This is a genomic window from Tannerella forsythia 92A2, from assembly GCF_000238215.1.
Classification (GTDB): domain Bacteria; phylum Bacteroidota; class Bacteroidia; order Bacteroidales; family Tannerellaceae; genus Tannerella; species Tannerella forsythia.
Map to the genome: position 1 here is coordinate 230,686 of NC_016610.1, position 115,343 is coordinate 346,028.

Sequence of the window (115,343 nt, forward strand, 5' to 3'; positions counted from 1 at the left end):
TCTGATGATAATTTTGCAAACGGGTTCGGATATTTTGAGAGAGAGAAAGAGGATATGAAAAGAGGCTCCATGTTTTTCACCAATACTGAGCTTCCTGAAAATGAGCGTAAAGCCATTGTCGATAATGATACTGCCCGTTTCTTGTACCGTTCCATTTCGAATACGGCTATCGATGAGGAGGGTATTGCCAAAGAGCACAGTTTGCGCAGAATGCAGGTGGTGGTTCCATGCATATTGGAAGGAAAAATTTTGAATATTTCCGATGAAATGAAGAGTGAAATAGAACAAGCCTTGAAATATATCAAACGATTGGGTCAGAACCGCAATCGCGGTTTGGGACGTTGTTCGTTTACGATAATAAAAAAGGAGGAGAAATGACGACCTTACAATTTAAATGTACCTTGCTTTCAGATGTGATACTCAATCAGAAAGCGGCAACGGAAGGCCCGAATCAGACTTTGGACTTTATTCCGGGCAGTAATTTTTTAGGGATCGTTGCGAGCAAGTTATATCCGAAAAAAGAGGACGAAAAAGCGTATCAGGAAGCCTTGAACCTGTTCCATTCCGACAAAGTGCGTTTTGGTGATGCGCACCCTTCGGGCAGTGGAATACGCGGTTTGAAAATCCCGGCGTCCATGTTTTATCCGAAGTTGAAAAAACCAAACGACGAATGTTATATCCATCATTTGATTCCCGAAAATCAATTGAATAGTGATGCATTCAAGAAAAAACAAATCAAGCAATGTCGTTCCGGATTCTATCTGTTTGATAATAATCAAGCGAATAAAGTAAAAACCGACACCAATTTTGCTATCAAATCGGCCTACGATAAAGAGAAACGCCGTTCGAAAGACGAACAGATGTTTGGTTATGAATCACTGCAAAAAGGTTTGGAACTTTATTTTGAAGTTGAAGTAGATGATGAAGCTTTGGCAGAAACAGTCAAAAAAGCACTGGTCGGCAAAGATAAACGTATTGGACGTTCCCGCTCTGCACAATACGGGTTGGTGAGTATTGAGGAGTTTGATTTCACGGAACAAAAATCAAAAGCAGCAACCAATGACGAGGTCACTGTTTATGCCGACGGACGTTTGATCTTTCTGGACGAGGAGTTCGGATTACCAACATTTTGTCCTACAGCAGAACAATTGGGATTTTCAAAAAAGGATAAAATCCTTTGGGAGAAATCACAGATCCGCACTTTCCAATATGCTCCTTGGAACTTTACCCGACAATGTTTTGATGCAGACCGTTGCGGCATAGAGAAAGGAAGTGTTTTTGTCGTAAAGACCGCAAAAAAAGAGTTCAAATCACAATATGTGGGTTCTTATCGAAATGAAGGCTTTGGCAAGGTGATTTACAATCCGGAGTTTTTAGAGGTCAAAGATCCTTCAACGGGATTGGCAAAGTATCAGATTCTTCCGTATGAAGATGTAGAAAAGAAACGACCAAGCGTTTCATTATCAGGCACGCCTCTCTTGAACTATCTGGAAGCACAACAACAAATGGAAAAGCGTGAGCAAGAGGTTTACCAAAAAGTCAATAAATGGGTAGGGGATCATAAAGCTAAATTCAAAGGTGAATTGTTCGCTTCGCAATGGGGCGCTATTCGAAGCATCGCGATGACACATAAATCATTGGAAGATTTGAAGAAGGAGCTGTTTGAAAAGACGGTCACACATAATGGGAAATCCATTTCCGCAGCATACTTGACCCATGGTGTGGCTGCCGATAAGTGGAATGAGAGAGGTCGTAAGAAGGCTTTGGAAGATTTTATGAAGGATCTAGATGATAATAATGCACAGATGGCGGTGATTAATCTTGCGGCTGAAATGGCAAAAAAATGTAAGGAGGATAGACAATGACAACAATAATTAAACCGACAAAATACACGCATCGTTTTTTAGCCAGATTGGTTATCGAAGCGAAAACTCCTTTGGCCATAGGTTCCGGCGAGAAAGATATCATCTCCGATGCCTTGGTTGCAACCGACGTGAACGGTCTTCCGTATATTCCGGGAACTGCAATCGCGGGTGTGGTGAGAAGTTTATTGAAGCAGGAAGAGGTCGATACGGATACATTCTTTGGCTTTCAAAGTAAAAATCAAGGAGAAGGTTCTCAAATCATTTTCACCGAAGCCAAAATCCTTAACTCTAAAGGAGAGGTGGTGGATGGGCTGAATCTTGAAGCCATAAAAACGGATTCATTGCTGAAAAACTATGCCGAATTACCCATACGTCAACATGCAAAGATAAGCGACAAAGGAACAACCGTAGGAGGAGGCAAATTTGATGAACAGGTCGTATTTGCCGGCACACGTTTCTGTTTTGAAATGGAAATGGTTTCCGACGGAACGAATGAAAGAGCATTTGAACAGGTATTGGAACATCTTCAATCTCAAGTGTTTCGTATTGGAAGTGGTACACGTCGCGGTTTTGGAGAAATAGAAGTAAAAGAACTCCGTACCGCCGAGTTGAACTTGAAAAATAATCTTCAGAGTTATCTTGACAAGTCAAGTAATTTGCAAGAGTCTTCGACTTGGACGGGATGGAAAGAAAGTACTTCGGACAATAACTTGCAGAATGGAGATTGGATCAAATACAAACTAACTCTTTGCCCTGAGGATTTCTTCCTATTTGGCAGTGGCTTTGGCGACGATGAGGCGGATATGACGCCTATGAAAGCTCAGAAAGTGGTATGGAAAAAAGGCATTGGAACACTAAAAGATAACCTCGTTTTGATTCCTGCCACATCTGTGAAAGGAGCCTTGGCACACCGAGTGGCCTATTATTACAATAAACTGAAAGAGGTGTTTGCCGATAAACTATCCAAGGGAGATTATGAGCAACATGTTGGAAAAAACAATGCCGCCGTCAAAGCCCTGTTTGGATCCGAAGGCGAAAGGGTGGATGGGAAAATGAAAAACCAATTGAGGGGAAATTTGATCTTTTCAGACATCATAGAGAAGCCTTTGCATGATAAAATTTTGAATCATGTTTCCATCGACCGTTTTACGGGTGGTGCCATTGATGGCGCGTTGTTCAGCGAAAAAGCGACGTATGGAAAAGACACGGAATTCACAACGGAAATTCTTTTGCATGAAAAAGCGGTAAAAAGATTGATAGAAAAAGAAAATTCAGACTTTAAGGAAGTGCAGCAGGCCTTCGAATCAGCTTTGAAAGATATTTGTACCGGCATGTTGCCTTTGGGCGGTGGCGTAAACCGGGGCAACGGATGTTTTACCGGCATACTAAAACGAAATAACGAAACGATTTACCCGAAGGAGGAACAATAATGGAACAAATAGAAAAATCAACCTATCAGGGCTATCTATGGTATAGCGATAAAGATCAACCGAAAGTGTTGAATAATGTAGATTCTGAGATAACATTGGATGAAACTAAAAATCCATTCGTTATCGAAGGTCAGTTGTTTGACGGTAAACGGTCCATCAGCATAAAATATGTGGACGGGAAATATATCGTCAAAAAATATGTTTTGGCCGAACTTCCTAAAGAAGATTTTACTGAGCAATCCTTGCTTGCTCATAGGATGAAAGATGTCAAATCCTTGAATTTTAGACAATATTGGCGGGAACAAGAAGACGAGTTATGCGATGGGAAGAAGGTTCTGCAACCCGCGGAATTGGTATTTGTTGGATTAAAAAAATAAGGAGCAATAATTATGTCAACGATAAAAGCACCGTTTAATTTTGTACCGCTATCGGAAAAGGTCTTTTTCCCGGATTGGGCAGATCAAATATCTCAAGATATTCCGTTCTCAGACGGATTGAGTGGTACCATCGAATTGAAAATCACCGCTGAATCGCCTATCTTCGTCCGCAATGGGCACAATAGAGAGGATAAGGAGGCAAAGAATGCTGACTATAAATCATTCAGCAAAACGCCTGACGGGAAATATTTCATTCCCGGAACATCCATTAAAGGAGCGATTCGGAATGTGCTGGAGATTATGAGTTTTGGGAAAATGAGTAAAGTAGCAGATAATCGGTATAGCATTCGCGACTTGCAATTAAAAGAGTACATGTCATATTTTCAAAATACAGACATACATTGTGGTTGGATGACAAAAAACAGAGATGTTGTTACAATTACAGATAACGGAATACCGAGACGTATTTCGCATTCTTTGATCGATGAAAAATTATCAACCGATTTTTGTCAGAAATTCTCGGATAAAGATTTTTTAAAGAAAGATTCAAATCGTTCATCCTTGTGTAAGTATAAGCTGGCTCATGGGAAACAACTTTCATATAGGTTTTCTGACGTTCCATTGAACCCGAAGAATGTAGTGGATAAACGCATCAAAGTAAAATTTGATCTAAACGGAACCGAAGGAACAATCGTTTTTACTGGCCAACCGAGTTTCAGAAAAGCAGCGGTAAAAAATGCTGATGGAACAATCAGGCAAAAAGCTTCCGGAAAATTCTATGAGTTTGTATTTCTTGAAGAATCCGGAAGAGAATTTACTTTAAATTGTGAGGAAGAAAATGGTGTTTACATGGATTTTTGCTTTGTATATAAAGATTCGGAAGAGTGGAAATTTTGGAAACGAAAATTAGAGAATGGTGAAAGAATTCCAGTTTTCTTTTCTTTGAAAGACAATACATTGGTGCATTTTGGCTTGTCTTATTTATACAAACTACCATATATAAAGCGGATTAAAGATTATCTGTCTGATGAGCATAAGAAAAACCAATTAGATTTATCCGACTGCATTTTTGGTACGGTAGACAAAAAATCGTCTTTGAAAGGTCGTGTGCAATTTTCCAATGCTTTCTGTGTGAAGGGAAAGCCTTGTTCAGAGATGATGAATCCGTATATGGGTAGCCCCCAACCAACTTATTACCCAATTTATCTGAAACAGAATGGAAGTGACGGTATTATGCAAAAAGACAATAAGGGAATCCTTTTTTCCACGATGTTAAAAGAAAATGCAGAGTTGAGAGGTTGGAAACGTTATCCTATTCAGGAGAATTGGCAAGAGTCGTTTAATATTCCGGAAAATCAAGATAACAATACTAATCCGTTTTATCCAATGGAAAAGGGAGCGGAATTTGCTTGTAAATTACGTTTCTTTAACCTTAAAGAGATTGAGTTGGGAGCTTTATTGAATTCTGTTTCATTAAATGAAGGATATTACCACTCAATTGGTTTTGCTAAACCGTTTGGATATGGAAAGATTTCTATATCCATAGAAAATATACATCCTTCACATAATATAGATATCCAGGAATATAAACAAATATTTGTTGCTTTTATGTCAGAAGAAGTTGATAATTACCAGCGGTCTGAACAATTAAAAGAATTGAAATGTATGATGCGTCCTCAAAATTTGACAGTTCCTTTGGAATATATGGAATTAGGAGAATTTGTAGAACACAAAAAACAACACTTCAAAGAAGGTCGGAATCAAACATTTGGTCAATATCAGCAGAATTATTCGGTTCTAATTAAGAAACAGGTTCAACAGCCTATAACCAAAGTTGCTATTTCTACAGCCAAAGTTTCTGTTTGGCAAGGTCAATTTAAACAGGCAAAATTGACAGAAGGAAAGGATTTAACCAATAAGACACTGATTGTCAATGACAAAAAAGCAAAATTAAAGATTGGTGATTTGATTGAAGTTAAGGTAGTTAAGAAGGGAGGGAATGTTGAAAAGTTAGAGTATATCAGAAAGAAATAATGAAAAATAGAGTTATATGAAGCGCGTTTTTTTAAAATATTCCTGTGAAAAAACGTAGGATTTATCCGCATTTTTTTTCAAGGAAAAAAGAGAAATAAAGAAATCACTCTTGGATTTCCTCATGCTATTGAGTTGGCTTTCAATTCCGGATGGTTTGAATACAAAGCGGCTAATATGCTGAACCATTGGAAACGCACAAAGAATATTTGCATGAATTGCCGTTTCCCTTTCAAAACCAATGTTGACAAGAATGAGGTAGATATCATTGTAAACGCTGGTAACAAACTGTTGTTTGTGGAATGTAAGACGCAAATCAATAAAACGACCGACATTGACAAGTTTAATTCCGTTGCGAAGGCGTACGGTGGAACGGCCAAGACTGACGCGACGCCGTCGACCGATGTCTTAAACAACTTTGATCTCGGCATCCATCGTACCATCTCGCCATATCCGCAAGAAACAAAGAGAAAGACACCGTTCGCCGGTTACGATCTCTGGTTCAACCGTTTCGTCAAAAATTCCTGCAAGATCAGCGCATGATTGCTAGTTGCGTTTTTCGAAGCATAAAGTAATGTGACCGTTTGTTGCCCACGAAGCCGATCGATAAACTCTTCGACTGCAGGATTTTCACTCAACTCCTGCCGATATTTCTGCACAAACTCCGCCCAATGTCCTGTTTCGTCCTGATGAAACCATTGTCGTAAGGGCGGGCTCGGTGTGATATCCTTCGCCCATGCGTCGTAAAGTAACTGCTCTTTTCTGATGCCTCGTGGCCATAATCGGTCTACCAAGACTCTAAACCCGTCCGACGCTTCTTCCGGATCAAAAACCCTTTTTATTCGAACCTGTATCATATCTTCATCCTATATGGTTATGACTTTATTTGATCGTTTTTGACACTAAGATACCATATCCCAAGTAGCAGAATCTTGAACACGAACCGTGCCGGATAGGACAAATGTTCCACGGCATGCTGCGTTTGGGTGTACTTGCAATTCAGGTTACGTGTTGATCGGCCGCACCTCGATGAGCTTCTCGATTGGGAGGAGAAACTTGTTTCCGCTCTTGACGTAGCGGAGATCGGTCGTAAAGTCGCAGTAATTCGGTCTTTGTTCTATCTGTGCCATAATGGAATTTGTTTTACACCCCAAAGATAGCACATATTTCGTTGATATGCAATAAAAAAATAATTTTCACTATGTAAAAAAGTCACTGATGCGCATTTCAAAGATGATAATGACAGATAGCGGACAGGTTGGAGCAAATCCGCTCAAATACCGTTTCTGTTTATCGGTTCATCGAGTATAAGTCCTTTATATTTCGTTCTCTTTTTCCGAAAAACTCTTGAGCATTTTTCCGCGGAAAGCCCTCGTCCAACAGGGTGTCGTGCTGGGCGAGTGCGACGAGATAGGTCTGCGGAAAGATGTGCGCGTGGACATCAATGACGTTCTGTGACATGATGTTTTGAGCTGTAACGGTCATGAGTCAGGAAAGCCGACATAAATGACATCACAGTCCGCAATATTCACTAAAAGCTTTTTGATGGCCGGAGGTGATTTCTTGTCTTTCATCTCAACGCTTGAGCGTGATTGATGGTCAGTCCAGTCAAGGTCCGCAACAGTGTCCGGATATTCCCGATTTGATTTTTATCCGTTCGTGTATAAAAATCTCGGCTTTTTTATCTATGTTTGCAACTTGGTATCGTTTACGGAGTTCATGAACGGGATAGAAAATAAAATAAAATCGTTAAGGGAAGAGCTGGAGCAGCACAACTACAGGTATTACGTGCTTTCCATGCCGACGATTTCCGACAAGCAGTACGATGAAATGATGAAGGAGTTGCAGTTTCTCGAAGAGCAACATCCCGCGTTTTTCGATCCCCATTCGCCCACCCAACGTGTAGGAAGCGATTTATCGAAAGAATTTGAACAGGTGCCCCATCGCTATCCGATGCTCTCGTTGGGAAATACGTATTCGAGAGAAGAAGTTCGGGATTTTTATGAACGGACAGCCCGAACACTCAACGAACCTTTCGAGATCGTCGCCGAACTGAAATACGACGGTACTTCCATCTCACTGATTTACGAAGACGGCCGGTTGATGCAGGCCGTTACCCGTGGCGACGGAATACGTGGTGACGATGTGACGGCCAATGTGAGAACGATCCGGTCGATCCCGCTGAAACTGCATGGAAAAGATTATCCCCAACGGTTCGAGATACGCGGAGAGATTGTTCTTCCGTGGACGGAATTCGAGCGACTGAACAAAGAGCGCGAGGCGCAGGAAGAGCCGTTGTTTGCCAATCCGCGCAATGCGGCGTCCGGCACGTTGAAACAGCAAAACCCTCAGATCGTAGCGGCCCGACGGCTTGATGCGTATCTCTATTATATGCTGGGCGAGGAATTACCCGCCGACGAGCATTATGGGAATTTGCAAAAGGCACGTACGTGGGGATTCAAAGTATCCGAGGAACTTCGTGTCTGCCGTAATCTGCAGGACATAAACGATTATATTGCCTATTGGGACGTGGGACGAAAAAACTTGCCGGTTGCGACGGACGGTATCGTACTAAAAGTCAATTCACTGAAACAGCAGCGTTTCCTCGGGCATACGGCCAAGAGTCCTCGCTGGGCCATCTCGTATAAATTTCAAGCTGAGCGCGCCGAAACACGTCTGACGTCCGTCTCCTATCAGGTGGGACGGACAGGCGTTGTCACCCCAGTTGCCAACTTGGACCCCGTTCAACTGGCCGGAACAGTCGTCAAACGCGCATCGCTGCATAATGCCGATATCATTGCCGGACTCGATTTGCATATCGGCGACCGCGTATATGTCGAGAAGGGCGGAGAAATTATTCCGAAAATCGTTGGGGTAAATACGGAAGCACGTCCGATGTTGATGGGCGATAAGGTCACCTTCATACACCATTGTCCGGAATGCAGGACGGCCTTGATACGCCCCGAAGGAGAGGCGGCGCATTATTGCCCGAACGAGCGAACGTGTCCGCCTCAGGTGAAAGGGAAGATCGAGCATTTCGTGACACGCAAAGCGATGAATATCAATATGGGGCCTGAGACGGTCGAAGATTTGTATCATGCCGGTTATGTGCGTAACGTGGCCGATCTGTACACCCTCCGCACCGTCGATCTGTTACGTCTCGAACGTTGGGCGGAGAAGAGCGCGCAAAACCTGATGGACAGCCTTGAAGCCTCGAAACAGGTACCTTTTGAGCGGGTGCTGTACGGTCTGGGGATTCGGTATGTGGGAGAAACCGTTGCCAAACGATTAGCGTATGCGTACGGCAGCATGGAACATCTGGAACAGGCTTCGCTCGAATCGCTCATACAGACGGACGAGATCGGCGAACGGATTGCACAAAGCGTGATCGATTTCTTCGCCGACGAACGCAATCGAAACATGATCGACCGACTGAAGGAATACGGTTTGCAGATGGCTTTGCAGGAAGATGCACCGGCTACACGCTCGGAGAAATTGAATGGACTGGCATTTGTCATCAGTGGTACGTTTACACGCCATTCGCGCGATGAATACAAAGCCATGATCGAGCAAAACGGTGGAAAAAATACGGGTTCTATTTCCGGGAAAACCGACTACCTCCTTGCCGGAGCCAACATGGGGCCGGCCAAATTGGCCAAAGCCGAAAAAATGGGAATTAAAATTATCAATGAAGAGGAATTCTTAAACATATTAGCGGAATGATTCTGACAAGACACTTTTTATACAAGAAAATCAAATCACTGGCGCAAAAAGCTCTGATACGGGCACATTGTTACCGTTCGCTCGACGATGTGCGGTATATCCTTTTAATGTGTGAAGCAAGAGACTGGAAAGCGGTAGAGCCTTGTGTCGAAACGCTCAAGGCCATGAAGAAAACCGTGCACGTCTGCGTTTATACGCGGAAAGACGAGGAGACGCCGATATGGGATTACGCTTACCTGCTCGTAGAAGAAGGGAAAGACATCAATATCTGGAGTTTCCCCGACAAGAATTTATGCAAACAGTTGAACGGTCTGTCGGTGGATATGTTGGTCGACCTGACGAGCCATGAGGCGCCGATCATGCGCTATCTGATGCTGCAACATCCCTCGTCTTTCAAAGTAGGAGCCAAGCGATCTTCCGAAGTCAATATGTACGATATGTCTATCGTCATGAAAGACGGCGTGTACGATATTCCTTTTCTGTTCGGGCAGATACTGATCTATCTACAATCCATTCGTTCGAGATAAACAGGAAGAACCGGATATTACTTATGGCTACAACCGACTTAAGCGGGATGGGCGTTGCCCTGATCACACCTTTCAGACAAGACGGAAGCATCGACTACGAGGCTTTGCTCAGATTAGTCGAGTTTCAGATACAGAACGGTACGGATTATTTGGTCGTGCTGGGAACGACGGCAGAGACTCCGACACTGACGGAAGAAGAAAAAGGGCTAATCGTACGGAAAGTCGTGACACAAGTGCGGCGTCGCATACCGATTGTGTTGGGTGTCGGCGGGAACTGCACGCAAGTGTTAGTCGACACGTTAAAGCACGGCGACTTTCAGGGTATCGACGCTATCTTGTCCGTAGTTCCCTACTACAATAAACCTTCGCAAGAAGGACTTTTTCGGCACTACGAGGCTGTGGCCGAAGCGACCCCGCTGCCGGTAGTGCTGTATAACGTACCCGGACGCACAGGAGCGAATATGACGGCGGAAACGACCCTCCGGCTCGCTTCTACTTTTAAGAATATCATAGCAATCAAGGAGGCTTCGGGAAACATCAAACAAATGGATGATATCATCAAGCATAAACCAGCTGATTTCCAAGTTATCTCAGGAGATGATGGTATCACATTTCCCCTCATCGCTTTAGGAGCAATTGGAGTTATTTCGGTAATCGGAAACGCTTTCCCCAAAGAATTCGGTCGTATGGTACGGCTTGCGCTCGAAGGCGACTATACGAATGCCCGTGTCATCCACTCGCGTTTTATGGAACTGTTCGAGCTGCTCTTCGTCGACGGCAATCCGGCCGGCGTAAAGAGCATGCTGAACATGATGGGCTTTATTGAGAACAAACTGCGTTTACCACTCGTGCCGACACGCATCACGACGTATGAGAAGATACGTGACGTGCTGCATCGGCTGCATATCCAATGCTGAAACGGCACGCCAGCTGCGGAATAATCACGAAGGTGTGTCAAAACGCAATAACACATCGCGCCGGATGATTCACACGGATCGTAGAAGAAACGCTCATTTGGGCAAATGAAACGCGCGTGTCATCTCAGCCATTTGCTCGTCACTCATTCCCTCCGGTTCATATCCCATGCACTTGCTGTTGATGTAAATCTGTGCCGACTTGCTGAGCGTATCGACCATATCGAAGGCCTCCATAATGTCGGTACTTACCGACACGACACCGTGCTTTTCCCACATCACCACGTCATAGTCATCTAATTCTTTGAGTGTCGCCTCCGCCAAGTCGATAGACGACGGCATCTCGTAAGGGATGATGCCCAGTCCGCGCGGACAGAAAGCTTTTGTTTCCGGAATCATTGACCACAAAAGGCGACTGAGCACATCTTTCTGAAGGAACTTTTTGCTGTGCGACATCGCAATCAACTCAATCGGATGGGTGTGCAACACAGCCTTGTACCCATTTCCCGAAGCGATAAATTTATTGTGCATGGAGAGATGTGACGGCAACTCCGACGTCGGTCTCACCGGACCGTCGGCAATGATCACATACCCCGAACAATCGTCCGTAATCCGAATGACAGAACCGTTCTCCATCGGCCATCGTGCCAGATCACGCATGCGTTTGTTCGTCCCTTTGCAGTAGAAATAACTGCCTTTGAGGTGAGGCAAAGTCAGTCCGATAGGAATCGTCTCGCTCAAAGCCGGCAGTTGACGGATCTCGTCGTCCACCCATTCGGTGATGTTGAGGGTCATATTTCCTCCGTTCCGTTCGGCCCAGCCTTTTTGCCAAAGGTATCCGGCCACTTCGGCCACTTGGCTAACTTCCCGTGCCAGAACAGGCCGATTGTCTAGAATCGATTTCATCTTTATGATGTTTTAATTTGTTTTTATTTCAATAGTTCAGGCAAGAAAGAAGAGAAAACAAGCAGCAGCAGTCCGGCAATCAGCACGGCAATCGTTTGTTTCGAACAACCCTTCCATTCCTTCAGGAGGATGCCCCATACGTTCGAAAAGGTCACGTTGAGCGCCATCAGGATACACCATGAAAAAGTGAGTAATACCGGCGACGCAGACAAAAAGCCTTTGCCAAGACTCAGTCCGAAGAATTGGCTATACCACAAGACACCCGCCAAAGCGCAAAAAAAGAGGTTATTAACGTAAAGACCTGTTTGACCGTAATCGCTCCATGTACGGTTCTTTGCATGCTGATAAAAGCAATAGGCCGCATTCGTCACGAAGCCGCCTAAGGTAACCATCAGGGTAGCCGGTAAGGTCTTGTAAATATCGGCGGTCTGCGTAAAGCACAACGGTTCGCCAAAACCAAGGCCGATACTGAAACAGGCGCTCATAAAACCTGCCGACAACGCCACCATGATACCACGTGTGAAATGAAAATCCTTCACTGACTCCTTCTTCTCTTCTTCGCTGAGAGTCGCCGACTTGAGACTGCCTGCATAACCGATGACCGCTATGCCGGCCAGTGTCACAGCCACACCCGCGATGACCGGCATTGTCAAATCCCCCGGTCGACCGGTGAAGAGAGGAGTAAGAATGGTACCGAGACCGGCACACGTACCTAAGGCGATCGACTGCCCGAGGGCTATGCCGAGATAACGCATCGACAAGCCGAACGTCAATCCTCCGATGCCCCAGAGTATCCCGAAGAAGATGGTCCACAGTGTGGCTCCCGGATTCGCTGCATAGACCTCAACGAGACGATGTCCTTCGGGTACGGCCAACAAGGCGCCAAGTAACGGAAAGATAAGCCAGGCAAAAAATCCCTGCACGAGCCAGAACGACTCCCACGACCATGCTTTCACTTTCCTGATCGGGACGTACGAGCTCGATTGCCCGAAACTCCCTGCGGCGATAATCAGTAATCCGGTAAGTATTTCCATCTTTTTGATTGCTGCCTCCGAAAATTATTTTCGTTTACTCGTTACTGTTTTCTCGTATTGTTCCACTTCGGTGATGTAATCTTCGCCTGCGGGCACTTCCTGTTGGAGGCAGAACATATCCCATACTGCGTTCCACGGCATGCTTTTCAGTTCTTCCTGCAAAGCCAGCCGTTGAAACAGCAGGTCTTTCTCTTCATACTGCCGGAGCTTTTTCTGCGGCTCGAGCAGAGCTAACAGGAACGCTTTCTGTGTGGCGCGCGTCCCGATAACATAAGCACCGATACGATTCATCGTAGCATCGAAATAGTCGAGACCGACATGTACCCGTTTTAAAGCGTCGCAACGGACAATCTCACGGGCAAGGTCTTGCAGATCATCGTTAAGGATAACGACATGATCGCTGTCCCAACGTACCGGGCGACTGACATGCAACATAATTTCCGGCGTAAACAGCAGCATCGACGATATTTTATCGGCAATGCTTTCGGTAAGATGAAAATGACCGGTATCCAGCGTCACGATCTTTTTGTTTTTTACGCCGTAACCAAGGTAAAAATCATATGAACCTACCGTATAACTCTCTAACCCTATACCGAACAACTTTGCTTCGATACAGTCTTTCATGTGTTTATATTTCACCGCGAAAATCTCATCCAGCGACTGTTCGAGCAGTTTCCTGTATTTGAGCCGGTTAACGGGCACTTCCTTGCTACCGTCGTGTATCCAGAGGTTCATGATGCAGGGGTCGCCCTGATATTTTCCCATCGCTTCGCTGATCTGACGGCATCGTTTCGTATGTTCGATCCAGAAATCGCGAATGCCTTTGTCGGGGTTGGCGAGAGTCAGATTTCCGCTTTTGGGATGCGAAAATGACGTCGAGTTGAAATCGAGTTTCAGATGATTCTCCTGGGCCCATTCCATCCAGCTTTGAAAATGCCTCGGTTCTACCTGATCACGATCTGTAACCTCGCCGCCGAAGTCTCCGTAAATCTCGTGCAGGTTCAGCCGGTGTCTTCCGGGAATGAGCGACATCGCTTTGACCAGATCGGCACGCAGTTCGTCAATGTTGCGCGCCCGACCGGGATAATTACCCGTGACCTGAATTCCTCCCGTAAGGCTGCTTCCCAGATTCTCGAATCCATGCACATCGTCGGCTTGCCAGCAGTGCAACGAAATCGACAGTTGTCCTATTTGCGACAAGGCTTTATCCGTATCGACACCGATCGCCGCATAACGTTCTTTTGCGATCTCATACGATTTCTTGATTATCTTTTCTTCCATAATATTATGATATGTTTGTTCGTTGTACAATATAGCATTTTTTATCGTGTTGTTCCTTCGGGATGATACGTTTTTACGGCAAACGCTTGTGCGATGATCCGGCGCATCTCCCAGCGGTCGCTTACGAGTCCGGCCGCTTTGGCTTGCATCATGCAGTTACCGATGGCTGTCGCTTCGGACGGGCCGGCTACGACGGGGATGCCCAGCGTGCGAGCCGTCAACCGGTTCATCAGGTCGTTCTGCGATCCTCCCCCGATGATATGTAGTTTTTCGATCGGGAACGGAGCCATTTCCGAAAGTTTCTCCGTTACTTCGGCATAACGATGCGCGAGACTTTCGAAGATACAACGGATATATTCGGCATCGGTCGAAGGAGACGCCATCCCTTTTTCGCTGCAAAGAGCTGCGATGGCTTGAGGCATGCTCGACGGGTTGGCCAGACGCGGATCGTCGGGAGAAATGATGGCTTGCACCTCTCCGACACGTTCCGCCATATCCACCATTTGCGGATACGTGTAGGTACGCCCCTCCTTTTCCCATTCCTTGCGGCATTGTTCGAGCAGCCACATACCGGTGATGTTCTTCAGAAAACAAGTCGTTCCCTCGACGCCTCCCTCATTCGTGAAGTTCTGTTCGAACGATTCTTTCGTCACGATCGGCGCCAAAGTCTCGATGCCCATCAGGCTCCAGGTACCACTGCTCAGATACGCAAAATGCGGGTTCTCCGCCGGGACGGCAAGAATGGCCGATGCCGTATCATGTCCGGCAACCGTTACGACCGGCACTTTCCCGATCCCTGTCTCCTTAGCGAGTGCCTCGGTGAGCGTGCCGATCGTCGTACCGGGATCGACAAGCGGATGGAGCAACGAAGGCGAAAGGCCCATAGCTGTCAGCAGTGACGGTTCGAAACGCCGTGTCGCAGGATTCAGCAGTTGCGATGTCGATGCTTCGGTATATTCGCAGACTTGTTTTCCGGTCAGCATGTAGATCAACAGATCGGGAATAAACAGAATTTTATCGGCCTGCGCAAGAGGAGAGAATGCTTCGGCTTTGGCACGAAACAGTTGGAAGAGGCTGTTGAAATTCATCACCTGAATTCCTGTCATGCCATACACTTTATCGCGCGGAATACGTTGAAAAAACTCATCCGGCGCCCCGTTGGTATAAGGATCGCGATAGGCGCGCGGCAACCCGAGGATCGTACCGTCACGACCGACATAGCCGAAGTCCACGCCCCACGTATCGATACCGATCGACGTGAGCCGGATTCCCTGACGGGCGCACTCGCGCAGTCCGTCCTTCAACGACTCGTACAGGCTGAAAATATTCCAGTAATATCTGCCATGAAGCTCCATGATGGCGTTTGGGAAACGTGTCAGCTCCCGGACCTCAAACTTGTCGCCTTCCAATATGCCGAGCATTGATCGCCCGCTGGTAGCACCCAAATCAAATGCCAGAAAATAATGTTTATTCATGTTCATGATCTCCGAATTTTCCGGACAAAAATAGGTATATTTTTCCAATGATAAACAATTTCGTTCTTTGAGCAGGTATTTTATCTACGCTCTATGCGGCAATGGTCAAATACCGAGCAGCGCGAGCCAGGCGGGGAAATAATCTTTAAGGGCTTGGCGGAGGATCTTAAGAGTTTTCGTGATATGATACTCGATACTTTTGACGGAAAGTCCCAAGTCATCGGCAATTTCACGGTGACTCAGGCGCTCGTATTTGCTGCGGATAAAGATGTGGCGCGACTGTTCCGGAAGGGAGTCGAGTGTTCTTTGTATGATGGTTTGTATCTCCTCGGAGAAGAGCTGCTCCGGGTTACAGGCTTCGAGGGTAGAGATACGCACGTTCAACTCCCAGTCTTTATGCTCCGAGAGCATTCGCTTTACTTCTTGATGCTTTTGTTCTCGTCGCAAGTGATTGATACATCTGTTCTTTACGATGGTCAGCACATAAGCCGGAATATTCATTTGATGTGGCAGAGCGGAGCGGTTTTCCCAATAGTACATAAGACTGTCCATTACGATATCTTCCGCTGTGGCCGTGTCGCGCACATAGGTACGCGCAAAACGGATGTATCGTTGACGGTAGTCGTGATACAATCGGTCGAAGTCATTTATATCCGTTCTATTTTCCACAGTTCAGGTCAAAGATTCAAACATCCGTACGGGAGAAGAAAGAAGTTGTTTTTCACTTATTTCTCCCTTACGAATACCTGTTTGCCGATCTCATTGTACGAAAAGAAATGGGCGTATTACATCGGAGAGGAGCGCTTCCTGCCTCCTCTCTCTCGGCCGTTCAGAATGGCAGATCGTCTGCCGGATCGGAAGGGGGTATTTCCGGTGGCGGAAGCGGTTGATCGATCGGTTGCATTCCTCCCGATTCGTTGTCCGGCTCCACTCGCCACGCGCGTATATCGTTATACCATCGTCCGTTGTATTCACGACAGTCGATATCGAACGAAATTTTCAGATCCTGTCCTTCCTGAATGTTAAACTGGTCGATCCGGTCTCCCCACAGGTTGAACATCATTTTACGCGGATACTGGGCATTCCGGTCGTATTCGATCACATACTCCTGTTTTTTCCATGTTCCGTTCTTTCCTTCGCCCGTTTGAATCGGTTGAACGACGATTATTTTTCCTCTTACTTCCATATTTCTTTCACTTTATGATATTTTTGATACATTTATCGGCATGAGTTTTATCAATACGCTCGTGCGAAAAGAACGCGTTGAGCAGACGGTTTGCCGGTTACCATACATTGTCCGGGTGTTGCGTCGTCGAAAGGAATGCAGCGGATAGTCGCTTTCGTTTCGTTTTTGATGCGCTCTTCCGTTTCGGGTGTGCCGTCCCAGTGAGCCAGGATGAAGTTGCCTTCTTCGAGCTTTTCCTTAAACTGGTCGTACGTATCGACTTTGACCGTGTGCTTCTCACGATGCTCCAACGCTTTCCGGAAAATATTCCTCTGAATTTCTTCAAGCAGATTCTTTACGTGTGCCTCGATTCCTTCGCAGGTAACCGTTTCTTTTTCGAGCGTATCGCGACGCATGACCTCGATCGTGTTGTTTTCGAGATCGCGTCCTCCCATGGCCAGGCGTACCGGTACTCCTTTCAGTTCGTATTCGGCGAATTTCCATCCGGGTTTCTTCGTGTCACGATCGTCATATATCACGCTGATGCCTGACGCTTTCAGACCGGTGATGATTTTATCGACCTTCTCACTGATTTGCGCCAGTTGCCCGGCAGAGCGGTAAATCGGTACGATCACGACCTGTATCGGCGCCAGATGCGGTGGCAGCACCAGCCCGTTGTTGTCGGAGTGCGACATGATCAGCGCCCCGATGAGCCGTGTGGAAACGCCCCACGAAGTAGCCCACGCATAGTCGGTCTTTCCTTCTTTATCGATGAACGTCACATCGAAAGCCTTCCCGAAATTCTGTCCGAGGAAGTGCGACGTACCGGCTTGTAAAGCCTTCCCGTCTTGCATCATGGCCTCGATGGTGTACGTATCGACGGCGCCGGCAAACCGTTCGCTTTCGGTCTTCACGCCTTTGATTACGGGCATAGCCATATAGTTTTCGGCAAAATCGGCATAGACATTCTGCATCTTCCGCGCTTCGACTTCGGCCTCTTCGCGTGTGGCATGTGCCGTATGACCTTCCTGCCAAAGGAACTCGGCTGTACGCAGAAACAGGCGTGTACGCATTTCCCAGCGCATTACGTTCGCCCACTGGTTGATGAGCAGCGGCAGATCGCGGTACGACTGAATCCAGTTTTTATACGTGTTCCAGATGATGGTTTCGGAAGTGGGGCGAATGATGAGTTCTTCCTCGAGGCGGGCGGCCGGATCGACGATCACGCCACTACCTTCCGGATCGTTCTTCAGACGGTAGTGCGTCACAACGGCGCACTCTTTGGCAAACCCTTCGACGTGGTCGGCTTCGCGGCTCAGAAACGATTTCGGGATCAACAGAGGAAAATAAGCGTTGTGATGTCCCGTTTCCTTAAATTTATCGTCGAGAATACGCTGCATCTTTTCCCAGATTGCATACCCGTAGGGTTTGATGACCATACAGCCGCGCACAGCCGAATTTTCGGCCAGATCGGCTTTTACGACCAAGTCCTGATACCATTGCGAATAATTTTCGTCTTGTGAAGTGAGTTCCTTTAGTTCTTTTGCCATTGTCATTTATTTTCGTTTCTTTTTTTTCAATATTGTTCGTTTTCGTTCGGGAAATCGCCTGCTTTAACATCTTCGATGTAGGCGTGAAGCGCTTTCGTCATTTCTTCGTGAAGATTGGCGTAGCGCCGCAGGAAGCGAGGCGAAAAGTTTTGATTGATCCCGAGCATGTCGTGCATCACCAGTACCTGCCCATCTACACCGCCACCGGCACCGATGCCAATCACGGGGATTTTCAGCTCGGAAGCTACCTGTGAAGCCAGTGCTGCCGGAATTTTTTCAAGTACCAGCGCGAAGCATCCCCATTCTTCGAGCAGATGGGCGTCTTCGAGCAGTTTGCGGGCTTCTTCTTCTTCACGGGCACGGACGGCATAAGTGCCAAACTTATTGATCGACTGCGGAGTCAGTCCCAAATGTCCCATGATCGGGATGCCGGCGCACAAGATGCGCTGTATGGATTCTTTGATTTCCGATCCGCCTTCCATCTTGATGCAGTCGGCATGTGTCTCTTTCATCACGCGGATGGCTGAGGCGAGCGCCTCTTTCGAATTGCCCTGATACGTCCCGAAAGGCAGATCGACCACGACAAGCGCCCGTTTGACGGCTTTCATCACCGATTTGCCGTGATAAATCATCTGATCGAGGGTAATGGGAAGGGTCGTTACATTGCCTGCCATCACATTCGAGGCCGAATCGCCGACGAGGATCACATCCATGCCTGCCCGGTCGATGATTTGCGCCATCGAATAATCGTAGGCGGTAAGCATCGAAATCTTTTCGCCCCGCTGTTTCATTTCAAAAAGGCGGTGTGTCGTTACCTTACGGTTGTCTTCTGATACTGCTACTGACATCTCATGAACTTAAAACGTGGCAAAGGTAGTTATTTTTTATTGTAGGAAAAAACGCGATGGACTCTGTTATAACAAGGTTTTATCTGCGTCCGAAAATCTCCTGCAGTTTCTCTTCCAACCCACGTCCGTTGATATCGGCATACGCCACCCGCCCATCGGGATCGATCAGATAGACGGTCGGAATCCATGCTTTAAATACGTTTCACTAATTCTTTAAAATCTTTATGCCTTCCTTTTTAAGCTCTTCTTTGTCCTTGGTTTTCTTTACTGTGTGGTCAGGTTCAATTCCGTAACCGACAAACTCCTTGCCGTTGGCTAAATAGTCTCTTTTCGAACATATCTGAAGCCAGCCCTTCCCGGGAAGTTCGAAGCCGATAGGATTACCTGTTGTTCCAGCTGTTGTTCTCCCGATTAAAACACCTCTTTTCGCATTCAGAAATAAAGAGGCAAAGTCTTCTGCAGCAGAATACGTTTTTTCGCTGATCAAAACAACGATTGGTTTCGTAAAACGCAGTGATTCACGTACCGGCTGAATCATACTTCCGCTATTGTCCTGCCATTGTGTATTCCATCCCCACGAGGCATAAGCAGGCATATACATCAGTGTTTTCCATCTCGACGACAAGACAGGTTTCTCAATCAGATGACTGATAACATAATTGGAATATCCGCTGTTGCCCCCCTCGTTTTCCGATATGTCGATAATCAGTTTCGAAGTCTTTCTTATTTCATGATAAAGACTGTCGAATTCGCTTTTGAAGCGATCACCCCAAAATCGGTTAATTTTCAGGTAACCTATATTATCATCCAATACCTTAGATTCAAATATTTGTACCGGTTTATCCAGTTTCTTCAATCTTCTGCTCACTGAAAATTCTTTGTTGTCTTTTGTGCGGATCTTCAATGGTTTGTCGATATGTCCTTTCAGTAGGTTGTGTTCGTAAACCTGTACTTCCATATCCTGCTTTGTGGAATAAAACACGAATGGCTGAATGTACTTCATCGCATATTCATGCACCTCCGTCCCATCTATTGCTACAATTTCCATTCCGACCGAGAGGCCTTGCTGCTCAAGTGTATCGTTCAAGATGCGGCCAATAATCACTTTGCCATCGACCAGTTCCGTAAGAATGGGGGGAGCTACTTCGAAAACTTCTCTAAGTTCCCACGGGATAACGACCCGTGTATGTCCGTCGTTTAGCAATGAACAAAACTCCTGCAATATGCGATAGTATTCGTACGTCGTTTGGGTTTTCAAGACTTTCGGAATAAATGTTTGATATGTCTTGTTCCAATCCAGATCGGGCACCTGATCGAAGAATACAAAATTTTTGTCGGCCTCTTTCCAGACTGTCGATAGACCGTATATCTTCTCTTCGTCCGATAAGCGATCGGTGTTTTCTTGAATTCCCGTTCCTGCAGATGTTAGCATTGTTCCTGCAATCATCAAGCTAAAAGATAAAATGATTTTTTTCATGATGTCAAGTTTATTTTCTATGATTAATACTGAAATTCAGATTTGAGTTTATCTTTTTTACTCTTACATACTGTCATTATTCCAGCCGACAAATATAGGGTAGAAATGCAAAACATCGAAATTTTACCTGATCGTTTTAAAGCCGCGTGGAAATTCAATCTTCATTCGTTATTCATCGGTTGTCAAGGTTTCTTTGTGCATGATATGGTTTGTTACGCAAGGTGAATGGAGGGGCGGAGATAACGAGGCTTTTTCTACCGGAAAAATACGTATCTTTGTCGCATGTTCAATTTTTTATTCAAATAGAGAAATGAGTACAGGATTAATTATTACGATTGTTATCGTCGTTGTTTTGTTGCTTTTTTTCATGTCGGTGTACAACCGGCTGGTACGTTTCCGCAACAATCGCGAGAATGCGTTTGCCGATATCGATGTGCAGTTGAAACAGCGACATGACCTGATACCGCAGCTGGTCGAAGCTGTTAAAGGTTATATGAAGCATGAAAGTGAAACGTTGACGAAGATCACGCAGGCCCGTACCGCTGCCATGTCGGCACAAAGCATTGATCAGAAGATTGCCGCTGAAAATCAGCTGTCTGCCGCGCTGCGGGGGCTGACTGTGTCGGTTGAAGCTTATCCCGACTTGAAAGCCAACTCCAACTTTATGCAGTTGCAGGAAGAGATGGCGGATATCGAAAATAAACTGGCGGCCGTACGCCGTTACTTCAATTCGGCGACGAAGGAATACAACAATGCCGTCGAAACATTCCCCGCCAATCTTGTGGCCGGCATGTTCGGTTTCCGTCGCGAGACGATGTTCGATCTCGGAAGTCAACGGGCGCAATTGGAAGAAGCGCCGAAAATAAACTTCTGATCCGGTGAGGTATCTCGGTATACAGACGCAGCAACGGAGAAACAACATCCGCTCGATGATGATGTTATTGCTTTTCCCTTGCGTCATCCTTTTTTTGACGTGGGTTTTCTTCGTGATTATCCATGTTTTTTTCGTTTCGGATGATGCGGCAGCCCTCTATTCATGGGAAGATTCCTGGCAAATCGCGAACGAATCGTTTCTTAACGCCGCACCGTGGGTGGTGGGAGTTTGTTTAGTCTGGTTTCTGATCGCTTACTATTCGAATACATCGATCATCCATGCCGCGACCGGGTCGTATACGCTGGAACGACGGGATAATAAGCGCGTGTATAATTTAGTCGAGAACCTTTGTATGGCTAACGGACTGCCGATGCCGAAAATCAACGTGATCGAAGACTTGTCGATGAATGCCTTTGCCAGCGGATTGAATAAAAAAACGTATACCGTTTCACTTTCGCGCGGAATTATCAACCGCCTGAGCGATGCCGAGCTGGAAGCCGTTATTGCGCACGAGCTGACGCATATTCGCAATCGCGATGTACACGTACTGATCGTTTCCATTGTCTTTGTTGGCATTTTTTCGTTTCTCTCCCGGATGGCTTCGCGTCGCCTGCTGCACGGAAGCCTGCGGAACGGCAAAAACGGAGGAGGATTGGCTATCCTGTTAGTCGTTCTGGTACTGGCTGTCATCGGCTACCTTATTACGATGCTGATGCGTTTTGCCATCTCCCGCAACCGGGAATACATGGCCGACGCCGGAAGCGCCGAGATGACGAAGAATCCGCTGGCGCTGGCCTCGGCCTTACGTAAAATATCGACCGATCCGCTGATCGAAGCCGTCGAACAAAACGATGTGGCGCAACTTTTTATCGAGAACCCGATGAAGAAAGGCGCGTCGTTCGTCAACGAATTATTCGCGACCCATCCGCCCATCGAAAAAAGAATCCGGGTGCTCGAACAGTTCTGATCGTCCCCGAACAATGCACATTAATAGTAATAATATGGAAAAAGAAAGCCCGTTATTAAACGTACATAATAAGACGGAATACCCTCCGATGCACACGGCTGAACATATCCTGAACCGAACCATGGTGAACAGGTTCGGTTGTCCGCGCTCCCGGAATACGCATATCGAACGCAAAAAATCGAAATGCGACTATCTGCTCTCCTCTGCCCCGACAGACGAACAGATCGCAGAGATCGAACATAGCGTGAATGCCGTGATCGAACGGCATCTGCCTGTCACGAGTGAGTACATGTCGCACGAAGAAGCGGCGGCGCTTGTCGACCTGAGCAAGCTGCCCGAAGGCGTTTCCGAAACATTGCGCATTGTCCGCATCGGCGACTACGACGCCTGCGCCTGTATCGGACAACACGTATCGAACACCTCCGAAGTCGGCCATTTTAAAATCATTTCGCACGATTACGAAAACGGACGGCTTCGCATCCGGTTTAAATTGACATGACGCAGCTTGCAACAGCTGTCCGCCGCCCGTATCTCCTCCGTTCGCAGGCGTAAAAATATCGGCTGCCGGTTGTCGGTTGGTAATTATTTTATACCTTTGCACATCGCTTGGAAAAACAGGCGGATAAACATTCGCAACATTTAATATTCGATAAATTCAATCATTATGCAGACGATCGATTCCTTTAATTTTGCCGGAAAAAAGGCATTTGTACGGGTAGATTTCAATGTACCCTTAGACGAACAGTTCAACATTACGGACGATACGCGTATCCGTGCAGCGTTGCCTACCCTGAAGAAAATACTGAACGATGGCGGCAGCGTCATCATCGGATCACACTTGGGACGTCCCAAAGGCGTTACCGATAAATATTCGCTGAAACATATTCTGAAGCACGTATCCGACTTGCTCGGCGTTGATGTACAGTTTGCCAACGACTGCGTCGGTGAAGAAGCTAAAATCAAAGCTTCCGCCCTGCAACCGGGCGAAGCGCTGTTGCTTGAGAATCTGCGTTTCTATGCCGAAGAAGAAGGCAAGCCTCGCGGACTGGCCGATGATGCTTCCGAACAGGAGAAGGCGGCCGCCAAGAAGGCCGTGAAAGAAAGTCAGAAGAAATTTACCGAAACGCTGGCGTCTTATGCCGACGTATATGTGAACGACGCCTTCGGTACGGCCCATCGCGCGCATGCTTCAACGGCTTTGATGGCCGCTTATTTCGATGCCGATCATAAGTTGTTCGGCTATCTGATGGAAAAGGAAGTGGCTGCCGTAGAGAAAGTGCTTAACGACATCAACAGACCTTTTACCGCTATCATGGGAGGATCGAAAGTGTCGTCCAAGATCGAGGTGATCGAGAATTTGCTCAATAAAGTCGACAACCTGATTATCACCGGCGGAATGACGTATACGTTTATGAAAGCGTTGGGTGGGAAAATCGGAAAATCGATCTGCGAAGACGATAAGTTAGACCTCGCCCTCGAACTGCTGGCCAAAGCCAAAGAGAAAGGCGTCAACCTCGTACTGGCCGAAGACTCGAAAATTGCCGACGATTTCAGCAATGACGCGAAAACAGCGTATGCCGCGAGCAATGAAATCCCCGACGGATGGGAAGGCATGGATATCGGACCTGAGACAGAGAAGAGATATGCGGAGGTGATCCGCGCTTCCAAAACGATCCTTTGGAACGGTCCGACCGGGGTGTTCGAATTTGAAAACTTTACGCACGGATCGCGCTCGGTAGCCGAAGCGATTGTCGAAGCCACGAAAAACGGCGCTTACTCGCTTATCGGAGGAGGCGACTCGGTGGCATGTATCAATAAATTCGGATTGGCCGACGGAGTGTCGTACGTATCGACCGGAGGCGGTGCACTGCTCGAAGCCATCGAAGGAAAAACCCTTCCCGGAATCGAAGCGATCCGCGGGTATTAAAAGGAGATTGACAGCACGGAGGTCGGCCATAACTGCGCACGGCGATGTGTCCTAACGGCCGACTCTCTTCGTTGCTTGCACGGAATCTTCCCTGCTTTTACGACATGAAACGGCAACACGATTTAACGCAGGGAGCGGTCTGGAAAGTTATCTTGACGTTTGCTTTTCCTCTGCTTGTCGGCAATCTTATTCAGCAAGTTTATAACCTTACCGACAGTGTGATCGTCGGGAGTTTTTTGGGCAAGGAGGCGCTGGCAGCCGTTTCGGCTTCGTTTTTCATTTACTATTTCATTATCTCCTTCGTGATCGGTATAGGAAGCGGTATCACAGTCATCGTTTCGCAATATTTCGGGGCGCGTCAGTACGACAAGGTACAGCGTGCTTTTTCATCGTTTTGCGGCTTCACGCTGATTGCCGGTATTTTTCTGTCGGTGTCCGGCATCGTGTTTACCGAAGATTTTTTTCGGCTGACCCGCACGCCTGAAGAGGTCATTCCGCAGGCCGTCCGCTATTTCCGCATCTATGCGGGCGGGACGGTGCTGTTTATTACGTTTCATAGCATGTCGTCCGTTTTGCGGAGTATGGGCGACTCGGCGCGTCCGATGATCTTCGTCCTCATCACCGCTGTGCTGAACATTCTGTTCGATTTGCTTTTTATTATCGGGTTCGGATGGGAGATTGAAGGAGCTGCTCTTGCGACCGTCGCGGCACAAGGGGTTGGAGTGTGTATTGTATTAGCATACATACACCGGCGTCATCCGTTGCTCTCAATTCGTCGGAAAGATTGGGTCTTCGACGGGAAACTCTTTATGCAGGGGTTGCGTATCGGCATCCCGACGAGCATACAGCAAGTCTCCATCGCCATCGGGTTAGTGGCGCTTCTGGGCATTGTCAACAGGTTCGGTACGGATACGTTGACGGCCTACGGTGCGGCCGGAAAAGTAGATTCGTTCATCACGCAGGCGCTCCTGACCGTTTCCAGCGCTCTGGCTGCGTTTTGCGGACAGAACATCGGTGCGCAGCGATGGGACCGTGTGCGATCAGGTGTGCGCTTTGCCTTAACATTTAATTTGCTGTTTTGCGGTACCGTATTCGTCGTCGTGTATTTCTTCGGAAAAGAGATGATGCGCGCTTTTACACACGATGCCGACGTGATTGCCATCGGTTACGAATATCTCCTGATTCTCGGGAGTTTTCTGGCTGTTCACGGCGCGTTGGGGATCTTCAACGGCGCGATGCGTGGAGCCGGGGATACGCTCTTTGCCATGGTGACGGGTATCGTTACCTTCTGGCTGATCCGTATTCCGTTGGCTTACGGTTTGAGCCATGCGTGGGGACGTGTGGGAATCTGGTGGGCGATTGTATTGAGTATCTCACTCGGATTCGTCGCCACATATATATATTATCATACGGGGCGATGGAAAAAGAGGAGGGTCATTTCCTGACTCCCCCTCTCTCTTCTTATTGAAATGTCATCAGTTTGCTGAGATATTTTCCGATGATGTCGAACTCGAGGTTGACGACCGTTCCCTGCTCGATCTGCCCGAAGTTCGTATAATCGTGCGTATAGGGAATGATGGCTACCTCGAAACGGTTGGTCTGTGAGTTGCAGACGGTCAGACTGACGCCGTTCACGCAGACGGAGCCTTTCTCGACCGTCATGTATCCCTGTTTGGCCATGGCCGGATCAATTTCATATTCAAAGGCGTAGTACCAGCTTCCGTCGGCTTCCGTTACTTGTGTGCAGACTGCCGTCTGATCGACGTGCCCCTGCACGATGTGTCCGTCCAGCCGGCCGTTCATCAGCATGCTACGCTCCAGATTCACCTTGTCGCCCACCTTGAGCAGCCCGAGGTTCGAACGTTCGAGCGTCTCTTTGATCGCCGTCACGGTGTAGCTTTCCGGCGTTTTCTTCACTACGGTCAGGCACACCCCGTTGTGCGAGATGCTCTGATCGATCTTCAACTCGTCGACAAACGAGCAATGCAGTGTCAGATGCAGGTTGCCCCTGTCCTGCTCCAGCGCAACAACGGTTGCGGCCTCTTCTACGATTCCTGAAAACATAAGGTATGGGATGATTATTTTTGTTGTTCCAACTGCAACGTTTTCGTCGGCTCATCGCATACGCTCGACGGACCGAAGTATTGTATCGGGCCCGGGTAGACATAGTCCGTGCTCAAAGCCCACTCTTCGCGACGTGCGGCATACGCCTTGAACGGAGCGCCTTCGAGTTTGACGAGCGCTTTCTGGATCACCGGTTTCATTTCGCCGTGACGGCGTTCCATGTTCATCATCATCGTCACCGGAATACCGCCGGCAATCCATTTGTCGGCCGGTGCGGTCGTATTGCGTACCGACGACATATAGCCCGTTTTACCCGCATGAATCAGGCAGGCGGCCGCGTATCCGAGCGAGTAGCAATAGTCGGCGTCGTAGTTCGACGGGGCGGCGCAACGGCCTTCATAACCGAAGAAGTGCATCTGGGTGGCGAACTTGCCGGTATATTTGCCTTCCGCTTTCCATTCGGCCAAACGGTTGCCTACCATCTCGGCCAGCAGCTTCTCGGTTTCGATGAGCGATACCTGTACGTTGCCGTGCGGGTCGCGTTCGAGGGTGAGCTGGCGGGCTACGCCTTCGGGCAGGCTGGCGTACAGCTCGGAGTTCTCTTTCGTCAGCTTCGCGATGATATAGCTGCGCTGCTCGCTCTTCTTGATCATCTTGAACTCCGTTTCATGCTTGGCAAGGAAGTCGTTCAGTTCGGCGATCAGCCGTTTCATGGCCGGGATAAATTCGACCAGTCCTTCGGGAATCAGCACCGTCCCGAAGTTGTTGCCGGCCTCCGAGCGTTTGAGCACAACGGTTGCGATCTGGTTCACGATATCGTCGAGCGTCTGGTTTTTGGCTTCCACTTCTTCCGAGATGATGCAAACGTTCGGGTGCGTTTGCAGGGCGCATTCCAAAGCGATATGCGAAGCCGAGCGTCCCATCAGTTTGATGAAGTGCCAGTATTTGCGCGCCGAGTTGCAGTCGCGCTGGATATTTCCGATTACCTCCGAATAGACCTTGCATGCCGTATCGAAGCCGAACGACGTTTCTACCTGCTCGTTTTTCAAATCGCCGTCGATCGTTTTCGGGCAGCCGATCACCTGCACGCCGGCTCCGATCGATTTGTAATATTCCGCCAGTACGCAGGCATTCGTATTCGAGTCGTCGCCGCCGATAATCACGAGCGCTTTAATGTTGAGCTTTTTCAGAATCTCCAGCCCTTTGTCGAACTGTTCTTTCTGTTCCAGCTTCGTACGTCCCGATCCGATCATGTCGAATCCTCCCGTATTACGATATTCGTCGATGATACCGGCCGTCAGTTCCATATATTTATGCTCGATCAGACCGCCCGGCCCGAGGATGAATCCGTACAGGCGAGAATCTTTATTCCCCGATTTCAGCCCGTCGAACAGTCCGGCAATCACGTTGTGGCCGCCCGGCGCCTGTCCTCCCGACAAAATCACGCCGACGTTGATCGGCGGCATCGCTTTCTTTTCGTTGCTTTTCTCAAAAGTCACAACCGGCATGCCGTACGTATTCGGGAACAGTTTCTTGATCTCTTCCTGATTGGCTACCGATTCGGTGTACTCGCCGTCTACGGCCTTTACGGCTCCTCGCAGGGCAGTGGGCATCTTGGGAACATAGTGTGCCCGCTCAATTTGTAATGCGCTCTTTGTCATGATGTATTGTTTTTTTTATAAATATTTTTGTCTCTTGTTTTTGCGTCCGCAAAGATAATATTTTTCCGCGAACCTCATACCGCACCGCCCGGCCTTTTTCGCACCGTTTATCCGTGTATGTCCTCATTTTTAATGGTCAATGGTTAAAACGGCTTTCTTTAGTTATATTTAACTATAAAAATTAGTTTTGAAACTAAATTATCTCGTTATTTGTAGTCGTAATTTGAACAGGAGGATAGACGTATGCATAAGTTAACAGCAAAAGAAGAAGAATTGATGCTCTTTTTTTGGGAAAAAGGAGCGTTGTTTGTCAGGGAGATACTCAATTTTTATCCGGATCCGAAGCCCCATTTTAATACTCTTTCGACCATTGTCCGGGGGTTGGAAGAAAAAGGGTTTCTGGCGCATAAGACGTTCGGGAATACCTATCAGTACTACGCCGTCATCAGTAAGGAGGAGCACCGGCGCGGTACGTTACGGGGTGTCATCCGTAAATATTTCGATAATTCGTATTTGCACGCCGTTTCGTCGCTTGTGCAGAGCGAAAATATCTCTGTCGAAGAATTGAAGGCTTTGATCCGCGAAGTGGAAAAAAACTCACCGCCCGCAGGCGATAAATCTTGATGTGTCATGGGAGCATTCTTTTCTTATTCGTTGCAATCGGCGTTATGTCTGGCGGTATTCTATTTGTTTTACACAGTGGTGCTAAGCCGTGAAACGTTTCATCGGCTCAATCGCTGCATGCTGCTTTTCATCATGGCACTGTCGTGGATAATACCGTTATTCGCCGGTGCGCTGTCGTTCCGTACAGGCGCGGAGGTCGTGCCGGAAATGCTCGTTGAGCAACCGCTCGCAACTCTTACCGCGGGAGGCGCCGCGGCCTCATTGGATCTGTCTGTCTGGCAGTCTGTCTTTGTGCCGGTCTTTACGTTATATCTCGTCGGCATCGCCTATTGCGTACTTTATCAGGCTTTGTCTTACTTACGGTTATGGCGATTGCTCTCTAAAGGGAAACACGCGGCGTTGGATAATGATATCCGGCTGATTTTGCATACCGACACGAGCATGGCTCCGTTCAGTTGGATGAAGTATATTGTGCTTTCCGAAGATGATTATGCCGAAGACGGCGCCGCGATCATCGCGCACGAAACGGCGCATATCCGCCTCCGCCATTCGTGGGATCTGATGGCTGCACATATTTTCGTTATCCTGCAATGGTTCAACCCCTTCGCATGGATGCTGTACCGCGACTTGCGAAATACGCACGAATATGAGGCCGACAAATCCGTCCTCGATGAAGGGTTCGAAGCGCAACATTATCAATTATTGCTTATAAAAAAAGCCGTCGGCACACGACTCTACTCCATGGCCAACGGCTATAATCACAGTAATAACCTCAAAAAACGTATCACTATGATGTTACAAAAAAAATCGAATGCATGGGCACGGTTGAAGTACGCGCTTGTACTCCCGTTGGCAGCTACGACGGTTGTTGCCTTCGCCCACCCGGAAATCTCACGTCCGTTCGACGAGATTTCGAGTGTCAAAGTTAGCTATTTTGCTCCGACCGCCCAACCCGTCGAAGCAAAAAGTGTAGAAAAAGTCGTTGCTCCGCCTCGACAGGAAGTGGCCACACCCGTTGAAACGGTAGCGAAAACGCCCATTCCTGCAGAGACGAAAACGCCTGCCGCTAAACCTAAACCTGCGCCGACAACGCCCGAAGATACCGTGGTGTTTATGGTAGTGGAACAAATGCCTGAATTTCAGGGCGGAATGAGTGAGATGATGAAATATATTGCTCAGAATATCAAGTATCCGGTCAAAGCCATTGAGAAAAAAATGGAAGGACGGGTTGTCGTCTCGTTTGTTGTAAGCTGCGATGGAAGCCTTCGGGATTTTCAGGTTGTAAGAAGTGTTGATCCGGATTTGGATGCGGAAGCGATCAGGGTGATCAAATCGATGCCGAACTGGAAACCCGGGAAGCAGAGAGGAAAAAATGTGTCAGTAAAATATACTCTTCCGATTAATTTCAGTCTTTCGGCGAAAAAAGACTCGCTTCAAACGAAATAAGGTTTCGTTTGTTTCAAGAAGTGATAGGAGCCGCCTCGCAACGTTGGGATTGCGGGGCGGCTTTTTCTTTGCGGATACTGCCAGTATCATTCGTTTGGTTGATGATCACCTGGATCGGAGTGAACTACCTGCCTGCGGCGCAAGGAAGCATTCACGTGTATTAAATAAGATAGATTATTTTTTAATTTTCAAAAATAAGTAATAAATTTGCCCCCGGATAATAAATAAAATAAAACGAAAGAACGTGTGAGAGTTTCGATGAAATCAAGCATATCGGTCGTGCAATGCTACATGCTTGTACGCCGTTTCGGTGTGCGGATAGGTGAAAGTAATCTTACCGTAACGGAACTCAATTATAAAGATAATACGCGTACGGAAAAACAGCAAGCCAGATATTCCGTATATCTTGTGAATAATACTATTACCGATAGAAATGAACTATAAAATAAAGTCAAACAATTAAATTTTTAGCTTATGAAAAGAAAAGTAACAAGTAGTGTATCAAAACTTATGCTCGCAGCTTTTCTCCTTGCTGCAAGTAGCGGAGGGATAGCGTGGGGGCAGGCGTATATTAGTGGCCCTGCTGGAGTGCAAAATACTTTCGGAGCAGGTGAGAGTGCCAGGCTAAATAACGGTACAGTCATTTTTCCCGGAGGAGGAACGTGGACTGGAAGCGAAATAGAGATCGCTACCGGTAGTGGTAATATTGTCATAAATTCATATAACGCAGGAGGACGTTATACGGATTATACGAATAAGTGGACTGGAAACTGGAGCGGTAGTGGAAATGGCCGATGTAATTCTCCTTGGCCTGATTGGACAGGAGGTGTTACCTGGAACGGGCCGACAGCTCAGACAACTCCTGATTATACGGACCCGTGTAATTCAAGTGATACACATTCTCATCCGAGTATTGGAACAAGCAATCCATATACTTCCAATCAGGAAGGAGCAACAGATGATGGCGTTGCTTTGGTACAGACAGACGGATCACAGATTATTGATGATGGTACATATAACTCAAGAGGAAATGCCAAAACGTCTGGAGGAGGGCTTACTAACTATCAGAGACCTACCACGATTGCCATTGAGGGAAATACGACGATCGATAAAATCACTATCGGAGACTTGAGGTGGTATTATAAGACGATCGAAGTAACAACGCAACAAGTAGAAGCACTTACCGGCTGTAGGCTTAGTCAAAATTGTAGTGATCAATGGCATTCTGGTCATCCTAGTCATTATACTTGGGATGCTTCTGCTACCTATCACAAGCATCAACATAAGTCACATTCCTGGGACAGGGTACAGACTCGAATAGGTAACACCTTCCTTGACGCCGGCGTGTTGATATTAAATGGTGCAGAGGTTTGTGTAAACCATAATATCAGCGACAACACAAACAATGGAAACGGTGCACAATCGAGTTTTACAACGAATAGTACAGAAGGAGTCTTAATCTGGCCCGAGTCCGGACGTTTTACTTTGCGGGTAGGAGAAAATTTTGGCAAAATATCATTGGCTCATAAAGATAACCCTGGAAACTCGGATCATGGAAACCCCTATTTTACACAGTCACAATTCAACAATTTACCGGTGCAGAACAAAACGAATGGAAATATGTATCTTGACAAAGGTTCCGGTACAGAATACTCTTTCTTAAATACAGCGAATTTACCGTTGTCTTATTACACCAATATACATGCTTTGTATGATAAAACTCCTGTCAGCCTGTTGGGGGTAAAAGGGAACTATGATGAAGATAATGCAATCATACATACATCCTCGACCGGAACTGATAATCACAAAGGGGTGATTGAAGTAGGTAGTAGAACTACCGGACAGCAGCGTTTCAAGGTTTATTCCGGCGGTGTTATCAAGAACTATTCCACAACGGCATGCAACGGTGAAGCGTGCGCAGGGGTCTTTTTCAAATCGGGCAATGTCCCCGAGTTTATAATCAAAGGGACGGAGCCTTTGTATATCCTGAACGACGGAAACTGTTGCGAGGCAGCTATTACTTTTTTTAATGGGGGAACTGCAGCTCTCGTTTCGGCTGTGCAGGGAGCAGACGCAACGGGAGACTTGTTGATCCGTGCACATGGAGAAGTAAGGATTCAAGATAATGCAGACTTCGATGCAACGGCCAAGAACAATAACGTTTCTATTCTCTCCGATCAATCACATATCTCGACAAAGGCTTTCGGCTACACAGCCGCAGGCGCAAGCGACTTAGGGCATCTTACATTGTGGGCAAAAGGAGATACATTTATCATCAACACACCGAATAATTGCGGAGGTTATGTGTCCATTGAAGGGAACTTAACTACAACCAGTACTTCCACTGGTAGCACATGGCAGACGCTTACAGATGCCGTACAACGAAACAGTGGAAAGCTTGCACGCCGGACAAACTGCAGTTCTTTCGGAGAAGAAATGGCAGCACGTGCACCAAGTGCCTTGGAGACCGGAGTGCAGACCCGTATCCAGTCTGACCGAGATTATGTAAAGGTTACTGGAGATTTCAAGCATATCGGTCAAAATGGCGGTTTGTTTGTTCAAGGTGCAGGAAAGGTAACTGTAAATGGAAAAACGGAAATTGATTTTAAAACAAAAGATGGAATTGGCGATGCCGTGATCCAGTCTAAGAATTCGTCGGTGTGGTTCAACAATGAATTTTCTTACACAGGCAATGTCACCACCGATCTTTTCATCGATGGCGAGAAGGGCGTAACCTTCAACAGCGCCAGCGGCCCTTCGACAATCGACTATACGCAAGGTACTGATCCATCAGCGCACATTGGTATCCAATCTAATGCCGGAACGATCGCGTTTAAAAACAAAGCGTTCACCTTTAAGAGCAAATCTACCGGAGAAACGCAGCTTTGGGCAGGTGCTAATATCACAAGCACGGACAGTGCTCCGTTGCTGTTTGAGTATACGGTGAGAAATGATGGTCAAAACATCGACTGGTATGCCGGACGAGACATCGATTTGTCAGGCACACTCACCTTCAAGCATGATGACGCCAAGGATCACACCGGCTTTATCAAGCTGCGTGCCAATGCGAACGAAGCGGAGCTTTGGAATCACAATTCCACAGATCCTACCGGCCGGCCGGGAGCCGGTATCTGCCCGGAGATATGCGATCATAGTGATAATGGAATACATGGCAACATCTATCTCCGGAACGATGTGAAGGTTAATTATTGGGGTAAAGAAAACGTATGGATGGCCGCTAACCACGATATACATATTCAGCGGAATTACACCCACGTGGCCGGAGGAGCCGGACAGGATCCTCAGGGCTTTACGCGCTTCGTGGCCGGAAATGACATTGTAACGGGTAAAATCGGTGATCCGAACAGCACTTTCAGCTATTTACATGTGGGAGAAAAAGGCGAAAGAATCAGACACTTTGATATGAAGGCAGGTCATGATATTATCACGCATAACCATGTAAAGATCGGTTACAACGCAGCGACAGATGATGCGTTTAATACCACCTTGTTTGCCTGCAATGACATTGATATCCGCAACTCATTCTGGTATGCCGATAGCTCTACTACGAACAAGGGCAAATGGACACGCTTGTATGCGAATCGAGACATCCTGTCAAACCAAACCTGTTTGAACTATGGCGCTCCGATTAACTTCTACACGCCGGATAACACGAAGACCGAATGGAATGCCGGTCGGAACATTATTACCGGTGATACGGTGAACTTCCGTTATGGAAATACGCAGAAAAAAGTCAGCAACCTGTCACTTGTAGCACAAGGCGGTAATATCGAGATGAGGCGCTGGACAAATATCAATTACGATAGCGACAGCTTGATCTTAATTTCGGCCGAAAGGAATAAGGATTACAGTGTAGCTAAAGCAGCAGGTTTGACTGCCAACGGCCATAAGTCGAATGGCGGATCGCCTGATAATGCTCGCTTCATACACGACGGTCATATCTATTCCAACGATTCACTGAAGATCACGCGAACAAATGACGAAGATGGAAAGACAGGAATCTACGCCGATTACCATATCCGTACGGCGATGGTGAACATTCTGGATAGTTCGGCAATGAATAAGAACAATACGGCTATAGAATCTCACCTCGGCGATATCTGGTTGGGATACAGCGTGTCGCCTTATCCATGCCCTACGCCGGGACAAACAACGCTCGGATACGATATCAACCGGTTTATATATAAGAATTTAGGTAGTACCAATAATCAATCGTTATTAATCCGCGCCGGTTATCAGGATCAGAGCAATACCACTCGTTATGGCGGCGGTAATATCTACGTGGCACAAATGAAGAATGAACTGACGACGGGAGGTACCACAGATACGGAAATATCCATCCCGTTCTCGAACGAATACTTATGTGGTAGCACGTGGAGTCCCGACTTCCTGTATAACCGCAAGGATAGCTCGATGATGATGTATGAACACGCAGGTATTATCTTCGGATTGGGACGCTGCGGTGAAGACAAAAACATCGACAAGTATGCTCCGGCTCAGAATCTGGCTTCAGGGAATAAAGTAACGAAGACCAGCCTGATTTATCGTGGTAACAAGGGCAATCTGAAGGTCGATGCCGGTACGCGCGGGAATATTATCTTGAACAAAGGCGGCTTGATCAATTTCCAGGATCCGCAGAATACGGGTAACGTGACGTTCCGTACGCGCTTCGGCGATATCGATATGCGCGATCCGTTCAATGCGGACTCGATTGCGGGTAGCCTGCTGTTCCTGGCTCAAACCGAAAATCTCAGCGACCTCTCGAAAGTAGGTTACTGCGGATGCGAAGAAGAACGTAATAATGTATACCTGCAAGACTTCCAGTATAAAGCACACGGCGCCAGCGGTAGCATCTTTGTAGGCGCCGACAATAACATCAAGCTGAACTACGGTGGTCTGCAGAATAAAGGCACGCGATACGATCCGTTCCTGAGCACCGACTATCTGGCTTGTCCGGACAGCAGCGTGGCTAAAATCGGCTCCGGATATCAGAGAGGCGGCGGGTGCGGCCCCATGTATCACTGCGATATGCACGACTCGGTGAACCAGGCGCGCAACTTGATCCTGAACTTCTATCAAGACAGTACGAATACGGATATTACGAGCGGCGGTTTTGCAGCTGTGGCATCAGACTATATCGATGTATATAAGAGTTTGATTTACAAGGGTGGTAACGGATCAGGAATGAGTGCAGTGCCCGGTGCGGGTACACTGCATGGCGAAAGTGTGGCAGGCTACGGCCTCTATATGAAGACCCAGGCGAACAAAAACAACTGGAATACGAATATCTTCAAAAACTATCCGAAGTGCCCCATGGGGTGTTCCGGCTTTGAATGTAACGGCGGCTTCCTGCATATGATATCGCGCATGACATTCCATGCCGACGCACGTATCTATGCACATAACCAGAGAGTATATCTCGGTTCTCCGGTAATCGAATCTTTCGGCCCGATGGTGCTCAACACCGATTCGATGTCTGGCGGCCGTACGGAGATCGTTATCCAGACAGACAGCCTGATCCTGCACGACAGCTTGGTCGTGAAAGGAAAGAAATTAAGATACCGTTCGTGGAGCGGGCTGAAGAACGACCGCCCAATCATAAAATTCGGATATATGCGCCGTACACCTCCGTTCACGGAATATACGAAGAACGTTTGTGGGGCAGACCTTGACGTTTGCGAGCCGTGCCACGATTATATTCGCGGCAGCAAAGATCCGGTGCATATGCTTGATACCATTACGATCAAATTTGAAGAGGGTGCCTACCTGGAACGCCTCAATTCGGTAGTCTTCGATCATACCGTGCTGACCTTCCTTACCGACTCGTTCGATCATGTACAGGGTCCTCCGGTGGAACATGCGAGAATTTATGTCGATACGCTCAGAGTACGTAATCAGGTGGATTTGTATGCCGATGCAAAACACGAGCGCGACGCACATTTCGAGCTGATTTCGGAAGAGCAAATGTCGTCGAAGAAGTATGCCGGAGTGTATACCCGCCATTACCATATGGAGCCGGTCGGCGCCTGCGGACGCAATTACAGCGAGCTCTGGCTCTCGGACGACCTGGCGCTCGACGTGATCACGACCTCTACCTTCGGAGGATTCGGATACCAGCATTCCGATGTGCATGTAGAGAACATGGCTCATCTGAATCCGGGCTTTACCTCATTGCGTCTGCGCGGACAGTGCTACGAGCAGAAGTGCGGTACGCTCAAGATGAAAGACCTTCGTCTCGACGGCGGCGCACAGCTTCATTTCTCAGTAGGTACGACAGAGGGGATCAACAAGGAATACAGTGATGCCATCAATGTAGAGAGACTGACAACCTACGGTACGATAGACGTGAACATCGAAATCCGTCCGTGCGAAAGAATGCAGAACCGTTGCTATCCGATCATCTATTATCAATCGGTTACGCCGGGTAGCTTGAACAACTTGAAGTTGGTACCGAGTAACATCAAGATCGACGGTGAGATAGTGCCTCTTGCTCTCGATGTATCGCAAGAAGGTGTGGTTTACCTGTGCGTCGGCAATGCTGTTCTTCCGAAGATAAATTATTCCGTAACCATACCTTCGGTAACGGGTGTAACGACAACTCCTCCGGCCGGCATCGCGTACACGCCTGCACGCTCGAACTTCGAGTTTAAGGCGAAGTATTCGTTCGAAAAACCGTTCGTGGTACGTACAGACCGTAAGATTGACGGGAAGACGGAAGAAATACTGGAAGGCAAGAAGAATGCCAACGGTGAATACGAATATGTGATTCCTCAGGTGACACAGCATATCGTGTTGAAGTTCGGTCCGGACCATGTAGCGAATATGTCGATCGAAGGTACGGCCGTATGGTCGCACGGCGAGACGATCTATATCCGCGTAGAGCGTAAAGATATCGCGAGCATCTACTCGGTAGCCGGCCAGTTAGTTCGGAGAATCGAACTGTCCGAAGGCGATACGTCCGTCCCGATGCAACGCGGTGTATATGTGGTGACACTCAAAGACGGCACGGTGCATAAGGTGATCGTGAAATAAAAAATACAGCTTCGCTTAAAGCCTTGTGAAAGGCCAGAAACTGTCAGGTGTTTAATGGAGAGAGGGGGGATGTCAAAACGACATCCCCCCTCTTTTTTCCGTTGTTAAAGTGCTGATTTAATTGTCGGCAATGGTTATGCGCGGTGCATGCCGAATCGTGTACCCGGAATTTGTGTTCCCGCCTTTTCGGTCAATCAATCGAGCAGGTCACGGAACTTATTAAATATCCGGTTTTTGATAGACGGTGAAGGTTGAAAATTCTCCGCGCCGGCTAATTCTTTGATTTTGCTTTTTTCCGTTTCCGTAAGCTTTTCGGGGATATAGACACTGATATTAATCAACAAGTCACCTGTCCCATAGCTGTTTACAGAAGGAAGGCCTTTGTTTCGCAGGCGAAGCACCTTGCCCGGTTGTGTGCCCGGTTCAATTTTTACTTTCACTCGCCCGTCTACCGTGGGCACTTCGACCGAGTCGCCCAAAGCAGCTTGTGGAATAGTCAGCAGAAGGTTATATACCAGATCGTTCTCATCGCGAATCAGCTCCGGATGACGTTCCTCCTCGATGACAACCAACAAGTCGCCGTTTATTCCGCCCCGTCGTGCGGCGTTTCCCTTACCGCTCATCGACAGTTGCATGCCTTCACCGACTCCCGCCGGGATATTCAACGTGATGACTTCTTCGGCGCGTGTAACTCCTTCGCCGTTGCAGTGCGCACATTTACGCGTAATCGTTTCGCCCGTGCCTCCGCAAGTCGGACAGGTCGACTGGGTCTGCATCTGACCGAGAAACGTGCTGGCCACCCGCGTGACGAAGCCGCTGCCGTGGCACGTTGAGCAGGTCGAGATCGCCTGACTGTCGGCCGCGCCACTGCCATGACAATACGAACACGGCACATACTTCTTGACTTTGATTTTCTTTTCTACCCCGGTCGCAATCTCTTTCAGGGTCAGTTTGACCCTCACACGCAGGTCGGAGCCGCGTTGTACGGCACGAGAACGAGACGACGACGAACCAAATCCGCCGAACCCGCCGAAATGCCCGCCAAACAAGTCGCCGAACTGCGAGAAGATATCTTCCATCGACATCCCGCCGCCTCCGAATCCACCACTTGCTGCCGAACTGCCGACCCCTGCATGTCCAAGCCGGTCGTAACGCTGCCGTTTTTCCTCATTGCTCAACACATCGTATGCCTCGGCCGCTTCCTTAAATTTCTCTTCAGCGTCCTTGTCGCCCGGATTGCGATCGGGATGAAACTGGATCGCTTTCTGCCGGTACGCTTTCTTGATCTCGTCGGCCGTCGCATCTTTACTTATGCCCAATACCTCGTAATAGTCTCGTTTTGCCACTTCCTTTAATCTTTATGTCTGCTCTTATTATTCTCCAACCACGACTTTGGCATGTCGGATGACTTTATCATACAATGTATATCCCCGTTGTACACAGTCCACTACCTTGCCTTTCTGCGCTTCGTCGGAGGCTGGAATCGTGGCAACCGCTTCGAACAGTTCCGTATCGAACGGCTGTCCGACGGCCTCGATCGGTTTCACGCCCTGCTGAGCCAGATAGGTCATGAACTTGTTATAGATCAGCTCCACTCCTTCGGCAACGGCAGCACCTGCTTCCTCCGTATTTTTCACTGTGTCGAGCGCCCGCTCAAAGTCGTCGACAACAGGAAGCAGGCCCGTCAATGCCGTTTCGCCTCCCATCTTAATCAGATCGGCTTTTTCACGTAAGGTACGTTTGCGGTAATTATCGAATTCAGCTCTCAAACGCAGATGCGAATCATTCAGCTCGTTATATTTCGTTTCAAAATCGGCAGACTCATTTTCTTTCGATATTTCTTTGCCGGGCGCAGCACCCTCTGCTCCCGTCACATTGTCAGTCGCATCGTCTTTTTCTGACGTATTTGCAGTGGTTTCCTGCTCTTTTGTCACCTCCGAACCGTTCTCACATTGCATTTTCTCTGCCTGTGTTTGCTTCTTCATCTCTACTATATTTAGTTTATATCTATTGAATTACACTCTTTAACCCCATGCCGGAGCACCGATGGCACCATGTACCATCGTACTGCCTGCATGGCTTTTATCTTTAATTATGATCAAATATATTGCCAAGCCCTTCGTTTGAAAAAAAATATCTTTACCTTTGTGCGATTAAAATAAACAGTGGCAAACACTGTCAGTACATATTCAATACATTATACTTATGAAGAAGTTTTATTGTTTGGCTCTTTTTGCCTGTCATGTCCTCACCTCTCCAGCACAAGACGATGTAAGCTGTCGTTTGGGATTCAGCTATGAGTTTAGCAGTAACAAGAATTGGGGAAAAGACAGGCCGGTCATCATGAAAGTATATCCCAATTCGCCTGCCGAGAAGGCTGGTCTGAAACAGAATGATATTATCGAAGGCATCAACGGAATGCGGATCGATGAGATTACGCTAGATGATGTGGATTCGTTGATCACGGATATGGATACCCGCGAAATCAAGTTGGTGATCCGTAATTTTGCGAATCAGGCACACCCCGTAACTCTCGAAAAAGAATGTTATTCGACCACAGCCTTAGGGGAAGATCAATTGGCAACGGCATTCTCGATGTATAGTGTCGAAAATACGCACGATCGTCTGTTTGTCTGTCCGTTTACGACAAAAACAACGGATGATGCGATCGAGTTTTCTCAATTTAAGACATTTAATTTTAACGATGTAGAAGATCATACGGTCTCGAAAATCGAATCGATCATCAATGAAACGCTGAAATCGGAACTGACGAAAAAAGGACTGCAACAGAACACCCTCGATCCCGATTTTCTGATTCATACGTATTATACGTTCGACAAAAACCCGAACTTCAAAAAGAAAAGCAAAGAGACGGAAGAACAGGCGCCTGTATTCCGTTATGACATTACACGCGACAAAGTGACACAGTTTCCTTTTTACAATGCAAATACTCCCGAATCGGAGGCCGAATATGTGTTGCAACTCGGTATTCGTTTCATTGACCAGCGTCACATTCCGGGACGTGTGCTGTGGGAGTGCGAGGCAAATGAGCTGATGAGCAGTCCCTACGCGATCGAAGAATATGCTGCGATTCATATCCCGTTGATGAGTATGCAGTTTCCGTATGTGAAATATCAGCGTAACGCGCAGTTTATCCTGACAAAGAAGAATTACAACTATACCGGTATTCGTTACAGTATCTATCAGTTGAATCGGGTGGTCGATGTAGATTACGGCTCTCCGGCTTCGAAAGCCGGCATCCAAAAAGGCGACCTCATCGACCGGATCGAAGGAAAACGGATGGACCATACGGCAGACGAATTTACGGCAGCTTATCGCCAATTTATCACCAACACCCTGAAATATCGCGACAGCGGTACGCGCTTTACGAATGCCAACGGTTTTCCGAACTGCATGTTCTGGGATAAATTCAACTATACGCAGATCGCCAAAACATTTGCAAACGACAAAAACATGACCGCCTTCTCTTACCTTTATTATTTTGCGCCGTACGTGAACCCCTCAAGCACGAATGTATGTACATTCCAGCTGCGTCGTGGCACAGAAAAGCTCGAATATACGATCCGTCCGGAGTTTCATTCGGAGAAAACCATCGAGCTGAACTGATTGATCGAACAGCGAAGGGACTCGTGACCTATCCGGAGAATTTCGAGCATAAGCTCGGTTTCGATAAGATTCGCGGGCTGATCGGTGCACAGTGCCTGAGCCCGTTGGGCAAAGAATTGGCGGAAGAGATCCGGTTTTCGGCCGACATGGCCACCGTATCGGAACGACTTGAGCAAACCGATGAATTTGTTCGTATCTTACAGGGGGAACGTCCGTTCCCCGCAAACTACTTCATCGACGTACGCCGGGCATTGAACCGTATCCGACCCGAAGGGACGTTTATCGAAGAGGCGGAACTGTTCGACCTGAAACGCTCCCTGCAAACGATTGGCGACATCGCCGCCTTTTTTGCAGCGGCAGATGACGACGAAGAAATGAACTATCCGGCATTGGCGGCACTGGCGGCCGGCGTCCCGGTTTTCCCCGCCCTTGTCCGGCAGATCGACGGCATGCTCGACCGGTACGGGCAGATGAAAGACAGCGCATCGGCAGAGCTTGCCCGCATACGCCGGGAGAAGATCGCCACGACGGGCAGCATCTCGCGTAACCTGCAATCGATTCTGCGCTCAGCACAGTCGGAAGGATTTGTCGACAAGGATGTGACGCCGGCGATGCGCGACGGACGATTAGTGATCCCTGTGACGCCGGCTTTCAAGCGGAGAATCCGGGGCATCGTGCACGACGAGTCGGCAACGGGCAAGACGGTTTTCATCGAGCCGGAAGCCATCGTGGAAGCGAATAACCGCATCCGCGAGTTAGAAAGCGAAGAACGACGCGAGATTGTACGGATTCTGACGGAATTTACGGACCTCATCCGTCCGCAGATACCGGACATGTTGCAATCGTACGCTTTTCTGGCTACAATGGATTTTATCCGCGCGAAGGCAATTTTTGCCGGACAAATTCAGGCCATCAAGCCGGCACTGACCGACCGGCCGCTACTCGACTGGCGCGAGGCCGTGCATCCGCTGCTCTTACTCTCGCACCGGCGACAGGGCAAGCCGGTCGTCCCGCTCGATATTACGCTAGACCAAACAGGACGCCTGCTGATCATTTCCGGCCCTAACGCCGGCGGTAAATCGGTCTGTCTGAAAACGGTCGGCCTGCTGCAATACATGCTTCAATGCGGCATATTGATCCCGCTTCACGAACAGTCGAAAGCCGGAATCTTCGAGCGTCTGTTTATCGATATCGGCGACGAGCAGAGCATCGAGAACGATCTGAGCACCTACAGTTCGCATCTGACGAACATGAAATACTTCGTTCGGCACGGCAACGAGCGTACACTGTTGCTTATCGACGAGTTCGGCAGCGGCACGGAACCGCTCATGGGCGGTGCGCTGGCCGAAGCCTTGCTCGAACGTTTCAACCGCAAGGAAATGTTCGGCATCATCACAACGCATTATCAAAACCTCAAGCAGTATGCCGAAGACCACGAGGGCGTGCTCAACGGCGCCATGCTATACGATCGCCACCTGATGCAGCCGCTTTTCAAGCTCTCGATCGGCCATCCCGGCAGCTCGTTTGCCGTCGAGATCGCCCGTAAAATCGGATTGCCCGAAGAGGTGATCGCCGAAGCGTCGGAAAAGGTGGGCAGCGACTACATCGATATGGATAAGTATCTGCAGGACATCGTGCGTGACAAACGATACTGGGAGAATAAACGCCAGCATATCCGCCGGCAGGAGAAACGCCTCGAAGAACTGACGGCACGCTACGAGAAAGACCTCGATGCCGTGAATCGCCAGCGCAAGGAAATCGTACAGACGGCTAAAAACGAAGCGCAGCAAATCATCCGCGAAGCCAATGCGAAGATTGAACAGACGATCCGCGAAATCAAAGAAGCGCAGGCCGAGAAAGAACGCACACGCATCGCCCGTCAGGCACTGAGCGAATTTAAGGAAACGGTGCATCAAACACAGGAAGACGACGCACGCATTGCCCGGAAGATGGAGAAATTGCGCGAACGGCAGGCACGTCGCAAACAACCCGAAGCCGTCACCGAACCGAAGGTGATGCCGGCGCCCGAAGAGAAAAAACTGGCGGTAGGCGATACCGTCCGCCTGAAAGGGCAGACAACCACAGGCACCGTGATCGAGTTGCAAGGGAAGCAGGCCGTCGTAGCCTTCGGAATGATTAAGAGCACGGTAAAAACCGATCAGCTCGAACTGGTCAGCCGCAGCCAGCTGAAAAAAGAAGTACGCAATCATACGTTTGTCAGTGCGCAAACGGCCGATGCGATGCACGAGAAAAAGCTGCATTTCAAGCAGGAGATCGATGTACGGGGCATGCGCGGCAACGAAGCCTTGCAGGCCGTTACGTATTTTGTCGACGATGCTATTCAGATCGGTGTCTCACGCGTGCGCATCCTGCACGGAACAGGCAACGGCATTCTTCGCCAACTCATCCGCCAATACCTCTCGACCGTACCCGGCATCCAACGTTTTCAGGACGAACACGTGCAGTTCGGAGGCGCCGGGATCACCGTTATTGACTTGGAATAAAGCTATTTATTTTTAATGAATATCCGTATATTTGCCCAGAAATAATTATCTTTGCAAAAAAAATAAGGCAATGACACTGATCGATTTTTTATCTCACTTTCCAGACGAAGAAAGCTGCAAGCAAAAGTTTAAGGCATATCGCGACCAAGTAGGAGTTGTTTGTTCCAAATGCGGAGGCACGGATCATTATTGGAAAAAAGACAAGGAGCAATATGAATGCAAACACTGCAAAACGCGCACCACGCTAAAAAGTGGAACGGTAATGCATAAATCGAAACTTCCTTTTCGTTATTGGTTTATAGCCATGCATCTGCTCACGTCAACGAAAAAGACATTTTCGGCCAAAGAAATCCAACGTCAATTGGGACATAATCGTTATCATCCTATTTGGCATATGGTTCACAAACTTCGCGAGGCCATGGGTAAAAGAGATGATGAATATGTCCTTGCAGGTTGTATAGAATTGGATGAAGGTTATTTTTCCACAGAGATGAGTCAAGAGGAAAAAGATAAACCCTTGAAGCGTGGACGTGGCAGTCAAAAGAAAAGCAAAGTTTTAGTTATGGCAGAAAGTGAAATGGTTGAATTTCCGAAAACCGGTCAAAAACCACGAAGAGTCGGCTATTTGAAAATGAAAGTAATCGATGACTTGAAAAAAGAGACCATTAATGCAGCGGTTCAGCAGTTAGCTTCCGGAGCTAATCAAATCGACACGGATCATTCTACCTCTTATGTGGAATTGAAAGACTTTGTACCTAGACACAACTCTCAGGTGATTCCCAAAGAGAAGGTGGGGGAAGCCTTGCCTTGGGTTCATATCGCCATCAGCAATGCCAAGAGACAGTTGATAAATACGTTCCATGACATCAAGCCCGAATTCTTACAAAATTATCTCGATGAATTCTGTTATAAGTTTAATCGAAGATACTGGGGAGAAGCCCTCTTTGGAAGATTGCTCGTAGCTTGCGTAACCTATAAAAATGAGTTTAGGTATAAATACGGATAATCATATTATTTTTTATTGTAAAAAGTAAAGGAACGGCCTGTCTACCGGACCGTCCGGTAGCATAATACCATTCCCCTTTTCCGGGTTCGGTTTTACACAGAACCGAAGTATTTCATGAACTGTGTACGTTCATACATCGATGCGTTCGGGGCTTTCGAGAAACTCAATCGTCCCTTAAATTCGTCGATCGACTGATATTTTTGCTGCGCCATCCATTCTTCGAGGCAGGTAAGCATTTGTGTAACGATCTCCATGCCGTTTTTGTAGACGGTAGTACATAGTTGCACGGCCGACGCTCCCGCAAGGATACATTTGATGACGTCTTTCCACTCATGCACACCGGTCGATGCCGCCAACGAAACATCCGGAAGAATGCCTGAGACAAGCGCCGTCCAGCGGAGTGTGTCGCTCAGGTCGGAATGGCTGCTAAACACTTGCCCGGATGTAATTCGGCATGAATGGATATCAATATCGGGCTGATAGTAACGGTTGAACAGCACAACTCCGTCGGCTCCGTGACCTTTCAGCAAATTCACCACCGCGGGAATGTTACTGAAGCCTTTCCCGATCTTCATAATCACCGGAATAGAGACTTGTTCCTTTACCTTCTTGAGGATAGAGGTATAAACGTTAACCACTTCCTGTCCTGTGGCGTACAAGTCGGTGCAGAGGTAAAACACATTCAGCTCCAGCGCATCGGCTCCGGCTGCTTCGATCTGACGGGCAAAATCCACCCAGGTATCGGCCTTGTAACAATTCACACTGGCAATGATCGGAATCGTACATTGCGCCTTCGTCTCACGAATCAGGGTCAAATATTCTTCACTCTGATTAGCTTTGACATAGTGACGCACATAATCCACCGCTTCCGGATAGTCAGCCGCCTCTTGCATTAATACGTCGCTTTGTGCTTCGATCTGTTCTTCAAACATGGATTTGAGCACAATCGCTCCGGCGCCCGCCTCTTCAAAGCTTTTGTTTCGTTCTACCTTGCTCGTAAGCCCCGAACTTCCTATAATCAGCGGATTCCTCAACGTCAGCCCCGCGTATTTCGTTTCTGTACGGATCATATTCTTTTCTTTTTCTCGAACGACAAAATTAAATATTTTTTTGATACATCCCGTATTCCGCCTGTAAAATGACGGAACAGGGGAGTTAATACATGCGGTTACCGAATATCTTCGTACCCAGGCGTACCATCGTACTCCCTTCTTCCAAAGCAAGAGGATAATCATCGCTCATCCCCATCGACAGTTCCTTGAAATCATCTCCCATAGAAGGCAAGGCGCGCAATTCTTCAAACAGCGAACGAAGTTTGTGAAATTCGCGACGCACCTGCGTCTCATCGTCTGTGAAGGTAGCCATTCCCATAAGCCCGACCACCCGGATATGCGAGTAGGCGTTCAACGTATCTCCCGCAAACAACTCCCTGCACTCGTCCGGAGTAAATCCGTGTTTCGAAGCCTCTTCCGCAATATGCACCTCGATCAGTATCCGAATCCGGCGACCGCATTTCTTCGCTTCTCTATCCACGGCGGCCAGCAACTTCAGGGAGTCGATGCTCTGAATCACATGAATAAACGGTGCGATGTATTTGACCTTGTTCGTTTGCAACGTTCCGATAAAATGCCATTCGATGTCGGCGGGTAACACCGGCTGCTTCGTCATCAGTTCCTGTACCCGGCTCTCGCCGAACACGCGCTGTCCGCAGTCGTAAGCCTCCCGCAACGCATCGACCGGATGAAATTTGGAAACGGCTACAAGCGTAACGTCTGCCGGAATCGTCTGCCGGATACTCACCAAACGGTCTGCAATTTTCATCCCTCAACGTCTTGTTTGAGCATCACAGCCTGCCTCTCCTTTGCATCTTCGGAGAACGGAAACACATCGATCAACGGACTTTCCGCCACCGAAGCGATCTCATAATCCGCCATCGTGCCTTTCATCCCTTCGTCGATGACCTCGATCGCCTCTCTGACCGACGAGGCTTGCGCCAGCATCTGCACGGCTGTTTTCTTCTCCGCTCCGCTCTTCTCGTCGAGCGTAATATAGCATACTTTAGCCTTATAATAACGGTCTCCCTGAGGGTTATAGAAGATCTCGCTCAACCGTGCCCGCTTAATATCGGCTACGGTAAACTCACCCGATATATACGGACGAATCTCCTCAATGATACGGGCTTCGGCCTCGGTAAACGACATGGCATCTACCAAATAAGGTTCCGTCACTTTCTTCTGCATCCCCCCTTCCATCGCCTTATCATACGACACTTTGCACTCAAACCAGTTCATTCATTCTTCTATTTTTCTGTTCGTAACTTACTGTAAATATCCAAATCCGTAAACCGGCCGTCGGCCATGCGTTCCCCATCGCGTTCGTTTCCCTCATACCTAAAACCCAATCGCAAAGGGATGCGTTTGCTGCGCGTATTGCCGACAGCGCATTTGATCTGTATACGGTTGATCTTCAATTTTCCGAAGGCTAAATCACACAGTGCCTTCACGGCAAGCGTCATCAGTCCTTGCCCTTGATATTCCTCACAAAGCCAATAGCCGATCTCTGTCTTACAGTTGTCTCTATCGGTATCTTTAAACCCGATCAAACCGGCAAACCGGCCCTCACACACGATCACAAACGTATAATCTCCGCGATCCGCATCATTGACAGCCGCCCGCACAATTTTCAATGTATCTTCGATGCTGTGCGTCCTTTCGACAAACGGCAACCATTTACGCATATATTCGCGCTGCGTATCAATCGCATGAAAGATATCCGAGACATCCGATTGTTGAAGCGGTCGAAGCTCCGTTGTTTTATTCAATTTTATCTTTTCCATCGTTTTTTCAGGCTCTTTCGCGTCACGAACCTGCAGTTGATTTTCGTGACAAAACTATGATTTATTTTCGGAGTGGCAAAGCGTTTCCCGTATAAATTATGAACCGTATCGGGAAGCTGCTTTTATACCTGACTGACAATTATCGGCGCAGCTTGAGAAGAAACTTTTTCGGATGATTGAGTGCATAAGAACGGAATATTTCGAAGATGAATCTTTTTTCTTTTTGGGCAGAACAAAAATTTCATCTATCTTTGCAACCGTATTTCGCAGAAGTAGCAACAACGCGGAAGTAGCTCAGTTGGTAGAGCACAACCTTGCCCCAGAAGATAAAAGGTCACAACCTTGGCAAGACGAATGCAAAAACCGGCAGACTGCAAAAGAAAACAACGCGGAAGTAACTCAGTTTACGGAAGTCTAAAAGAAGATAACGCGGAAGTAGCTCAGTTGGTAGAGCACAACCTTGCCCAAAAAGATAAATGGTTACAACCTTGGCAAGGAAAAAGCAACACCGGCAGACTGCGAATGCAAAAAAAATAACGCGGAAGTAGCTCAGTTGGTAGAGCACAACCTTGCCCAAAAAGATAAATGGTTACAACCTTGGCAAGGAAAAAGCAACACCGGCAGACTGCAAAAGCAAAAAAAATAACGCGGAAGTAGCTCAGTTGGTAGAGCACAACCTTGCCCAAAAAAGATAAATGGTTACAACCTTGGCAAGACGAATGCAAAACCGAACAGACTGCAAAAGCAAAAAAAATAACGCGGAAGTAGCTCAGTTTACGGAAGTCTAAAAGAAGATAACGCGGAAGTAGCTCAGTTGGTAGAGCACAACCTTGCCAAGGTTGGGGTCGCGGGTTCGAATCCCGTCTTCCGCTCACGAAAAAAATCGTTGGCTCGAATGGTGGAATTGGTAGACACGAGGGACTTAAAATCCCTTGGCCAGTAATGGCTGTGCGGGTTCAAGTCCCGCTTCGAGTACCCCCCCCTACCCTACCGAGAAACTCTTTTTCTTCGCCAAAGAATACTTCCTTCACACTACAAATATTTTCATCCGCACAGTAAAGCAAGGTTTAAGCGAATGGAATCTTATTGTTATTTTTTAACTTTTACCAAAGCAAAGCAATCGTTTTAATCCTTACTTTTGCTTCGTTAAATTTTTAAATTATAATAAAATGAAAAAGTTATTTTATCAAATGAATCTAATGAAACGAATAAAACGACTATCCATCACGATATGTCTGTTATATCTGGTTCCTTCCTTATTTGCACAAACCATACATGGTTTCGGTGAATCACCTGAAGGCCCCAGCCATCCCTTAAATCCCAAATTAGGACAACCGAGAATTTTAGCGGACACGATGCGTATAAAAGAATATGTAGGGATTGTGGATCCACCGTATCCCCTAACCGTTTCCATTAAAAAATTCAATAAAAATCTTTTGATCGATACGGCCTATATTTTTTCAGCAACGGGAATGATCACTTCGTATATCTCAAAATATTCGGATAAAGGCCGGCTGCTTTCCTTGTCGAGCTATTATCCGGGACATAAAGATCCGGTTACAGGTGTTTATATCACAGCACCGAAGGAGGATCTGATTGACGAATACGAATACGGTGAAGACGGACGGTTGTTAAAACATAAAAAACACAAATTGAAGGGAGGTTCTACATCGCTTGATAAAATTATTACGTATACATACGTAATGACCGACAGCGGATATATCTCCAATGATTCCATCGAATACATCTTTGACAAAAAAGGTCGGCTGTCAAAACTGAAGTTTCTGAAAGCAAAGGATGAATATGTTGTCGACTCAGTAGGTAACCGATACCGGGTAGGCGATTTCTATTATTCTTATTTCGATGGCGGTTATACTGAATTGCGGTATTATCACCGTGGAAAAATGATTTGGGGAGCGCCGGACGCATGGGTAAAAACAGATTATTTTTTCCAGAAGAAGGGCTATCTGTCTAAAGAGATTACCTATCTGAAAGAAAAAGGTGAGACGAAGTGGAAAAAACTGAGGCATGACGAATATGCCTATTCCTACAAAGCCGGAAATCCGCACTCGAACCTCGTGATCGAGAAACCGGGCAAGGTCTATGCGGCAGAGGGCAGCGTCGTAATCGAAAACGAACAGCCTGCTCTCGTAGCTGTCTATACGTTCGGAGGACAATTAGTCGAACAGCGACGTATGGCCGCCGGCATTAATCGGATTCCTCTACCCAAAGGGCTTTATATTGTCGTTGTCGGCAGACAGGGACATAAAATCGTCGTAAGGTAAATCCACAACGCGAAACTTATACTTTTACGCCCGTTGCGGAAGGTCTTCCCTTCTGTAACGGGCGTAAATTCATAAAGTCGTTACCTTTCTTTATCCCAAATTACGCGATACACTGTTCGGCGTTTACCATTAATCATGGACGTACGAATGCACGACAATGGTTACGTCAGGCTTACAGCCCTCCGCCGGGATGCGATGCCTTTTCCCCCAACGCTTCGCATTGGGCTGAATTATCTTGCCCTTTCAGGGCTCTTTCTGCAATCAGCAGTCAGCATTCAGCAATCAGCAGAGCCAACAAATCAACATCTCAACAATTCAACAACTCACCGCCTCTGCGGGGTTTACGAGGGCTGAAAGCCCGAATTATTTCAGCCCCATCCCGCAAGGGTGGGGGATCGACATCCGGACCTTGTTCGGAGGGCTGAAAGCCTGAATTAAATTCATTCTTATTTCTTCTATTGCGGAATCTGGGTTTATTCATTCTTCAGGCACGATGCTTTCCATCTCGTTCAGGCATCGGACGGCAGCGGCCACGTTCGTAACGTTTTTGATGATCACGCTCCTTCTCCCGTTTTGTTCGCGCAGGTTGCATATACGCGGATAGCGTTGCACGTAGCCTAACAGCTTACCGAATGCACGACTTTGGTAGTAAGGACTGTCCCTGTCGGTCGGCAGATAGAGCGCCATCATGCCCTTTTTCAGGATGATTTTCTCGATCCCCAATCGACGGGCTGTCCATCGCAGCCCGACAACACGTATCAGTTCCTCGCCTTCGGTCGGTATCCGTCCGAAGCGGTCTTGCAGCGAAGAGACAAAACCGGCCAGTTTTTCCTCGTTCTCGATCGAGTCGAGCTCGCGGTAAATACCGACGCGTTCCGAGTCGTTGGGAATATACGTCGGCGGAAACATCAGGGCGAGATCACTCTCGACAAACGTTTCACGAACATACCGGTCGCCGTTGTTTTCCTGAGGGTCGGACGCATACAACTCAGCAAACTCATCCGCCTTCAGCTCGTCGACGGCTTCTTCCAGAATCTTCTGATACGTCTCATAGCCCAGATCGGCGATAAAGCCGCTCTGTTCGGCCCCCAGCATATTCCCTGCCCCGCGGATGTCGAGGTCTTGCATGGCGATGTGCATGCCGCTTCCCAGCTCGGCGAAGCTTTCGATGGCCTGCAGGCGGCGGCGCGACTCGGGAGGCAGCGTTGAGAGCGGAGGAGCAAGCAGGTAACAGAACGCCTTGCGATTCCCTCGCCCCACACGTCCGCGCAACTGATGCAGCTCCGAAAGCCCGAACTGATGGGCATTATTGACGATGATCGTATTGGCGTTCGGCACGTCGATGCCATTCTCGATGATAGTCGTGGCGATCAGCACGTCGTACTCGTAATTTACGAAATCGAGAATGATCCGTTCCAGCTTTTCGGGTTCCATCTGTCCGTGTCCGACAGCCACACGCACGCCGGGTATTTCGCGGCGTACAAGCGCCTCAATCTCATAGATGTTCTGGATGCGGTTATTGATGATGAACGTCTGTCCGTTGCGACTCATTTCAAACTCGATCGCCTCGCGGATGATGTCCGCATGAAAACGTTCGATCTCCGTCTGAATCGGGTAACGGTTCGGCGGAGGGGTCGTGATATTGCTCAGGTCGCGCGCCCCCATAAGCGAGAACTGAAGTGTACGGGGAATGGGCGTGGCCGTGAGGGTGAGCGTGTCGACATTCGTTCGCAGCTGGCGCAGCTTCTCTTTGACCGACACGCCGAACTTTTGCTCCTCATCGATAATCAGCAGCCCGAGGTCTTTGAACTTAACATCTTTGCTCACTAACCGGTGCGTGCCGATAAGGATATTCAACTCGCCCGACGCCAGCCGGGCCAGCGTCTTTTTAATCTCGCCGGTCGTCCGTGCACGACTGATATAATCGATGGTGCAGGGAAAATCCTTCAGTCGCCGGCTGAACGTCTGATAGTGCTGAAAAGCCAGCACCGTCGTAGGCACGAGCACAGCCACCTGCTTATTGTCTGCAACGGCTTTGAAGGCCGCACGGATCGCGACCTCCGTCTTGCCGAAACCGACATCGCCGCAAATCAGCCGGTCCATCGGCCGTTCGCGCTCCATATCGGCTTTGACGTCGGCCGTCGCCCTCATCTGATCGGGCGTATCTTCGTAGATAAACCCGGCTTCAAGCTCATCCTGCATGAAGCTGTCAGGACCGAACGCATAGCCTTTCTCCTGTCGACGTTGCGCATAGAGTTTGATCAAGTCGCGGGCGATATCTTTGACTTTCTTCTTCGTGCGGTCTTTCATCTTTTCCCATGCACCGCTGCCCAGCTTGTTCAGTGCCGGCGCTTCGCCGTCTTTTCCTTTGTATTTCGACAGTTTGTGAAGCGCATGAATGCTGACGAAGAGGATATCGTTATTACGGTAAATCAGCTTGACGGCTTCCTGTATCCTACCATTCACCTCGGTGCGCACGAGTCCGCCAAACTGTCCGACCCCATGATCGATATGCACGATATAGTCGCCGGAAGTGAACTGGCTCAGTTCTTTGAGCGAGAGGACGATTTTCCCGCTACGCGCCTTGTCGCTCTTGAGGTTGTACTTATGGAACCGTCCGAAAATCTGATGATCGGTCAGGAAGCAGCAGCGTAACGAATGGTCTATAAAACCTTCGTGCAACGCACGGTTAACCGCGGTGAAAGCAATCGTTTCGCCACGGTCTTCAAAAATGGCGCGGATGCGTTCGATCTGTTTCTCACTGTCGCTAAGCAGATAGATCGTATATCCATCGGCAATATATTGTTTGAACGCTTCGCTGACGCGCTCGAAATTCTTTTGAAAAAGCGGCTGCGGCGAAGTGTCGATACGCAGGACTGCAGATGCGTCGTTCGGCCGGGCATGAAAACGGATATGCATCAGAGGCGCTGTTGCTTGCACGAAATCGTCGGCCCGTACAAGTTTCCGACGCATCGCCTCGCGATCGGCAAACCCTTCATCGTCTTTGTTGACAGGCTCTTCTTCCCAAAGGCTGTCGATACGTTCACGACACCACTCCATATCATGCGTCACAAGCGTAGCGCCGGCAGGCAACAACTCGGCCAGCTGATGGTTGGCCGTGTCGTAGCGGCTTATTTCGGGAATAATCCGTATCTCATTCAGTTTCTCCTTCGACAGTTGGGTTTCCACATCGAACGCCCGTATCGAATCGACTTCGTTCCCGAAGAAATCGACACGGTACGGATATTCGTTCGAAAATGAAAAGATATCCATGATACTGCCACGAATCGCATATTGTCCCGGTTCGTACACATAATCGGTCTGCTCGAAGTGATACGTATCGAGCACATCGGCCACAAAAATCGGGTCCAGCTTTTCACCGGCATGAATCATCAGGGTATTCTCTCGAAGGACACTTTTCGACAGTACTTTCTCGGCTACCGCATCCGGATAGGAAACGATGATAAACGACGGTTCGTCTGCCTGAAGCATGCTCAGCACCTCGGTGCGCAAAATCTCGGCCGCCGCATCCGTATGACCGTATTTAATATGCCGGTGATAAGCCGATGGAAAGAAATACACCTGCTTCCCTCCCGTGAGTTGCATCAGGTCGTTATAAAAGTATCCGGCCTCTTCGAGGTCATTCATCAGGCACAGGAAGCAACCGCCTCTCTGCCTGAAGAGTGAAGCGATCGCTACGGCTCCCCCCGAACCGTTCAATCCGGTAAGCAGAACGCTCCGCGCTTCGTCCCGGCCCGACAGTGATCCGATAGCGTTAATTTGCGGATGAGCAGCGTAAACAGAGAGTAGTTCTTTAATATCCATGCTTGAAAAACAGGGGCAAAAGTCGTGTGCTCGGCAAATTGCCGACACGCCTTTCTCATGGCTAAGTATATAGCCACTTGTTTTTACTCTCTACGGTAAGCCTTCAAATCTTCGATGCTGAAATTTTCGATAAACGAACGGATTTTGTACATCTCCGCTTTGCCGTAGCGGAGATAGACCTGCGTAGAGGACAGAAACGAATTGTCCGTATGGGTGCTCTGCAGCAACAGGTAACCGAACACGCAATGGGTAGCTGCTTCAACAAGGCGCCGGGCAAGGAAATCGAGGTATTCGTTGTCTTTCGCTCCCGTCACTTTTGTGACTAACTGCTCGTACGTATCGGTCATAGCGATGAGGTCTTGCTTCAGCGACAAGAGCTCGGGCTTGTATTCCATCGCCTCATATTCGCGAAGTATGGACAGGTACGTGCCGGTGGTGACGTGGCGGATGGCCGCAACGACCTGTAGCTGTGTCGTTCCCTCGTAAATATTCGTGATACGTGCGTCGCGATAGAGACGTTCGCAGGCATAATCTTTCATGAAACCCGACCCGCCGTGAATCTGTATCGCATCGTAGGCGTTTTGGTTCGCAAATTCGGTCGACATGCCTTTGCCCATCGGGGTGAACGCATCGGCCAGCTTGGCGTATTTCTTCTGTTCCCGGCGCTCTTCGGGCGTAAGTTTGCGTTCGCGCGAAATGTCGTCCAGCGCCTTATAGACATCGACAAAACGTGCCGTTTCATAAAGCATGGCGCGTACGGCATCGGTACGGGCACGCATCATGGCGACCATCTCGTAGACGGCCGGAAAGTCTAAAATGGCTTTGCCGAACTGCCGACGTTCCTGCGCATATGTGTATCCTTCCTGATAGGCCGCTTCGCACAGTCCTACGGCTTGTGCCATAATACCCAGACGGGCGCCGTTCATCAGAGCCATGACATATTTGATCAATCCGAGCCGTCGCTCACCGCACAGTTCGGCTTTCGCATTGTTAAACACTAATTCGCAGGTAGGAGATCCTTTGATACCCATCTTATTTTCGATACGGCGGACGTTCACACCTCCATTGCGTTTGTCGTATATAAACATCGAAAGGCCGCGTCCGTCTTTTGTTCCTTCTTCCGAGCGAGCAAGCACAAGGTGGATGTCCGAATCGCCGTTAGTGATAAAGCGTTTCACGCCGTTCAGCCGCCAGCAGTTCTCTTTCTCGTCGAACGTTGCTTTGAGCATCACCGATTGCAGGTCGCTACCGGCATCGGGTTCGGTCAAGTCCATTGACATCGTCTCCCCTTTGCACACGCGGGGGATATAGCGCTTGTGCTGTTCTTCGTTCCCAAATTCGTAAAGGGTTTCGGCGCAATCCTGCAATCCCCAGAGATTTTCGAATCCGGCATCGGCACGCGACACAATGTCGGCAGCCATGATATAAGGCACGATGGGGAAGTTCAGCCCGCCGTAACGGCGCGGCATGGCCATGCCCATCAGCCCGGCTTTACGCACGGCATCAAGGTTCTCCTGTGTGCCGCGGGCGTAGGTTACTCGTCCGTTGGCTACCGTGGGGCCTTCCCGATCAACGCTCTCGGCATTCGGGGCAATAACTTCGGCGCTGATCTCGCCGACCATCTCGAGCACGCGCTCGTAGCTGTCCATCGCATCGTCGAAGTCGATCGGCGCATAATCGTATTCGTCTTTATCTCTAAATTCGCGTTCTTTCAATTCCACAATCCGCCGCATCAGCGGGTGATGCAAGTGATGACGCAACGAGGGGGTATCTAAATAAAAGTTTGCCATGATAATCGTTATTTACTGTTCTTCTTGTAGTATTTAATCATTTTGGGGATCACGTTTTCAACGGTGCCGGTGATCACGTAGTCGGCCATCGCATTGATCGGGGCGTTGGGATCGCTGTTGATCGAGATGATGATCGAGCTTTCCTGCATTCCCGCGATGTGTTGAATCTGTCCGGAGATTCCGCAGGCAATATACAGTTTGGGGCGTACGGTAACGCCGGTCTGTCCCACCTGACGGTCGTGTTCGGTGAATCCCGCATCGACGGCAGCACGCGATGCGCCTACTTCGGCATGCAGTTCTTTGGCAAGATCGAACAGCAGCTTGAAGTTCTCTTTCGAGCCGACGCCGTAACCGCCGGCGACAACAATCGGCGAGCCTTTCAGGTTGTGCTTCGCCTTTTCGACATGGCGTTCGATTACCTGCACGACATAATCCGTCTCGGAAACGAATTGCGATACGTCGTGTTTGATAACCTTGCCCTGATAGTTGGCATCGAATATTTCTTTCTTCATCACCCCTTCGCGCACGGTCGCCATCTGCGGACGATGTTCGGGATTGATAATCGTCGCGACGATATTTCCGCCGAACGCAGGACGTATCTGGTAGAGCAGATTTTCGTATGTCTTGCCGGCTTTTTTGTCTTCGTGCTTGCCGATTTCGAGCGCAGTACAGTCGGCCGTCAGTCCGCTTGTCAGTGCCGACGATACGCGCGGTCCAAGGTCTCGGCCGATGACAGTTGCTCCCATAAGAGCAATCTGCGGCTTCTCCTGTTCGAAGAGCTTAATCAATATCGACGTGTGGGGCAGCGAGGTGTACGGGTCGAGTCTCTCGTCGTCGAACAGATGCAGCACATCCACGCCGTACGGCATCACTTGTTTTTCCACCCCGTCGAGCTTGTTTCCCGCCACGACAGCCTCCAAGCCGCAGTTCAACTGATTAGCCAGCGAACGTCCTTTCGTAAGCAATTCAAGGCTGACATCGGCAATCGTGCCGCCCTCTATTTCGCAATATACAAATATGTTGTTCATATGCAGATATTTACTTATTTATTTTAATAATGTAGTCATCATGTAATGAATGTAGTCTATGTAATCCATGTAATCCATATCATCCATGTAGTCTATGTAGTTAAAGCCGCTAAAGTAGTTAAAGTAACTAATGTAGTCCGTGTAGTTCATGTAGTTTGTGTCGTTAAGTACATATTCGTACCCCTTCTGCCATACGATTAACTGTTCAACAGACTTGGTTGCCATTGTCTTACTACCTTAAATTACTCTAACTACTTTTCTCTCCCTTTATCCGATCGTATGGTTATTGATTAATTCTTTCATCAACTCTTCGATATCACCGTCCGATTCGGTAAACGATTTATTTTCTTTCGTCTGGAAAACGATATTTTCGACCGTTTTCACTTTCGTCGGAGAGCCGGACAAGCCGCATTGCGCCACATCGCCGTTCACGTCGGCTACCGACCATTCGATGATATTCAAGTACGGACGGTTCTCATACATCTCGGCATAGGGCAGCGCTGCACCGTTTTTCGTTTGCTCGGCTTTCTCCTGCGCCCCCAATGCCCGTTTATACTTCTGCACCAATTGGGCGTTACGCGGCCTGCACGGTGCGGCCGATCCGTTGACCGTTACAACAATGGGGAGTGGCGCTTCGACCGTCTCTATGCCTCCGGGTATTTTACGTTTGGCCGTGATCCGGTTCTTTTCGATCTTGACAATTTCTTCGGTGTACGTAATTTGCGTCAGTCCGAGTTTCTCGGCCACCTGAGGGCCTACCTGTGCCGTGTCGCCGTCGATAGCCTGTCGTCCGCCGATGATCAGATCGTACGATCCGATTTTTCGGATAGCCATGGCGAGTGCGTACGATGTTGCGAGCGTATCCGCCCCGGCAAAAGCACGGTCGGTCAGGAGATAGCCGTCATCAGCTCCCCGATATAACCCTTCGCGGATGATTTCTGCCGCACGTCCCGGCCCCATGGTCAGGATCGTTACGGTTGTACCCGGATGTTGTTCTTTGAGACGTAATGCTTGCTCCAGCGCATTGAGGTCTTCCGGATTGAAGATGGCGGGGAGCACGGCGCGATTAATCGTGCCGTCTTCTTTCATGGCGTCTTTCCCGACGTTGCGAGTGTCTGGCACTTGTTTGGCCAATACAATAATTTTCATTCGTATATATTATTTTATGTAAATAATCGCTTGCGAATATATAGAAAGTCGTTATATGTTTTGGAACAGCCTCGGAAACATGTTAAAGTGCCCGTTGCAAACAGTTTCGACCTGTTTTCATCTCTGCGTTATCGCTTGCAAAAGTAGTGAATGATTTCGGATTTCAATGTTTTTAAATAAGAAAATGCACATCCGATCCGTTTTTGTGCATATCTTCGACGCATGTAAAGTTCTCTGTTCACAAAGAGGCAAGACATTATTTCGCATTGAGTTTTTAATCGCTATTTTGGTCTTCCGGAGTCCAACCCTGAAACTTTTAAGAGCATTTCATTTTGGGGGATGCTGTTTAATCAATCGCAAAAAATGAAGTTGTTACAAAGGAATACTCAGCGGGAGAAAAGAAAATTTTCCTTTTTTTTATTTTTACGGATACTGTACCGCTTGACGTACCCGTACCAGTTTTGTCAGAAGGCCCTCCAACAGATCGAGCGGAAGCATATTGGTTGCGTCCGACTTGGCTTGTGAAGGATTAGGATGCGTCTCGATAAACAACCCATCTGTACCTACCGCCACGGCGGCTTTCCCGATCGTCTCGATCATTTCGGGCAGCCCGCCCGAAACGCCCGATGCTTGGTTGGGCTGCTGCAACGAGTGGGTGATGTCCGTAATCACGGGGAAGCCGTATTGCCGCATCTTGGGGATACTGCGAAAATCGACAACTAAGTCGGTATAGCCGAAAGTCGTGCCGCGCTCGGTAAGGACCACGTTCGGATTGCCTGCATCCACCACTTTCTGTGCCGCATACCGCATTGACTCAGGCGCAAGAAACTGTCCTTTTTTGATGTTGACGATCTTTCCGGTCTTTGCCGCGGCAACGAGCAGATCGGTCTGACGACAGAGGAATGCGGGAATCTGTAACATATCCACGTAGTTGGCGGCTAAGGCGGCTTCATACGTCTCATGGATGTCCGTAACGATTGGAATGTCGAAAGTTTCGCCCACCTTACGCAGGATACGCAGCGCTTTCTCGTCGCCGATACCCGTAAACGAATCGATGCGCGAACGGTTGGCTTTACGATACGAGCCTTTGAAAACGTATGGTATATGAAGCTCTCGAGTGATCCCGACGATTTTTTCTGCGATACGTAATGCCATCTCTTCCCCTTCGATGACGCAGGGACCGGCTAATAAAAAGAAATTCTCCGAGTTTGTTAATCGTTCAATAGTCATTGTGATATGATGTTTAATAAGTCAATTCATGCCATAAGTAGCGCCTTGCATCGGGTTATTTTCTCTTCCGTCGACCATGCCTGATCGATCCAGTGAATCGTAAATCCGCGTCGTTCCATACCGCGAAACCAGGTCATTTGTCGCTTGGCAAACTGATGAATGGCTATCTCTAATTGTTCGACCATTTCGCGGTAAGTCAGCTTGCCGATCAGATGCAGAGTGATAAATTTATATTCGAGACCGTAGTAAATCAGGTCGTCCGGTGCGATACCCGAATCAAGAAGTGACTGCACTTCTTCGATCATTCCGTGTTCGAGGCGTACATGAAGCCGTCGGGTGATACGTTGGCGTCGTTGTTCGCGATCAATGTTAAGACCGATGATCAGACTGTTTATCGGTGTAAATTCGTTCCGGTCGGGCGCCTGTGTTTGATAAAATTCTTCGATTTCGATGGCTCGAATGGCTCGCTGGGCGCTGTCTACATCCGTTTTATTATGCAGCGTTTTGTACGAAGACAGCATCGTTTCAAGCTCTCGGAGCGACTTGCCTCTGAGCGATTCGCGCAGTTCCGGATTGGGCGGCACATCGAGCAGCTTGTAACCTTTGAGTACGGCTTCGATATACATGCCCGTCCCTCCACACAAAATCGGGGTAATACCTTTCCGTCTGAGATTATCGAATATATGGAAAAAATCGTGTTGATAGCGGAAGACATTGTATCTCGTGCCCGGTTCGCAAAGATCGATCAGATGATACGGAATGTTTTTCTTTCCGACCGTATAGTCCTCCGTATCTTTGCCGGTCCCGATGTCCATTCGACGGTAAACCTGGCGCGAATCGGCGCTGATGATTTCAGTATTCAAATCCGCGGCCAATGCTGCGGCAAAGCTTGTTTTGCCGCATGCGGTTGGCCCTAAGATCGTAATCAGTTCGTACGTTCCCATTTTTCAGTCGTACAAATGTAAGAAGAAAACGGAAAATGCCCAAATCGGACGAACCTTCCATTAAGTGAGTTGACCGTCACTAAAAGAACATGTTATAGCAGGCGGAAAACTTTTGTTTTTTTACTTTTACACCTGCGCTGCCTTCCCGGACGTTTGCGCCGCTTTCGGATACTTCAATCCGAACTTCCTGACCTTCGCAATAATAATCCCTGTTCGCATAGAGGTCATTCTTTGCGATGTCATTGTTCCCTGTTTGGGTCTTTAGAAGACTCTTCGAAAAAAATGCTTTCATCGCTCCTGATTTTAAATTAGACATAAAGATGAAAGGGATGCGAAAATCCTAACATCGCTATAAAGATAACATAAAAAAGCCGGATTGGTTTCTCCGGAATCCTGTTTTTATATTTATTTAACTTTCTATTTTTTTTAATCCGGGGAGGAAATTTGTTGACCAATCGGTGAATTTACGGATTTGCTTCAGTTTTTTCGGTATGGCTTTCATTGCTCGTATTCTTATACATAGAGAGGGCATGCCCAAACCTTGCGTTCAGACACACCCTCCTCTGCGATAAATCGAAAACGGGTTATCCGTTTACTTTGGCCATGTGGGCAATCAAATCGAGCACTTTGTTCGAGTAGCCGATTTCGTTATCGTACCATGCAATCACCTTCACGAAGGTATCTGTCAGATATACTCCGGCATTGGCGTCGAAGATCGATGTCAGTTCGCAGCCAAGGAAATCGGAAGAAACGACAGCGTCTTCCGTGTATCCCAGAATCCCTTTCAGTTCACCTTCCGCAGCTTCTTTCATAGCCCGGCAGATGGCTTCTTTCGTAGCCGGTTTTTCGAGGTTGGCCGTCAGGTCAACAACCGAAACGTCCAAGGTCGGCACACGCATGGAAATACCTGTCAATTTACCGTTCAACGACGGAATGACTTTTCCTACGGCTTTAGCCGCACCGGTCGAAGACGGGATGATGTTGCCTGAAGCAGCACGTCCGCCTCTCCAGTCTTTCATCGAAGGACCGTCTACGGTCTTCTGGGTTGCTGTGGTCGAGTGGACGGTCGTCATCAAGCCTTCTTTGATCCCGAACTTGTCGTTCAACACTTTGGCAATAGGAGCCAGACAGTTGGTCGTACAAGAAGCATTCGATACAAATTTCGTTCCTTTCTCGTATGCGTTGTGGTTCACCCCACAAACAAACATGGGCGTATCATCCTTCGACGGAGCCGACATCACGACATACTTTGCGCCTGCATCAATATGTCCCTGAGCTTTTTCTTTTGTCAGAAACAGCCCGGTAGACTCTACTACATATTCGGCACCTACTTCGTTCCATTTCAGGTTGGCCGGGTCTTTTTCTGCGGTGACGCGAATCGCTTTCCCATTGACGATCAACTGGCTTTTTTCCACGCTGTATTCAACGGTTCCTTTGAAGCGACCGTGCATGGTATCGTACTTGAGCATATAAGCCATGTAATCTACCGGACAGAGGTCGTTAATTCCAACGATTTCAATGTCATTTCTTGTTTGGGCGGCACGGAACACAAAACGTCCGATACGGCCAAATCCGTTAATACCTACTTTTGTCATTGTTGTATAGTTTTTAAAAAAGTTTGAAATATAATGCTTTTTTGACTTTTCTGTTCAACAGCCACAAGGGGTAGCGCATGATACGCATACCGATAATATGCTTGCGATCATTGTTGAAACCATGATAATACGCTTCATGTTTAATCTTTTTGCCTTGATTTTACGGGCGCAAAGGTATGAATTTTTTTTCGTTTGAAGCCTGTTCGGGAAGAAAAACATGCTTCATAACATAAATTAAATTTTGGCCATTCACTTTCTCTTTGAAGAGAACAAATGTCCGATCCATTTCTTAGCCCGCCTGATCCCCCAGGCGATGAGCAAAGGTTGTGCCAATTCCCAGACATAAGGAAAGATGCCGGTACCTAACGACAAGATATCGGCCGGTCGGAGCGACGAAAGCGAAGCGGCAGACGAAGCCGGAGAAAGGACGTTTTTTTTCTTTTCCGATTTGGATGAGCCGGAGGTAGAGAAAAGTGCAGATATGCCCGAGAAGAGAAGACGGCCTGCATTTTCACGCATATACAGAACTTCTTCGTTCAGTTTCTGCTCCTGTATCCGGCACAACAGGTGGAGACGCTGTTTATCAGCCTGTAATTTACTCAGTGGGGTCTGCTTCAGAGATGTTTTGTTCATCGGTTTCATCGGTTTTATGGTCATTGGCAATCAATGCTGCAATTACGGTATTCAAAACGAAAGTCTGGATTTTATCCTTGAAAAGAACGACTCCTCCAATCATCAAAAGATAAATGCCCACCACAATTGAGAAACCGGTCCCTTTCGAATCAAGCCACTCTCCCAGAAAAAAACCAAGTGTAAGAAAAACAAAGAGACTCAGAAAGAATCCAAGGATAAGCAGTATCAGGCCATAGGCAAGAACAGCAATGACTTTTCCTGTCCGTTCATACGTTCCTACTTTGAGCAACTCGAATTTTAATTCACCGTAAGTGGTGATATCTCTCTTTAATTCCCGAAAGAAATGCTCTGCATTCATTTTCATAAATTCATAAAGAACTATTTTACTTTAATTACCTGAGTACTTTCGAGGGCTTCATGTACACGGTTTCCTTTGAATTTGGAGACAGCCCACTGAAATCCGTCTTTCACATTCCCAATCAATTCGTTTAATTCGTCGGATAACGGTCCTCTTTTTTCCGTTGCGACTAGGTAGCCTACGGTTACCCCTACTGCAGCTCCTATCACGAGGCCTGACAGTAAGCCTGATAGTAATTGGGAATCTATATTTCTGTTCATCGCAGTTACATTATAAAAACATGAATACTATTACAAATATCGCATTTTTTTCAGTGATTCAAACGACATGAATATGATTTAATATTATTTATGAATTACCGTTATTCGTGTTTTTGGGTTCGAACGGCAGCCCATTGATTGCGGGAGGTATGCGTAAGGAGCGTTAATCCGTTCAGGCGGCATTCTTGTTCTATCGCAGAGAGATCTTCTTCGTAGAAGCCGCTCATGTACAGACAACCGCCGGGCTTCAATATCGGAGCATAATGGCGGATGTCATTCAGCAGGATATTTCGATTGATATTGGCAAAGATATAATCGAACGTGCCGCACTGCGGAAGGCATTCTGCTCCGCCCTGTTCTATCCGTATATCGAGCGTATGGTTGAGCCGGCAGTTCTCAAGCGCGTTACGGTATGCCCACTCGTCGATGTCGACAGCCACCACACGGCGCGCTTGTTTGCGAGCAGCCAAAATGGCAAGTACGGCCGTGCCGCACCCCATGTCGAGTACTTCCCTGCCGTGCAGGTCGAGCGACAGCATTTCGCAAAGCATGAGATAGGTGGTGGCATGGTTGCCGGTTCCGAATGCCATTCTCGGGTCGATGATGATGGTCTGCTCATACCCTCCTTCCGGCTGATGGAACGATGCACGAATGAGACATTGCCTGCCGATACGGATGGGCTGGAAGTAATTCTTCTCCCATTCCTCGTTCCAGTTCCGAGCAGCAATCAACGTATACGTATGATGAATGGCCGTGTCTTCGAGCGGAAAAGCGAAAAGGCAATTTGCCAGGGCGTCAGGCTGAAAAGCGGAAACGGGAATATAGGCTTTTAACCCGTTTTCGTCAGCGACAAAACTTTCAAACCCGACGACTCCCAGTTCGGTTGCCAAAATATCGTTGATCACTTCTATAGCTACAGGCGAGATGTAGCTGAATTGAAATTCATAATAATCCATAATGCATGCTTCATCAGTCCGACAAAGATAGTCAATTGGGGAGATATCCGTTAGATTTTTTTATACTTGTTCAAATCTGTCGTATCAAAATTTTCTATTTCTTTTTTTTAGCTAAATTACGCCGAAAATTACATACTTTTAACAGCTAAAAACGCTCCTTCTAAGAATATATTATCCCTTTTTGAAACTGCGAAATTGACCCTATGTGAAATATCCCACAATCAATAAAAACGTTTGGGAGTGTTTGAGATTTCATCTGATTGCTTTACTTTTATTTCACTTCATGTTGTAACATTTTACTTCTTTTCGTATCTAACGGATGAGAAAATAAAAGAAGCAGCGGGTTATGCAAACGATCGTGCTGAATTTGTATTTTATTTTTTTTTTTCGGTTGGACTACTTCTTTACATGTATGAATATGTTGCTTTCATGCCTCTCTGGAAAGCCCATGTTGCCTACCTGTCTATCATTGTCTGGATTATGCTGAATTGGTTTTACTTTCGTCCGAAACAGATTCGAAAGCAACAGCAACAGCTGGATGACATCATCGATCGTTTACAACATATTTGCGACCAGAAGAACCGGTCGTAAAAAGCTTTTTTTTAGAAATTACTACGTATTTAATGACACCAACAGCGGTGCACGGAAAAAAAGTAAATCAAAGAAACCGTGTATGTTAGAGGTTTGAGATAACTGCGTACTTGTGGCGTTGATATGGATAGAAGTGGCGTTTCGGAAGAAAAGCGAACGGGATATGCAGAAAACAGCATATCCCGTTCGCTTGAAGAAGGAGAATCGTTTCTCACACCCACTTATCGCGGATGGCGATTTGCACCAGTTCCGCCGCATTTTTGGTGCCAAGTTTGAAGATGAGGTTCTTGCGGTAGGTCTTGATGGTTTCGACACTGAGAAACATCCTGTCTGCAATCTCCTGATTGGTGTAGCCGTCCACGATGTGGCGCAGCAGCTCCTGCTCGCGAGCGGTGAGCCATACGGAATGGTTGATGCGCTTCTTCATCATGCGGTCGATGTCGCGGCTGAAATAGGTGTCGCCCGTCATGACGGTCTCGATGCCTTTCACCACCTCTTCCGAGAGGGCGTTTTTCTGGATGTAGCCTGATGCTCCGGCGGCGACGGCACGGCTCACCATCGTGTATTCATCGTAGGAGGTGAGCATCAGGATCTTCATGTCGGGATATGCCTCGTGCATCTCCTTACAGAAATCGATACCGCTGCCGTCGGGCATGGAAATGTCCAGAAGTAGCACGTCGGGACGTCTGAACAGGAGCGTTTTGCGGCAGGCGGCGAGCGTGTGCGAGGTATCCACAACCTTGGCTATCCCCGAATCCTCGATGGCTGTCTGCAACCCCTCGACCAGCATGCGGTGGTCGTCCGCGATGTGTACTTGTATCATGATGCGAGTTCTATTTCGATGGTTACTTCCGTGCCTGCGCCGGGCGAGGAATAGACGCTGATTTTGCCGTTGTAGGCTGAGATGCGGTTGCGTATGTTGGTAAAGCCTGCCCCATAGGTTACCGTATCGGGGTCGAAACCCCTGCCGTCGTCCTGCACGGAAAGCGACACGAGGCGTGCATCGACGGTCAGTTGCACATTGATACGTGAAGCTTCGGCATGTTTCATTGCATTGTTGACAAGTTCGTAGGCGCAGCGGTAGATGAGTACTTCGAGGCGGTTGTCGAGGTGCGTATCCTCTCCGAAGAACCTGAAGTCTGCTATCGGAATGGAGCGGCAGAAATCCTCCAATGCAACCTTGAGACCGCAATGTGAGAGCGATTCGGGCATCAGGTTGTGCGCCACGCGGCGAAGTTCTACCGCCAGTTCGTCGAGCATCACACGAGCTTTGGCAAGTCGTTCGGTATCCGCTTCCGTCAGTGTGGAGAAATTCCGGATGCCATGCAGGTGCAACTTGATGACCGAGAGCATGCTGCCCAATCCGTCGTGCAGGTCGCGTGCCAAGCGGGTACGCTCGGCCGTCTCGCCGTCCAAGAGGGCGAGTGTGGCGACAAGCTGTTTTTCCTGTTCCAGTTGCTTCACCTTCCGTTCGGCAAGTTCACGCTTCCCGCGGTTGAGGCGATGGCGGTAGAAAAGCAACCCGAAGACAAGCAGGAAGATGAGCGCGCCCGACACTCCCATTACTATATAGAAGCCCCTTTCCTTTTCGAGAGAGGCTATCTGCTGCTGTTTCTTTTCGGTTTCATACACGACCTCCATTTGTGAGAGTGCCTCGTGGTAGTTCCTGTCCGTTCGCTCGTTCATCATGCGGTCATACAAGCCGAAGAAACGGGCAGCCTCGTCCCGTCTGCCGAGCATTGCTGAAGCGAAGGCGATGTTAAACGCCGAAACGGGTGCCGTATTGATCGACACCGAGTCGATGCTCCACGCTTTCAGTGCGGCAGTACGACATTCGTCGTAACGACCCTGCGCACGGTAGATGTCGGCATAGATGTTCCATGTGAGCGTATGGATATACGGGTCGCCCAACCACTGGGCAGCATACTTGCATTCGGCCGCACACGCGAGGGCTTCCTGATGCTTTCCTTTCATCAGATAGGCCTTGACAAGGGCTTCGCAGAGGTCTGCATAATTGACCGGTGCAGACCGTTCTTTCGGCTTCACTTTCAGCATGCATTCCAGCGCCTTGTCCGCATCGCCCAATGCCAGATACACATAGCCCAGTTCGCGGTACGACTGTCCGATGCCGGTCGGTTCACCGTATTGCTCCGCCAGTACGCGTTCCCGTTCTAAATAGTGCAATGCCCGCTTGGGATTGCCCATACGGCGGTAGCACTCGCCGATATTGCCATGGGCAATGATGTAGTCGCGGCTGCTCTCGTCGCCGTCGAAATGTTTCAATATGTTGAGATAACTCTCCACGGCGAGGATGAATTGCCCTTGGCGTGCGTAGAAGTTGCCCGCCGCCTGCCATGCTTTCTGCACGAGTTTTTTGTTACCGGAGGATTCTGCTGCGGCGACTTGCAGGTCGAGATATACCTTGGCGGTGTCGTAGGAGCAACGGTAGGTGTAGGTCGAGCCGATGTAGTTGTAGAAACGGAATATCAGTGCCTTGTCATCGCACCGCAGGGCGGCCTCCAAGCCCATCGTGCCGTATTTGAAGGTGTTGGGCATGTCGTGGGCACAGTACGACTCGGTGATGTCGGCATATAGTTTCGCCCGTTCGAGGTCGGTCATCCGTTTCGTCTGCACGATGTGCAGCAGCGAGTCGGCATAGCGGTTCTTCTCTTCCGCAAAAGCAGAGAGAGCGACGAGCGCGAGCAGGAGGATGGCGGCTGTTCTCTTCATCTTGCAGGGAATTTGATGTTTAATGTTTTGCAAAATTATGTCCCTCGTCCGAAACGCAATACCCCACTTGTGGGAGTTTTGCGTTACAATTGCCGTTTTCCTTATAACAGTTCCGCCAATTTCCACGCCTGCACATGGCGGATGCCCTCACGCAGCGGGAGCGTCAGGTCGTCGAGCGAAACGACGACTTTCTCAAAATTGTCGGCGATGGCTTCGAGCGCAGAATATTCCCGCTCCACCGTCGCCTCGTCAGCAAGCAGGTAGGCGCATTGCAGATAGACGATCCTGTCGGCTTTACGGGCGACGAAATCAACCTCCTTCCCTTTCGCCACGCCCGTATAGACATCGTATCCGGCACGGCGCAACTCCAAGTAAACAAGGGTTTCGAGCAGGTAGCCGAAACCGTAGCCATAGCCCGGATAGAGATAGTTCCGGTAGGCGAGATCGTTGACATAGTATTTCGCATTGCCCGCGATGGTGTCCTTACCCCGTATGTCGTAGCGGTCGCAGCGATGTACCAGAAACGTGTCCTCGATGTAGCCGATATAGTTAGACACGGCATCGTAGCTCGTCTTGCGTCCCTGACTCTTGAAATAGTTCACGATGCCGCTCACCGATACAAGGTTCGAGGCGTTGTTCACCAGGAACACGAAAATGTCTTCGAGCAGCTTCGGGTCGCGGATACTGTGGCGTTGGATGATGTCGCGCAGCAGCACCGTATCCTTGACGGCAGCGACGTAGTTGCGTTTCAGTTCGGGGTGCGACAGAGCGAAGAGTTCGGGTAGTCCGCCGCCGTTCATGTATTCCGTGTAGCATGCCTTGTCCGCCACCTTGCCACTGATGCCGGCGTATTCCGAAAAGCTGAAAGGGAGTATTTCGAAACAGACATAGCGACCCGAGAGCAGCGTGGCGAGTTCGCCCGAGAGCAGGCGGGAGTTGGAACCGCTGACGAACACCTCGTACTCCTCGGCATAGTCCTGCGAACAGGAATTTACGGTTTTCTCCCATCCCTCGATCATCTGCACCTCGTCGATGAAGACATAGACTTTCCCTTCCGGTTTCAGCTCCGACTTGTAGAGCCTGAGCAACTCATCAAGGTCTTGATGGGTGACAAGGAAGTCGAAGTCCGACAACTCGCGGTTGATGATGAGCGTGTTTTCCGCCTTCACGCCGTCCTTCACGAGTCGCCGCGCCACTTGGCGCAGCAGGTAGCTCTTGCCTGCACGCCGCTGTCCCACGAGCACTTTGATGAGGCGGTTGCCCGTGTAAGCCGCAATTTTGTCCGTATATCCGCTTCGCTCGTATCCGAAGTCAAACGGGGCGGAATCCCACAGGTTGTATTTCCTGAGCGTTTGCAATTTTTCGTCCATAACCGATTATTTTATTCCGGAAAATTTCTTCCTCTCTTCCTGCTGAAGGTAGAACAACTGCTTCTGGGTTTCTATTTCCGCACGGAGTTCCTCCTCTGAGGGCAGATAAAGTTTGTACTTGGAGGCAAACAACTGTTCGTTCCCATGAAGGATGGAATACCGTGCGATGTCTTCGTCAGTGTCGGCACAGAGTATAATCCCCATCGTGGGGTTATCTCCCTCGTTTCTTTTCAGTTCGTCATACATCCTGACATACATATCCATCTGTCCGATGTCCTGATGACTTACTTTTGTCGTTTTTAAATCGAACAGGCAGAAGCATTTAAGGATATAGTTATAAAACACAAGGTCTATGTAGTAGTCATCTTTCCCGGTATGGATGTGCTGCTGTCTGGCGACAAAGGCAAACCCCTTGCCGAGTTCCATCAGAAACTTCTGGAGGTTATTGATAATAGCCGTTTCAAGTTCTGTCTCGGTAAAGTCGGGCAGGGAAGCAAGTCCGAGAAACTCCGCCACAACCGGATTCTTGACAAACTCCAGTTTATCGGTCTTCTGTAGCGGAGCGGTGATTTGCAGCATCTCTTTCTCGACCAACTCCTTGTGTTGCGATTGCAGGAGGCGGTGATAATACTGCGAAGAGATATTTCTCTGGAGCGTCCGCACGCTCCAAGTCTCCCGGATGGCTTCATTCATGTACCATTCCCTTGCAACGGGGTCGGTCACTTGAAGCAGCGTCCTGTAATGCGACCAATGGAGGGAATTTTCCACATGCGTGTGGAAAATGTCAGGAAAGGCACGGTAGAAGTCCATGAAACTGTATAGATTGGTTTTGGTAAAACCGTTGCCGTACTCGGCGGTAAGCTGCTTTGCTAACTTCTTGATGATTTCCGCACCATACTTAGCCCTATCCTCTCCTTTCAATGACTCTTCGGATATTCTTTTCCCCAGAAGCCAGTTCCTTTGGACAAGAGTGAGGTTGATCGCAGAGTATGCGACGGTTCTTGCCTCATCGATGATCTGTCTGGCATCCGAAAGCAAGTCGATGCTTTTGCTGTAATGAAGAATATGCTTATTGTCTATCATAATGGCAATCTGTCGTCCATAACCGATTATTTTATTGCAAAGATACTGTTTTTCGTCCGTAACCGAGAAACTTTTCTCCGATTTCCCGCTTTCATGTGCATTTTTTGTCTCCCGACGGTAAAAACTCCCACAAGTGGGGTATTGACGCTTGTGAAGAGGCTGTAATTTTGCAACAGTATATTGAATTACATAACACATATTAAAAGACAAGACGATGAAAAAGATTCTGTTTATCGCCCTGATGGGCATCGTTGCAATGGGGCTTGCTTCCTGCGGAGACAAGGAAGAGGTGAAAACGTACTTTACCGTAACGTTCGACGCCGACGGCGGAACACCCGTGCCGGAGGCACAGCGGGTAGAAGAAGGAAAGACGGCTGTCGCTCCGTCTCCCGCACCGGTGAAAACCGGATTTGTGTTCGTAGCGTGGACAACCGACGGCACAAATGCCTACAATTTCCAGACACCCGTAACGCGCGACCTCACCCTGCGTGCCAAGTGGCAGGCGGAAGCCGTTGCCGAATACTGGCAGGTGGCGTGGGAACTGAACGGCGGCGCATGGCCCGCCGAGGGCGACAACCACGCTACGCAGGTGCTCAAGGGCGGCACGTTGGCAGAACCCGCTCCGCCGACAAAGGCGAACCATACCTTTGAGGGATGGTACAAGGAAGCAGCTCTTACCAATAAGGTAGATTTCCCCTACGACGTAAGCGACGTAACGGCGAACTTTACGCTGTATGCGAAGTGGAAAGAGGAAGGCGGAACAGTTACAGAAAGTCCGAAAATCGGCGATTACTATTACAGCGACGGCAGTTTCTCCAAAGAGCTGAACAATGGTAAGACTTGTATGGGAATAGTGGTTCGTGAGAAAACTGCACAGCAGAATGGACTGGTTGTATCACACGATGTGAAAGATGCGGGCGGATGGTGGATGCCAGTTACTGCAACAGGCTTTGTTTATAAACTCACGAATGCGAAGAACGAAAATGATGGTGCTAAGAATTTAGAAATAATAAAGAAATGGAATAATTGGAAGAAATGGTATCCTGCCTTTTCGTGGTGCACTCAAAAGGGTAATGGATGGTATCTTCCGGCAATCAATGAACTGAAAACCCTTTGCGATTTATTGTTCGAAAATGCGGCACTGAATGCAAGGCTCGAAGCCATTCCCGGAGGAAAACCATTGGTCTTGCCTCAATATTGGTCATCTACGGAAAAATCTGACCGTACGGCATATGTTTACGTACCGCAATTGAAATCCGTAATAGCAAGGAACAAGACTTATGCTCAATCAAGCAACGTCTCTACCCGAGCCGTTCGTGCATTTTAACATGGTTATTATCGTACAGCCCTTTCCATCAAAACCCACGAGGGTTTCGGCAAAAAACCTCGACCCTTTTCGGGAAAACCCTCGTGGGTTTGGGAAGAAGGATAAAAAGACGGCGGTTTTCCGATAAATCAGACAAAGCATTTAGCAACATTATTAACATCTTAAAAGCAAACGATTATGGCAAACAGACCATTGGCCTACACGCTCAGCGAGCGTAAGGCAACCGTCGGCGCACTGGCCGGCAAGACCGTGATTCAGGCGAATCCCACGGGGCGCAAACGTATCGACCACCGAGCATTCTGCGAAGAGGTGGCCAGGGCGACAACCTTCACGGGTGCGGAAGTAGAAGCGGTGATGCGACTCGCAGCCGAAATCGCCAAGAAGCATGTAGAGAACGGCGACATTGTGGACTTCGGCGACATCGGCACACTACGCCCCTCTTTCCAGAGCAGACTTGTAGAAAAAGGCAAGGAAGAGTTCAACGCCAACGTGCACATTACCAAACCGGTGGTGAAACTCTCACCCTCGAAACGGTATTTCACACTCTCGGGGGTGACTTACGAACGTGTGGAGGCTCCGGCGAAGAAAACAGTTGTGCCTACACCGATGCCTTCGCCCGGCGGAGGAGAAGTACCCAACCCTCTCGGATGAGCAAAAACACCGGAAGCCGCAGGGTAATGAACTGTGATGCAGTGAGCTGCCCTGCGGCTTCTTTTATAAAAGACTGTTCAATCAGCCTCCGGCAGTGGAGGCATAAATAGAGGAAAACATGAAAAGAAGAATTTTTAATTGTATGGCAGCGGCATTCTTTGCCCTGTCGGTGATGCTGACCTCCTGCGACGGAAACGGCATGAAAGGCTCCAAGTTCGTCAATGGCGATGTCAAACACGATCCGATGAATTTCAGTACCACCGAAACCGTCGGTGTTGTCTATTTCGCGGACGACAGACATGTGGAACTGTTCTTTCCCTACGCCATTGACTCAGATAAAACAGAGAGTACAATCCGTGTCAGCAGCGAGCTTCGGATTCCCGGCGAATATGAGAAGAAGGGGAACACGATAACCGTGTACTTCACCCTTGACAACAAGCAGAAGGAACCCGCCCTGCTGATGTTTGAGGTCAAGGACGACGGCAAAGCTCTCGTGGGCAAGAATGGCGGTGTTTTCGTCAAGACCGACAATAAATTGTAATAATCGCTTCCGTTACAGCGGGGGCATAAAACAGAAAAAGTATGTTGTTCTTTTGGTGGAAAAAGTACGAGGGCGCGTGGTGGGCGTCACAAATATCATTTGTAGGCACATTATTCATAACGGTTACAGCAATAATGCTGGGAGCTTTAGTAAAGCTTCACTTTTCCTCTGTGCCTGAATGGGTCATCATTGTTATAGTGGCAGTAATTTTCAGCATATTGAAATATCTGTTGAATAGGCTAACAGACAGAATAGCGAACCGAACTATTGAAAAGGAAGCGAATGAACAAAAACGCTGGGCTACTACTGCCAATGTTACTTTGCAGACACCCTCCTCATTGACAATAATTCGCGACTCAAGTCCTGTAGCGGCGCTTGTACCTACAATTATATATCTTAATAACACAGAGGTTGCATCAATAAAAAACGGAGAGTCCGTAACCATACCTATAAAGATGAGAAACAACCTGCTACAGACAAATGCAGTCGTTGGACTTAACGGCCGATTGGAAAGATATGAATTTGCCGTACAGGACGGTGCACGTGGCACAATTCATGTGAAGGGCGGTATTTTTGATAAAAAGAACGTCGTGTGGCATTAGAGAAATGTAGTATTAACACACCTCAGATAGTGGGGGCATAAAATAGAAGGAAGAAATTATGAAATGGTTTATTAAAGCGTTTCGGCAGTATGCCGATTTCAGCGGCCGGGCAAGCCGGCAAGAGTTTTGGATGTTTGTGTTGTTCAACCTGCTGTTCGCAATGGCATGGGCGCTTGTCGCCGGACTGCTGACGGGGCTGCTCGGCGATTCTTTCGATCACGACAGCGACAGGCTGATATTCATGTACAAACTGATCGCGATTTATTATGCCGTGACGACGGTTCCCGCCATGGCGGTCGGGGTGCGGCGGCTGCACGACACAGGGCGTAGCGGCTGGTGGATGCTCGTCAGTCTCGTTCCTATTGCGGGCGGCATCTGGCTCATCTTATTGATGTGCCTGGACGGCAGCGCGGGCGACAATCGCTACGGCAGCCCTCCCGACGGGACAACGGGGAATGTCCCGAAATATGATTTGCGACAAAAGGCATTGATGTGGCTAACGGCATTCGCCGTTTTCAGCATCTATATGTGTTTGCTGAACCTTGTCGATGTATTCAGTAACCGGTGGTACACCGGTACCGATCAACTCAACATGCTGTTGACTCTTTTGGGTAATTTTTTAGTCTCCGTCTCTTTCATCATCATGGGAATCGCCTTCCTGCAAAAGAGGGACTACTCCCGCACGGTGGGCGGATGGATAATTGCCGCGTATGTTCTCCTGCTCATCTTGGAAATCCGGTGGACTACAGTAATAACCGATTTCCATATTAATATGAGATTTGTATTGAATATTATGCTATTCCTTGCTTTTATCCTTTACGGCGGATTGCTGCTGGCAAGAAAAGGGCGTTTGCCGCTGGCAAACTATGTGCTGATGGCGGCAAGCGGTTGCAGCGTTATCCTGGCACCCGTTTTCCTGGTACCTTTGAGAATGATGGAAGCCCACAGCTATCTCGATTATCTTATAAGCCAACTCTCCCTTATCGTGCTGCTGTCGCTGTTGGTGTATGCCGTTGCCAATCTAGCTGCAGCGGAAAAGGAAATCGAACACAAAGAAAAAACGCAAGAATAAAAACGGTTATGAAAAGAATATTTATACTGACCGCCCTGCTCGTTGCCGTTACCGGTTCGGCGGTGGGGCAAACGGAAATCCGCACGGCGGAGGAGCTGGCCGCTATCGGTACGGACAGGGAAACTCTGAGCGGTTCGTACATATTGATGAACGACCTAACGCTCGACGACTGGGTGCCCATCGGACGGATGGATCATGGCGGCGAGACACCCTTCGATGGAATGCTTGATGGTAATGGCCACACGATAACCATCAACGGCTTTTCCACCGATACGGACAACACGGCATGCGTCGGGCTGTTCGGGCTGATAGGTGAAAAAGGTGTGGTGAAGAGTCTGCGCATAACGGGCAAATTAACTTATACAGACAAGCTCGACATTCTGTATATCGGAGCCTTCGCCGGTGTGAACATGGGCCTTATCACTTGTTGCGTCTCATCTGTCGATTTGACCTGCGAATACATCAAGAGCGGCGCGAAAACGAAAACAAAACACCTGTTTGTCTATGAGAAAGGGCAGTTTGGAGGATGTGTCGCAGGCATCAACTACGGCAACATTTCGCACTGCTATTCCGATGGCACCATCCGTGTAACACAGGGACGGGCAGCAGGCATTGCCGCTGGAAACGGGAAAGGTGTCAAGGGAAGTTTCGGCATCAGCGTGGGCAGTAAAGGTATGAGTATGAGTGCCGCTCCGGGCAATCTGCCGTTAGTCACGAAGCGCATCTCCTATTGTTATTCTACGGCTTCGATTTTCGGTAAAACCGACGAAGAGGGTCGCGGATTGATAAAGGTTGTGGGGGCAGCCAACGGACTTGTCTCAATTCTGCGTTCAGAATCGTCGGTAGTGTACCACTGCGTAGCCCTTAACAAGGAACTGGAAGCCAGGGGTGACGGCAAAGCGTTTGCGCAGGCATCACCTTTTCCGCAAGCTATATTGGGCATCACGGGAGTGGAAGCTCCCATCTTCCAATTTTACTACTGTGAGGAGATACCCATTCGTCGCTATGTAAACGACAAATTACTGGAAACAAAGAAACTGTCGCCCAAACGCGCCGTTTCCCTGTCTGCCACGCAGGAAGAATCGTGGTGGCGGTTGCCCGACGGGTTGGACAAGAAAGAACAGCGGTATATACCGGGCTTCCCGTTCGGTACAGACGACACGGCACCATGGCAGTGGGATGCGCTGCGTAAACGCCCTGTACTTTATTGGGAAACGACAGAGAAAAAGAATGAATAACCCACTTCCGGAAAGGGAGCATAAAGAAAAATGGATATGAAAAAGAAAAACAAGATTCTATCGATGACATTCGCAAGGCAGATTGCGCTGATGACAGTGTGCATGATTGGAGTTGCCGGAACGATGCAGGCGCAACAGCAGGAAAAGGTAGAGGGGAAAAATCGTACGCAATGGGGCGTAAAAGCTGCCCTGAACATCGCTTCGCTCGATTTCGATGCCTCCAACGGTAAGTCGGAAAGTACCAAATCGGTGTTAGGCGGTGCTGCGGGTCTGACGTTTGCCTACGCCTTTAATCCCAATTGGCGTATCCATTCAGGGATTGAGATGTCGATGAAAGGATTTTCCGCTGATGAGACGGGCGGTAGTCGTGAACTGACGGTACACGCTGCCTACATAGAGGTTCCCGTGACGTGCGGCTATGTAATCGATTTAGGCAAATGGAACTTCGAACCTCGTCTCGGTGCTTTCTTCGCTTACGGCGTGGCGGGCAATTACAGCGTGTCGGGGGCGGACAGCAAGCAGACTTTCAGTGACAAACTGCTCAATCCGTTCGATGCGGGCTTAGCGTTCGGCTTGTATGCCGACAACGGAAAAATAGTCTTTGGCATCGGTGGAGAGTTTGGATTGGCGGAAGCCAACGGAAAGAAATTCAGCGTGTCAGGCGGCACTGTCCACACGCGTAATACATTCTTAAGTGTGGGTTATCTGTTCTGAACATCAAAATTGAATATGGAGAGCGCATGGAAACCGTGGCTAAACGAATTCCGTGCGCTCTCTTTTTATATATGTCAAACTTCAATCGAACGAAAAGACTTATTGAAACCCTTTCGTTCGGGATACTGTTCCCGAACAATTTGACTGTAGCAGAATTGCGTACTGTAACGGACGGCTTCATCGATGAAATCATCAACCTTTGTGAAGTGGAAGAGTCGTTTCCCTCGCTGTTTCGTACACTTCATTACACACGCTTCCGCCTGCAATCTCTCGACGAAGCATCGTCCTCCGCAAGCGGAATGGGGAAAAAATATATCGGAGCTACTCTTTGTCATTGACACGGAACTGGAATTGTTGAAGATGCGGATGCAGGGAGTTCTTCCTGCGTTGCCCGTCAAACCAGTCCAGAAACTCCGTTGGACAGGTAAATCAACCGACTTGGTCGAACTCCTTTACGCCCTTGACACCTGCGACTGCATTAACAATGGTAAAATCGGTGTAGAGGAATTGTCAGACGCCTTTTCTGAAATCTTCAGCGTGGAAGTCAAGAACTGTTACAATGTCTATATGAACATGAAGCGCCGCAAGGACGACAGCCGCACCTACTTTCTTGATGAACTCAGGGAGGAATTGAACAGGCGAATGAAGGAAAGCGACCTGAAAGGCGGCAAGTTTAAGAAGCGGTAAATCCTCATATTAAAGCAAAAGGGGGACACCGAATTGTTCCGTGTCTCCCTTTTTACATCGTTTTCTGCAACCAATAGTCGCAGAATTTGTTCTTATACTTTGCTTGTTATTGATACGCTTTCCACTTTTCCGGTATCTGTAAGTCATAGTCAGAAACGGCAAGATGGATGGTATCAGGTAAAAGACTTTGGCGAAACCGATTTTCGTAACGCTTCAATTGCGTCGGTTGTCCGATACCCATTGAAGCCAAGTTGCTTGAATACTGATTGGGAGGAAAATACACGAACACTTTCTGCCGTGCCTGTGTCGCAAGTTCAATTGCCGGAATCATGTCGCTGTCAGCAGAAACGACAATAGCCACATCACAGTTTTTCTGATAGGCGTCTGCAACAATTTGTGTTGCAATTCTCACGTCTGTTTCTTTTTCCTCGTGAGTATGTATCACATTCCCACACTTGAAGCAGGTAATCTCTTTTTTTAGATATTTGCCCAAGATCAAACGAAATTTCGGATTCTCTTTATTCGCCTGAAAAAAAGCATTCTGCCGTCGGCTTTGTTCTATATCATCAGGTCTGGCAGAGAAGTATTTTACTGCAATCAATTCCTGATTGGGTCGCATGAAACTCTCAAATAATTTAACAATGTCAAGCCAATAATATTTCCGCCATCGTGTGGTCGATTTCAGTCCATAGTAAAAGTTGAATCCATCGATATAGACGATAACTCTTTGCTTTTCTTCTGTTTCCATAACTTCCATATAAAAAATAAGCCACCCCATTTCTGAAGTGGCGAGCCTTAGTCTTTTCCACCTAAGGGCGATAATCTGATGCAAAGGTAAGCATTTCCTTTTATCCGCCAAAATTTTTCTATAAGTTTTTCATTCTGTCCATAAAATGTTGATTCGTAATTCTCCAACTATTAGTTGGAGAATTACCACCTCTTATCGAAAAGCCCTGATAACTCTATAGACAGCCCACAAGCAGGTGAAAGGAGCGGTGAAGACTCCTATGATGACAAAGAGGAGGAGTTTGAAGATATAGTAAAATACCCACTGCCAGTTTGTTCCTGCAATCATTTTATAGGGAATGAACTTTTCTGCTCGATGCGTTCGGAGAAGTTAGCGGTATCTTGGCACTCGATATCTGTCCCTGAAGCTGGTCGGCAGCCCCTCCGAGCCAAGCGTCCATGGTCTTAGACGTATTCGCCTGAAAACAAGCAAGGCCATCGTCCTATGTCCTTTTCGGCTTATTTCTGTTCGTGAACGGTAAACCCTTCCGGAATCGTAAACTTGTCGGCCGGTATCGTCTCGTTCTCTCTGATTTCTTTGGCTTCATCCGTGACGACTACTTGTCCCTCGTTGACCGACTCGAATTTCAGCATGATCCCTTCCCATATCCAGACCGTCGCCTGGAACTTCGTGTCTCCCTGCGGAATGTCGAGCGTATATTTTTTACACAATTTACCGGCTATTTCTTCTTCGCCGCCTTCCCTGATGTTGTATTTCGTCCTGTCTTCCTGCGTCAGATTACGGTAGTTCTTCGGTTCGTCAGATGCAGGCATCCGGTAAGCTTTTTTCTCCTCCAAATCGATGGCTACGTTCGTCTTTCCTTCGACAATGGTACGCATGAGCTTATCCATATTCGTCACTTTGATATGTAGCTCGGCCGCCTCCTTTTTTCCGTAATCGTCGAAATAAAGCGTATTCTGCATCTTTTGTCCCATGGTTGTCACTTCTTTTTTGATGACAGCCGATTTGATGCCGTACTTCGTCATTTCCTGCGCGGAAAGCCGGATGCCTGACAACAAAAGCAGACCTGTAATAAACAGTCTCATTTTCATATCATTCGTTTTGCAATGAGGTTATAAACGGTTACATAATTTCTTTTGCCATTCCCATGCCGATTTAAGCGTATCGGCCAATGTCTCCCGAGCTGTCCAGCCCAGCGTTTCGTTGGCGTGTCTCGGGTCTGCCCATACTTTCTCGATGTCTCCTTCACGACGTCCGATAATCTTATGAGGTACCTTGACGCCTGTGGCCTCTTCGAATGTGCGGATCAGTTGGAGTACGGAAACGCCGCGCCCTGTGCCGAGATTATATATTTCGAGCGGCTTGCTCGAGGCATTGTTCAACATCCGGTCAATGGCAATGACATGCGCCTTGGCCAAGTCTACCACGTTAATGTAGTCCCGTATGCAGGAGCCGTCCGGAGTGTCATAGTCGTTTCCGAAGACACACAGTTCTTTACGTATACCTGCTGCGGTCTGTGTCAGGAAAGGAACGAGGTTTTGCGGAATGCCGATGGGTAACTCGCCGATTTCGGCCGAAGGATGTGCACCGATCGGGTTGAAATAACGCAGCAGGATGCTTTTAAACGGCGCTCCGGCATGAATCGTATCGCGTATGATCTCCTCGTTGATCTGTTTCGTATTGCCGTAAGGTGAGCAGGCCGGCTGAATAGGCGCCTCTTCAGTAACCGGCAGATGGCCGGCGTCCGGCTGTCCGTAAACGGTGCACGACGAAGAAAAAACAATCCCCTTAACACCATGCTTGGGCATCAGTTCAAGCAAGTTAATCAGTGAAACAAGGTTGTTGCGATAATATTTCAACGGTTCCTGTACGGACTCGCCTACCGCCTTGCTGGCTGCAAAGTGAATGATCCCCTCAATACCCGAATGATCGGTCATCACCCGGTCTAATGCTTCCTTATCGTTACAGTCAACCGCCTCGAAAGCAGGTCGCCTCCCCGTAATCTTTTCAATACCGTCGAGCACACCGATCTCCGAATTGGATAAATTATCGATGCTGATCACCTCATAGCCTGCGTTTTGAAGCTCTACCGTCGTATGCGAACCGATGTATCCGGTTCCGCCTGTCACTAATATTTTTTTCGTCATAAAAGAGTTGAGTTTTTTATCGCCAAAAGTAGGTAATTTATTTCGTTCCGTAATGTTGTTCTTTTGAAGAGAGCTCATAGAAAAAGAAAATCACAACAAAGCGGACTTTGCTGTGACTTATACCCATTGTATGGGTTGTCCAATAAATCTTACAGTGATTATTGAAGTGTCGTTACTTCTTGAAATAATCTTTTACCGAGTCGTTGGGAATCATTTCTTCTTGGAAGATATATGCACCCGTTTTGGGCGATTTTACCATCTTAATCACTTTGGAATAAGTACGTCCGCCTTCTCCCGACTTAAAGGTTGCCACCGTTTTTTTTGCCATGGTTCAAATCTCCTATAAAAAATTATTACTTAATTTCCTTATGTAAGGTCATCTTCTTTAAAATCGGGTTATATTTTTTCAACTCCAACCGTTGCGTCGTATTTTTACGGTTCTTTGTTGTGATATAACGCGACATTCCGGGAAGACCGCTTTCCTTATGTTCCGTACATTCGAGAATGACCTGCACTCTGTTTCCTTTTACTTTTTTTGCCATTGTTTGTTTCCTCCTCTATCTACGTTATGCACCTAAATATCCCTTATCGGCAGCTTTCTTGATGGCCGCATCCAAACCGATCTTGTTGATCAGACGCAAGCCGGCAGCCGATATGCTCAAACGAATCCAGCAATCTTGCTCTACCCAATAGAACTTCTTGGTAAACAAATTCACATTAAACTTACGCTTCGTCCGTACATTCGAATGTGCGACATTGTTCCCCGACATCGCTTTCTTTCCGGTAATTTGACAAATCTTAGACATTGCTTTATTACTTTATTTTTTTTCTTCTTGTTTTTATCCACAAAAGACGCCAAAAGCGACCTCCTCCTCTTATCCCCTCGGTAAGGGAGGAAAAAACGCTACGCGTCTTCTTCTTACGTACGCAGGATGAGATTTGAACTCACACACCGTTGCCGGCACTACCCCCTCAAAGTAGCGTGTCTACCAATTCCACCACCTGCGCATATTGAAGGGGTGCCCAGAACAGGACTCGAACCTGCATGCCTCTCGACACACGCACCTGAAACGTGCGCGTCTACCAATTCCGCCACCTGGGCTTACTTCAATTTTTTTTTCAAGGCGATCGCTTCTCGCTCTTCGTACATCCTTTGTCAAGGAGAGTCCCCGTATCCCGGCTTTGCAGCAACAAAAAAAGAGGAGAAGCCTCCTTTACATCGTGAGCGGAAGACGGAACTCGAATCCGCGACCCCAACCTTGGCAAGGTTGTGCTCTACCAACTGAGCTACTTCCGCACTATTTTCTTTACGCATTTGCAGTCTGCCGATGTCGCTTTTCCCTTGCCAAGGTTGGAACCTTTTATCTTTCCGGGGCAAGGTGGTGCTCTACCAACTGAGCTACTTCCGCACTATTTTCTTTACGCATTTGCAGTCTGCCGATGTCGCTTTTCCCTTGCCAAGGTTGGAACCTTTTATCTTTTGGGGCAAGGTGGTGCTCTACCAACTGAGCTACTTCCGCACTATTTTCTTTACGCATTTGCAGTCTGCCGATGTCGCTTTTCCCTTGCCAAGGTTGGAACCTTTTATCTTTCCGGGGCAAGGTGGCGCTCTACCAACTGAGCTACTTCCGCACTATTTTCTTTACGCATTTGCAGTCTGCCGATGTCGCTTTTCCCTTGCCAAGGTTGGAACCTTTTATCTTTTGGGGCAAGGTGGTGCTCTACCAACTGAGCTACTTCCGCACTATTTTCTTTACGCATTTGCAGTCTGCCGATGTCGCTTTTCCCTTGCCAAGGTTGGAACCTTTTATCTTTCCGGGGCAAGGTGGCGCTCTACCAACTGAGCTACTTCCGCACTATTTTCTTTACGCATTTGCAGTCTGCCGATGTCGCTTTTCCCTTGCCAAGGTTGGAACCTTTTATCTTTTGGGGCAAGGTGGTGCTCTACCAACTGAGCTACTTCCGCACTATTTTCTTTACGCATTTGCAGTCTGCCGATGTCGCTTTTCCCTTGCCAAGGTTGGAACCTTTTATCTTTCCGGGGCAAGGTGGTGCTCTACCAACTGAGCTACTTCCGCACTATTCTCGCTACGTATTTTTATGATTAGCGGGTGCAAAGATATGGTCTTTTTTTTATATTGCAAGCATTCTGCCACTATTTTTTTTGAAATGCTTGTTGGAATAATGGCAAAATGCCGCTTATCAGACGTTTTTGCAGCCGATTATTTTTTCAAACCAGTTGCTTCCAACCACACATCAGCCATCAGTTGACGCCCCGGCAGGTCGGGATGTACGCCATCTGCAGACCAGTATCGGGCAGGAGCCAGCTTCATCGCCGCATCAAAAGCTGACTGATAAGGCACAAAGACTGCTCCGAATTCATTCGCCAACTTTTTTAGCGACTTTCGATATGCATCGAACATCGGAAACCACTTCGGTTCGTCGATGGCCGAGCCACCGCGAAGAGCAAAAGGTTCGCCCAAAACAAGCTGGATATGAGGAAGCTTCTCCTTCGTATAATTCAACAGATCGCGAAGATCATTTTCATACGTTTCTGCCGTTCCCTTGTATCCACTCGAAAGCGTATGCCAGAAATCGTTCACACCAATCAGAATACTCAGGATATCGGGCATAAACGTCAAGGTATCGACTTCCCAACGGTTGCGCAACTGATAGACCTTATTCCCGCTGATACCACGATTGTAAATTTTGAGTTGCCTGTCGGCATATGTCTTGAGCAGTTGTGTTGCTGCCAATAATGCATAGCCGGGCCCCATCATATCGAACGTGTTACAATCGACGGCCTCCCGATTTCGTCCGCAGTCGGTGATTGAATCGCCTTGAAAAAGGATCACGGCATTGTTTTTGACCGTAATTTTGGGAGCTGAAACGCTGTGTTGTTCGTTAACTACTGCTTTGGCCAATTCAGGGAGGGATAACATACCTAATCCGGCCAATGTTGTGTTTCTCAAAAAATCTCGTCTTGTCTTCATCGTATTCATTATTTATTTTTTTGTTCGTTATATTTATTCGTAGTTTTCACTCTTCACTCTTCACTTTTTTATAGATTATACAAATCGATCCATTCGTATGTATTCTGCACATGATCCATAAAACGCATGAAATCGCTGTTCGAGAGGATGAGCGAAGCCGTATTGATGCACGGATGAAAACTCAATCGCGAAGCTTTCTGCAAGTTACGGTCAAGAAAAACATGTACATGGTGCGTTTCGTCGTGAATCAGTCCGAAAGGTGTTACCGAACCGGGGGTAACGCCAAGAAACTTCACCATTCGCTTCTCGGAAGCAAAGGTAAGTTTTCCCTGTCCAAGTCGTTTTTCTATGGCATGTATATCCATCGCACAATCACAATCGAGAATGACCAAATAATGGCAGTTTCCCTTATGATTGCGGAAAAATAAGTTTTTGCAGTGCTTCGCATCGTGCCCGGCCCAATATTGTTTGGCGATCTCGATCGTCGGGGCAGGCGGATGTTCAAGGTATTCGAACTTGATACCGAGTTGCTCCAGCAATGCGTAAAGACGCGGGTCTCCGTTCATCGTTTGCAAGAGAGGTACATCAGATTCGTTTGATCAACTCGGAGAAGAGCCGCGTCATGACATCTGTGGCGCGGTTGGCCGCTTTGACTACTTCGTCACCGTCGTTCTCAAAATCATCTGCAAAATGGTATCCTTCGTTTGTGATGACCGACATGCCAAAGACACGCAGTCCTGCATGACGGGCAACGATCACTTCCGGAACCGTACTCATGCCGATAGCATCGCCGCCTGCTTTGCCATAAAACGCATATTCGGCCGGTGTCTCATACGAAGGACCGGTAAGGCCGACATACACGCCCTTTTTGAGTGGAATATGATGTTCTTCGGCAATCGCCTCGACGTGCTTGATAAGCTCACGGTCGTAGGCGCGGGTCATATCCGGGAAGCGGGTCCCGAAGGTCTCATTGTTCGGACCGATCAACGGGTTCGGCAGCATATTGATATGGTCGCGGATGATCATCAGATCGCCTACATGAAACGTCTGATTGATGCCTCCCGCCGCATTCGAAACGAGCAGATTCTTCACACCGAGCAACTTCATCACACGCACGGGAAAAGTGACTTGTTGCATCGTGTATCCTTCGTAATAATGGAAACGTCCCTGCATGGCCATCACCGGCCGCCCCCCCAGCATCCCGAAGATTAAACAACCCTTGTGCCCCATGGCTGTAGAGTTCATGAAATGAGGAATCTCAGCATATGGGATAACCGTCGCTTCTTCAATTCTGTCGGCCAGCGCTCCCAACCCGCTACCGAGAATAATCGCTGTCTCCGGCTCTCCTTTGATCTTTGGAGCCAGATAATCCGCAGCTTCCTGATACGTTGTTTTCATCTAATTCGAAATTCGTTTGTTCACTCCGCAAAAGTAATAAAATTCGTCTTTATCCGCAATGAAATCTTTTCTGTCTCTAAATTTTTATCAGAACAAAAGAATCTATTTCGTATTATTTTTTTGCACTATTATGTTATTGTAGTTTTTGTGAATAAAAACACAACAATTTTAAACAATAAACATTAAAGACGTTACTTTTGCCGGTTTTCATTTCTTTTTGTACTTTTGCAGCCGCAATAAATAATGGATTGTTGTATTGATTTCGGGGTGTAGCGCAGTCCGGTTAGCGCACCTGCTTTGGGAGCAGGGGGTCGTGGGTTCGAATCCCGCTACCCCGACCATCGGGAGAAGCCTTTAAAAGTCATAATAGTAGAGACTTTTGAGGCTTTTTTTATGCTCAAAAACGAATGAATCCTTTTGTCAATACACTTGCTTTTGGGGTAATAACGTGTATTTTTCGTAGCCTTGATATTGAGCAAAAATTGAGCAAATGCATATCCGAGTAACAAGAGCCCAAAAAGCCTCGGCACTTTCAATCCCACCGTATTAAACAAAGATATGGCAGCCATCGCTATTCTTGACACGGATAAACCGAACATACCGGTTTCGAACATAAAAAGCAGATATTGAGATATCAAAAAAACACAATATCTTTGCAATCGTAATACATAAGCACCCGCCGGGGAGTATGTTTTCAAAGCACAAGTCAAAATATGGACACATGTCGTTTTCTCGAAAAAAACAACAGACGAGCTTCTTTCGTAAGTCAATTGGAGTAACGCTTTGTTGGGTGATCTGTTTATCGGTTCCCTCTCATGACGAATACCGTCGTTCTCAGATTCGGGAATTACTTGATAGGGCTGAAGAAATGTTAAATGCCGACCCGTCCAAAGCAATATATTATTCGAGTCAGGCCATTACCGAAGCGCAGAAAGTAGGAGATACGGGGGGAAGTACGATGGGGCAAGCTATCCTCGGTGAAGCATATATGAGTCTTGGCGATTTCAATATCGGCTTTGAAATATTGACTCATGCAATGGAGGTTTGTCCGCCGGACAGTCTGCATCTGAAGGCTTGCATATTTCTTCACTTGTCCGGAGCATACTTGAAACTGAAAGATTTGCATAAGGCTTTTATGTACGTGGACAAAGCAGCCGATATTTACCGGGCACAGAATGATTCGCTTCATTTGGCCCGTTGCTATAATGCAAGAGGATTAGTTTATATTCAGAAACCGGATAATGTTCGCGCCGAAGAAAATTTTAAGGCGGCTTTGAGCATCAATCGTAAGATGAACAATCTCTCATCGTTGGCAGCCAACCTGAATAATCTTTGTTTGTATGAGGGAAACAGTACTGAAAAAGTAGCTCTGTTAAACGAGGCGATTGCGATTAACCGGACCTTGGAAAAGATTTGGGCTTTAGGTGAAAATTACAATAACCTCGGCACACAATATTTTTATGCACGAGATTATGAACATGCTTTGGCTGTTCTGGATACGGCCGTGAGCTATGCCACAAAAATCAATGCAAAAGAACTGGTGGCAGATAACTATCGTTATAAGTCGTGGGTTTACGAAGCTCGAAAAGATTACAAGAACGCATATGCCTATCTGCTGCTACTTTATGGGGCAGAAAAGGAATTATTGATGATGAATGAAATGAGACAAATCGAATTGAATATCGTACAAAAACACCTCCGTGATAAGGAGCAGCAGATAATTATGCGGGAGCAAGCGTATCAAATCGACTTTCTCCGTTTGTGGGTATCTATCGCTGTATTGGCTGTAATTGTCCTTATGCTCGCACTCTCTTATGCGGTATATCACTATCGGCAGAAGAAGAAATTGGTGTTGCTTGAAGCGGCCAGGCAACTCGAAAATCATGAAAAAGAACTGATGGCACTGAAATTAAAGGAGTCTGAGCATGAGGCGCAGACTGTGCAGCAGGAACTTGAGCACCACCGGAAAGAGTTGACCAATCTTGCTTTTTTTATTCGTAGCCGGAATGATTTATTGGCACAGATACAGGAAAAAATAAAAGCGGGATATAAGCTTTCGCCTGCCGAAAGTGAACGTCATTTACGCAATATTTATACCTATATATCACAATTCAGCGCCCGTGATACGGAAACGGGAGTTTTAATCGACGAAATAAACCGGCAGTTTATCGAACGCCTCTCACAGCTTCATCCTAATCTCTCCGGAAATGAGAAACGTTTGTCTTCTTTGCTGCGTGTCGGATTGTCGACGAAAGAAATAGCCTCCATCATTCATTCGACACCTAAAACGGTCAATATGGCGCGTTATCGGTTGCGAAAACACTTGAATCTCGAAACGGATGACAGCCTCACAGAGTATATGAAGCAGATATAGATGATCTCATTCGTCTGTAAAAGTTGATTACCAATTTGGGTATGTTCTTAAGTGTAGATAAATGTTTTTTTGAATCTATACAAAAGATCATAATGTAGCATATGTTGTAATGATTATATATCTGATAAAAAGCATTTTATTTTTTCTTTTGTAGATATAAATAATTCCTTTTAATGGGCTTTGTAGGCATAAAATAGGATTGAAAAAACTTGACAAATGAACCTTAAATATCTAATCTTGTCAAAAATTTTAATTTGAAATACTATGATAGTAACGCAAAGTCGGAATCGATTAGGTATCGGTTTAAATTTTAAAACAATGTTTGTAGGACTGTGTTTTCTCCTCTTACCTTCGTGGAGTATAGCACAGCAAGTCTTAATTAAAGGAGTGGTGTATGATGATCATAATGTGCCGGCTATCGGTGTAAATGTGGTCAAGAAAGGAAGCACTGAAGGAGTGATAACAGATTTGAATGGACAATTTGAGATTAGGGCTTCACAGGGCGATGTGCTTATTTTTTCGTATATTGGCTTTGCTACACAGGAGATAACCTGCGATGGACAGTCAAATATCATTGTTCGGCTAAAAGAAGATACCGAGGTTTTGGAAGAGGTTGTTGTTGTCGGTTATGGAACAATGAAAAAGAGTGATCTTACGGGTGCAATTTCTTCGGTGAATGTGGAGGAACTGGCCGGCCGTGCAACAACAAATCCGGCAGAGGCGTTGCAGGGCAAAATCTCGGGTGTGAATATTCGTAAGTCGGGAGGAAATGCGGGCGCCGGAGTATCGGTTAAAATTCGTGGGGTAAAATCTTTCGGAGATAATGAACCTCTGTATATTATCGATGGTTTTCCCGGGAATATCAATAATATCAATCCGCAGGATATTGCTTCAATGGAGGTGCTTAAAGACGGTGCTGCTGCCGCTATCTACGGTTCTACCGCTGCTAATGGAGTGATTATCGTAACGACCAAGAATGGGAAAAAAGGAGAGTTGAAAGTCGATTTTAATACATGGCTTAGTATGGTGCATGTCGCCAATCGGTTGTCAATGCTTGATGCCAAGGGATATGTGCAGGTACACAGGCAGATGTATGAGAATTACAATCAGCAGTTTCCCGGCAAAGCTATTGAATTGCCAGAGTATATAACGAATCCCGGTAATTCGGATACGAACTGGCAGGATGAGCTGTTTCGTACCGGTCTCTCACAACATTACATGGTTGGTCTGCGCGGAGGAAGTGAACAGGCTCGTTATGCTGTTTCCTTCAGCCATGCCGATGATAAAGGGGTGTTATTAGGTAATCGGTTCAAACAGGAAAATGCACGAATGAAACTGTCGGCACGGAAAAACATTTTCGAACTTGAAGCCAACATCGGTCTTCGTGCAACCCGGAGTTTACAGCCGCAATATTCATTGAAAGAGGCCTACATGATTTCACCCTTAGTGCCTGTTTATGATGAATCAGAACGTTATGGATATGGACTGACAAACAGGAATGGACTACCGAGTAATCGGAATGTTCTGGCTGATCATCATTTTCGGGAAGCCGTCACGAACAGGTATCATATAACGGCAAATGCTTCGGTCACAGCTCACTTTACGGAGTGGCTCAATTTTCGTTCTGCTTATTCTTATCGTGGAGATCATCAACGGTATAACTATCATACGCCTCCGTATGTCGCAGATGTCAAATCACCGACAGAATATCCCCTACATACCGAATCTTCTTCCTATTGGCAAGAACAGGTAATCGATCATATCCTAACATTGAATAAGGCATTCGGCGATCATTCGGTCAATGCGATGGCCGGAAATTCTGTTACTTTGCAGGATTATACTTGGAATAGCGTCTCGGTAGAAGGTAAGACGCTGGTACATGAAGTGAAGGACGGAAAACTTGTCACTCATGAGAAACCGGGCGGATTTCTTGATCCTTATTTCGGGACCATTAACGCCGGAAAAGGGGGCACATATACAGGTGAAGGTTCCCTCTATGCATATCGTAGGGTGTCTTTTTTCGGACGACTGAACTATGCTTATGCCGGTAAGTATATGTTACAGCTGACATTCCGTCAGGATGGTTCTTCCAAATTTGGTCGTGACAGCCGTTGGGGATTTTTTCCTTCGGTTGCATTGGGATGGCGTATTTCTGAAGAGCGCTTTTTCCCGAAGGACGGCGTGTTTAGTAATCTTAAATTACGTGCCAGTTGGGGACGGCTTGGGAATGAGCAAGCTTTAGGGTATTACGATTTTCAGGCATTGATCTCTACCTATAATAATTTATATGGAGGTTATGTACAGGGTTCAGGTTCGACACCTTGGCCGGGCAGTACAGCGAGAGGATTGGCTAACCGTAACCTGCAGTGGGAAACGACAGATACGAAAAATATAGGATTTGACTTCGGGTTGTTTAACGGAAAATTGTCCGGATCAGCAAATTATTATTACAATCGGACGGAAGATATGCTGATTACTAAAAAACTTGCTCCTTCGGTTGGATTATTTGATCCCGTCATGAATGTCGGGAAGATACGCAATACCGGTATTGAGCTGGAGATGAGTTGGCAGGATAAAGTCGGGGCTCTTCAATATCATACAAGTTTCAATTTAACGACTACAGCCAATAAAGTTGTTGAGTTGTCAGACCCGAAGCAAGCTCTTTACGGTGATGGGCTGAAATGGGGAACGGAACATTTTCCGACACAAACGAGAGCGGGGTATCCGATTGCAGGGTTCTATTTATATCGTACCGAAGGTATATTCCAAAGTGACACCGAGGCAGAATCCTATAAAAACGATAAGGGAGAACGCTTGCAGCCGAATGCGAAGGGGGGAGATATCCGTTTTGTCGATATAAATGGAGATGGCGTGATCAATGAAGAAGACAAAGAATTTTGTGGGGCTGCTATTCCTAAAGTCGAAGCAAATCTAACATTCGGTGTTGACTATAAAGGATGGGACTGTTCGTTCTTGCTTGGCGGAGGCTGGGGCGGTAAATTATACAATGCGAATCGTTATTTTTACGAAGGTATGAGCTCCGGCTCTAATTTCCTGGAAACAACACTGAATGCCTGGACTCCTGAGAATAAGCGAACGGATGTTCCTCGTGCGGTATTGCAGGATATGAACGGGAATGCACGTGAATCAGACCGTTTTCTCGAAACAGGCAATTACATTCGCATGCGCCAACTACAACTTGGATATACGTTCTCGCCATCCGTATTGCATAAACTACGAGTGGAAAATCTGCGCCTCTATACCAGTGTAGAAAATCTCTTTACAATTACCCCTTATACGGGAATCGATCCCGAATTTTCACGTAAGAGTGCTGCCAATCCGACATCGGATGTCCTGAATGCCGGAGTGGATACACATATCTATCCATTCACGCGATCATATATTGTGGGATTGCAACTTTCATTTTAATAACTCCTTAATACATCATAATCATGATACAAATTAGATATATAACGTTTGTTCTTTTATTGTCCGGTATCCTTACGGGCTGTGATGATTTTTTGACAGTCAGTTCCCCCGACGAGTTGACCTCCGAGTCGTTCTGGCGAAATAAATCGGATGCGGAAGCCGGATTAGCCGCTGCATATTCGAAATTGGAAGCTTCTACCGATACATGGGAATTTCCTGAGGTTTTTTTCCCCGTAGAAGCTTATCGCGAAGATATTATCAAACCGGGATCGGATGCATATAATTATCCGAATTGGATCGAATTGGCAAATTTTAATTACACGAACGGCAATTCTCAATTCTCTGCTTATTGGCGGGATAATTACTATGGTATTAATTATTGTAATCAGGTCATTGAAAATCTACCCCATATACCGGCTGATAAAATAACGGACACCGATCGTGCAATGATACAGAACGAGGTTTATTTCCTACGGGGGTATTATCATATGAAATTATTATTGAACTGGGAACAGATCGTTATTCGAGACAAATATATTTCTTCGGTGGCCGAGCTGGATAAACCGTTGTCTACTCGTACCGAAGCATGGGATTTTATTATCGATAATTTCAAAAAAGCAACAGCATTACCGGCCAACCGAACTTCCGAAACAGTTGGACGAGCTACTCAGGGAGCAGCTTACGCTTATCTCGGATGGGCACACCTGACAAGAGCATACGAGGAAACAGGCCGGAAAGATGCGTCGCTAAATGCAGCTGTCGAGGCATTGAACCGGGTGACGGGATACGAGTTGGTGAAAGAGTTGCGTACCTTATTCGATGGCACAAATAAAAATTCGAAAGAGAGTATTTTTGAGATACAACTTACATTAAGTACGGCCAATGGAGCGCGTTACCGCACCCAGCTTCATCGATTTATCGGCTGTTCCGAATTGCAGGGGTGGGATGAGGTACTCCCGACGGATCTGCTGATACAAGCTTACCAAAAAGAGGGTAAGACGGCGACAGACGGTCGTTATGACGGTCGTTTGTATGAAACGCTCTTTTTTAAGGATGAATATTTCAATGATACTGTTGCAAAACGTGTGTATGACAAGACTTATGACGAATGGTTTCAAGGTGCTGATAAACAGGTGTTCCGTAAATATATGCCGGCAGATGCGGCTGGTTTGAGTGCTGCATATTTTGCTCCGAATATTGTTTTGATGCGTTATGCGAATGTTTTGCTCATGAAGGCGGAAGCTTTGAATGAGCTTGGCCGTACCTCTGAAGCGATCCCTCTTGTTAATGAAGTGCGTAAGCGTGCAGGTATGCCTGCGATGAAGGGGGCCACTCGTGAAGCTGTGCGCGCACAGATTGAACATGAACGTATGCTGGAATTTCCTTTGGAAAATATGCGTTTCTATGATCTTCGTCGTTGGGGAAAGACGAAAGAGGTATTGCATGCAGCTGGACGCTCGAACTTTGATCCGTCCAAACATAATTTTTATCCGATTCCGATTCAGGAAATCAATTCGAATAATGCAATAGATTGATAGTGTTTTTTTGAGTAATATCCCCGTATTATGAAGAAGAGTATTGCGATTTTTTTCCTGTGGCTCCCTGCGACCTTGTTTGCCCAACAATCCAAAGAGTGGGAGAATCATATTGTGAATCAGTTGAATCGGGAGACTATGCATGCCCATTTCGTTCCTTATGCTTCGGAAGAAGGAGCTTTGCTTCAAGACAGCTCCCAACTGCGAACATATTTATTGAATGGGACCTGGAAATTCCATTACTCGAAAAATCCGGCTTCTCGTCCTGTCTTTTTTTATGAAGATCGTTACGATGTGGCGGATTGGGCTGATATACAAGTTCCGGGGAGTTGGGAGTTGCAGGGTTTCGACGTACCGATCTATACCGATACGCGTTACCCTTTTCCTCCCAATCCGCCTCATGTTCCCAAAGAATATAATCCTGTCGGATCGTATAAAACAAGCTTTCGGATACCGGAGTCTTTTGATGGATCCGATATTCTACTTCATTTCGGTGGGGTCGAATCAGCTTTTTATTGCTGGGTGAATGGTCAATTTGTCGGTTATAGTGAGGATAGTCGTCTGTCTGCTGAGTTTTTGATCAATCAGTACCTGAAGCCCGGATTGAATAGTCTTGCGGTAGAGGTTTATCGGTATAGTGATGGTTCTTACCTTGAGGCACAAGACTATTGGCGTTACAGTGGAATCGAACGCGATGTTATGTTGATTGCACGTCCCGCGGTACGGGTCAAAGACTTTGAAGTGAAGGCGTCACTGACGAATCGTTATGTAGATGGGAACTTCGAAATCGATGTGTTGCTGGACAACCGGAGGGAGGTTCGTGGTACGGAAATACAGTTGAATGTGTTTGACGACAATAAACAAATGATCGCTTCTTCTCGCTTGAAAGCAAGAAATCAATCGGATACTCTTCTTTCTTTCCGGAAAATATTTCAACAAGTGAAACCTTGGACTGCCGAAACGCCAGATTTATATACCGTCACGGTTTCAACGTTGGATCGGAAAGGAAGAGTGACGGAATCGTTTGCACATCGTTTTGGTTTCCGAACCGTTGAGATAAAAAACGGCATGTTATTACTGAATGGCATACCTGTACTTATCAAAGGCGTGAATCGGCACGAGCATAACATGTATACGGGGCGTACAATCACCGTCGAAAGCATGGAGGAAGATATTCGTTTGATGAAATTATTTAATATCAATGCGGTACGATGTTCGCATTATCCTAATTATCCTCAATGGTATGAGTTATGCGATAAATATGGCATTTATCTGGTTGACGAAGCCAATATCGAATCGCACGGTATGTCCGATCATCCCTCGGTTCAGACGCTGGCCGATTGGGAGAATTGGGACATTCCTTTTCGGGAGCGCATGATGCGTATGATGGAGCGTGACAAAAACTTTACATCTGTCATTACCTGGAGTTTGGGTAATGAATCGGGATATGGGAAGCATTTTGAAAATCTGTATCATGAAGCTAAACGACGCGATCCGAGTCGTCCCGTTCAGTACGAAGGAGGACACATGGCGGGTTTGTCCGATATTTATTGTCCTATGTATGCCCGTATTTGGGCTTTGCGCCAATGGGTAAACGAACGGCAAAAACGTCCTTTCATTTTATGTGAATATACCCATGCGATGGGTAATAGCGTGGGAAACTTGCAAGATTATTGGGATTTAATTTATAAATATGATAATTTGCAGGGAGGCTTTATTTGGGATTGGGTAGATCAGACTTTTGCACGGAAAGACGATGATGGTCGTGACATCTGGGCTTATGGTGGAGATATGGGGTTTGTGGGTATTGTGAACGATTCGAACTTTTGTGCCAACGGACTTGTTGCAGCCGATCGCAGTTTGCATCCTCATATCTGGGAAGTAAAACATGTGTATCGCTATATCCATTTTGAGAGTGTGCCTTTCTCGTCCGATCTTATCCGGATCACCAATCGCCACGATTTTATCGACGCAGATATCTATGATTATAAATGGAAAATTAAAGCGGATGGTCGCATATTGTACGAAGGAGTGCTCGACGTCCCTTCCATCAAACCGCATCAGAGTATGAACGTGAAACTGCCGTTACCTTCATTCCACAAGGATCCCAACACCGAATATTTCCTTCATCTGACAGCTTATACACGAACTGCTACTCCACTGATTCCTGCGAGACATACGGTTTCTGCCGCCCAATGGCTATTACCGGGAACGAGGATATCGGAAGAGACTCCAGTCCAAGGGGTGTTGACATGTCAAGATTTGGATGAAAAGGTGGTCTTTCAGATGGCTGGCATTTCATTGTCTTTCTCTAAGACAAATGGCGAGCTGGTCAGTTATGTTACCGGAGACAAGGAATTTCTGATCGAAGGGTTGCGTCCGAACTTCTGGCGTCCGATGACGGACAACGATGTTGCCAATAAAACCGGAGAACGTTGCGCAATCTGGAATGAAGCCGGAGAGCGACTGATACTGCAGGATTTTGAATATACGCTTTCGCGTGACCGTCAGAAGGCTATGGTGTCTGCTTCTTATGCGATGCCGGAACAAATGTTTATATGTCGTGTGACATATACTGTTTACGCAGATGGAGTTATTAAGGTGAACTTTGTATTTGAACCGGGCGAATACCCTCTTCCGGAGATGCCCCGTCTGGGAATGTATATGATCCTTAAAGAAGAGTTTGAAAACATGACCTGGTTTGGCCGAGGACCTCATGAAAATTATTGGGATCGCAAAAACAGCGCTTTGGTCGACTTGTACAGTGCATCGGTTTGGGAACAATATCATCCGTATGTACGAGCTCAGGAGACCGCTAATAAGACAGATGTACGTTGGGCGGCTCTCCAAAACGATAAAGGCGTGGGACTGTTAATCCGCACAACCGACGAGCCTCTCAGTGTCAGTGCATGGAATTTTCCAATGAAAGCGCTGAAATATATCCCCTCTGGGACCAAGCGTGTGCATGGCGGAAGCATTCAAAAGCAACCCATGATATGGGTTAATATTGACAGCCGGCAAATGGGAGTTGGAGGTGATACGACGTGGGGGGCGCATACGCATCCGGAATATACGATTACCCCGGTGAAACAGAATTACGGCTTTCTGATTGTGCCGATACGGGAACAGGATGAATTAATATCAAAAACCAAATTGCTGAGATAGAATAGCGTAAAATTATATGTTTGTTGTAATAGGGCTTATGTTTACCGGAATCGCTTTGGGGTATCTGTTTCGAAAGAGATTGATAATTAGGCGATTCAGCAACCTGATGGGTTGGACTGTCTACTTGTTGCTTTTTTCTCTCGGAATTTCAGTAGGAAATAATCGTGAGATAATTTGTAATCTCCCGGCATTGGGAGGGCAAGCCTTATGGCTGGCTTTTGCCGGTACATTGGGTAGTGTTTGGGGAGCTTGGATCGTATATCGGAATTTCTTCAAAAATAAATCATAGTCTGATTTTTATATTTTTGATAACAGATGAGAGGGAGCCTTATTGTTGTTGCTTTTTTCGTAGCTGGATGTCTGACGGGTTGGATATTGGATACTTACGATATTCGCATCGAGGATGATCCGACACGTTATATTCTCTATTTTTTGATGCTTCAAGTTGGATTAGGAGTAGGAAGTGATAAACATATCATGCAAATACTGAAGACGGTACGTTTGCAATTACTATTGGTGCCGGTCGCTACGATAATAGGCACTCTCCTTTTTTCGACTTTAGCGGCTTTCTGTATTTCCCAATGGAGCATTTATGATTGCTTAGCCGTAGCAAGTGGCTTTGCCTATTATTCTTTATCGTCTGTGATGATTACTGATCTGAAATCCGTTTCATTGGGCGCACAATCGGCTGCGGAACTGGGTACGATTGCTTTAATAACTAATATTATTCGAGAAATGATGGCGCTTTTGGGGGCTCCTTTATGGGTTCGATTCTTTGGTCCTCTCGCTCCGATCTGTGCCGGTGGTGCGACAACAATGGATACTACTCTGCCTGTCATTACAAGATATTCAGGCAAAGATTTTGTCTTTATAGCCGTCCTGCATGGTATACTCGTTGATTTGACCGTCCCATTTGCGGTGAGCCTCTTTTGCGCATTGTAAACACTCGTCTGTGTTGCTGAGCCTGCCGAAGCGATACCAAAATCCAGCCTGTTACAAGTGGTGCATGAGAAGACGGAGATTTCGCACATAGGGAAATAATACGTACTTTTGCGGCAAAAAAATGGGATGCGGATGTGAACATCTGCGTCAAGGGGAACGATGAAGCTATTTTTTTTGAGCTTGGCCAGCGGGAGCAGCGGAAACTGTTATTATGTGGGTACATTCGATTACGGCATCCTGATTGATGCCGGCATCGGCATCCGAACCATTAAAAAAGTGCTGAAAGACCGGGGGATCGAATTTGAAAAGATTATGGGAGTACTTGTGACGCACGACCATGCCGACCATATCAAGACGATCGGCTGTCTGGGTGAACGTTGTCACATCCCCGTCTATGCCACCGAGGCCGTGCATGAGGGCATCGCCCGCAGCCGATATGTCGAGGAAACGTTGGTTCATTCGCGCCGCGTGATCGAGAAAGAAGTATCGTTTATGATCCGTGACTTCCGGATCAAAGCCTTCGAAGTACCACACGACAGCAGCGATAACGTCGGTTATCTGATTACTTACGGCAGTCATCGCCTGACAATTGCTACCGACGTGGGACATATCACGGACACGGTCAGCAAATATATACAAATGGCTAATCATCTGGTGTTAGAAGCAAATTATGACGAAGAGATGCTGCACTATGGAAATTATCCGGAATTCCTTAAAGAGCGTGTAGCCGGTCCGAGAGGACATCTGAGCAATCGTCAAGTTGCTGACTTTCTGGCTACTCATTATACGCCAACCTTAAAAAACATCTGGCTTTGCCATTTGAGTCGCGAAAACAACCATCCTGACCTGGCCTATAAAACGGTGGATTTACGCCTTTCGGAAGAAGGGATACGGGTCGGGAAAGATGTACACCTGACTACGCTCAAGCGCACGACTCCCTCCCCTCTCTTCGAGATCGATTCGTGAGACTACTCCAGCAAGTCGCGTATCTTAGCGTCAGCGCGCAATTCTATTTCAGGGGTAAGATTGTCTTTGAGATGTTTCATCAGAATGGCGATGACGGCCAAATCGTCCGTATAGCCCAGTCCGGCAATAAGATCGGGAACAAGGTCGATCGGCAGAATAAAATAGCCTAACGCCCCCACAATGTAAGCCTTGTCACGTAAGGGCACATGCTCGCTCTTCATCATATAATAAAGGAGAAGCACGGGACGCAGCACACTCGTACCGGCTTTTCGAGCGATACGTCGAACTTTGCGCCAAAAACGGTTGTCATCGTAATATTTACTGTACGAACCTGTTTCTTCAAGGCGTCGAATGGGCAGATTTTCATTATTCAATTCGTCCATTTCAGGCTGTTTCTGTTGTTTTGTCAAGGCAAAGATAATACATTATTTTCGGAATAAGGATAGAATCGGAAAGAAAGATTTGCAAAATCCGGAAAACGTATGTAATATTGACGGCATTTTTGGAGAATCGATTAGAAACATGATAAAATATTGAACAGACATGGGAGAACATAGATTCCAAGGCGAATGGCCGAAGATCGGGATTCGTCCGACGATTGACGGACGAATGGGAGGAGTGCGCGAATCACTCGAAAAACAGACAATGGATATGGCGAAAAGTGTCGTAAAACTACTGACAAAGACGCTGCAATACCCCGACGGCACACCGGTTGCGTGTGTGATCGCCGATTCAACCATCGGACGGGTGGCCGAGAGCGCCGCATGCACCGAAAAGTTCAGACGCGAGAACGTGGCGGTGACGATTACCGTCACCCCCTGCTGGTGCTACGGAAGCGAAACGATGGACATGGACCCGCACACGGTGAAAGCTGTCTGGGGATTTAATGGGACCGAACGTCCGGGAGCCGTTTACCTGGCAGCCGTATTGGCAGCTCACGCGCAAAAAGGACTGCCGGCCTTCGGCATCTACGGACATGAAGTGCAGGATGCTGATGCGAAAGACATCCCGGCCGATGTGCGCGACAAACTGTTGCGTTTTGCACGTGCAGCGATGGCGGTCGCTCTGATGCGCGGCAAATCGTACCTGTCGATCGGTGCCGTATGTATGGGAATTGCCGGTTCGATCGTCGATTCGAATTTCTTCGAGAATTACCTCGGTATGCGTTGCGAAGGAGTCGATGAGGTCGAAATCATCCGTCGCATGGAGAACGATATTTACGATAAAGAAGAATATAAAAAAGCGTTGGCGTGGGCAAAGAAAAATTGCAAGCAAGGCGAAGATATCATTAACCGCAAAGACTTGGCAAAGACGAAAGCCGAGCACGAAAAAGATTGGGAGTTTACTGTTAAGATGACCCTGATCGTGCGCGACCTGATGGTGGGTAATCCCAAACTCAAATCGCTCGGATTCGGTGAAGAAGCCCTCGGACATCACGCAATTGTTGCAGGTTTTCAAGGGCAGCGCCAATGGACGGACTTCTATCCGAACGGAGACTTTACGGAGGCGATCCTCAACTCGTCATACGACTGGAGCGGTATCCGCGCGCCATTCATTCTGGCCACCGAGAACGACTCGCTCAACGGAGCAGCCATGCTGTTCGGCCATTTGCTGACGAATACGGCGCAAATCTTTGCCGACGTCAGAACGTACTGGAGTCCCGAAGCCGTACTGCGTGTAACCGGTAAAAAGCTGACCGGCAAAGCGGCACAGGGAATCATCCACCTGATCAATTCCGGAGCGGCGACCCTCGACGGCTCCGGCCAGCAGAGCGACAAGAAAGGAAAGCCGGTGATGAAACCGTTCTGGGAGATCACAAAAGACGAAGCACAGGCTTGCCTCGACGCTACGACTTGGATGCCTGCTAATCGCGAATATTTCCGCGGTGGGGGCTATTCCTCGAAATTCCTGACCAAAGGAGGAATGCCGTGCACGATGATGCGCTTGAACATCGTCAAAGGCCTTGGCCCCGTACTGCAACTGGCCGAAGGATGGACGGTAGACCTCGACGAGAAATCATTCCGAATCCTCGATGATCGTACCGACAAGGGTTGGCCGACGACGTGGTTCGCACCGCGACTCACCGGCAAAGGCCCGTTCAAGGACGTCTATTCGGTCATGAACAACTGGGGAGCCAACCACGGAGCCATCAGCTTCGGACATATCGGCGCCGACCTGATCACGATGGCCTCAATGTTGCGGATCCCCGTTTGTATGCACAACGTGGAAGAAGACGATATCTTCCGGCCGGCTTCATGGAACGCCTTCGGTATGGATAAGGAAGGAGCGGACTATCGCGCCTGCAGCTCTTACGGTCCGCTCTACGGGAAATATTGAACGAAGAGCAGGCCATGAAGAAACAGTCGATCTTACATAAGGACGGGGTGAGCTATGTCATCCCGTTCGTTTTAATTACGTTTTGTTTCGCCCTGTGGGGCTTTGCCAACGACATCACCAACCCGATGGTCAAGGCGTTCTCAAAAATATTCCGCACCAGCGTGACCGAAGGAGCGCTCGTTCAGGTCGCATTCTACGGAGGTTACTTTGCGATGGCTTTTCCAGCTGCGATTTTTATCCGTAAATATTCGTACAAAGCCGGCATACTGATGGGACTTGCGCTGTATGCCGCCGGTGCATTCCTCTTCTTTCCGGCTAAGATGACCGGAAGTTATTACCCGTTTCTGATCGCTTATTTTATTCTGACCTGCGGACTCTCGTTCCTCGAAACGAGCGCTAATCCGTATATCCTTTCGATGGGAACGGAGGAGACGGCCACACAGCGGCTTAACTTCGCCCAGTCGTTCAATCCGATCGGCTCGCTGATGGGGATGTTCGTGGCCATGACATTTATTCAGGCACGGTTAGACCCGATGGATACGGCGCAACGTTCAATGCTCGACGATGCTCGGTTCGAAGTTGTCAAACAGTATGACTTGGGGGTCTTGATCACGCCTTACCTTATCATCGGCGTCGTCATTCTTGCGATGTTTCTCCTGATCCGTTTCGTGAAGATGCCGAAGAATGCCGACCGGTCGCACGCCATCGATTTCTTCCCGACACTGCGACGCATCTTTTCGCTTCCCCGCTATCGTGAAGGGGTGATTGCGCAGTTCTTCTATGTCGGTGTGCAGATCATGTGCTGGACGTTTATCATTCAGTATGGCACACGAATCTTTATGGAACAGGGCATGGCCGAGAAAAATGCCGAAGTGTTGAGTCAGCAATACAACATAGCTGCGATGGTGATTTTCTGTTGCAGCCGTTTCATTTGTACATTTCTGCTGAGGTATCTCAATCCCGGAAAACTGTTGATGATTCTGGCCGTTGCAGGTGGTCTGCTGACGCTCGGCGTCATCGGTTTCCGTGACATCAAGGGGCTATACTGCCTCGTGGGGGTGTCGGCCTGTATGTCACTGATGTTCCCGACCATTTACGGTATTGCGCTCAAAGGGCTTGGTGAAGATGCCAAGTTCGGAGCCGCCGGACTGATCATGTCCATCCTCGGCGGATCGGTGCTGCCGCCGTTGCAGGCCGCCATCATTGATCTGGACACTCTCAGAGGCTTTCCGGCAGTCAACTTGTCATTCGCTTTACCGCTGGTTTGTTTTGTCGTGATTGCCGCCTACGGCTTTCGTACATTTCGCTCGAGGGAAGTATCTTAACACTAAGACACATAGCGAATTGTTTCCCGGAGGTTATCGCTCGCATGTAGCGCCTCTCCCGGGAAACTTCGTTTTTGCAGTGTATAGAAAAATATCGTTGTGCCGTTCACCTGTACTTTAAGTCGTATTTTTTGAAAAGATGGCACATAAACAGGAAAATTTATACATTTGTCCCGTAGTAACGTAGTAAAGAAGTAATGTGGCAAGGTCGTATAAACTTTGTGCTTTTCACTCTTCTTTACGCCTTAATCATTTTACTGCTTTACTGCATGGAATATTGAATACTTACTTATAAGAAAATAAGAAATACGAAGAATGGGAAAAAAGAAAGTTTTTGTCAGCGGATGTTACGACATGCTACACAGCGGGCACGTTGCTTTTTTTGAAGAAGCGGCCACGCACGGCGACTTGTATGTCGGCATCGGCTCCGACAAAACCATCCATGAACTGAAAGCACGCAAAACGATTCACACGGAAGACGAACGTCTTTACATGGTTAGAGCCCTGAAGAGTGTCAAAGAGGCATGGGTGAACAGCGGTAGCGGAGTGCTTGACTTCGTCGAAGATCTGAAACGCTTGCAGCCGGATATCTTTTTCGTCAACAGCGACGGACATACGCCGGCTAAGGAGCGGCTATGCCAAGAATTGGGCATTCGGTACATCGTCAGTCAACGGATTCCGCACGGCGGTCTGCCCGTTCGTTCAACAACGGCGTTACGGAAAGAATGTCTGATTCCTTATCGGCTTGATCTGGCCGGAGGTTGGCTCGATCAACCTTCCGTCAGCAAGTATTGCCCCGGCGCTGTTCTGACAATAAGTATCGAACCGGACTACGAATTCAACGATCGTAGCGGAATGTCGACAAGCTCACGTAAAAAAGCAATCGAATTATGGCAGGCGGATATTCCGGAAGGAGATAAAGAAAAACTGGCGCGTACTTTATTCTGTTTTGAGAATCCGCCGGGAACGAAATACGTCAGTGGCTCACAGGATTCGCTGGGTATTGTGCTGCCGGGATTGAACCGGCTCTACTATAACGGAGACTACTGGCCGGAATCGATCGAATCGATAACCGATCGTGATCTGTTGGGATGGATCGAAGAGCGTCTGTGGCTTGTCCCTCTGTCTCCGCGTCATGCCGAATACGACGTACTTGCAGACACGCACATCAACGAATCCGATGCACAGCGCCTGAGTCAGGCGGCCGAGGCATGTTGGCAAGCGTTGAAAGCAAAAGATGTAATCGCTTGGGGAAAGGCAGCGTCAGACAGTTTCGAGGCGCAGGTGGCTATGTTCCCCAACATGATCATCTCCGAAGTGTCAACTGTTTTAGAAACATATAAATCAAAGGTATTGGGATGGAAGATAAGCGGTGCGGGCGGCGGAGGCTATCTCGTTTTCGTCAGTGAGCAGCCTGTCGAAAAGGCCATTCAAATACGTATCAGAAGAGGATAACAAGATGAAAGGAATTGTTTTAGCCGGAGGTTCAGGGACACGCCTGTACCCCATCACAAAAGGGATATCGAAACAGATGATCCCTATCTACGACAAGCCGATGATATATTATCCAATATCGGTACTCATGCTGGCCGGTATACGGGATATTTTGATTATCTCTACTCCTTGGGACTTACCCGGTTTTCAGCGTCTGTTAGGCGACGGATCGGACTGGGGAGTCCGCTTCGAATATGCCGAACAGCCTTCGCCCGACGGATTGGCACAGGCGTTTATTATTGGGGCGGATTTTATTGGAGAAGAAGATGTTTGCCTTATATTGGGCGATAACATTTTCTACGGGCAACGTTTTACACAAATGTTAAAAACCGCAGTTTTTAACGTTTGCGAAGAACAAAATGCAACCGTCTTCGGTTATTACGTAAACGATCCCGAACGATATGGCGTAGCGACGTTCGATAAGCAAGGGAACGTACTGAGCATTGAAGAAAAACCAGAACATGCGCAATCGAACTATGCCGTTGTCGGACTTTATTTCTATCCGAACGAGGTGGTCGAAATAGCTCGCAACGTTCGACCGTCAGCTCGCGGAGAACTGGAAATCACTTCGGTGAACCAGGCATTTCTAAATCGCGGACGACTAAAAGTCGAGCTGCTCGGGCGTGGGTTTGCATGGTTGGACACCGGTACCCACACCTCTCTGACCGAGGCTTCCACTTTTGTAGAGGTGATTGAGCGGCGGCAGGGGCTGAAAATCGCTTGTGTAGAAGAAATAGCTTTCCGGCAGGGTTGGATCGGTACGGATCAGTTGAAAAGAAATGCAGAACCGATGATGAAAAATCCGTATGGAGAATATTTGATGAAACTATGGATGGAAAGTCAGAACAGTCTGTAGAACATCCATCAAACACTCGTATGAGAAACGGGAAGACGGATTCATAGATATCTGGTGATCAACATAAGAAAGAGTAGCGAAGGCATTGAAAAAAATTCAGAACAAAATACATATTTTATTTGTTTGGAAGAAAAAAAGGATTACCTTTGCCGCGAAATGTGTATTAGCAAATGTATAGATATAATATTAGGTTATTGTTTAATAAAATATGAATAGATTATGAAGACTAAGGTATTACTTTTAGCGATGTTATTCGGAGCTGCATTGTCTGTTTCTGCGCAGCAATACCAGCCGCAGGTAGGCTTCAGCACCGAGAACGGTTCGAAAACGAACTTTAAGAAAAACAAGGCAACGGATAACATGTTTATCTCGTTGGCCGGAGGTGGAAACATCTTGTTTGGAGACTTGAACGGCAATGCCGACTTTGCCGATCGTATTGCCCCGTCGGGAGCGATCTCTATCGGTAAATGGTACAACCCATACATGGCCTTCCGTTTGCAAGTGAATGGCGGTAAGATGAAAAATTACAGCTATGTAAAAGATTATAAGAGCGATAACGCACAAGATTTCTGGTGGATCAATCCGCATGTGGACATCATGTGGGATGTAACCAATTTCTGGGCTCCTTACAAAGAATCGAAAGTGTTCCGCTTCATTCCGTTCGTAGGTCTGGGTTACGCACTTCGCCCGGGTTATAGCGACAAGAATAACAACAGTTTCCCGAGAGCTGAGTCGGCATCGATCAACGGGGGTGTTCAATTCATGTTCCGTCTGGGCAAACGTGTGGATTTGTTCTTAGAAGGACAATACACCCTGCTGGGGGAGCACTGGAACTGGGATTCTCACGCACGTCCTCGCTACGACCGTCCGGTACAGGCTATGTTGGGTCTGAACTTCAACCTCGGAAGAAAAGAGTTTGAAGTACTTGAGCCGATGGATTACGATTTGCTGAACGACCTGAATTCTCAGATCAACGCATTGCGTGCTGAAAATGCTGAGTTGAGCAAACGTCCGGAATTCTGTCCGGAATGTCCGAAGTGCCCGGAAGTGAAAGAACCGCGTGAAAATCTGCAAAACGTAGTTTACTTCCGTCTGAACAGCGCAAGAATCGACAAACATCAGGAAGTTAGCATCTTCAATACAGCCGAATATGCAAAGAAACACAGCTTGCCGATCAAGTTGGTTGGTTATGCAGACAGAAAGACAGGTAACCCGGACTACAACAAAGGCATTTCTGAAAGACGTGCAAGAGCGGTTGCGAAACAGCTTATCGACAAATACGGTATCTCTTCCGACAACATCTCTATCGAGTGGATGGGTGATACAGTTCAGCCGTATGCTGAAAATGCTTGGAACCGTGTGGTTATCATGAATACAGACGATAAATAATCAATCGTAAGACCATAACCGAAAAGGCCGGTGGATTTCTTCCATCGGCTTTTTTTTGTCTTTATATTTTTGTAGCTTTGTCACCGCTATAAACAACATATGTCTCCGATTGAAAAAATAATGTCTTCATATCGAACGATGTTGCTGTTGTTCACGATGTATGCCGTGGGACTCTCGGCAGCAACGCTCATCGAGAAAGCGCATGGTTCGACATTGGCTAAAGTATTGATCTACTATTCTCCCTTATTTTTTCTCCTTCAGCTTTTACTGATCGCCAACTTTGCGGCCATTATACGACGGCGACAGTTCTTGCAAAAGAAGCGTTGGAGCATGTTGCTCGTGCATTTCTCATGGGTTGTCATCCTGTCAGGATCCGTCATTTCGCATCTGTTCGGTGTAGAAGGCACGATTCATCTGAGAGAAGGAGAGAAGAAGGACCGGATTCATATTCGCTCCAATCACGGACAACGGATGGCCCCCTTACCGTTCGAGATCGAACTGGAACGATTTACCTTGACCCGTTATCCCGGCTCCGCAAGCCCCTCGTCGTACGAAAGCAATCTACTCGTTTATGTTGATGATGGGGAGGTGCATCGGGAATGTGTCTTTATGAATAATGTGCTCGATGTAAAAGGCTACCGTTTCTTTCAGGCGTCATTCGATCCCGATGAAGGCGGGACGATTCTTTCGGTCAACAAAGATGTCGCGGGACGTAATGTGACGTATGCAGGCTATCTTTTACTCATGGTCGGATTCATCGGATGTGTGGTGAGACGAAACAGTCGTTTACGCCGGTTGATCAGTCAACTGAAAAATCATACGACCGTTTTTCTTTTCCTGCCCTGCATGCTTCCTGTCAGCGTATGGAGCATGCCGGATCGGGCTGCAATGAAGAAAGCAGTCTTGCAAATCCATATTCCAGACGAGCACCTCGCGCGGTTCGGATCGCTTCCGGTACAATCGATGAACGGACGCATGATCCCGGTCCATACATTCTCGTCCGAGATATTGCGCAAATTGCATAAAAAGAGTACAATCGACGGGCTAAGCGCCGATCGTTTTCTGTTGAGTCTGTTGACTATGCCGGAGATGTGGATGTATGTGCCTTTCATGGCATTGCCGGATAACGAACTGGCAGCATATTATGACCTGACAAAAGGCGAATGCGCCTATGCCGAGCTGTTCCATCCGGATGGAACATATAAGTTACAGGTGCGCCTTGAGGAAGCTTACCGAAAAATACCGACACAGCGGTCGGGATTCGATAAAGACCTCATCAAGCTGGACGAACAGATCAATATCTTTCATCAAGTAGCAAACGGACAGCTGCTCCGCATCTTCCCGCATGAGACGGACACCAACAGCCGCTGGTATGCTCCGGGAGACGATTTATCGGCATACGGCGGAGCCGATTCGGTGTTTGTTTCGCAGAGTTTTGCAGCATATCTCTCGGAGGTGAGGCGGGCATTGAAGTCGGGCGATTGGAGCAAGGCTGACGATGCGTTGCAGAGGATCAGAAACTATCAGGAAGAAAAGAGTCGTACGATCGACATCGATGCGGACCGCATCCGGTTGGAAGTGATGTATAATAAACTGGATCCGTTCCGTCGATGCAAGATCGGTTATTTATCTTTGGGCGGGATGATGCTATTGCTTTCGTTTATCTTGTTCTTTAAAGATTCCCGATGGATTCGCCGTATGCTCGGGGTACTGTCCTTGGGGGTGGGAACAGTCTTTGCGTTTCATATTCTGGGTATGGGATTTCGATGGTTTATAGGAGGGTATGCCCCATGGAGTAACTCGTATGAAACGATGGTTTATATGGCATGGGCTACCGCTTTGGCCGGCTTTTTGTTTATGCGCCGCAACCCGATGACTTTTGCATTAGCCACCCTGTTCGCCGGCGTGATCCTGTTCGTGTCGGGGCTGAATTGGATGGACCCGCAGATCAATCCGTTAGTGCCCGTTTTGAAGTCGCCGTGGCTTATGTTTCACGTAGCTGTCCTCATGATGGCTTACGGTTTTTTCGGTATCTCCTGTCTGATCGGGATAACGAGTCTGACGATGATGAGCATACTCGGAAAAGAGCGGATAAAACATCACGCCCGGTCGTTCCGTGAACTGGGTATCATCAATGAAATCGCTTTACTTGCGGGGCTGATGTTGATGACGATCGGTACTTTCATGGGCGCCGTATGGGCCAATGAATCATGGGGACGCTACTGGGGATGGGATCCGAAAGAGACGTGGGCGTTGATAACGATCGTCGTTTATACGATGGTCACCCATCTCCATCTACTGCCTCAATGGTACAACCTCTGGTCGCTCAATCTGTGTTCGGTTATAGCCTTTGCTTCGGTATTAATGACGTATTTCGGGGTGAACTATTTCCTGAGCGGCATGCATTCGTACGGGCAAAACGACAGTATCCAAGGCCTCTTTATCTATCTGTATATCATAGCCGGTATAGTAGCCGTACTGATTGTCACCGCACGGAAAGGACGGTTCCTGAAAATGAATTGTATAAAACACAACTTATATGAAACATAAAATCAATCGTACATGTCAGACAGGTCTGCTGTTTGTACTGGGTCTTATCCATGGTTCGGCACAGAGTGCAACTTTGACGACGCTGCGGGGAGTCGCTCCGCTCGAAGTAGACCAACCGTTGGCCGTTGACTCGGTCGACCAGAAAGGTAACTCGTTTAATCATGAGAAGTTACTGAAACTAAATCTGACGGTGCCGGAACAAGCGGCCTTTACCCAGCCATACGAAGCCGATACGGCCGGACTGTTTCATCTCGCTTCAGGAACGGAGAAACCATTTGTACAACTTTTCTCTTTCTATGTGCACGGAGAAGCATACGGAAAAGTGAAGGTGAAAGTCGTTACTCCTGCATTGGCCGAGCTGTTTGTGAATGGCACATCGGTTTCGACAAAGACGACCGCCGAAGAGTCACAAGCTCAGGCGAAGGAGTTATCCGCTACGCTCGCTCCGTATCCGCAGACCGCCCGGGTGGTAGTTAAGTTATTCTCTCCGTCGGCAACAAACGCGGGAACGACTTTGAAAATAATGCTCGAAAACGACGCAAAGAGTTCGGCCGGATGGTTGGTCTCGCATGATTCGAAACGCCGGATCGTGCTGGACGATATCATTAAGGGAAAACGTGTGAGCGGAACGTCGATATCTCCGCAGGGAAATTATGTGTTGATTTCCTATACCGAGTCGTATGGAAAGAGAACCTCCTACTCCACAGAACTGTACCATGTCCAAACCGGCCGACGGGTAACGATCGATACAGACCGACAAAAGCGCGGTCTACGATGGATGCCAAGAACCGAGCGTCTGGTTTACCATCCGAAAGCCGGCGACCGGACGCATCTCGTAACCATCCGGCCGGAAACGCTCGAAGAAGAGATATTAGCCGAAGATATTCCGGAGGAATCGTTCCTGATCTCACCGGACGAGAAAGCGTTGTTCTACACAAAAGCCGATGAAACGGACGAGAAGCCGGGAAACATTTTTCGCATGCATACGTTGACGGAACGCACCGGACATAAACCGCGCCACGCCTTTATTTATCGTTACGATTTAGCGACGGGACTGACCCGCCAGTTGACCTTCGGGGCACATCACACGCAGTTGAATGACGTGAGCCGGGACGGTCGCTACATCCTGTTCTCGACTACCGAAGAGACGATCACGGAACGACCTTTCCGTAAATCATCCCTGTTCCGTCTCGACCTCAAGACGATGACGGCCGATACGTTGTGGTGGAAAGATCGATTCGCTTCGTACGCGCAGTTTTCGCCCGACGGAAAGCTGCTCTTGATTCTGGGTGCTCCCGAGTCTTTCGGCGGGATCGGGCTGAATGTAGCCGAGGGGCAAATTGCCAACAGTTACGATACGCAGGCTTTTCTGATGGATTTATCGACAAAGAAGATCGAGCCGATCACGAAGGATTTTAATCCGAGCCTGATGAGAGGGCAATGGAGCGCCGACAGCCGGACGATTTACTTTCAGGCGGAAGATGAAGACCGTGTTTGCCTGTATAGATACGACCTGAATACGAAACGATATACGCGCCTGCCATCCGAAGAAGAAGTGGTGAACGGGTTTGAAGTCGCAGAACATGCTCCCGTGCTTGCTTATTCGGGAGTGAGCCTTTCCAACTCGACACGTGCCTATATATATAATGTAAGGACAGGAAGAATGACCCGGATCGCCGATCCTTACCGGCGGCAGCTGTCGCAACTGACGCTCGGCGAAGTGAAGAACTGGAACTTCATGAATTCGGATCGTACCGAAATCAAAGGATACTATTACCTGCCCCCCGACTTCGATACCACGAAAAAGTATCCGATGATTGTATATTATTACGGAGGTACTTCGCCTGTGGAGCGACGTTTCGAAAGCCGTTACCCGATGCACGTTTACGCGGCGATGGGCTATGTCGTGTACGTGCTTCAACCGAGTGGCGCCACCGGGTTCGGCCAGCGGTTCTCAGCCCTGCACGTCAATACGTGGGGACGGCGTTCGTCGGACGATATCATCGAAGGGACGAAGAAGTTTATCGCCGAACATCCTTTTGTCGATTCCACGAAGATCGGATGTATGGGCGCGTCATACGGAGGTTTCATGACGATGTATCTCCAGACACGCACGGATATGTTTGCCGCTGCCGTATCGCACGCGGGTATCAGCTCCATCAGCAGTTACTGGGGCGAAGGCTATTGGGGGTATTCGTACAGCACGGCAGCCAGCGCCGGCAGTTATCCGTGGAATAACCGGGAGTTATACGTCGATCAGAGCCCGTTGTTCCATGCTGACAAGATCAAGACGCCGATCTTACTCGTTCATGGTACGGCCGATACGAATGTGCCGCCCGGAGAAAGCATTCAGATGTACACCGCTTTGAAGATTCTGGGCAAGCCGGCCGAACTCCTTCAGGTTGAAGGAGAGAATCACCAGATCCTCGATTACGAGAAACGCCTGAAATGGAACGAATCGATCTTCGCGTGGTTCGAGAAATGGCTGAAAGGAGACGCTTCGTGGTGGAACGATCTCTATCGGGATTGAATTTAGGATGGAGAATGAATAGAATTAGCAGGAATGTTTTATTTATAAATGATTCGATATGAAAGCCAATTTTACAGCCAGCACAATCTGCCGGATGAAAATGCTTGCTCTGACAGTGCTGTTCTTCCTGATGCTGTCGGGGTGTTCCATTTTCAGGAGTTCGTCCCGATTCCGGAACGAAGACATCAAGCTGGGAGTTAGCAAAGCGTTTATTTTGGAAAAGTACGGTCAGCCTTTTAAGGAAGAACTATACACGGAAGATGGCGATACGATTGAAGTGTTATGCTACAAGGAAGGTCTTTATGCGAGCCTGAATGAGCACATGGTAAGCACGTTTTTCGTTTTCAGAAATGGGAAACTTGAGAGGAAAGAACAGACAGATGAATTAGTTAAACGTAATAATGAGTAAAATGAGACAAACAAAGATTCTGCCAAAAATGAAAACGGCCGGCGCGTGGAGCTTCCTGATGCTCGCCATCGTGGCAACGGCCTGCAAGCGCAGCGGCGGAGAGGAGGGCGGTCAGCCTTCATCCTTACAAAATCTGACACAGTATGTCGATCCGTACATCGGGACGGGCGATCATGGGCACGTATTCGTCGGGGCGAACGTTCCGTTCGGGCTCGTACAGGTGGGCCCGACGAATTACAGTCAGGGGTGGGACTGGTGCTCCGGTTATCATATCACGGACTCGACGATTATCGGATTTGGACAGATGCACCTGAGCGGGACGGGTATCGGCGACCTCGGCGATATCTCGTTGATGCCGGCCGTCAGCGAGGTGAAACTGACACGCGGCGACCTGAGCGATCCCGCTTCGGGCATCTATTCGCTGTTCAGCCGATCGACGGAGAAGGTACGCCCCGGTTATTACGCCGTGCGGCTGGATCGCTTCGGCATCGATGTGGAACTGACGGCTACGAAGCGCGTCGGATTTCATAAGTTCACCTTCCCGAAATCGGCCGATGCCCAAGTGATTTTCGACCTTGAGCACGGCATCGGGTGGGATCGCCCGGTCGATGGTGTCGTCATGCAGGAGAATGATACGACCGTATCGGGTTATCGTTGCTCGCAGGGATGGGCTCACGATCAGCGCATCTATTTCACGGCCGTCTTCTCGAAGCCGCTCAAAGGCTTCCGGCAGGAGCGAAGAGAGCTGAAAGAAGGTGCGTCGGCAGCGTACGGACAGGCGTTTTTCGAGACGGAAGATAACGAGACGGTTTACGTGAAAGTAGCCCTTTCGCCCGTGAGCGCCGAGAATGCGAAGATGAATCTGCAGGCCGAGCTGCCGGGCTGGGACTTTGAAGGCACAGCGGCTCAGGCCGACAAGGCGTGGAACGAGGAGCTGAACAAGGTGGTGGTCGATGCCGACGAACGCACGAAGCGCATCTTCTACACCGCGCTCTATCATACGATGATTGCTCCGTCGGAGTTCTGCGATGTCAACAAGGACTATTTCGGGACGGACAAGGCCGTGCACCCTCAGGCCGGATTTACGAACTATACAACCTTCTCGCTGTGGGACACCTACCGTGCGGCACATCCGCTGATGACGCTGATTCACCCCGAGAAAATGTCGGATATCGTCCGCACCATGCTGGCGATTTATCAGGAGCAGGGCAAACTGCCCGTCTGGCATCTGATGGCGAACGAAACGGATTGCATGGTCGGTAATCCGGGCATCTGCGTGGTAGCCGACGCCGTGCTGAAAGGGTTCGACGGATTCGATAAGGAGCTGGCGTTCGAGGCGATGAAGACCTCGGCCATGCTCGATGAAAGAGGCCAGGGCTACATAAAGGAATACGGCTATATCCCCTTCGATAAGGAAGTGGAGTCGGTGGCCAAAACGATGGAGTACGCGATTGCGAACTGGAGCGTGGCGCAAGTAGCCAAACAGATGGGTAAGGAAGAAGATGCCGCCTATTTCACGAAGTTGAGCAAGGCTTATACGCATTATTTCGACCCGTCGACCGGGTTTATGCGCGGAAAAGACTCGAAGGGGAATTTCCGTACACCGTTCGATCCGTTCCACTCCGTGCACCGCGAGAACGATTATACCGAGGGAACGGCATGGCAATACACGTGGCTCGTACCGCACGATGTGGAAGGGCTGGTCGCACTGTTCGGCAGTCGCGAAGCCTTTGAACAGAAGCTCGACTCGCTCTTCATCGTCTCCGGCGATATGGGTGCGGATGCCTCGCCCGACATCAGCGGACTGATCGGCCAGTATGCGCACGGCAACGAGCCGGGCCACCACGTGCTCTACCTCTATTCGTGCATCGGTAAACCCGCCAAGACGGCCGAGAAAGTGCGTTTCGTGCTCGACAGCCTTTATTCCGACCGTCCTGTAGGACTTTGCGGCAACGAAGACGTCGGTCAGATGTCGGCTTGGTACGTCCTGTCGGCGCTCGGCATGTATCAGGTAGAACCTGCCGGCGGACGTTACTTCTTCGGCAGCCCCGTGGTGAACGAAGCCACGCTGCAAGTCGGCGACGGCAAGACGTTCCGGATCGTCGCCAAGAACAACAGCGCGGCGAATAAATACATCCGGTCGGTTACGCTGAACGGCGCTCCCTATGATAAATCGTACATCGACTTCGCCGCGATAACGGCCGGCGGAGTGCTGGAGTTTACTATGGGATCCGAACCCGCAGATTTTTTGTAAGTTTGCACCCCAAAAACGTAAACGAATGAATGTTTCTTCAAGAACGAAAGGACTTGTTATCATATTGCTTGCTATCCCCTTCCTGCTCTTTGCGCAAGGCGAAGACGAAGATTGGCGCGAACGGATGAAATTGCTGATTTATACCCCACGTTATTTCGGGCCAAATGCTTTCCCGATTTCAGAACTGCGGAGTGGTCGTATCGGTACACGCTGGGAGTTGGAACTGAGAGGAGAGTATCATTACTGTACGGGTGATAAGACGAGCGATCTCTTCGCCCGGCTCTTTATTCCGATAGCCCATGGCAAGGCGGGGGTGGAAATAGCCGGAGTCGTCACGGAAAATTACGAGACGACGGAGGCTGTAAAGCTCGAGCGTCGTGCCGCGGAAACAAAACCTCCCTTCCGCTGTTACGGCGACGTGCTGATTCATTCGTTCTATCAGGTGCTTCGCAACGATCGCTGGTGTGACTTGATGGTGAGCGCCAACCTGAAAACGGCCAGCGGAGGCCGTCTGGCCGATGCACGTTATACGGATGCGGCCTCGTACTGGTTCGATCTGACGGCAGGCCGCAACCTGCTTCAAAATGCCGACGGATCGGCAGCACTGCGCTTGCAGGGCCTGCTCGGCTTCTATTGCTGGATGACGAACGACCTTGTGCATCGCCAGAACGACGCCTTGCTCTACGGCTTCGGGATGAGCGCGAAATTATACAACGTATCGCTCGCGGCCGATTATTCGGGATTCTACGGCTACAAAAACAACGGCGATTATCCGGTTACTTTGCGCACCAAATTTGAATACGAGATTAAAAAGAACATCATCTCCATACGCTTTAAGCACGGAATGTACGACAATCTGTACGACAGCTATTCGTTAGCCTATATCCGGTGTTTTTAGCGCACCCGCCCCTATATTTTCTTCCTGTCCCACGCCGACCAGCGCAAATAGGCGACACTGACGATCAATAAGCCTGAAAAGTAGACGATTTCTGCAATAAAACAGATATGCACGGGCTGTTGAAGCCAAATACCCGAAACATAAATAAACAGGGTGTAGACGACCAGAACGATCATCTCAAGCCCAAACGCCGAACGCGTATTTCCCGTACCCGATACCCCGCTGAACACGATACTCGCCACCGAGCAACACAATGTGGCCAAAGCAATGACATAAACCGACGGTACGGACGATGCAATCAGCGATACGTCGTTCGTATAAATCGAAAGAATCGTTTCCGGAAACAAAGAGAGCATGGCCGAGAATAAGAGCATGACGCCCATCGAGATTCCGGCAATGCGGCGAATCAGCGGAATCACCATCGGGAACTTACCCGCTCCCATCAGGTTGCTGACCATCGTGTTCGTCGTTGTAGACAATGCATTGACCGGAATGAACATCACGATGTAGATGCTCCGGACGATGTTGGCAATAGCCAGTTCACGCTGGCCGAGCCGTTCCACGACAATGAAAAACAGGAAGAAGGTACTCATCGACACGAAATATTGCAGCATCATAAATACCGAAATGTTCAGTATCTGACGGAGCAGCTTCAGGTCGAACGAACGGAAACGGTTCAAACCGTACTTCCGGCGATCGACCGTCAGAAAGGTGTAGACAAGGAAGAAGACGACGGCAAACGCCTCGGCTGCCACCGACGCGATGGCCGCGCCCTGAAGACCCATCTTCGGCAGTCCGGCATGGCCGAAAATCAGCAGATAATCCAGCAGGACATTGACAACCGCCATCACCACAGCGCTAAGCGTTAAGACCTTCGTTCTCGTTATTCCGACAAACAAGGCGCGGAACATGACATTGACGAACGAAAAGAAGAATCCGAACAGCCGCCAGTCGAGATACTCCATCGTCGCGTTCCAAATCTCTCCCGACGAGATCATCAGCCGCATCAGATTACCTGCCCACATCCGCGAAACCAGAAACAGCCCCCCCGCTAATGCCATGAGAAACAGGATGCCCTGAATCACCACAGGGCCGATGGCCGGAAAATTCCGCTCGCCGTTCCGGCGGCCGATCACGATCTGAGAACCTGTACTGAATCCGAATGCAATCGTAAAGGCGCAGATATAATACAGCCCGCCCATGGCCGAAGCGCCTAATTCCACTTCGCCCACACGCCCCAAAAAGGCCGTATCCGTTACGTTAATCACATTTTGCGCCAGCAAACTGAGAAAGATCGGATAGCTTATATTCCAGATATGTCTGTTCGTATACATCAATAAAAAAGGTCTGTCGTCTTGTGCCGGCAGACCTGTCCTTTTCTTTTAAACGCCCGATGCGTTACGCTTTTATTTCAGTTTATTCGTTGCCGTGTCGGGGAAAATGACAGCCGGTTTGAAAGTTTTCGCCTCCTCGAAATCCATCGTAGCATACGAAAGGATGATCACGATATCGCCGGGTTGTACCCTCCGCGCGGCCGCTCCGTTCAGGCAAATAATCCCCGAATCGCGCTCGCCGGCAATCACGTAGGTCTCGAAACGCTCGCCGTTGTTATTGTTCAGTATCTGTACTTTCTCGTTCTCGATCAGGTTGGCGGCCTCCATCAACGACCGGTCGATCGTGATGCTGCCGATGTAGTTCAGGTTGGCATCCGTGACCGTCACCCGATGAATTTTCGATTTTAACACCTCGATAAGCATACTTCTTTTTCTCCCTTTAATTTAATATTTGATATTATCAATCAGCCGCACATCACCGCAATAAACAGCCGCACATCCAACCGCCCCGGCCGTTTCGTCCCATGAACGAATCGGCTGCAAACTCGTTGCATCAACGATCTCAAAATATTCGACACGCAACGGCGGATGCTCGTTCAGCGTTTTCGTTACCCATGCTTTCGTTTCCTCCACCGTTCTTGAGGCTGCAAAGATACAACTTTCTTTCAACGTACGCGAAATTACCGGAGCAATCCGCCGCTGTTCAGACGTCAGACGTACGTTGCGGCTGCTCAGCGCCAGCCCGTCTGCTTCGCGTACGATCGGACAGGGCACAATCTCTACAGGCAGCTTCAACCAACGGGTCATCGACCGGATCACAGCGATCTGCTGAAAGTCTTTCTCTCCGAAATACGCCCGATCCGGTTCGATAATCGTGAATAGCTTGCTGACAATCTGAGCTACTCCGTTGAAGTGCCCCGGACGAAAAGCACCTTCCATCACCGTAGCCACTGCTCCAAGGTCGAACACACGGGTGTCCGGTTCGGGATACATCTCCTCGTCCGAAGGAGCAAAGACATACCGGCATCCGGCTTTCTCGAGCAATGCACAATCCTGCTCCAAGGTGCGGGGATACGTCTCCAGATCACGTTTGTCATTGAACTGAGTGGGATTGACGAACACACTGACCACACATACATCATTCTCCTCCACACAACGGTTTACCAGACTCAAATGACCGGCATGCAATGCACCCATCGTAGGCACTAATCCCACACGCTTGCCGGCACTGCGTTCGGCATCCAAAGTGGACCTCAATGCTGCAATACAATTTATTATCTTCATTTCTAAATAGCTATAGTTACTTATGAAAAGCTGAACCCTACGTTCCAAAAATCGACTGCAAAGCAACAAAATAACTTGAACATAACACCGTCTCTTCGGCAACAAATACATTTCTTTTAAGATTCATTCTGAAAATGAAAGCACCGTTTAACCGTTTTTTTTACTACCTTTGTGGTCGATTTTATTTTGCCGAAAAAATGGACGCTAAGAAAATATTGTTTATCGCTCAAGAAATCTCCCCCTATCTGCCGGAGTCCGAGATAGCGAATATATGTCGCCATCTCCCTCAGGGGATACAGGAACAAGGATGCGAAATCAGAACGTTCATGCCCAAATACGGATGCATCAACGAACGCCGTAATCAACTGCACGAAGTCATCCGGTTATCCGGGATGAACCTGATCATTGACGATACCGATCATCCGTTAATCATCAAGGTGGCTTCGATTCAATCAGCGCGGATGCAGGTCTATTTTATTGATAACGAAGACTTCTTTCAACGCAAAGCGACGGTCTCCGACGAAAAGGGAAACGGATTTAAGGATAACGACGAACGCGCCATCTTTTATGTGCGCGGGGTCTTTGAAACGATCAAAAAACTTCGGTGGATTCCCGACATCATTCACTGCCACGGCTGGTTCACGGCCTTAGCTCCGCTGTATCTGAAACGAATGTATTCAGACGACCCGTGTTTTGCCCGTACGAAAGTGGTGTACTCCATTTATGATAAATCATTTAAGTCTACCCTAAACAAAGACCTGAGCAAAAAACTGAAACAAGACGGAGCCGCAACAAGAGACTTGAAAATACTCGAAAAAAATGATTGCATCTCGCTCTCCAAATTAGCAGTCCAATTTTCGGATGGAATCATACAGGGCAGTTCGAAAATAGACAAACGGTTAGGAGAATTTATCGCACAAAGCAAGAAACGTTTTCTTCCCTATCAGAATACGGAACATTATGTTCAGGCCTATAACGAATTTTATAATACGATTTTAAAGAGATAAGATGAAGATAAAACATGCAGCAGCCCTCCTGCTCTTAGGAGGAATTTCACTTTTCAGCGGATGCAACGACGACTTGACCTTGGTCGGTTCTACGATTCAACCGCAGGGGGATCGTAATACGGTCTATA

101 protein-coding genes, 6 tRNA genes and 3 pseudogenes (2 of these 110 only partly in view) are annotated in these 115,343 nt (G+C 48.0%); 57 read left to right on the forward strand and 53 right to left on the reverse strand.

Annotated features, from left to right (window positions below; translation table 11 throughout):
* From BFO_RS00930 to BFO_RS00955, 6 genes are all read left to right on the forward strand, one after another.
* Window positions 1-378, forward strand: the 3' portion of a protein-coding gene (locus tag BFO_RS00930) for an RAMP superfamily CRISPR-associated protein (protein WP_041590526.1). 186 nt of this gene lie to the left of the window's left edge; the window shows 378 of its 564 coding nt (coding positions 187-564); its start codon lies beyond the left edge, outside the window; it ends in the stop codon at window positions 376-378.
* On the forward strand, window positions 375-1,865 hold the full coding sequence (locus BFO_RS00935; protein WP_041590527.1) for a hypothetical protein: 1,491 nt from the start codon (window positions 375-377) through the stop codon (window positions 1,863-1,865). The genes BFO_RS00930 and BFO_RS00935 overlap by 4 nt, the downstream gene beginning before the upstream one ends.
* Entirely contained in the window at window positions 1,862-3,295 is a 1,434-nt protein-coding gene (locus BFO_RS00940) for an RAMP superfamily CRISPR-associated protein (protein ID WP_014223675.1), read from the forward strand. The genes BFO_RS00935 and BFO_RS00940 overlap by 4 nt, the downstream gene beginning before the upstream one ends.
* Complete coding sequence (locus tag BFO_RS00945; protein WP_014223676.1) at window positions 3,295-3,672, forward strand: TIGR04423 family type III CRISPR-associated protein; 378 nt, start codon at window positions 3,295-3,297, stop codon at window positions 3,670-3,672. Before BFO_RS00940 ends, BFO_RS00945 begins: the two co-directional genes overlap by 1 nt.
* Before the next feature lie 12 nt (window positions 3,673-3,684).
* Window positions 3,685-5,706, forward strand: a complete 2,022-nt coding sequence (locus BFO_RS00950) for a TIGR03986 family type III CRISPR-associated RAMP protein (RefSeq protein ID WP_014223677.1) — start codon at window positions 3,685-3,687, stop codon at window positions 5,704-5,706.
* A gap of 210 nt (window positions 5,707-5,916) precedes the next feature.
* The gene (locus tag BFO_RS00955; protein WP_231964029.1) at window positions 5,917-6,246 is read left to right on the forward strand and encodes a DUF1887 family protein; all 330 of its coding nucleotides are present in this window, start codon (window positions 5,917-5,919) and stop codon (window positions 6,244-6,246) included.
* On the opposite strand, the gene BFO_RS14700 is transcribed toward BFO_RS00955, so the two are convergent.
* The 4 genes and pseudogenes from BFO_RS14700 to BFO_RS16520 all read right to left on the reverse strand — a co-directional run.
* Complete coding sequence (locus BFO_RS14700; RefSeq protein WP_046825640.1) at window positions 6,192-6,560, reverse strand: DUF488 domain-containing protein; 369 nt, start codon at window positions 6,558-6,560, stop codon at window positions 6,192-6,194. The two genes, BFO_RS00955 and BFO_RS14700, sit on opposite strands and share 55 nt — an antisense overlap.
* Window positions 6,561-6,707: 147 nt before the next feature.
* Window positions 6,708-6,833 carry a hypothetical protein gene (locus BFO_RS16345; RefSeq protein WP_014223679.1) on the reverse strand — a complete coding sequence of 42 codons (126 nt, stop codon included), beginning with the start codon at window positions 6,831-6,833 and terminating at the stop codon, window positions 6,708-6,710.
* A 160-nt stretch (window positions 6,834-6,993) separates the two neighbouring features.
* The gene (locus tag BFO_RS00960) at window positions 6,994-7,164 is read right to left on the reverse strand and encodes a hypothetical protein (protein ID WP_155642384.1); all 171 of its coding nucleotides are present in this window, start codon (window positions 7,162-7,164) and stop codon (window positions 6,994-6,996) included.
* Between the two features lie 20 nt (window positions 7,165-7,184).
* Window positions 7,185-7,280 (reverse strand): annotated as a pseudogene (locus BFO_RS16520) (flavodoxin); the annotation flags it as partial.
* A gap of 142 nt (window positions 7,281-7,422) precedes the next feature.
* Here BFO_RS16520 and ligA point away from each other — a divergent pair.
* Genes ligA through dapA form a run of 3 tightly spaced genes read left to right on the forward strand, consistent with a single transcriptional unit; the run spans window position 7,423 to window position 10,870 of the window.
* On the forward strand, window positions 7,423-9,426 hold the full coding sequence (gene ligA, locus BFO_RS00965) for an NAD-dependent DNA ligase LigA (RefSeq protein ID WP_041591011.1): 2,004 nt from the start codon (window positions 7,423-7,425) through the stop codon (window positions 9,424-9,426).
* Entirely contained in the window at window positions 9,423-9,953 is a 531-nt protein-coding gene (locus tag BFO_RS00970) for a DUF6913 domain-containing protein (RefSeq protein WP_014223681.1), read from the forward strand. Before ligA ends, BFO_RS00970 begins: the two co-directional genes overlap by 4 nt.
* Window positions 9,954-9,976: 23 nt before the next feature.
* Window positions 9,977-10,870, forward strand: coding sequence for a 4-hydroxy-tetrahydrodipicolinate synthase (dapA, locus tag BFO_RS00975; RefSeq protein WP_014223682.1), 894 nt, complete (start codon window positions 9,977-9,979; stop codon window positions 10,868-10,870).
* Window positions 10,871-10,963: 93 nt separating this feature from the next.
* On the opposite strand, the gene rhaD is transcribed toward dapA, so the two are convergent.
* From rhaD to BFO_RS01020, 9 genes are all read right to left on the reverse strand, one after another.
* Window positions 10,964-11,773 (reverse strand): rhamnulose-1-phosphate aldolase, encoded by an 810-nt coding sequence (rhaD, locus tag BFO_RS00980; RefSeq protein ID WP_014223683.1) that lies wholly within the window; start codon window positions 11,771-11,773, stop codon window positions 10,964-10,966.
* A gap of 23 nt (window positions 11,774-11,796) precedes the next feature.
* Window positions 11,797-12,807 (reverse strand): L-rhamnose/proton symporter RhaT, encoded by a 1,011-nt coding sequence (locus tag BFO_RS00985; protein ID WP_014223684.1) that lies wholly within the window; start codon window positions 12,805-12,807, stop codon window positions 11,797-11,799.
* A 24-nt stretch (window positions 12,808-12,831) separates the two neighbouring features.
* A complete protein-coding gene (locus BFO_RS00990) occupies window positions 12,832-14,088 on the reverse strand; it encodes an L-rhamnose isomerase (RefSeq protein ID WP_041590530.1) in 1,257 nt (418 codons plus the stop codon).
* A gap of 41 nt (window positions 14,089-14,129) precedes the next feature.
* The gene (locus tag BFO_RS00995; RefSeq protein ID WP_041591012.1) at window positions 14,130-15,563 is read right to left on the reverse strand and encodes a rhamnulokinase; all 1,434 of its coding nucleotides are present in this window, start codon (window positions 15,561-15,563) and stop codon (window positions 14,130-14,132) included.
* Between the two features lie 105 nt (window positions 15,564-15,668).
* Window positions 15,669-16,232, reverse strand: coding sequence for an RNA polymerase sigma-70 factor (locus tag BFO_RS01000; protein WP_014223687.1), 564 nt, complete (start codon window positions 16,230-16,232; stop codon window positions 15,669-15,671).
* Window positions 16,233-16,392: 160 nt separating this feature from the next.
* Window positions 16,393-16,749, reverse strand: coding sequence for a DUF3127 domain-containing protein (locus tag BFO_RS01005; RefSeq protein WP_014223688.1), 357 nt, complete (start codon window positions 16,747-16,749; stop codon window positions 16,393-16,395).
* A gap of 50 nt (window positions 16,750-16,799) precedes the next feature.
* Window positions 16,800-18,278, reverse strand: coding sequence for a proline--tRNA ligase (proS, locus tag BFO_RS01010; RefSeq protein ID WP_041590531.1), 1,479 nt, complete (start codon window positions 18,276-18,278; stop codon window positions 16,800-16,802).
* A 26-nt stretch (window positions 18,279-18,304) separates the two neighbouring features.
* Entirely contained in the window at window positions 18,305-19,126 is an 822-nt protein-coding gene (gene panB / locus BFO_RS01015) for a 3-methyl-2-oxobutanoate hydroxymethyltransferase (protein ID WP_014223690.1), read from the reverse strand.
* 205 nt (window positions 19,127-19,331) lie between these two features.
* Entirely contained in the window at window positions 19,332-20,603 is a 1,272-nt protein-coding gene (locus BFO_RS01020; protein ID WP_014223691.1) for a S41 family peptidase, read from the reverse strand.
* A gap of 310 nt (window positions 20,604-20,913) precedes the next feature.
* Here BFO_RS01020 and BFO_RS01025 point away from each other — a divergent pair, with 310 nt between their 5' ends.
* The 5 genes from BFO_RS01025 (at window position 20,914) to BFO_RS01045 (ending at window position 25,816) form a co-directional block, all read left to right on the forward strand.
* Window positions 20,914-21,477, forward strand: coding sequence for a LemA family protein (locus BFO_RS01025; protein ID WP_041591013.1), 564 nt, complete (start codon window positions 20,914-20,916; stop codon window positions 21,475-21,477).
* Window positions 21,478-21,481: 4 nt separating this feature from the next.
* Window positions 21,482-22,444 (forward strand): M48 family metallopeptidase, encoded by a 963-nt coding sequence (locus BFO_RS01030; protein WP_041590532.1) that lies wholly within the window; start codon window positions 21,482-21,484, stop codon window positions 22,442-22,444.
* Between the two features lie 34 nt (window positions 22,445-22,478).
* Window positions 22,479-22,943, forward strand: a complete 465-nt coding sequence (locus BFO_RS01035; RefSeq protein ID WP_014223695.1) for an alanyl-tRNA editing protein — start codon at window positions 22,479-22,481, stop codon at window positions 22,941-22,943.
* A gap of 165 nt (window positions 22,944-23,108) precedes the next feature.
* Window positions 23,109-24,371, forward strand: coding sequence for a phosphoglycerate kinase (locus BFO_RS01040; RefSeq protein ID WP_014223696.1), 1,263 nt, complete (start codon window positions 23,109-23,111; stop codon window positions 24,369-24,371).
* A 104-nt stretch (window positions 24,372-24,475) separates the two neighbouring features.
* The gene (locus BFO_RS01045) at window positions 24,476-25,816 is read left to right on the forward strand and encodes an MATE family efflux transporter (RefSeq protein WP_041590533.1); all 1,341 of its coding nucleotides are present in this window, start codon (window positions 24,476-24,478) and stop codon (window positions 25,814-25,816) included.
* A gap of 16 nt (window positions 25,817-25,832) precedes the next feature.
* Here BFO_RS01045 and BFO_RS01050 read toward each other — a convergent pair whose 3' ends face one another.
* Together BFO_RS01050 and BFO_RS01055 are read right to left on the reverse strand one after the other, a co-directional pair.
* Complete coding sequence (locus tag BFO_RS01050; RefSeq protein ID WP_014223698.1) at window positions 25,833-26,435, reverse strand: riboflavin synthase; 603 nt, start codon at window positions 26,433-26,435, stop codon at window positions 25,833-25,835.
* A gap of 14 nt (window positions 26,436-26,449) precedes the next feature.
* The gene (locus BFO_RS01055; RefSeq protein ID WP_014223699.1) at window positions 26,450-28,096 is read right to left on the reverse strand and encodes a diphosphate--fructose-6-phosphate 1-phosphotransferase; all 1,647 of its coding nucleotides are present in this window, start codon (window positions 28,094-28,096) and stop codon (window positions 26,450-26,452) included.
* Between the two features lie 243 nt (window positions 28,097-28,339).
* Here BFO_RS01055 and BFO_RS01060 point away from each other — a divergent pair, with 243 nt between their 5' ends.
* The 5 genes and pseudogenes from BFO_RS01060 (at window position 28,340) to BFO_RS01080 (ending at window position 37,219) form a co-directional block, all read left to right on the forward strand.
* Window positions 28,340-28,720 carry a BlaI/MecI/CopY family transcriptional regulator gene (locus BFO_RS01060; protein ID WP_014223701.1) on the forward strand — a complete coding sequence of 127 codons (381 nt, stop codon included), beginning with the start codon at window positions 28,340-28,342 and terminating at the stop codon, window positions 28,718-28,720.
* A gap of 6 nt (window positions 28,721-28,726) precedes the next feature.
* On the forward strand, window positions 28,727-30,166 hold the full coding sequence (locus tag BFO_RS01065) for a M56 family metallopeptidase (protein ID WP_014223702.1): 1,440 nt from the start codon (window positions 28,727-28,729) through the stop codon (window positions 30,164-30,166).
* Window positions 30,167-30,231: 65 nt separating this feature from the next.
* A pseudogene (locus BFO_RS16430) lies at window positions 30,232-30,330 on the forward strand (cytochrome C assembly protein); the annotation flags it as partial.
* Window positions 30,331-30,412: 82 nt separating this feature from the next.
* Window positions 30,413-30,610, forward strand: coding sequence for a hypothetical protein (locus BFO_RS01070; RefSeq protein ID WP_041590534.1), 198 nt, complete (start codon window positions 30,413-30,415; stop codon window positions 30,608-30,610).
* A gap of 30 nt (window positions 30,611-30,640) precedes the next feature.
* Window positions 30,641-37,219, forward strand: coding sequence for a hypothetical protein (locus BFO_RS01080; protein WP_157755263.1), 6,579 nt, complete (start codon window positions 30,641-30,643; stop codon window positions 37,217-37,219).
* Window positions 37,220-37,413: 194 nt separating this feature from the next.
* Here BFO_RS01080 and dnaJ read toward each other — a convergent pair whose 3' ends face one another.
* A complete protein-coding gene (gene dnaJ / locus BFO_RS01085) occupies window positions 37,414-38,565 on the reverse strand; it encodes a molecular chaperone DnaJ (RefSeq protein ID WP_014223706.1) in 1,152 nt (383 codons plus the stop codon).
* A gap of 27 nt (window positions 38,566-38,592) precedes the next feature.
* A complete protein-coding gene (locus tag BFO_RS01090) occupies window positions 38,593-39,177 on the reverse strand; it encodes a nucleotide exchange factor GrpE (protein ID WP_231964125.1) in 585 nt (194 codons plus the stop codon).
* Between the two features lie 247 nt (window positions 39,178-39,424).
* Between BFO_RS01090 and BFO_RS01095 the strand changes: the two genes are divergently transcribed.
* The 3 genes from BFO_RS01095 to BFO_RS01105 all read left to right on the forward strand — a co-directional run bounded on the left by BFO_RS01095 (window position 39,425) and on the right by BFO_RS01105 (window position 44,356).
* Window positions 39,425-40,846 carry a PDZ domain-containing protein gene (locus tag BFO_RS01095; RefSeq protein ID WP_014223708.1) on the forward strand — a complete coding sequence of 474 codons (1,422 nt, stop codon included), beginning with the start codon at window positions 39,425-39,427 and terminating at the stop codon, window positions 40,844-40,846.
* A gap of 23 nt (window positions 40,847-40,869) precedes the next feature.
* The gene (locus BFO_RS01100; RefSeq protein ID WP_014223709.1) at window positions 40,870-43,350 is read left to right on the forward strand and encodes an endonuclease MutS2; all 2,481 of its coding nucleotides are present in this window, start codon (window positions 40,870-40,872) and stop codon (window positions 43,348-43,350) included.
* A 70-nt stretch (window positions 43,351-43,420) separates the two neighbouring features.
* The gene (locus BFO_RS01105; protein WP_041590537.1) at window positions 43,421-44,356 is read left to right on the forward strand and encodes an IS1595-like element ISTfo1 family transposase; all 936 of its coding nucleotides are present in this window, start codon (window positions 43,421-43,423) and stop codon (window positions 44,354-44,356) included.
* 92 nt (window positions 44,357-44,448) lie between these two features.
* On the opposite strand, the gene BFO_RS01110 is transcribed toward BFO_RS01105, so the two are convergent.
* The 4 genes from BFO_RS01110 to BFO_RS01125 form a co-directional block, all read right to left on the reverse strand.
* A complete protein-coding gene (locus BFO_RS01110) occupies window positions 44,449-45,426 on the reverse strand; it encodes a dihydroorotate dehydrogenase-like protein (RefSeq protein WP_014223711.1) in 978 nt (325 codons plus the stop codon).
* Window positions 45,427-45,511: 85 nt separating this feature from the next.
* Window positions 45,512-46,177: a YggS family pyridoxal phosphate-dependent enzyme gene (locus BFO_RS01115; RefSeq protein WP_014223712.1), complete on the reverse strand. Its 666-nt coding sequence runs from the start codon at window positions 46,175-46,177 to the stop codon at window positions 45,512-45,514.
* Window positions 46,174-46,647 carry a DUF4494 domain-containing protein gene (locus tag BFO_RS01120; protein WP_014223713.1) on the reverse strand — a complete coding sequence of 158 codons (474 nt, stop codon included), beginning with the start codon at window positions 46,645-46,647 and terminating at the stop codon, window positions 46,174-46,176. Before BFO_RS01120 ends, BFO_RS01115 begins: the two co-directional genes overlap by 4 nt.
* A gap of 8 nt (window positions 46,648-46,655) precedes the next feature.
* On the reverse strand, window positions 46,656-47,192 hold the full coding sequence (locus BFO_RS01125; protein WP_014223714.1) for a GNAT family N-acetyltransferase: 537 nt from the start codon (window positions 47,190-47,192) through the stop codon (window positions 46,656-46,658).
* Window positions 47,193-47,364: 172 nt separating this feature from the next.
* On the opposite strand from BFO_RS01125, the gene BFO_RS15920 reads away from it, so the two are divergent.
* From BFO_RS15920 to BFO_RS01150, 5 genes are all read left to right on the forward strand, one after another.
* Window positions 47,365-47,610: a hypothetical protein gene (locus BFO_RS15920; protein WP_014223715.1), complete on the forward strand. Its 246-nt coding sequence runs from the start codon at window positions 47,365-47,367 to the stop codon at window positions 47,608-47,610.
* Between the two features lie 42 nt (window positions 47,611-47,652).
* Window positions 47,653-47,838, forward strand: coding sequence for a hypothetical protein (locus BFO_RS15785; RefSeq protein ID WP_014223716.1), 186 nt, complete (start codon window positions 47,653-47,655; stop codon window positions 47,836-47,838).
* 153 nt (window positions 47,839-47,991) lie between these two features.
* A tRNA-Gly gene (locus BFO_RS01140) sits at window positions 47,992-48,064 on the forward strand.
* Between the two features lie 17 nt (window positions 48,065-48,081).
* Window positions 48,082-48,167 (forward strand) — tRNA-Leu (locus BFO_RS01145).
* 224 nt (window positions 48,168-48,391) lie between these two features.
* A complete protein-coding gene (locus tag BFO_RS01150) occupies window positions 48,392-49,477 on the forward strand; it encodes a T9SS type A sorting domain-containing protein (protein WP_157755265.1) in 1,086 nt (361 codons plus the stop codon).
* 477 nt (window positions 49,478-49,954) lie between these two features.
* Here the strand turns inward: BFO_RS01150 and mfd are convergent, their stop codons facing one another.
* The 11 genes from mfd to prmA all read right to left on the reverse strand — a co-directional run bounded on the left by mfd (window position 49,955) and on the right by prmA (window position 63,245).
* Window positions 49,955-53,302, reverse strand: coding sequence for a transcription-repair coupling factor (gene mfd, locus BFO_RS01155; protein ID WP_014223718.1), 3,348 nt, complete (start codon window positions 53,300-53,302; stop codon window positions 49,955-49,957).
* A gap of 83 nt (window positions 53,303-53,385) precedes the next feature.
* The gene (locus BFO_RS01160) at window positions 53,386-55,092 is read right to left on the reverse strand and encodes an acyl-CoA dehydrogenase family protein (protein WP_014223719.1); all 1,707 of its coding nucleotides are present in this window, start codon (window positions 55,090-55,092) and stop codon (window positions 53,386-53,388) included.
* Window positions 55,093-55,100: 8 nt separating this feature from the next.
* Complete coding sequence (locus BFO_RS01165) at window positions 55,101-56,120, reverse strand: electron transfer flavoprotein subunit alpha/FixB family protein (protein WP_014223720.1); 1,020 nt, start codon at window positions 56,118-56,120, stop codon at window positions 55,101-55,103.
* A 267-nt stretch (window positions 56,121-56,387) separates the two neighbouring features.
* A complete protein-coding gene (locus BFO_RS01175) occupies window positions 56,388-57,275 on the reverse strand; it encodes an electron transfer flavoprotein subunit beta/FixA family protein (protein ID WP_041590540.1) in 888 nt (295 codons plus the stop codon).
* A 417-nt stretch (window positions 57,276-57,692) separates the two neighbouring features.
* A complete protein-coding gene (kdsA, locus tag BFO_RS01180) occupies window positions 57,693-58,499 on the reverse strand; it encodes a 3-deoxy-8-phosphooctulonate synthase (protein WP_014223723.1) in 807 nt (268 codons plus the stop codon).
* A 26-nt stretch (window positions 58,500-58,525) separates the two neighbouring features.
* Window positions 58,526-59,443 carry a tRNA (adenosine(37)-N6)-dimethylallyltransferase MiaA gene (gene miaA, locus BFO_RS01185; protein WP_014223724.1) on the reverse strand — a complete coding sequence of 306 codons (918 nt, stop codon included), beginning with the start codon at window positions 59,441-59,443 and terminating at the stop codon, window positions 58,526-58,528.
* 584 nt (window positions 59,444-60,027) lie between these two features.
* Window positions 60,028-61,038 (reverse strand): type I glyceraldehyde-3-phosphate dehydrogenase, encoded by a 1,011-nt coding sequence (gene gap / locus BFO_RS01195; protein ID WP_014223728.1) that lies wholly within the window; start codon window positions 61,036-61,038, stop codon window positions 60,028-60,030.
* 249 nt (window positions 61,039-61,287) lie between these two features.
* On the reverse strand, window positions 61,288-61,671 hold the full coding sequence (locus BFO_RS01200) for a hypothetical protein (protein ID WP_041590542.1): 384 nt from the start codon (window positions 61,669-61,671) through the stop codon (window positions 61,288-61,290).
* Window positions 61,634-62,035 (reverse strand): hypothetical protein, encoded by a 402-nt coding sequence (locus BFO_RS01205; RefSeq protein ID WP_014223731.1) that lies wholly within the window; start codon window positions 62,033-62,035, stop codon window positions 61,634-61,636. The genes BFO_RS01200 and BFO_RS01205 overlap by 38 nt, the downstream gene beginning before the upstream one ends.
* Before the next feature lie 14 nt (window positions 62,036-62,049).
* A complete protein-coding gene (locus tag BFO_RS01210; RefSeq protein WP_041590543.1) occupies window positions 62,050-62,289 on the reverse strand; it encodes a YtxH domain-containing protein in 240 nt (79 codons plus the stop codon).
* Between the two features lie 101 nt (window positions 62,290-62,390).
* Window positions 62,391-63,245, reverse strand: coding sequence for a 50S ribosomal protein L11 methyltransferase (prmA, locus tag BFO_RS01215; RefSeq protein WP_014223733.1), 855 nt, complete (start codon window positions 63,243-63,245; stop codon window positions 62,391-62,393).
* A 234-nt stretch (window positions 63,246-63,479) separates the two neighbouring features.
* Between prmA and BFO_RS15430 the strand changes: the two genes are divergently transcribed.
* A complete protein-coding gene (locus BFO_RS15430; RefSeq protein WP_143596079.1) occupies window positions 63,480-63,836 on the forward strand; it encodes a hypothetical protein in 357 nt (118 codons plus the stop codon).
* A gap of 211 nt (window positions 63,837-64,047) precedes the next feature.
* Here the strand turns inward: BFO_RS15430 and BFO_RS01225 are convergent, their stop codons facing one another.
* The 4 genes from BFO_RS01225 to BFO_RS01240 all read right to left on the reverse strand — a co-directional run bounded on the left by BFO_RS01225 (window position 64,048) and on the right by BFO_RS01240 (window position 69,019).
* The gene (locus BFO_RS01225) at window positions 64,048-64,659 is read right to left on the reverse strand and encodes a response regulator (protein ID WP_014223735.1); all 612 of its coding nucleotides are present in this window, start codon (window positions 64,657-64,659) and stop codon (window positions 64,048-64,050) included.
* Window positions 64,656-66,566, reverse strand: a complete 1,911-nt coding sequence (locus tag BFO_RS14315) for a tetratricopeptide repeat-containing sensor histidine kinase (RefSeq protein WP_014223736.1) — start codon at window positions 66,564-66,566, stop codon at window positions 64,656-64,658. The genes BFO_RS01225 and BFO_RS14315 overlap by 4 nt, the downstream gene beginning before the upstream one ends.
* A 101-nt stretch (window positions 66,567-66,667) precedes the next feature.
* On the reverse strand, window positions 66,668-67,936 hold the full coding sequence (locus tag BFO_RS01235; protein ID WP_014223737.1) for an ATP-binding protein: 1,269 nt from the start codon (window positions 67,934-67,936) through the stop codon (window positions 66,668-66,670).
* 6 nt (window positions 67,937-67,942) lie between these two features.
* A complete protein-coding gene (locus BFO_RS01240) occupies window positions 67,943-69,019 on the reverse strand; it encodes a PDDEXK nuclease domain-containing protein (protein ID WP_036788007.1) in 1,077 nt (358 codons plus the stop codon).
* Between the two features lie 214 nt (window positions 69,020-69,233).
* Here BFO_RS01240 and BFO_RS01245 point away from each other — a divergent pair, with 214 nt between their 5' ends.
* The 8 genes from BFO_RS01245 (at window position 69,234) to BFO_RS01285 (ending at window position 75,851) form a co-directional block, all read left to right on the forward strand.
* A complete protein-coding gene (locus BFO_RS01245) occupies window positions 69,234-70,346 on the forward strand; it encodes an InlB B-repeat-containing protein (protein ID WP_014223739.1) in 1,113 nt (370 codons plus the stop codon).
* A gap of 177 nt (window positions 70,347-70,523) precedes the next feature.
* A complete protein-coding gene (locus BFO_RS01250; RefSeq protein WP_041590544.1) occupies window positions 70,524-70,997 on the forward strand; it encodes an HU family DNA-binding protein in 474 nt (157 codons plus the stop codon).
* 118 nt (window positions 70,998-71,115) lie between these two features.
* Window positions 71,116-71,538 carry a hypothetical protein gene (locus BFO_RS01255; RefSeq protein WP_014223741.1) on the forward strand — a complete coding sequence of 141 codons (423 nt, stop codon included), beginning with the start codon at window positions 71,116-71,118 and terminating at the stop codon, window positions 71,536-71,538.
* A gap of 41 nt (window positions 71,539-71,579) precedes the next feature.
* Entirely contained in the window at window positions 71,580-72,140 is a 561-nt protein-coding gene (locus tag BFO_RS01260) for a hypothetical protein (protein ID WP_041590545.1), read from the forward strand.
* 58 nt (window positions 72,141-72,198) lie between these two features.
* A complete protein-coding gene (locus tag BFO_RS14320; RefSeq protein ID WP_014223743.1) occupies window positions 72,199-73,212 on the forward strand; it encodes a DUF805 domain-containing protein in 1,014 nt (337 codons plus the stop codon).
* 8 nt (window positions 73,213-73,220) lie between these two features.
* On the forward strand, window positions 73,221-74,450 hold the full coding sequence (locus BFO_RS01270) for a hypothetical protein (RefSeq protein ID WP_014223744.1): 1,230 nt from the start codon (window positions 73,221-73,223) through the stop codon (window positions 74,448-74,450).
* 36 nt (window positions 74,451-74,486) lie between these two features.
* The gene (locus tag BFO_RS01275; protein ID WP_157755266.1) at window positions 74,487-75,164 is read left to right on the forward strand and encodes a porin family protein; all 678 of its coding nucleotides are present in this window, start codon (window positions 74,487-74,489) and stop codon (window positions 75,162-75,164) included.
* 360 nt (window positions 75,165-75,524) lie between these two features.
* Window positions 75,525-75,851: an RteC domain-containing protein gene (locus tag BFO_RS01285; protein WP_041590546.1), complete on the forward strand. Its 327-nt coding sequence runs from the start codon at window positions 75,525-75,527 to the stop codon at window positions 75,849-75,851.
* 106 nt (window positions 75,852-75,957) lie between these two features.
* Here the strand turns inward: BFO_RS01285 and BFO_RS01290 are convergent, their stop codons facing one another.
* The 10 genes and pseudogenes from BFO_RS01290 to BFO_RS01325 all read right to left on the reverse strand — a co-directional run bounded on the left by BFO_RS01290 (window position 75,958) and on the right by BFO_RS01325 (window position 80,043).
* The gene (locus tag BFO_RS01290) at window positions 75,958-76,629 is read right to left on the reverse strand and encodes an NYN domain-containing protein (protein WP_014223748.1); all 672 of its coding nucleotides are present in this window, start codon (window positions 76,627-76,629) and stop codon (window positions 75,958-75,960) included.
* 162 nt (window positions 76,630-76,791) lie between these two features.
* Window positions 76,792-76,947: pseudogene (locus BFO_RS15990) on the reverse strand (permease of the drug/metabolite transporter); the annotation flags it as partial.
* A gap of 149 nt (window positions 76,948-77,096) precedes the next feature.
* Complete coding sequence (locus BFO_RS01295) at window positions 77,097-77,690, reverse strand: hypothetical protein (protein ID WP_014223749.1); 594 nt, start codon at window positions 77,688-77,690, stop codon at window positions 77,097-77,099.
* A gap of 21 nt (window positions 77,691-77,711) precedes the next feature.
* Window positions 77,712-78,746: a UDP-glucose 4-epimerase GalE gene (galE, locus tag BFO_RS01300; RefSeq protein WP_041591018.1), complete on the reverse strand. Its 1,035-nt coding sequence runs from the start codon at window positions 78,744-78,746 to the stop codon at window positions 77,712-77,714.
* A gap of 172 nt (window positions 78,747-78,918) precedes the next feature.
* The gene (locus BFO_RS14715) at window positions 78,919-79,074 is read right to left on the reverse strand and encodes a DUF4295 domain-containing protein (protein ID WP_014223751.1); all 156 of its coding nucleotides are present in this window, start codon (window positions 79,072-79,074) and stop codon (window positions 78,919-78,921) included.
* A 25-nt stretch (window positions 79,075-79,099) separates the two neighbouring features.
* Entirely contained in the window at window positions 79,100-79,288 is a 189-nt protein-coding gene (gene rpmG, locus BFO_RS01305; RefSeq protein WP_014223752.1) for a 50S ribosomal protein L33, read from the reverse strand.
* A 24-nt stretch (window positions 79,289-79,312) separates the two neighbouring features.
* Window positions 79,313-79,552: a 50S ribosomal protein L28 gene (rpmB, locus tag BFO_RS01310; protein WP_014223753.1), complete on the reverse strand. Its 240-nt coding sequence runs from the start codon at window positions 79,550-79,552 to the stop codon at window positions 79,313-79,315.
* A gap of 118 nt (window positions 79,553-79,670) precedes the next feature.
* A tRNA-Leu gene (locus tag BFO_RS01315) sits at window positions 79,671-79,754 on the reverse strand.
* Window positions 79,755-79,766: 12 nt separating this feature from the next.
* Window positions 79,767-79,848, reverse strand: a tRNA-Leu gene (locus tag BFO_RS01320).
* Between the two features lie 122 nt (window positions 79,849-79,970).
* A tRNA-Gly gene (locus BFO_RS01325) sits at window positions 79,971-80,043 on the reverse strand.
* A 31-nt stretch (window positions 80,044-80,074) separates the two neighbouring features.
* Between BFO_RS01325 and BFO_RS15435 the strand changes: the two genes are divergently transcribed.
* On the forward strand, window positions 80,075-80,590 hold the full coding sequence (locus BFO_RS15435; RefSeq protein ID WP_157755267.1) for a hypothetical protein: 516 nt from the start codon (window positions 80,075-80,077) through the stop codon (window positions 80,588-80,590).
* Window positions 80,591-80,968: 378 nt separating this feature from the next.
* Here the strand turns inward: BFO_RS15435 and BFO_RS01335 are convergent, their stop codons facing one another.
* From BFO_RS01335 to BFO_RS01345, 3 genes are all read right to left on the reverse strand, one after another.
* Window positions 80,969-81,739, reverse strand: a complete 771-nt coding sequence (locus tag BFO_RS01335) for an SGNH/GDSL hydrolase family protein (RefSeq protein ID WP_041591019.1) — start codon at window positions 81,737-81,739, stop codon at window positions 80,969-80,971.
* Window positions 81,740-81,807: 68 nt separating this feature from the next.
* Complete coding sequence (locus BFO_RS01340) at window positions 81,808-82,305, reverse strand: prolyl-tRNA synthetase associated domain-containing protein (protein WP_014223756.1); 498 nt, start codon at window positions 82,303-82,305, stop codon at window positions 81,808-81,810.
* Window positions 82,306-82,324: 19 nt separating this feature from the next.
* Window positions 82,325-83,137, reverse strand: coding sequence for a purine nucleoside phosphorylase I, inosine and guanosine-specific (locus tag BFO_RS01345; protein ID WP_014223757.1), 813 nt, complete (start codon window positions 83,135-83,137; stop codon window positions 82,325-82,327).
* 263 nt (window positions 83,138-83,400) lie between these two features.
* Here BFO_RS01345 and BFO_RS01350 point away from each other — a divergent pair.
* The 8 genes from BFO_RS01350 to BFO_RS01385 all read left to right on the forward strand — a co-directional run bounded on the left by BFO_RS01350 (window position 83,401) and on the right by BFO_RS01385 (window position 95,548).
* A tRNA-Pro gene (locus BFO_RS01350) sits at window positions 83,401-83,478 on the forward strand.
* Between the two features lie 380 nt (window positions 83,479-83,858).
* A complete protein-coding gene (locus BFO_RS01355; protein ID WP_060827178.1) occupies window positions 83,859-85,511 on the forward strand; it encodes a tetratricopeptide repeat protein in 1,653 nt (550 codons plus the stop codon).
* 318 nt (window positions 85,512-85,829) lie between these two features.
* Window positions 85,830-88,940, forward strand: a complete 3,111-nt coding sequence (locus BFO_RS01360; protein ID WP_041590548.1) for a SusC/RagA family TonB-linked outer membrane protein — start codon at window positions 85,830-85,832, stop codon at window positions 88,938-88,940.
* Between the two features lie 23 nt (window positions 88,941-88,963).
* Window positions 88,964-90,475, forward strand: a complete 1,512-nt coding sequence (locus tag BFO_RS01365; protein ID WP_014223761.1) for a RagB/SusD family nutrient uptake outer membrane protein — start codon at window positions 88,964-88,966, stop codon at window positions 90,473-90,475.
* Window positions 90,476-90,505: 30 nt separating this feature from the next.
* Entirely contained in the window at window positions 90,506-93,640 is a 3,135-nt protein-coding gene (locus BFO_RS01370) for a glycoside hydrolase family 2 TIM barrel-domain containing protein (protein WP_014223762.1), read from the forward strand.
* 37 nt (window positions 93,641-93,677) lie between these two features.
* Window positions 93,678-93,929 (forward strand): LysO family transporter, encoded by a 252-nt coding sequence (locus tag BFO_RS01375; protein ID WP_014223763.1) that lies wholly within the window; start codon window positions 93,678-93,680, stop codon window positions 93,927-93,929.
* Window positions 93,930-93,955: 26 nt separating this feature from the next.
* The gene (locus tag BFO_RS01380; RefSeq protein ID WP_014223764.1) at window positions 93,956-94,582 is read left to right on the forward strand and encodes a lysine exporter LysO family protein; all 627 of its coding nucleotides are present in this window, start codon (window positions 93,956-93,958) and stop codon (window positions 94,580-94,582) included.
* Between the two features lie 159 nt (window positions 94,583-94,741).
* Window positions 94,742-95,548 carry an MBL fold metallo-hydrolase gene (locus tag BFO_RS01385; protein WP_014223765.1) on the forward strand — a complete coding sequence of 269 codons (807 nt, stop codon included), beginning with the start codon at window positions 94,742-94,744 and terminating at the stop codon, window positions 95,546-95,548.
* A 2-nt stretch (window positions 95,549-95,550) separates the two neighbouring features.
* Here the strand turns inward: BFO_RS01385 and BFO_RS01390 are convergent, their stop codons facing one another.
* A complete protein-coding gene (locus BFO_RS01390; RefSeq protein ID WP_014223766.1) occupies window positions 95,551-95,931 on the reverse strand; it encodes a YkvA family protein in 381 nt (126 codons plus the stop codon).
* 160 nt (window positions 95,932-96,091) lie between these two features.
* Here BFO_RS01390 and BFO_RS01395 point away from each other — a divergent pair, with 160 nt between their 5' ends.
* From BFO_RS01395 to BFO_RS01440, 10 genes are all read left to right on the forward strand, one after another.
* Window positions 96,092-97,885: an L-fucose isomerase gene (locus BFO_RS01395; RefSeq protein ID WP_014223768.1), complete on the forward strand. Its 1,794-nt coding sequence runs from the start codon at window positions 96,092-96,094 to the stop codon at window positions 97,883-97,885.
* A 14-nt stretch (window positions 97,886-97,899) separates the two neighbouring features.
* Window positions 97,900-99,210, forward strand: coding sequence for an L-fucose:H+ symporter permease (gene fucP, locus BFO_RS01400; RefSeq protein WP_041591021.1), 1,311 nt, complete (start codon window positions 97,900-97,902; stop codon window positions 99,208-99,210).
* A 315-nt stretch (window positions 99,211-99,525) separates the two neighbouring features.
* Window positions 99,526-100,665, forward strand: a complete 1,140-nt coding sequence (locus BFO_RS01405) for an adenylyltransferase/cytidyltransferase family protein (RefSeq protein WP_014223770.1) — start codon at window positions 99,526-99,528, stop codon at window positions 100,663-100,665.
* A 4-nt stretch (window positions 100,666-100,669) separates the two neighbouring features.
* Complete coding sequence (gene rfbA / locus BFO_RS01410; protein ID WP_014223771.1) at window positions 100,670-101,560, forward strand: glucose-1-phosphate thymidylyltransferase RfbA; 891 nt, start codon at window positions 100,670-100,672, stop codon at window positions 101,558-101,560.
* Between the two features lie 219 nt (window positions 101,561-101,779).
* Window positions 101,780-102,949, forward strand: a complete 1,170-nt coding sequence (locus BFO_RS01415; protein ID WP_041590550.1) for an OmpA family protein — start codon at window positions 101,780-101,782, stop codon at window positions 102,947-102,949.
* A 99-nt stretch (window positions 102,950-103,048) separates the two neighbouring features.
* Window positions 103,049-105,499, forward strand: a complete 2,451-nt coding sequence (gene ccsA / locus BFO_RS01420) for a cytochrome c biogenesis protein CcsA (RefSeq protein ID WP_014223774.1) — start codon at window positions 103,049-103,051, stop codon at window positions 105,497-105,499.
* The gene (locus BFO_RS01425; RefSeq protein WP_014223775.1) at window positions 105,489-108,029 is read left to right on the forward strand and encodes a S9 family peptidase; all 2,541 of its coding nucleotides are present in this window, start codon (window positions 105,489-105,491) and stop codon (window positions 108,027-108,029) included. Before ccsA ends, BFO_RS01425 begins: the two co-directional genes overlap by 11 nt.
* Before the next feature lie 58 nt (window positions 108,030-108,087).
* Window positions 108,088-108,438: a non-ribosomal peptide synthetase family protein gene (locus BFO_RS01430; RefSeq protein ID WP_014223776.1), complete on the forward strand. Its 351-nt coding sequence runs from the start codon at window positions 108,088-108,090 to the stop codon at window positions 108,436-108,438.
* A 1-nt stretch (window position 108,439) separates the two neighbouring features.
* Window positions 108,440-110,692, forward strand: coding sequence for a GH92 family glycosyl hydrolase (locus BFO_RS01435; RefSeq protein ID WP_041590552.1), 2,253 nt, complete (start codon window positions 108,440-108,442; stop codon window positions 110,690-110,692).
* A 25-nt stretch (window positions 110,693-110,717) separates the two neighbouring features.
* Complete coding sequence (locus BFO_RS01440) at window positions 110,718-111,590, forward strand: hypothetical protein (protein WP_014223778.1); 873 nt, start codon at window positions 110,718-110,720, stop codon at window positions 111,588-111,590.
* An 11-nt stretch (window positions 111,591-111,601) separates the two neighbouring features.
* Here the strand turns inward: BFO_RS01440 and BFO_RS01445 are convergent, their stop codons facing one another.
* From BFO_RS01445 to panC, 3 genes are all read right to left on the reverse strand, one after another.
* Window positions 111,602-112,924, reverse strand: a complete 1,323-nt coding sequence (locus BFO_RS01445) for an MATE family efflux transporter (protein ID WP_014223779.1) — start codon at window positions 112,922-112,924, stop codon at window positions 111,602-111,604.
* 72 nt (window positions 112,925-112,996) lie between these two features.
* On the reverse strand, window positions 112,997-113,347 hold the full coding sequence (panD, locus tag BFO_RS01450; RefSeq protein WP_014223780.1) for an aspartate 1-decarboxylase: 351 nt from the start codon (window positions 113,345-113,347) through the stop codon (window positions 112,997-112,999).
* Window positions 113,348-113,368: 21 nt separating this feature from the next.
* A complete protein-coding gene (gene panC / locus BFO_RS01455) occupies window positions 113,369-114,208 on the reverse strand; it encodes a pantoate--beta-alanine ligase (RefSeq protein WP_041590553.1) in 840 nt (279 codons plus the stop codon).
* 197 nt (window positions 114,209-114,405) lie between these two features.
* On the opposite strand from panC, the gene BFO_RS01460 reads away from it, so the two are divergent.
* Window positions 114,406-115,215 (forward strand): glycogen/starch synthase, encoded by an 810-nt coding sequence (locus BFO_RS01460; RefSeq protein WP_041591022.1) that lies wholly within the window; start codon window positions 114,406-114,408, stop codon window positions 115,213-115,215.
* A gap of 1 nt (window position 115,216) precedes the next feature.
* On the forward strand, window positions 115,217-115,343 hold the beginning of the coding sequence (locus tag BFO_RS01465; RefSeq protein ID WP_014223783.1) for a DUF4270 domain-containing protein. The gene runs 1,292 nt beyond the window's last position; the window shows 127 of its 1,419 coding nt (coding positions 1-127); it begins with the start codon at window positions 115,217-115,219; its stop codon lies beyond the right edge, outside the window.

Coding starts and splice junctions, on each gene's coding strand:
- fucP (WP_041591021.1), top strand. CDS start 97,900: ATGAAGAAACAGTCGATCTTACATAAGGACGGGGTGAGCTATGTCATC.
- BFO_RS01235 (WP_014223737.1), bottom strand. CDS start 67,936: ATGGACGAAAAATTGCAAACGCTCAGGAAATACAACCTGTGGGATTCC.
- ligA (WP_041591011.1), top strand. CDS start 7,423: ATGAACGGGATAGAAAATAAAATAAAATCGTTAAGGGAAGAGCTGGAG.
- rfbA (WP_014223771.1), top strand. CDS start 100,670: ATGAAAGGAATTGTTTTAGCCGGAGGTTCAGGGACACGCCTGTACCCC.
- BFO_RS01380 (WP_014223764.1), top strand. CDS start 93,956: ATGAGAGGGAGCCTTATTGTTGTTGCTTTTTTCGTAGCTGGATGTCTG.
- BFO_RS00960 (WP_155642384.1), bottom strand. CDS start 7,164: ATGTCACAGAACGTCATTGATGTCCACGCGCACATCTTTCCGCAGACC.
- BFO_RS01120 (WP_014223713.1), bottom strand. CDS start 46,647: ATGAACTGGTTTGAGTGCAAAGTGTCGTATGATAAGGCGATGGAAGGG.
- BFO_RS01250 (WP_041590544.1), top strand. CDS start 70,524: ATGGCAAACAGACCATTGGCCTACACGCTCAGCGAGCGTAAGGCAACC.
- BFO_RS01115 (WP_014223712.1), bottom strand. CDS start 46,177: ATGAAAATTGCAGACCGTTTGGTGAGTATCCGGCAGACGATTCCGGCA.
- BFO_RS01090 (WP_231964125.1), bottom strand. CDS start 39,177: ATGCAATGTGAGAACGGTTCGGAGGTGACAAAAGAGCAGGAAACCACT.
- BFO_RS15435 (WP_157755267.1), top strand. CDS start 80,075: ATGTCGCTTTTCCCTTGCCAAGGTTGGAACCTTTTATCTTTCCGGGGC.
- BFO_RS01270 (WP_014223744.1), top strand. CDS start 73,221: ATGAAAAGAATATTTATACTGACCGCCCTGCTCGTTGCCGTTACCGGT.
- BFO_RS01080 (WP_157755263.1), top strand. CDS start 30,641: ATGAAAAGAAAAGTAACAAGTAGTGTATCAAAACTTATGCTCGCAGCT.
- ccsA (WP_014223774.1), top strand. CDS start 103,049: ATGTCTCCGATTGAAAAAATAATGTCTTCATATCGAACGATGTTGCTG.
- BFO_RS01285 (WP_041590546.1), top strand. CDS start 75,525: ATGCGGATGCAGGGAGTTCTTCCTGCGTTGCCCGTCAAACCAGTCCAG.
- gap (WP_014223728.1), bottom strand. CDS start 61,038: ATGACAAAAGTAGGTATTAACGGATTTGGCCGTATCGGACGTTTTGTG.
- BFO_RS01225 (WP_014223735.1), bottom strand. CDS start 64,659: ATGATACAAGTACACATCGCGGACGACCACCGCATGCTGGTCGAGGGG.
- BFO_RS01025 (WP_041591013.1), top strand. CDS start 20,914: ATGAGTACAGGATTAATTATTACGATTGTTATCGTCGTTGTTTTGTTG.
- proS (WP_041590531.1), bottom strand. CDS start 18,278: ATGGCAAAAGAACTAAAGGAACTCACTTCACAAGACGAAAATTATTCG.
- BFO_RS00935 (WP_041590527.1), top strand. CDS start 375: ATGACGACCTTACAATTTAAATGTACCTTGCTTTCAGATGTGATACTC.
- BFO_RS01020 (WP_014223691.1), bottom strand. CDS start 20,603: ATGAAAAAAATCATTTTATCTTTTAGCTTGATGATTGCAGGAACAATG.
- BFO_RS01275 (WP_157755266.1), top strand. CDS start 74,487: ATGAAAAAGAAAAACAAGATTCTATCGATGACATTCGCAAGGCAGATT.
- BFO_RS01055 (WP_014223699.1), bottom strand. CDS start 28,096: ATGACAAAGAGCGCATTACAAATTGAGCGGGCACACTATGTTCCCAAG.
- BFO_RS01045 (WP_041590533.1), top strand. CDS start 24,476: ATGAAACGGCAACACGATTTAACGCAGGGAGCGGTCTGGAAAGTTATC.
- BFO_RS01295 (WP_014223749.1), bottom strand. CDS start 77,690: ATGAAAATGAGACTGTTTATTACAGGTCTGCTTTTGTTGTCAGGCATC.
- BFO_RS01430 (WP_014223776.1), top strand. CDS start 108,088: ATGAAAGCCAATTTTACAGCCAGCACAATCTGCCGGATGAAAATGCTT.
- BFO_RS01360 (WP_041590548.1), top strand. CDS start 85,830: ATGTTTGTAGGACTGTGTTTTCTCCTCTTACCTTCGTGGAGTATAGCA.
- BFO_RS00970 (WP_014223681.1), top strand. CDS start 9,423: ATGATTCTGACAAGACACTTTTTATACAAGAAAATCAAATCACTGGCG.
- BFO_RS01435 (WP_041590552.1), top strand. CDS start 108,440: ATGAGACAAACAAAGATTCTGCCAAAAATGAAAACGGCCGGCGCGTGG.
- BFO_RS01355 (WP_060827178.1), top strand. CDS start 83,859: ATGTCGTTTTCTCGAAAAAAACAACAGACGAGCTTCTTTCGTAAGTCA.
- BFO_RS01390 (WP_014223766.1), bottom strand. CDS start 95,931: ATGGACGAATTGAATAATGAAAATCTGCCCATTCGACGCCTTGAAGAA.
- panC (WP_041590553.1), bottom strand. CDS start 114,208: ATGAAGATAATAAATTGTATTGCAGCATTGAGGTCCACTTTGGATGCC.
- BFO_RS16345 (WP_014223679.1), bottom strand. CDS start 6,833: ATGGCACAGATAGAACAAAGACCGAATTACTGCGACTTTACGACCGAT.
- BFO_RS01290 (WP_014223748.1), bottom strand. CDS start 76,629: ATGGGGTGGCTTATTTTTTATATGGAAGTTATGGAAACAGAAGAAAAG.
- BFO_RS01260 (WP_041590545.1), top strand. CDS start 71,580: ATGTTGTTCTTTTGGTGGAAAAAGTACGAGGGCGCGTGGTGGGCGTCA.
- BFO_RS01005 (WP_014223688.1), bottom strand. CDS start 16,749: ATGGAAGTAAGAGGAAAAATAATCGTCGTTCAACCGATTCAAACGGGC.
- BFO_RS00995 (WP_041591012.1), bottom strand. CDS start 15,563: ATGAATAAACATTATTTTCTGGCATTTGATTTGGGTGCTACCAGCGGG.
- BFO_RS00985 (WP_014223684.1), bottom strand. CDS start 12,807: ATGGAAATACTTACCGGATTACTGATTATCGCCGCAGGGAGTTTCGGG.
- BFO_RS01405 (WP_014223770.1), top strand. CDS start 99,526: ATGGGAAAAAAGAAAGTTTTTGTCAGCGGATGTTACGACATGCTACAC.
- BFO_RS01255 (WP_014223741.1), top strand. CDS start 71,116: ATGAAAAGAAGAATTTTTAATTGTATGGCAGCGGCATTCTTTGCCCTG.
- panB (WP_014223690.1), bottom strand. CDS start 19,126: ATGTCAGTAGCAGTATCAGAAGACAACCGTAAGGTAACGACACACCGC.
- BFO_RS15920 (WP_014223715.1), top strand. CDS start 47,365: ATGATTGAGTGCATAAGAACGGAATATTTCGAAGATGAATCTTTTTTC.
- BFO_RS14715 (WP_014223751.1), bottom strand. CDS start 79,074: ATGGCAAAAAAAACGGTGGCAACCTTTAAGTCGGGAGAAGGCGGACGT.
- BFO_RS01245 (WP_014223739.1), top strand. CDS start 69,234: ATGAAAAAGATTCTGTTTATCGCCCTGATGGGCATCGTTGCAATGGGG.
- BFO_RS01340 (WP_014223756.1), bottom strand. CDS start 82,305: ATGAACGGAGACCCGCGTCTTTACGCATTGCTGGAGCAACTCGGTATC.
- BFO_RS01370 (WP_014223762.1), top strand. CDS start 90,506: ATGAAGAAGAGTATTGCGATTTTTTTCCTGTGGCTCCCTGCGACCTTG.
- BFO_RS00940 (WP_014223675.1), top strand. CDS start 1,862: ATGACAACAATAATTAAACCGACAAAATACACGCATCGTTTTTTAGCC.
- mfd (WP_014223718.1), bottom strand. CDS start 53,302: ATGGATATTAAAGAACTACTCTCTGTTTACGCTGCTCATCCGCAAATT.
- BFO_RS01440 (WP_014223778.1), top strand. CDS start 110,718: ATGAATGTTTCTTCAAGAACGAAAGGACTTGTTATCATATTGCTTGCT.
- BFO_RS14320 (WP_014223743.1), top strand. CDS start 72,199: ATGAAATGGTTTATTAAAGCGTTTCGGCAGTATGCCGATTTCAGCGGC.
- BFO_RS01445 (WP_014223779.1), bottom strand. CDS start 112,924: ATGTATACGAACAGACATATCTGGAATATAAGCTATCCGATCTTTCTC.
- BFO_RS01240 (WP_036788007.1), bottom strand. CDS start 69,019: ATGATAGACAATAAGCATATTCTTCATTACAGCAAAAGCATCGACTTG.
- BFO_RS01040 (WP_014223696.1), top strand. CDS start 23,109: ATGCAGACGATCGATTCCTTTAATTTTGCCGGAAAAAAGGCATTTGTA.
- BFO_RS01210 (WP_041590543.1), bottom strand. CDS start 62,289: ATGAACAGAAATATAGATTCCCAATTACTATCAGGCTTACTGTCAGGC.
- BFO_RS01365 (WP_014223761.1), top strand. CDS start 88,964: ATGATACAAATTAGATATATAACGTTTGTTCTTTTATTGTCCGGTATC.
- BFO_RS01095 (WP_014223708.1), top strand. CDS start 39,425: ATGAAGAAGTTTTATTGTTTGGCTCTTTTTGCCTGTCATGTCCTCACC.
- BFO_RS01165 (WP_014223720.1), bottom strand. CDS start 56,120: ATGAACAACATATTTGTATATTGCGAAATAGAGGGCGGCACGATTGCC.
- BFO_RS01110 (WP_014223711.1), bottom strand. CDS start 45,426: ATGATCCGTACAGAAACGAAATACGCGGGGCTGACGTTGAGGAATCCG.
- panD (WP_014223780.1), bottom strand. CDS start 113,347: ATGCTTATCGAGGTGTTAAAATCGAAAATTCATCGGGTGACGGTCACG.
- rpmG (WP_014223752.1), bottom strand. CDS start 79,288: ATGGCAAAAAAAGTAAAAGGAAACAGAGTGCAGGTCATTCTCGAATGT.
- BFO_RS01125 (WP_014223714.1), bottom strand. CDS start 47,192: ATGGAAAAGATAAAATTGAATAAAACAACGGAGCTTCGACCGCTTCAA.
- BFO_RS01150 (WP_157755265.1), top strand. CDS start 48,392: ATGAAACGAATAAAACGACTATCCATCACGATATGTCTGTTATATCTG.
- BFO_RS01415 (WP_041590550.1), top strand. CDS start 101,780: ATGAAGACTAAGGTATTACTTTTAGCGATGTTATTCGGAGCTGCATTG.
- BFO_RS00955 (WP_231964029.1), top strand. CDS start 5,917: ATGAATTGCCGTTTCCCTTTCAAAACCAATGTTGACAAGAATGAGGTA.
- BFO_RS00950 (WP_014223677.1), top strand. CDS start 3,685: ATGTCAACGATAAAAGCACCGTTTAATTTTGTACCGCTATCGGAAAAG.
- BFO_RS01105 (WP_041590537.1), top strand. CDS start 43,421: ATGACACTGATCGATTTTTTATCTCACTTTCCAGACGAAGAAAGCTGC.
- BFO_RS01375 (WP_014223763.1), top strand. CDS start 93,678: ATGTTTACCGGAATCGCTTTGGGGTATCTGTTTCGAAAGAGATTGATA.
- BFO_RS01200 (WP_041590542.1), bottom strand. CDS start 61,671: ATGAACAAAACATCTCTGAAGCAGACCCCACTGAGTAAATTACAGGCT.
- BFO_RS01345 (WP_014223757.1), bottom strand. CDS start 83,137: ATGAAAACAACGTATCAGGAAGCTGCGGATTATCTGGCTCCAAAGATC.
- BFO_RS14700 (WP_046825640.1), bottom strand. CDS start 6,560: ATGATACAGGTTCGAATAAAAAGGGTTTTTGATCCGGAAGAAGCGTCG.
- BFO_RS14315 (WP_014223736.1), bottom strand. CDS start 66,566: ATGAAGAGAACAGCCGCCATCCTCCTGCTCGCGCTCGTCGCTCTCTCT.
- BFO_RS01160 (WP_014223719.1), bottom strand. CDS start 55,092: ATGGCAAACTTTTATTTAGATACCCCCTCGTTGCGTCATCACTTGCAT.
- BFO_RS00945 (WP_014223676.1), top strand. CDS start 3,295: ATGGAACAAATAGAAAAATCAACCTATCAGGGCTATCTATGGTATAGC.
- galE (WP_041591018.1), bottom strand. CDS start 78,746: ATGACGAAAAAAATATTAGTGACAGGCGGAACCGGATACATCGGTTCG.
- prmA (WP_014223733.1), bottom strand. CDS start 63,245: ATGGATTATTATGAATTTCAATTCAGCTACATCTCGCCTGTAGCTATA.
- BFO_RS01205 (WP_014223731.1), bottom strand. CDS start 62,035: ATGAAAATGAATGCAGAGCATTTCTTTCGGGAATTAAAGAGAGATATC.
- BFO_RS01460 (WP_041591022.1), top strand. CDS start 114,406: ATGGACGCTAAGAAAATATTGTTTATCGCTCAAGAAATCTCCCCCTAT.
- BFO_RS01385 (WP_014223765.1), top strand. CDS start 94,742: ATGAAGCTATTTTTTTTGAGCTTGGCCAGCGGGAGCAGCGGAAACTGT.
- BFO_RS01050 (WP_014223698.1), bottom strand. CDS start 26,435: ATGTTTTCAGGAATCGTAGAAGAGGCCGCAACCGTTGTTGCGCTGGAG.
- BFO_RS01065 (WP_014223702.1), top strand. CDS start 28,727: ATGGGAGCATTCTTTTCTTATTCGTTGCAATCGGCGTTATGTCTGGCG.
- BFO_RS01060 (WP_014223701.1), top strand. CDS start 28,340: ATGCATAAGTTAACAGCAAAAGAAGAAGAATTGATGCTCTTTTTTTGG.
- rhaD (WP_014223683.1), bottom strand. CDS start 11,773: ATGAAATCGATTCTAGACAATCGGCCTGTTCTGGCACGGGAAGTTAGC.
- BFO_RS01395 (WP_014223768.1), top strand. CDS start 96,092: ATGGGAGAACATAGATTCCAAGGCGAATGGCCGAAGATCGGGATTCGT.
- miaA (WP_014223724.1), bottom strand. CDS start 59,443: ATGGGAACGTACGAACTGATTACGATCTTAGGGCCAACCGCATGCGGC.
- BFO_RS01425 (WP_014223775.1), top strand. CDS start 105,489: ATGAAACATAAAATCAATCGTACATGTCAGACAGGTCTGCTGTTTGTA.
- dapA (WP_014223682.1), top strand. CDS start 9,977: ATGGCTACAACCGACTTAAGCGGGATGGGCGTTGCCCTGATCACACCT.
- BFO_RS01335 (WP_041591019.1), bottom strand. CDS start 81,739: ATGAAGACAAGACGAGATTTTTTGAGAAACACAACATTGGCCGGATTA.
- rpmB (WP_014223753.1), bottom strand. CDS start 79,552: ATGTCTAAGATTTGTCAAATTACCGGAAAGAAAGCGATGTCGGGGAAC.
- kdsA (WP_014223723.1), bottom strand. CDS start 58,499: ATGACTATTGAACGATTAACAAACTCGGAGAATTTCTTTTTATTAGCC.
- BFO_RS01035 (WP_014223695.1), top strand. CDS start 22,479: ATGGAAAAAGAAAGCCCGTTATTAAACGTACATAATAAGACGGAATAC.
- BFO_RS00990 (WP_041590530.1), bottom strand. CDS start 14,088: ATGGAAGAAAAGATAATCAAGAAATCGTATGAGATCGCAAAAGAACGT.